The sequence below is a fragment of the Maribacter chungangensis genome (assembly GCF_042676845.1).
GTDB classification, from domain to species: Bacteria; Bacteroidota; Bacteroidia; order Flavobacteriales; family Flavobacteriaceae; genus Maribacter; species Maribacter chungangensis.
The window spans coordinates 1-115,343 of sequence record NZ_JBHTHY010000005.1; the positions used below are offsets into that span (position 1 = coordinate 1).

96 protein-coding genes (1 of these 96 running past the window's edge) are annotated in these 115,343 nt (G+C 40.2%); 52 read left to right on the top strand and 44 right to left on the bottom strand.

Annotated elements, in window-relative coordinates:
- The first annotated feature begins 704 nt into the window (after positions 1-704).
- Positions 705-998 carry a type II toxin-antitoxin system HigB family toxin gene (locus tag ACFQZJ_RS07585; RefSeq protein WP_379933561.1) on the top strand — a complete coding sequence of 98 codons (294 nt, stop codon included), beginning with the start codon at positions 705-707 and terminating at the stop codon, positions 996-998.
- Position 999: 1 nt separating this feature from the next.
- A complete protein-coding gene (locus ACFQZJ_RS07590) occupies positions 1,000-1,356 on the top strand; it encodes a helix-turn-helix domain-containing protein (RefSeq protein ID WP_379933562.1) in 357 nt (118 codons plus the stop codon).
- 585 nt (positions 1,357-1,941) lie between these two features.
- Here the strand turns inward: ACFQZJ_RS07590 and ACFQZJ_RS07595 are convergent.
- A complete protein-coding gene (locus tag ACFQZJ_RS07595) occupies positions 1,942-2,403 on the bottom strand; it encodes a pyridoxamine 5'-phosphate oxidase family protein (RefSeq protein ID WP_379933564.1) in 462 nt (153 codons plus the stop codon).
- Between the two features lie 306 nt (positions 2,404-2,709).
- Between ACFQZJ_RS07595 and ACFQZJ_RS07600 the strand changes: the two genes are divergently transcribed.
- From ACFQZJ_RS07600 to ACFQZJ_RS07615, 4 genes are all read left to right on the top strand, one after another.
- Complete coding sequence (locus ACFQZJ_RS07600; RefSeq protein ID WP_379933565.1) at positions 2,710-3,078, top strand: carboxymuconolactone decarboxylase family protein; 369 nt, start codon at positions 2,710-2,712, stop codon at positions 3,076-3,078.
- Complete coding sequence (ftsH, locus tag ACFQZJ_RS07605) at positions 3,059-5,035, top strand: ATP-dependent zinc metalloprotease FtsH (RefSeq protein ID WP_379933567.1); 1,977 nt, start codon at positions 3,059-3,061, stop codon at positions 5,033-5,035. The genes ACFQZJ_RS07600 and ftsH overlap by 20 nt, the downstream gene beginning before the upstream one ends.
- Positions 5,036-5,277: 242 nt before the next feature.
- The gene (locus tag ACFQZJ_RS07610) at positions 5,278-5,670 is read left to right on the top strand and encodes a hypothetical protein (RefSeq protein ID WP_379933568.1); all 393 of its coding nucleotides are present in this window, start codon (positions 5,278-5,280) and stop codon (positions 5,668-5,670) included.
- Between the two features lie 137 nt (positions 5,671-5,807).
- Positions 5,808-7,490: an ABC1 kinase family protein gene (locus ACFQZJ_RS07615; RefSeq protein ID WP_379933570.1), complete on the top strand. Its 1,683-nt coding sequence runs from the start codon at positions 5,808-5,810 to the stop codon at positions 7,488-7,490.
- A 498-nt stretch (positions 7,491-7,988) separates the two neighbouring features.
- On the opposite strand, the gene ACFQZJ_RS07620 is transcribed toward ACFQZJ_RS07615, so the two are convergent.
- Positions 7,989-8,465: a hypothetical protein gene (locus ACFQZJ_RS07620; protein WP_379933572.1), complete on the bottom strand. Its 477-nt coding sequence runs from the start codon at positions 8,463-8,465 to the stop codon at positions 7,989-7,991.
- A gap of 229 nt (positions 8,466-8,694) precedes the next feature.
- Between ACFQZJ_RS07620 and ACFQZJ_RS07625 the strand changes: the two genes are divergently transcribed.
- The 3 genes from ACFQZJ_RS07625 to ACFQZJ_RS07635 all read left to right on the top strand — a co-directional run bounded on the left by ACFQZJ_RS07625 (position 8,695) and on the right by ACFQZJ_RS07635 (position 10,209).
- Complete coding sequence (locus ACFQZJ_RS07625; protein WP_379933574.1) at positions 8,695-9,024, top strand: YtxH domain-containing protein; 330 nt, start codon at positions 8,695-8,697, stop codon at positions 9,022-9,024.
- Positions 9,025-9,417: 393 nt separating this feature from the next.
- Positions 9,418-9,747, top strand: a complete 330-nt coding sequence (locus ACFQZJ_RS07630; protein WP_379933576.1) for a hypothetical protein — start codon at positions 9,418-9,420, stop codon at positions 9,745-9,747.
- A gap of 237 nt (positions 9,748-9,984) precedes the next feature.
- A complete protein-coding gene (locus ACFQZJ_RS07635; RefSeq protein WP_379933578.1) occupies positions 9,985-10,209 on the top strand; it encodes a DUF6327 family protein in 225 nt (74 codons plus the stop codon).
- 86 nt (positions 10,210-10,295) lie between these two features.
- Here the strand turns inward: ACFQZJ_RS07635 and ACFQZJ_RS07640 are convergent, their stop codons facing one another.
- From ACFQZJ_RS07640 to ACFQZJ_RS07650, 3 genes are all read right to left on the bottom strand, one after another.
- Positions 10,296-11,366, bottom strand: coding sequence for a response regulator (locus ACFQZJ_RS07640; RefSeq protein ID WP_379933580.1), 1,071 nt, complete (start codon positions 11,364-11,366; stop codon positions 10,296-10,298).
- A gap of 103 nt (positions 11,367-11,469) precedes the next feature.
- Entirely contained in the window at positions 11,470-15,123 is a 3,654-nt protein-coding gene (locus tag ACFQZJ_RS07645) for a PAS domain S-box protein (protein WP_379933582.1), read from the bottom strand.
- 257 nt (positions 15,124-15,380) lie between these two features.
- On the bottom strand, positions 15,381-16,433 hold the full coding sequence (locus ACFQZJ_RS07650; RefSeq protein WP_379933584.1) for a mechanosensitive ion channel family protein: 1,053 nt from the start codon (positions 16,431-16,433) through the stop codon (positions 15,381-15,383).
- A 393-nt stretch (positions 16,434-16,826) separates the two neighbouring features.
- On the opposite strand from ACFQZJ_RS07650, the gene ACFQZJ_RS07655 reads away from it, so the two are divergent.
- Complete coding sequence (locus tag ACFQZJ_RS07655; RefSeq protein ID WP_379933585.1) at positions 16,827-17,666, top strand: patatin-like phospholipase family protein; 840 nt, start codon at positions 16,827-16,829, stop codon at positions 17,664-17,666.
- Between the two features lie 252 nt (positions 17,667-17,918).
- Here the strand turns inward: ACFQZJ_RS07655 and ACFQZJ_RS07660 are convergent, their stop codons facing one another.
- The 4 genes from ACFQZJ_RS07660 to ACFQZJ_RS07675 all read right to left on the bottom strand — a co-directional run bounded on the left by ACFQZJ_RS07660 (position 17,919) and on the right by ACFQZJ_RS07675 (position 21,291).
- Entirely contained in the window at positions 17,919-18,380 is a 462-nt protein-coding gene (locus tag ACFQZJ_RS07660; protein ID WP_379933586.1) for an Hsp20/alpha crystallin family protein, read from the bottom strand.
- Between the two features lie 211 nt (positions 18,381-18,591).
- Positions 18,592-19,281, bottom strand: coding sequence for a hypothetical protein (locus tag ACFQZJ_RS07665; protein WP_379933588.1), 690 nt, complete (start codon positions 19,279-19,281; stop codon positions 18,592-18,594).
- A 37-nt stretch (positions 19,282-19,318) separates the two neighbouring features.
- Positions 19,319-20,089 carry a GNAT family N-acetyltransferase gene (locus ACFQZJ_RS07670; RefSeq protein WP_379933589.1) on the bottom strand — a complete coding sequence of 257 codons (771 nt, stop codon included), beginning with the start codon at positions 20,087-20,089 and terminating at the stop codon, positions 19,319-19,321.
- Positions 20,090-20,136: 47 nt separating this feature from the next.
- On the bottom strand, positions 20,137-21,291 hold the full coding sequence (locus tag ACFQZJ_RS07675) for a baeRF7 domain-containing protein (RefSeq protein WP_379933591.1): 1,155 nt from the start codon (positions 21,289-21,291) through the stop codon (positions 20,137-20,139).
- Positions 21,292-21,772: 481 nt separating this feature from the next.
- Between ACFQZJ_RS07675 and ACFQZJ_RS07680 the strand changes: the two genes are divergently transcribed.
- A complete protein-coding gene (locus ACFQZJ_RS07680) occupies positions 21,773-22,612 on the top strand; it encodes a universal stress protein (protein WP_379933592.1) in 840 nt (279 codons plus the stop codon).
- A 162-nt stretch (positions 22,613-22,774) separates the two neighbouring features.
- Here ACFQZJ_RS07680 and ACFQZJ_RS07685 read toward each other — a convergent pair whose 3' ends face one another.
- The 3 genes from ACFQZJ_RS07685 to ACFQZJ_RS07695 all read right to left on the bottom strand — a co-directional run bounded on the left by ACFQZJ_RS07685 (position 22,775) and on the right by ACFQZJ_RS07695 (position 24,453).
- Entirely contained in the window at positions 22,775-23,164 is a 390-nt protein-coding gene (locus tag ACFQZJ_RS07685) for a DUF302 domain-containing protein (protein WP_379933594.1), read from the bottom strand.
- A gap of 128 nt (positions 23,165-23,292) precedes the next feature.
- Positions 23,293-23,589, bottom strand: coding sequence for a hypothetical protein (locus ACFQZJ_RS07690; RefSeq protein WP_379933596.1), 297 nt, complete (start codon positions 23,587-23,589; stop codon positions 23,293-23,295).
- 54 nt (positions 23,590-23,643) lie between these two features.
- Positions 23,644-24,453, bottom strand: coding sequence for an SDR family oxidoreductase (locus tag ACFQZJ_RS07695; protein WP_379933598.1), 810 nt, complete (start codon positions 24,451-24,453; stop codon positions 23,644-23,646).
- 308 nt (positions 24,454-24,761) lie between these two features.
- Here ACFQZJ_RS07695 and pta point away from each other — a divergent pair, with 308 nt between their 5' ends.
- The 13 genes from pta (at position 24,762) to ACFQZJ_RS07760 (ending at position 45,315) form a co-directional block, all read left to right on the top strand.
- On the top strand, positions 24,762-26,855 hold the full coding sequence (pta, locus tag ACFQZJ_RS07700; protein WP_379933599.1) for a phosphate acetyltransferase: 2,094 nt from the start codon (positions 24,762-24,764) through the stop codon (positions 26,853-26,855).
- Positions 26,856-27,283: 428 nt separating this feature from the next.
- Positions 27,284-28,468 carry an acetate/propionate family kinase gene (locus ACFQZJ_RS07705; protein WP_379933600.1) on the top strand — a complete coding sequence of 395 codons (1,185 nt, stop codon included), beginning with the start codon at positions 27,284-27,286 and terminating at the stop codon, positions 28,466-28,468.
- Positions 28,469-28,617: 149 nt separating this feature from the next.
- On the top strand, positions 28,618-29,433 hold the full coding sequence (locus ACFQZJ_RS07710) for a DUF6597 domain-containing transcriptional factor (protein WP_379933602.1): 816 nt from the start codon (positions 28,618-28,620) through the stop codon (positions 29,431-29,433).
- A gap of 72 nt (positions 29,434-29,505) precedes the next feature.
- The gene (locus ACFQZJ_RS07715; RefSeq protein WP_379933604.1) at positions 29,506-29,880 is read left to right on the top strand and encodes a VOC family protein; all 375 of its coding nucleotides are present in this window, start codon (positions 29,506-29,508) and stop codon (positions 29,878-29,880) included.
- A gap of 215 nt (positions 29,881-30,095) precedes the next feature.
- Positions 30,096-30,440, top strand: a complete 345-nt coding sequence (locus ACFQZJ_RS07720; RefSeq protein ID WP_379933606.1) for a TfoX/Sxy family protein — start codon at positions 30,096-30,098, stop codon at positions 30,438-30,440.
- A 13-nt stretch (positions 30,441-30,453) separates the two neighbouring features.
- Positions 30,454-30,621: a hypothetical protein gene (locus ACFQZJ_RS07725; RefSeq protein ID WP_379933608.1), complete on the top strand. Its 168-nt coding sequence runs from the start codon at positions 30,454-30,456 to the stop codon at positions 30,619-30,621.
- Positions 30,622-30,932: 311 nt separating this feature from the next.
- Entirely contained in the window at positions 30,933-32,984 is a 2,052-nt protein-coding gene (locus ACFQZJ_RS07730; RefSeq protein WP_379933610.1) for a hypothetical protein, read from the top strand.
- Positions 32,985-33,500: 516 nt separating this feature from the next.
- Complete coding sequence (gene uvrA, locus ACFQZJ_RS07735; RefSeq protein ID WP_379933612.1) at positions 33,501-36,338, top strand: excinuclease ABC subunit UvrA; 2,838 nt, start codon at positions 33,501-33,503, stop codon at positions 36,336-36,338.
- A gap of 44 nt (positions 36,339-36,382) precedes the next feature.
- Positions 36,383-37,069 (top strand): LOG family protein, encoded by a 687-nt coding sequence (locus tag ACFQZJ_RS07740; protein ID WP_379933614.1) that lies wholly within the window; start codon positions 36,383-36,385, stop codon positions 37,067-37,069.
- Between the two features lie 8 nt (positions 37,070-37,077).
- A complete protein-coding gene (locus tag ACFQZJ_RS07745; protein WP_379933616.1) occupies positions 37,078-39,927 on the top strand; it encodes a metalloprotease in 2,850 nt (949 codons plus the stop codon).
- A 157-nt stretch (positions 39,928-40,084) separates the two neighbouring features.
- Complete coding sequence (locus ACFQZJ_RS07750; protein WP_379933618.1) at positions 40,085-42,496, top strand: alpha-ketoacid dehydrogenase subunit alpha/beta; 2,412 nt, start codon at positions 40,085-40,087, stop codon at positions 42,494-42,496.
- Positions 42,497-42,656: 160 nt separating this feature from the next.
- On the top strand, positions 42,657-44,936 hold the full coding sequence (locus ACFQZJ_RS07755) for an aminotransferase class III-fold pyridoxal phosphate-dependent enzyme (RefSeq protein WP_379933620.1): 2,280 nt from the start codon (positions 42,657-42,659) through the stop codon (positions 44,934-44,936).
- Between the two features lies 1 nt (position 44,937).
- A complete protein-coding gene (locus ACFQZJ_RS07760) occupies positions 44,938-45,315 on the top strand; it encodes a DoxX family protein (RefSeq protein ID WP_379933622.1) in 378 nt (125 codons plus the stop codon).
- A gap of 108 nt (positions 45,316-45,423) precedes the next feature.
- On the opposite strand, the gene holA is transcribed toward ACFQZJ_RS07760, so the two are convergent.
- On the bottom strand, positions 45,424-46,425 hold the full coding sequence (holA, locus tag ACFQZJ_RS07765) for a DNA polymerase III subunit delta (RefSeq protein ID WP_379933624.1): 1,002 nt from the start codon (positions 46,423-46,425) through the stop codon (positions 45,424-45,426).
- Positions 46,426-46,451: 26 nt separating this feature from the next.
- Here holA and ACFQZJ_RS07770 point away from each other — a divergent pair, with 26 nt between their 5' ends.
- The 3 genes from ACFQZJ_RS07770 (at position 46,452) to ACFQZJ_RS07780 (ending at position 48,865) form a co-directional block, all read left to right on the top strand.
- Positions 46,452-46,898, top strand: a complete 447-nt coding sequence (locus ACFQZJ_RS07770; protein WP_379933625.1) for a type I restriction enzyme HsdR N-terminal domain-containing protein — start codon at positions 46,452-46,454, stop codon at positions 46,896-46,898.
- A 12-nt stretch (positions 46,899-46,910) separates the two neighbouring features.
- Complete coding sequence (locus ACFQZJ_RS07775; protein ID WP_379933627.1) at positions 46,911-47,912, top strand: glycosyltransferase family 2 protein; 1,002 nt, start codon at positions 46,911-46,913, stop codon at positions 47,910-47,912.
- A 98-nt stretch (positions 47,913-48,010) separates the two neighbouring features.
- The gene (locus ACFQZJ_RS07780; RefSeq protein WP_379933629.1) at positions 48,011-48,865 is read left to right on the top strand and encodes an OmpA/MotB family protein; all 855 of its coding nucleotides are present in this window, start codon (positions 48,011-48,013) and stop codon (positions 48,863-48,865) included.
- Between the two features lie 175 nt (positions 48,866-49,040).
- Here the strand turns inward: ACFQZJ_RS07780 and ACFQZJ_RS07785 are convergent, their stop codons facing one another.
- Both ACFQZJ_RS07785 and ACFQZJ_RS07790 read right to left on the bottom strand, forming a co-directional pair.
- Positions 49,041-49,661 carry an L-threonylcarbamoyladenylate synthase gene (locus ACFQZJ_RS07785; protein ID WP_379933630.1) on the bottom strand — a complete coding sequence of 207 codons (621 nt, stop codon included), beginning with the start codon at positions 49,659-49,661 and terminating at the stop codon, positions 49,041-49,043.
- 131 nt (positions 49,662-49,792) lie between these two features.
- A complete protein-coding gene (locus ACFQZJ_RS07790; RefSeq protein WP_379933632.1) occupies positions 49,793-52,120 on the bottom strand; it encodes an ATP-dependent helicase in 2,328 nt (775 codons plus the stop codon).
- A 143-nt stretch (positions 52,121-52,263) separates the two neighbouring features.
- On the opposite strand from ACFQZJ_RS07790, the gene ACFQZJ_RS07795 reads away from it, so the two are divergent.
- From ACFQZJ_RS07795 to ACFQZJ_RS07815, 5 genes are all read left to right on the top strand, one after another.
- Positions 52,264-52,803 (top strand): DsrE family protein, encoded by a 540-nt coding sequence (locus tag ACFQZJ_RS07795; protein ID WP_379933633.1) that lies wholly within the window; start codon positions 52,264-52,266, stop codon positions 52,801-52,803.
- A gap of 9 nt (positions 52,804-52,812) precedes the next feature.
- On the top strand, positions 52,813-54,123 hold the full coding sequence (locus ACFQZJ_RS07800; protein ID WP_379933635.1) for an amidohydrolase: 1,311 nt from the start codon (positions 52,813-52,815) through the stop codon (positions 54,121-54,123).
- 53 nt (positions 54,124-54,176) lie between these two features.
- Positions 54,177-54,950 (top strand): hypothetical protein, encoded by a 774-nt coding sequence (locus ACFQZJ_RS07805; protein ID WP_379933637.1) that lies wholly within the window; start codon positions 54,177-54,179, stop codon positions 54,948-54,950.
- 93 nt (positions 54,951-55,043) lie between these two features.
- Complete coding sequence (locus ACFQZJ_RS07810; RefSeq protein WP_379933638.1) at positions 55,044-55,565, top strand: DUF7935 family protein; 522 nt, start codon at positions 55,044-55,046, stop codon at positions 55,563-55,565.
- Between the two features lie 858 nt (positions 55,566-56,423).
- Positions 56,424-57,011 (top strand): DUF6642 family protein, encoded by a 588-nt coding sequence (locus tag ACFQZJ_RS07815; protein WP_379933639.1) that lies wholly within the window; start codon positions 56,424-56,426, stop codon positions 57,009-57,011.
- Between the two features lie 142 nt (positions 57,012-57,153).
- Here ACFQZJ_RS07815 and ACFQZJ_RS07820 read toward each other — a convergent pair whose 3' ends face one another.
- On the bottom strand, positions 57,154-58,068 hold the full coding sequence (locus ACFQZJ_RS07820) for a patatin-like phospholipase family protein (protein ID WP_379933640.1): 915 nt from the start codon (positions 58,066-58,068) through the stop codon (positions 57,154-57,156).
- The gene (locus ACFQZJ_RS07825; protein WP_379933642.1) at positions 58,065-60,170 is read right to left on the bottom strand and encodes a M1 family metallopeptidase; all 2,106 of its coding nucleotides are present in this window, start codon (positions 60,168-60,170) and stop codon (positions 58,065-58,067) included. Before ACFQZJ_RS07825 ends, ACFQZJ_RS07820 begins: the two co-directional genes overlap by 4 nt.
- Positions 60,171-60,337: 167 nt before the next feature.
- Here ACFQZJ_RS07825 and recG point away from each other — a divergent pair, with 167 nt between their 5' ends.
- The 9 genes from recG to ACFQZJ_RS07870 all read left to right on the top strand — a co-directional run bounded on the left by recG (position 60,338) and on the right by ACFQZJ_RS07870 (position 70,509).
- On the top strand, positions 60,338-62,443 hold the full coding sequence (gene recG, locus ACFQZJ_RS07830; protein WP_379933643.1) for an ATP-dependent DNA helicase RecG: 2,106 nt from the start codon (positions 60,338-60,340) through the stop codon (positions 62,441-62,443).
- A 281-nt stretch (positions 62,444-62,724) separates the two neighbouring features.
- Positions 62,725-64,149, top strand: a complete 1,425-nt coding sequence (gene leuC, locus ACFQZJ_RS07835; protein ID WP_379933644.1) for a 3-isopropylmalate dehydratase large subunit — start codon at positions 62,725-62,727, stop codon at positions 64,147-64,149.
- A 49-nt stretch (positions 64,150-64,198) separates the two neighbouring features.
- Positions 64,199-64,546, top strand: a complete 348-nt coding sequence (locus ACFQZJ_RS07840) for a four helix bundle protein (protein WP_379933645.1) — start codon at positions 64,199-64,201, stop codon at positions 64,544-64,546.
- A 64-nt stretch (positions 64,547-64,610) separates the two neighbouring features.
- Positions 64,611-65,207, top strand: a complete 597-nt coding sequence (leuD, locus tag ACFQZJ_RS07845) for a 3-isopropylmalate dehydratase small subunit (protein WP_379933646.1) — start codon at positions 64,611-64,613, stop codon at positions 65,205-65,207.
- 146 nt (positions 65,208-65,353) lie between these two features.
- On the top strand, positions 65,354-66,877 hold the full coding sequence (locus ACFQZJ_RS07850) for an alpha-isopropylmalate synthase regulatory domain-containing protein (RefSeq protein ID WP_379933647.1): 1,524 nt from the start codon (positions 65,354-65,356) through the stop codon (positions 66,875-66,877).
- A 127-nt stretch (positions 66,878-67,004) separates the two neighbouring features.
- Complete coding sequence (gene leuB / locus ACFQZJ_RS07855) at positions 67,005-68,060, top strand: 3-isopropylmalate dehydrogenase (protein WP_379933648.1); 1,056 nt, start codon at positions 67,005-67,007, stop codon at positions 68,058-68,060.
- A gap of 363 nt (positions 68,061-68,423) precedes the next feature.
- Positions 68,424-69,026, top strand: a complete 603-nt coding sequence (locus tag ACFQZJ_RS07860; RefSeq protein ID WP_379933649.1) for a YkgJ family cysteine cluster protein — start codon at positions 68,424-68,426, stop codon at positions 69,024-69,026.
- A gap of 214 nt (positions 69,027-69,240) precedes the next feature.
- Positions 69,241-70,110, top strand: a complete 870-nt coding sequence (locus ACFQZJ_RS07865) for a peptidylprolyl isomerase (protein WP_379933650.1) — start codon at positions 69,241-69,243, stop codon at positions 70,108-70,110.
- 48 nt (positions 70,111-70,158) lie between these two features.
- On the top strand, positions 70,159-70,509 hold the full coding sequence (locus ACFQZJ_RS07870; RefSeq protein ID WP_379933652.1) for a ribose-5-phosphate isomerase: 351 nt from the start codon (positions 70,159-70,161) through the stop codon (positions 70,507-70,509).
- A gap of 324 nt (positions 70,510-70,833) precedes the next feature.
- Here the strand turns inward: ACFQZJ_RS07870 and carB are convergent, their stop codons facing one another.
- Positions 70,834-73,686, bottom strand: coding sequence for a carbamoyl-phosphate synthase large subunit (gene carB / locus ACFQZJ_RS07875; protein WP_379933654.1), 2,853 nt, complete (start codon positions 73,684-73,686; stop codon positions 70,834-70,836).
- Positions 73,687-73,811: 125 nt separating this feature from the next.
- Positions 73,812-73,979 carry a 50S ribosomal protein L34 gene (gene rpmH, locus ACFQZJ_RS07880; protein WP_379933656.1) on the bottom strand — a complete coding sequence of 56 codons (168 nt, stop codon included), beginning with the start codon at positions 73,977-73,979 and terminating at the stop codon, positions 73,812-73,814.
- Positions 73,980-74,218: 239 nt separating this feature from the next.
- On the opposite strand from rpmH, the gene ACFQZJ_RS07885 reads away from it, so the two are divergent.
- Positions 74,219-74,734, top strand: coding sequence for a DUF2892 domain-containing protein (locus ACFQZJ_RS07885; RefSeq protein WP_379933658.1), 516 nt, complete (start codon positions 74,219-74,221; stop codon positions 74,732-74,734).
- A 137-nt stretch (positions 74,735-74,871) separates the two neighbouring features.
- On the opposite strand, the gene ACFQZJ_RS07890 is transcribed toward ACFQZJ_RS07885, so the two are convergent.
- Positions 74,872-75,828 carry a lytic transglycosylase domain-containing protein gene (locus tag ACFQZJ_RS07890; protein ID WP_379933659.1) on the bottom strand — a complete coding sequence of 319 codons (957 nt, stop codon included), beginning with the start codon at positions 75,826-75,828 and terminating at the stop codon, positions 74,872-74,874.
- Positions 75,829-75,871: 43 nt separating this feature from the next.
- Positions 75,872-76,534, bottom strand: coding sequence for an alpha/beta fold hydrolase (locus ACFQZJ_RS07895; protein ID WP_379933661.1), 663 nt, complete (start codon positions 76,532-76,534; stop codon positions 75,872-75,874).
- A gap of 178 nt (positions 76,535-76,712) precedes the next feature.
- Here ACFQZJ_RS07895 and ACFQZJ_RS07900 point away from each other — a divergent pair, with 178 nt between their 5' ends.
- On the top strand, positions 76,713-77,006 hold the full coding sequence (locus ACFQZJ_RS07900; protein ID WP_379933663.1) for a GNAT family N-acetyltransferase: 294 nt from the start codon (positions 76,713-76,715) through the stop codon (positions 77,004-77,006).
- Positions 77,007-77,036: 30 nt separating this feature from the next.
- Here the strand turns inward: ACFQZJ_RS07900 and mtaB are convergent, their stop codons facing one another.
- From mtaB to ACFQZJ_RS07915, 3 genes are all read right to left on the bottom strand, one after another.
- On the bottom strand, positions 77,037-78,377 hold the full coding sequence (gene mtaB / locus ACFQZJ_RS07905; RefSeq protein WP_379933665.1) for a tRNA (N(6)-L-threonylcarbamoyladenosine(37)-C(2))-methylthiotransferase MtaB: 1,341 nt from the start codon (positions 78,375-78,377) through the stop codon (positions 77,037-77,039).
- Between the two features lie 415 nt (positions 78,378-78,792).
- Positions 78,793-79,968 carry a GlmU family protein gene (locus ACFQZJ_RS07910; RefSeq protein WP_379933666.1) on the bottom strand — a complete coding sequence of 392 codons (1,176 nt, stop codon included), beginning with the start codon at positions 79,966-79,968 and terminating at the stop codon, positions 78,793-78,795.
- A gap of 143 nt (positions 79,969-80,111) precedes the next feature.
- Positions 80,112-80,405, bottom strand: a complete 294-nt coding sequence (locus tag ACFQZJ_RS07915; RefSeq protein ID WP_379933668.1) for a type B 50S ribosomal protein L31 — start codon at positions 80,403-80,405, stop codon at positions 80,112-80,114.
- A gap of 182 nt (positions 80,406-80,587) precedes the next feature.
- On the opposite strand from ACFQZJ_RS07915, the gene ACFQZJ_RS07920 reads away from it, so the two are divergent.
- From ACFQZJ_RS07920 to ACFQZJ_RS07950, 7 genes are all read left to right on the top strand, one after another.
- Positions 80,588-81,112 (top strand): DUF4199 domain-containing protein, encoded by a 525-nt coding sequence (locus ACFQZJ_RS07920; protein ID WP_379933670.1) that lies wholly within the window; start codon positions 80,588-80,590, stop codon positions 81,110-81,112.
- Between the two features lie 35 nt (positions 81,113-81,147).
- On the top strand, positions 81,148-82,095 hold the full coding sequence (locus ACFQZJ_RS07925) for a glycosyltransferase family 2 protein (RefSeq protein WP_379933715.1): 948 nt from the start codon (positions 81,148-81,150) through the stop codon (positions 82,093-82,095).
- Between the two features lie 60 nt (positions 82,096-82,155).
- The gene (locus tag ACFQZJ_RS07930; protein ID WP_379933672.1) at positions 82,156-83,865 is read left to right on the top strand and encodes a phospho-sugar mutase; all 1,710 of its coding nucleotides are present in this window, start codon (positions 82,156-82,158) and stop codon (positions 83,863-83,865) included.
- Positions 83,865-85,688, top strand: a complete 1,824-nt coding sequence (locus tag ACFQZJ_RS07935; RefSeq protein WP_379933674.1) for an ABC transporter ATP-binding protein — start codon at positions 83,865-83,867, stop codon at positions 85,686-85,688. The genes ACFQZJ_RS07930 and ACFQZJ_RS07935 overlap by 1 nt, the downstream gene beginning before the upstream one ends.
- A gap of 129 nt (positions 85,689-85,817) precedes the next feature.
- Entirely contained in the window at positions 85,818-86,360 is a 543-nt protein-coding gene (locus ACFQZJ_RS07940) for an RNA polymerase sigma factor (protein ID WP_379933676.1), read from the top strand.
- Between the two features lie 33 nt (positions 86,361-86,393).
- The gene (locus ACFQZJ_RS07945; protein ID WP_379933678.1) at positions 86,394-86,906 is read left to right on the top strand and encodes a hypothetical protein; all 513 of its coding nucleotides are present in this window, start codon (positions 86,394-86,396) and stop codon (positions 86,904-86,906) included.
- Positions 86,899-87,336: a Spy/CpxP family protein refolding chaperone gene (locus ACFQZJ_RS07950; protein WP_379933680.1), complete on the top strand. Its 438-nt coding sequence runs from the start codon at positions 86,899-86,901 to the stop codon at positions 87,334-87,336. Before ACFQZJ_RS07945 ends, ACFQZJ_RS07950 begins: the two co-directional genes overlap by 8 nt.
- A gap of 128 nt (positions 87,337-87,464) precedes the next feature.
- Here ACFQZJ_RS07950 and ettA read toward each other — a convergent pair whose 3' ends face one another.
- The 3 genes from ettA to ACFQZJ_RS07965 form a co-directional block, all read right to left on the bottom strand.
- Positions 87,465-89,156 carry an energy-dependent translational throttle protein EttA gene (ettA, locus tag ACFQZJ_RS07955; protein ID WP_379933682.1) on the bottom strand — a complete coding sequence of 564 codons (1,692 nt, stop codon included), beginning with the start codon at positions 89,154-89,156 and terminating at the stop codon, positions 87,465-87,467.
- Between the two features lie 326 nt (positions 89,157-89,482).
- Positions 89,483-89,665 (bottom strand): CAL67264 family membrane protein, encoded by a 183-nt coding sequence (locus tag ACFQZJ_RS07960; RefSeq protein WP_027076178.1) that lies wholly within the window; start codon positions 89,663-89,665, stop codon positions 89,483-89,485.
- A 75-nt stretch (positions 89,666-89,740) separates the two neighbouring features.
- Complete coding sequence (locus tag ACFQZJ_RS07965) at positions 89,741-90,715, bottom strand: Gfo/Idh/MocA family protein (RefSeq protein WP_379933684.1); 975 nt, start codon at positions 90,713-90,715, stop codon at positions 89,741-89,743.
- 80 nt (positions 90,716-90,795) lie between these two features.
- Here ACFQZJ_RS07965 and ACFQZJ_RS07970 point away from each other — a divergent pair, with 80 nt between their 5' ends.
- Positions 90,796-92,424: an acyl-CoA carboxylase subunit beta gene (locus ACFQZJ_RS07970; RefSeq protein WP_379933686.1), complete on the top strand. Its 1,629-nt coding sequence runs from the start codon at positions 90,796-90,798 to the stop codon at positions 92,422-92,424.
- 8 nt (positions 92,425-92,432) lie between these two features.
- Here the strand turns inward: ACFQZJ_RS07970 and ACFQZJ_RS07975 are convergent, their stop codons facing one another.
- The 10 genes from ACFQZJ_RS07975 to ACFQZJ_RS08020 all read right to left on the bottom strand — a co-directional run bounded on the left by ACFQZJ_RS07975 (position 92,433) and on the right by ACFQZJ_RS08020 (position 106,450).
- Positions 92,433-93,578: a carboxypeptidase-like regulatory domain-containing protein gene (locus ACFQZJ_RS07975; protein WP_379933687.1), complete on the bottom strand. Its 1,146-nt coding sequence runs from the start codon at positions 93,576-93,578 to the stop codon at positions 92,433-92,435.
- Positions 93,579-93,590: 12 nt separating this feature from the next.
- Complete coding sequence (locus tag ACFQZJ_RS07980; RefSeq protein ID WP_379933688.1) at positions 93,591-95,333, bottom strand: carboxypeptidase-like regulatory domain-containing protein; 1,743 nt, start codon at positions 95,331-95,333, stop codon at positions 93,591-93,593.
- A gap of 31 nt (positions 95,334-95,364) precedes the next feature.
- Positions 95,365-97,110, bottom strand: a complete 1,746-nt coding sequence (locus ACFQZJ_RS07985; RefSeq protein ID WP_379933689.1) for a carboxypeptidase-like regulatory domain-containing protein — start codon at positions 97,108-97,110, stop codon at positions 95,365-95,367.
- A gap of 55 nt (positions 97,111-97,165) precedes the next feature.
- Complete coding sequence (locus tag ACFQZJ_RS07990; protein ID WP_379933690.1) at positions 97,166-98,911, bottom strand: carboxypeptidase-like regulatory domain-containing protein; 1,746 nt, start codon at positions 98,909-98,911, stop codon at positions 97,166-97,168.
- Between the two features lie 56 nt (positions 98,912-98,967).
- Positions 98,968-100,701, bottom strand: a complete 1,734-nt coding sequence (locus ACFQZJ_RS07995; RefSeq protein WP_379933692.1) for a carboxypeptidase-like regulatory domain-containing protein — start codon at positions 100,699-100,701, stop codon at positions 98,968-98,970.
- Positions 100,702-101,378: 677 nt separating this feature from the next.
- The gene (locus ACFQZJ_RS08000; protein WP_379933693.1) at positions 101,379-102,725 is read right to left on the bottom strand and encodes a M24 family metallopeptidase; all 1,347 of its coding nucleotides are present in this window, start codon (positions 102,723-102,725) and stop codon (positions 101,379-101,381) included.
- A gap of 76 nt (positions 102,726-102,801) precedes the next feature.
- Entirely contained in the window at positions 102,802-103,281 is a 480-nt protein-coding gene (locus ACFQZJ_RS08005; protein WP_379933694.1) for a TonB-dependent receptor plug domain-containing protein, read from the bottom strand.
- 92 nt (positions 103,282-103,373) lie between these two features.
- Positions 103,374-104,456 (bottom strand): AMP-binding protein, encoded by a 1,083-nt coding sequence (locus ACFQZJ_RS08010; RefSeq protein WP_379933695.1) that lies wholly within the window; start codon positions 104,454-104,456, stop codon positions 103,374-103,376.
- A complete protein-coding gene (locus ACFQZJ_RS08015; protein WP_379933696.1) occupies positions 104,457-105,407 on the bottom strand; it encodes a CPBP family intramembrane glutamic endopeptidase in 951 nt (316 codons plus the stop codon).
- On the bottom strand, positions 105,398-106,450 hold the full coding sequence (locus tag ACFQZJ_RS08020; RefSeq protein ID WP_379933698.1) for an o-succinylbenzoate synthase: 1,053 nt from the start codon (positions 106,448-106,450) through the stop codon (positions 105,398-105,400). The genes ACFQZJ_RS08015 and ACFQZJ_RS08020 overlap by 10 nt, the downstream gene beginning before the upstream one ends.
- Positions 106,451-106,505: 55 nt before the next feature.
- Between ACFQZJ_RS08020 and ACFQZJ_RS08025 the strand changes: the two genes are divergently transcribed.
- The gene (locus ACFQZJ_RS08025) at positions 106,506-107,291 is read left to right on the top strand and encodes an SDR family oxidoreductase (RefSeq protein ID WP_379933699.1); all 786 of its coding nucleotides are present in this window, start codon (positions 106,506-106,508) and stop codon (positions 107,289-107,291) included.
- A 3-nt stretch (positions 107,292-107,294) separates the two neighbouring features.
- On the opposite strand, the gene ACFQZJ_RS08030 is transcribed toward ACFQZJ_RS08025, so the two are convergent.
- The 7 genes from ACFQZJ_RS08030 to menD all read right to left on the bottom strand — a co-directional run.
- Positions 107,295-109,244 (bottom strand): sensor histidine kinase, encoded by a 1,950-nt coding sequence (locus tag ACFQZJ_RS08030; protein ID WP_379933700.1) that lies wholly within the window; start codon positions 109,242-109,244, stop codon positions 107,295-107,297.
- An 844-nt stretch (positions 109,245-110,088) separates the two neighbouring features.
- On the bottom strand, positions 110,089-110,856 hold the full coding sequence (locus ACFQZJ_RS08035) for a LytR/AlgR family response regulator transcription factor (RefSeq protein ID WP_379933701.1): 768 nt from the start codon (positions 110,854-110,856) through the stop codon (positions 110,089-110,091).
- Between the two features lie 34 nt (positions 110,857-110,890).
- Positions 110,891-111,799 (bottom strand): 1,4-dihydroxy-2-naphthoate octaprenyltransferase, encoded by a 909-nt coding sequence (menA, locus tag ACFQZJ_RS08040; RefSeq protein ID WP_379933702.1) that lies wholly within the window; start codon positions 111,797-111,799, stop codon positions 110,891-110,893.
- Positions 111,799-112,401 carry an SPOR domain-containing protein gene (locus tag ACFQZJ_RS08045; RefSeq protein WP_379933703.1) on the bottom strand — a complete coding sequence of 201 codons (603 nt, stop codon included), beginning with the start codon at positions 112,399-112,401 and terminating at the stop codon, positions 111,799-111,801. Before ACFQZJ_RS08045 ends, menA begins: the two co-directional genes overlap by 1 nt.
- 176 nt (positions 112,402-112,577) lie before the next feature.
- Positions 112,578-113,414 (bottom strand): CvfB family protein, encoded by an 837-nt coding sequence (locus ACFQZJ_RS08050; protein WP_379933704.1) that lies wholly within the window; start codon positions 113,412-113,414, stop codon positions 112,578-112,580.
- Between the two features lie 115 nt (positions 113,415-113,529).
- On the bottom strand, positions 113,530-113,868 hold the full coding sequence (locus tag ACFQZJ_RS08055; RefSeq protein WP_379933705.1) for a DUF2853 family protein: 339 nt from the start codon (positions 113,866-113,868) through the stop codon (positions 113,530-113,532).
- Positions 113,869-113,904: 36 nt separating this feature from the next.
- Positions 113,905-115,343, bottom strand: partial view of a 2-succinyl-5-enolpyruvyl-6-hydroxy-3-cyclohexene-1-carboxylic-acid synthase gene (gene menD, locus ACFQZJ_RS08060; RefSeq protein WP_379933706.1) — the 3' portion only. It continues 313 nt past the right edge of the window; 1,439 of the gene's 1,752 nt are visible here — the last part of the coding sequence; the start codon falls outside the window, past its right edge — the gene reads right to left on this strand; its stop codon occupies positions 113,905-113,907.

The following is a 115,343-nucleotide window of genomic DNA, read 5'->3' on the forward strand; positions in this document are numbered from 1 at the left end:
TACGATCAATCGCCCCATAGGCAAAATCGAAAAGCAACTTTTTTGCCTATCTTGTGCAACAGGCACAATGTATATCAAAAATAGCGCAAGTCATTGCTAACACTATGGTTTGGGCATTTTTGGAAAGTCGCCAAATTTTTAAATTTGACGATTTCCAATTAAAAAGATAAATAGTAAAATTTAAAAATTCGGCTCGTGTATAATCCGAAAAGTAACAGCTTTATTTCAGCGCTACTTTTCATATACGGAGCCGTTCAGGCCGATTGCCAGAGGACATATTGCTCCGCCATGAAATAGGACACCCGAGAGAACAGTCCCCCTTTACAATGGTGCGGTGCATTCCGTCAAAACACGAAACACAACCAAAAGGATTTCACGCTCCCACGATATTCAATCGGCCTGAACGGCCCCTGAATAAAACGCCCCAAATACACAAAGCCAGGGCAAGGGGAAACACCATAGGAAGAGCCCAACCGGCATGAACACGGTATAAAGCGAACGGGGCGTTTTAAAAGCTCAACGCGTGGCGGCTAAATCCCGAAATTCAAGTATATTTATAAACAACTCAACCGGCCGACAAGAAGCGGACAAGAGCCAAAACGCCCCGCCCGCTTTATACAGGGGCCGTTACCCTTAATGCGAGAAAAATCGATAAAGTTATCATATTGGTAACTTTTTATTATATTTGTGTCAAACAATATAATGTGAAAATATTTTCGAGAGGAACTCTAAGAGATTTTTGGGAAAAACACGGAGACTGTGAATTGCCACTCAAAACGTGGTATCGCGAAACCGAAAAGTCAAACTGGAACACGATAAACGAATTGAAAAGCGATTATCCCAACGCCAGTATCTTAAAGAACAACCGAATTGTTTTTAATATCAAAGGAAATGATTATCGACTGATTGTAAAATTCAATTTTGAGTATCAACTTGCGTGGATAAGATTTATTGGAACTCACGCCGAATATGACAAAATTGACGCTAACGAAATTTAATATGGACATAAAACCAATTAGAACAAAAAAAGATTACGAAAAAGCACTCGAAAGGCTCGAAGTGATTTTTGATGCAAAACGTGGAACTAAAAAAGGTGACGAATTAGAAATTCTTTCTATTCTGATAGATAATTACGAAAACGAACACTTCCCTATCGAAATGCCTGACCCAATTTCCGCTATTCAATTCCGAATGGAACAAATGGGATTAAAACAAAAAGACTTGGTAGATATGATTGGCTTTAAAAGTCGAGTAAGCGAAATAATGAACAAAAAACGAAAGCTGACTTTGGAAATGATTCGGAACTTAAACGCTAAGTTGCGAATTCCTACTGAAGTGCTGATACAAGATTACTAAAAACATTGCAGAAAGCACTAAGGGTAATAACGTATATAGCTCATAACTAATTAGTTACTTATTCAAAGTTAAGGCGTATTTGCAAGTCCGCCAAATTTTTTAATTTGGCTTATTGATAAAAAAAGATAACAAGAAAATTAAAAAATTCGGCTCGTGCTCAACCGAAAAGTAATCGCTAATTTGCACGCTACGAGCCATATATTAGACCATTGTAGCACATTTGACCAAATCAATTGCATTTTACGAAACCCCGTAAAAAACTGAACATCACTTTTAACGTAAAGAATAGCTCATCTAAACGGGAAAGTGGTCCTTCTAAAAATTTGGATTCTTCGGGCTGCAAGGTGTTTTTGTTCATGCTTGCTAAAGTTCATTTCATCCATTAATAAAAAAGGTAATACCAATTTAAGTTTTGAATGCCGTATTGAAAATTTGAATTATTTTTTTCTCAGTTTAGGAATGAAATCTAAGCATAGCATTAGCTATGGTTCTATTTTATGACGACAAATGAGTAAAAAAGAAACTTGTTTTATGCGACATCTAGAAGTTAAATTGGTATAACTACATGCTTGCATAAATTACCAGCTACCGTTTCTCAAATCGTCCTGTTTTTTTGGTAAGCCGTATTCTGTACACAGTGCCCTTTAACCCCGCAACATCCTTAATATGCGTATCTCTCATGGCATGGGCTAACGTAGTTTCCCCTGTAAGAAAAGGCAGCGTACGGTCCATTAAAATGCGCATACCCGTTTCCCGATCCGTTATGCTCTTTAACTCCTCAAACGTCCCCCAGGCAATAACACTGCGCCAATTACCCATGTCCGTAATAGCATCTATCAAAAAACAGACCTTAGGGTTTTTCCGCATCATATCTATCTTCCTACCTTCCCTGGTATGCCCGTATATAAACTCACCGTCGTATGCATAAGTAATAGGTACAATATAGGTTTGATCGTCTGCATGGCAACCCAAACGACCCACAATTTCGCTTTGCAACAGATGTTCTATTTGTCCGGTAGTTAAATCTCCTAACATGGTATTTTCCATTTAAATGTCTAATCTAGACCGTTTCTGTATAACCAAGAAACCCTATCCACTAGTTAATTTATTCAGTACAGGGCGTGCCCACAAGGGTCGGGCTTTCCGCTACCACTCCTCGCCCTTTGGCACCGAAACAAGTGCCAAAGAACTGTGGGGTAACCGCTGCAATCCCTCACGCAAATAACCTTTGCGCTAAATAAGTAATAATGTAATTGCCATGGAATGATTTAAATCATTTGGGAAATCGTTTTCTTAAGATACTTTTGGATGTGTTGCTTTATGGAAAAAGTACACCACTAAAACCTAACTGTTATGTTCAAAGACTATTCAAAAAGATACAACGACCTCAATAAAAGCATGAAAACGCTTGGAACCCGAATACCTGCTACTATGAAAGCATTTACGGCACTACATAAGGCAAGTACGGCAAAAGGCGTATTACCGTCAAAGACCAAGGAACTGATCGCGCTTGGCATTGCTATTACGGTGCGCTGCGATGGCTGCATTGCCTACCACGTATACGATTCCCTACAAGCCGGTGCCAGTTCGGAAGAAGTATTGGAAACCATTGGTGTAGCAGTAATGATGGGCGGTGGACCATCTGTGGTATATGGCTGCGAGGCCATGGAAGCCTTGGATGAATTCGCAATATTGGAAAAAAATGAAACAGCAAGAAAATAAATCGCAATCACCGGATGGTTCGGAGAAAAAGAACCTAAAACCGACTTACGGAGGTAAGAACATCAATTGGTTCTACCTTTTTTTATTTGGCATGATCGTAATGCTCTCCCTCTTTTCCGATCCCGCAACCGGTGCCAAGGAAATTACTTGGACCTTATTACAGGATTCCCTTTTACCACAAAGGGAAGTATCAAAAATAGTGGTCATCAATAAAGAAGTGGCAGAGATCTATGTAAAGAAAACACCGACGGGCACTACCGAGAATGACAATGTCCTAAATAATTTTTTCCAGTCGCCAGAGGTGCCCCGCTACACCATTACCATAGGCTCCGTAGAGACCTTTGAGGATAAGCTACAAAGGGCGCAGGCAGAATTTCCGGCCGCGGACAAGATAGATGTACAGTATCAAACGCGTACCAGCTGGCTTAGCATTTTGTCGTGGCTACTTCCCTTTGGTATCATAGTTTTCTTTTGGCTGTACATACTTCGTAGTATGCGCGGTGGCCAAGGAGGAAACCCGCTTTTCAATTTTGGCAAATCGAGCCCTAAAATTTCAGACGAACAAACAAAAATATCCGTAACCTTTGATGATGTTGCAGGTCTCAAAGAAGCAAAGATAGAGGTTATGGAGGTAGTAGATTTTCTTAAGAATCCGGAAACCTATACCAAATTGGGAGCTAAAATCCCCAAAGGTGTCATGCTGGTAGGCCCTCCGGGAACAGGAAAGACCTTAATGGCCAGAGCGGTTGCGGGCGAGGCCAAAGTACCCTTCTTCTCCATGTCCGGATCGGAGTTTGTAGAAATGTTCGTGGGCGTGGGCGCATCGCGTGTTCGCGACCTCTTTAAAAAGGCAAAGGAAAAAGCACCGAGTATAATTTTTATAGATGAAATTGATGCCGTAGGCCGTTCTAGGAGCAAGGTGAACGCCTTTCAGGCAAACGACGAACGCGAAAGCACCTTAAACCAACTACTTACAGAACTAGATGGTTTTGGCCCCAATACCGGTGTTATCGTACTCGCGGCCACCAACCGGCCAGATGTGCTGGACAAAGCCCTTTTGCGCCCCGGTCGTTTTGACCGTCATATTTATCTGGAACTTCCTACCAAAGAAGAACGCCAAGAAATTTTTGGGGTGCACCTACGTAGGTTAAAACTGGCAGAAAACGTAGATGTGGGGCAGCTGTCAAAATTAAGCCCTGGATTTTCAGGGGCGGATATTGCCAATATTTGCAACGAGGCGGCCCTCATCGCCGCCCGTAAAAAGAAAGAAAAAGTTGGGCAAGAAGATTTTATGGAGGCACGGGACCGGATCATTGGTGGTTTGGAGCGCAAGAGCAAGATTATTTCCGAAAAGGAAAAAGAGATCGTAGCTTATCATGAAGCTGGCCATGCCGTAAGCAGTTGGCATTTAAAGCATGTAGATTCCTTGGTAAAGGTTTCTATTATTCCCCGTGGCAAATCTTTGGGTTCTACATGGTACCTGCCCCAAGAAAGACAGATCATTACCAAATCGCAGTTTATAGATCAGCTTTGCGCCGCATTGGGCGGCAGGGCGGCCGAGGAAATCATTTTTAACGAAATCTCGTCCGGTGCGCTGGATGACCTGGAAAAAGTAACCAAACAAGCCTACGGCATGGTCGCCTATTACGGACTAAACAAAGAACTGGGTCCGATCAGTTTTTACGATTCCACCGGAAGAAACGAACAAATGTTCGGTAAACCCTATAGCGAGGATATGGCCAAACAGATAGATGAGCAAGTACAGATCCTTATCGACAACGCATACCAACGCACAAAAGACCTCCTACTAAAACACAAGGACGAACTGGAAAAATTGGCACAACTCCTATTGAAACAAGAGGTGGTAGAAAAAGAGGATCTGGTAGAAATACTGGGCCAACGCGGGGTAAAGCAATTGGAGAAAACAACGGAAAGTCTAGAAGTGGGCAATGGGTAGTGGGTAGTCGTTAGTGAAAAGTAATTAGTGAAATAGTAATAAGTAATTAGTGAAGTAATAAAAGAAAAGTAACGTCAAGGATAAACAAGGCGCACCTTGGCAGTTAAAGATACTCTGTTACAAGCTATAAATATGGGAGTACGCCACGATAAAAAAACGAATCAACCAAGCGGTCAAGGTCCCGATCAACAAAAAATATCGAATTAAGACAAAATCAAAAAACAAATAAAAATAATCGTATCATGGAAAAAATAGACGAAGTAATATACAATGAAAACTTACATTTTGAGCACCGGAACTGGATATCCGAACTACATTTTTGGAAAGATGAACTAAAGACCTTTAACAACCGTTTGAGCGAACTGGTAACACGTTACACAAATGCAGAAGTTCTAAAACAACTGGAACATCATCAAAACCAATTTGCCCTTCATAAGGGCATCATAGATGACTTGGAAGAAACGATTGAAAAACATGAGGCGCGCATAGCAGGCCAAAGTAAGACCGGTAAGGAGGCCTTGGATGTTTCAATGGCCAAAAACCACATCGCTTTCAGAGAAAAAATGCAGACGCAGCGCAACATCTACAATGATGAAAAAAAGGCCTTTTTTAAATTTTTAGGAAAGTATATGTAGTCCTACCTATAAGAAAGTTCCGATGAAGGTTAATTGATCTAAACACCCCTCTCCCCTTAATATTCGGGAGAGGGCAATGACTCCGGTTATGGAGAAAGGGAATAGCCTTTGATACATCAATACAAGAACAAAAATCTATGCTCGGTATCAACCTCCCCAAAAAAAGAGAACTGAAACGGTACAACAAACTCCTTTCCGTATTAGCTAAATATGGCTTTGAAGATATAATGATCCATAGTGGCCTTAAAAAAATGATTCCTGCCAGCTATTTAAAGGACCACCCGGATACGGACAAGAGTATGTCCCTTACCAGTTATGAACGTATTCGCAAGGTATTGGAGGAATTGGGGCCCAGCTACGTAAAATTGGGTCAAGTTTTTAGCAATAGGGAGGATATGCTACCTCCGGAATTGATCAAGGAGCTAGAAAAGTTACAAGATCATGTTCCCCATCTGCAAAACTTCGATGTACATGAAACCATTGAGCAGGAACTAAAAATTGACCTTGAAGATCATTTCAGTGCCATCGAAACCAAACCTTTGGCCGCGGCCTCCTTGGCGCAGGTACACAAGGCACAACTAAGGAGCGGCGAAATGGTAGTACTAAAAATACAACGTCCCCATATTACGGAAACCATTGCAGCAGATATTGTAATTATGAAACAAGTAGCCGGTAGCCTTGAAAAGTATAGTGCCCAGGCCAAATCGTTTCAGCCCCTTCAAATCGTAAAAACCTTTGAAAAGAGTATTCTAGAGGAGCTACAGTTTACCAAAGAAATGGAAAACATAAAGCGTTTTACCAAAAATTTTGAGGGAAACGATGCTATTCATGTACCAAAAATATATCCACAACTTTGTACTAACAATGTCATTTGCATGGAGTATATAAACGGCATCAAAATATCGGAACCAACGCTACTAAAAAGTTTAAACATCAATTGTAAAACAGTAGCAAAAGTAGGTGTAGACCTCTATTTGGAGCAGGTATTGGATCACGGTTTCTTTCATGCCGATCCGCATCCTGGCAACCTATTTGTTCTACCGGAGCGCGATCAGCTGTGTTTTTTGGATTTTGGTATGATGGGTTCCCTACTCCCAAGAGATAAAGAATTACTGTCAGACCTGTTGCTCCATTTTGTACGCAGGGACAGTAAAAAAATAATCTTGGTATTAGAGGAAATTGCGGTTAAATCGGATATTGCCGAATACAGGAAATTAGAACAGGACCTTACAGAACTTATTCATGGGATTAGCGATACCGCTATTCGGAACATAAAGTTAGGCAGTACCCTTGGCAATTTCAAACATATCCTATTCGAGAATAATATTGTACTGCCACACTACTTGTATTTGTTGATCCGTGCGCTGATCATCATGGAAGGAGTGGGTCTTAGACTGGACCCCGAATTCAATATTACCGAAAACTTAAAACCCTACCTCGGGGAACTTACCCGCAAACGGTTCGGAATAAAACATCTCTTTAAAAAAAACTGGTCGCGGATACAGGACTACAATGCGCTCTTGGATTCCCTACCGGAAAATATCCGTACCATATTAAAAAAAATCAAGGAGGGCAAACTCGTTATAATACATGAGCATAAGGGCTTAAAGGAACTGCAAACAGCGCTGAGCAAGGCCGCAAACCGACTTGTATTTGCCGTAATTATTTCGGCACTTTCCATTGGGTCGTCCATTTTAGTCATTGCAGAGATGCCACCGTTAATCCATGGTATTCCTTTGTTAGGTGCTATCGGTTTTGTGTTATCGGCTATTTTGGGCTTTTTGGTGATTATTTCCATAATTAGGAACAAGCAGCTTTAACTGATATACGGCACACCAAAACTACCATCGGCTACACTATGCCTTCGTAGTATTTTTCGTATCCGATATCATCGTGCCACGCAAACTAATAGTGAACAATAAAGAGCCGGAAAAAGATACTTCATTAGCATAACAACCAACACGCTCTTTTGATTATTGGCCCTTGCTGGTTTATACCAGTTCTCTTTTGAAATTCAGCCAAAGAAATTGAATTGTTTTTTTGGCCTGCGAAAAAGAAAAACCGGCATAGCCTAGCTATGGCTTATTTTTATTTTGAAGTAGGGCGTAAAAAGAAACGATATATCGACTTATTTTTTAATTGGGAAATGGTATTATTGTACCATAGTGGAGTCAAAACTAGATTGGTCCGACCTTTCGCATTTCCCTCCCCACAGTCCTTGGATACGAAAAGCGAGTGAAATCGTTATAACCTGCGGCATGCCATGGGTAAATTCTTTGGTTTTAAAAATTGGTCCCAGAAAACAAGATCAAGGCTTTTCAAAGTATTTGGGGATATTTATTTTCATGTATGTTATGATATCCTTGGCGCTTTAATAATAAATAGTCTCCGTGCATTAAAGCTTTAATATGGGATGCGGCTACGGTTTCACCTATACCCAAACCCCTTAAAATACCATAAGGCCCCTCGGAAAGTTCTGCCAGTTTTTTGCCATCTATTTCAAAAAGGAATACCTCGGACAAAGGTCCCGCTATAAAAATACTACCTATGTCAATATTATGAAAAAAGCCAAAGGCGAGCTTTGAACCCCAAATGTTCGTTAGCCGCTTCTTTATTTTCTCAATTTCCCTATTGGTATTGGGGTCGTCCTCTTCCAGTTTTAATAAGAGGGTCACCTCGGTATCGGATATATTTTTTGTCCCAATACTATTCAGGGCTTTAGCTACCCCGCCAAGATCAATGAAAACGCGGGAGGAAAATAACCGTTCCCTTTTATTAAATATATTTCTATTCATAGTATCGGATTGCGCATACATTCCCAAAATACGGTTTAGGACCTTATCCTACCGAATAATATAAATCTTGATCTGTCCAACAGGAAAGATAGTATGCTATGGTCCTATTTAAAATGATGTAGGTCAGCCGAAAAAAACACTCCATACTGATGTAGGTCATTTCCTTTTGCACGCCTAGGCATTACCTTCGTCCGTATAAATTAATTATTCACTTAAAACCTAAAAAATTATGTCGAACGATAGTGGAAACATGTTATTGGCCCTTATAACAGGTGCGGCCATAGGAGCAGGTATAGGAATCCTTTATGCCCCTGACGCGGGTTCCAATACCAGAAAAAAAATTAAACAGAAAGCCGAAGAGACAGGCCATGACATTACGGAGCGTATTTCCCATGTTAAGGAGGAACTGACCAAAACGGCAAAGGAAAAGAAGGAAGCTTTTGAGCATACCTTGGACGAGGCCATATCTACCATGAGCTATAAGGCCGATGATATCATTGAGACCTTGGAGCGAAAATTGGAGGATTTAAAGAAGAAAAATGCCCAACTACAGAAGTAATACCAATTTAAATTCTAGATGTCGCATAAAACAAGTTTCTTTTTTACTCATTTGTCGTCATAAAATAGAACCATAGCTAATGCTATGCTTAGATTTAATTCCTAAACTGAGAAAAAATAATTCAAATTTTCAATACGACATTCAAAACTTAAATTGGTATAAACTACACGGGAATTAAGAATCCTTGGTTTTTAAAACAAAAAATAAAATTACGGAATGTTATTAGGTTCTTGGGTTGTTCGGTAGAAATTCTGAACAGCCCACTATTCAAAAACCGAACAACGATTATGGGTAACACCTGCAAAGCACGTAAACCAGTTGAAATACCCCTAAGGTTGGTTGGCAGACCCGTAATCTTTCACTAGAAAATAGAATTATAAGGTTTTTGAAGAATTGAAACAAAATCTCACAGGTGCAGAGGCCGATGTGAAATCTTATCTTGAAAATAGCGAAGAATACCTGAAACTTAAAATATTTAAGGTATTGATGGGTATGGTTACGGCAACGGCGCAACTTCTTTTGGTAGGAGCAGTTTCATTAGTGGCACTGTTCATCCTTTCCTTTGCGATAGCTTACGCTATTGGAAGCGAACTACAGAACGATACACTAGGATTTGGAATTGTAGGGATTTTTTATGCCCTAGTTGCCCTACTGTGCTATTTCCTAAGGGACAAACTTAATAAACCTTTGCTCAAAAAATTCTCAAAAAATTATTTTGACTGATTTGTTATACCCATGAGATAGGCCTGTTGTGTATAAGGAGTATTCTGTTACGGTTTGTTACATGTATTGGGGTCAAATCATGGTAAGATACTCATTTGACCTACTTTGAAAGACGTTAAAATTGTACATATAATGGAACCAAAAAAATAATATCGGATAAAACCTACGCTCCCCTAAACCTTTCCTGCCGAAAAAGCGGATAGACCTCAGGGAAAAATTTACACTTAATCAATACGCATGAAACACTACAGTTCTTTTACCGAAATAGACGAGCAACTTCGTATTTTAAGACTACGGCGAGACATCAGCAAGGAAAGTCTTGTACTGCGCATAAACAGGGCAAAAACTACGTTTTACCCTATTAATTGCGTTGGTGGCCTCAGCGGGCTGGTACAAAAACTAGTGCTAACCTTTGCCATCAAAAAACTTTCTATTTTTTCCAGCAGATTACGTTCCAGGTAATGTACACAATTGTTTTACAGCGTACTAAATCCATATTAATGTCCAAAGAACGCTCTAACCACGTAGATTATTAAACACCCGGCGCACTACCTCGTATCTGCAATATGTTGTAGTTGCTCTTTATCCAAGAGAATAATACTGCGGCCATGACCCATGCTTATTAAACCTTCATCCCTAAAATCGGATAGGGTACGTATGGCGGTTTCGGTGGCCGTGCCGACCATTCCGGCAAAATCCTCCCTTGGAATTTCAATTCCGTTGTGGGGAGTACTCGTATCCATTCCGTTATCGGACAGTCGTAACAACGCCTTGGCTACCCTTTGCCTTACGGATGCGTAGGCCATATATACCAATTGTTCCTGAACATCTATGAGACTATTTGAAATAAGCTCCATAAACTTATTGGCAACCTCCCGGTTTCTTTCGATGAGATCAATAAAACTACTTTTAGGAATTTTATATAGGGTTGCTGTTTTCATTACGGTTGCTGTTTCCAAATAAAGTCCTTTTGGGTTCAATAGCGACAATTGTCCCATGAAATCCCCCGCCTTGTGAATACCTGTTACAAATTCCTTTCCGGTTTCGGTAGATTTATAGGTTTTTACCGCTCCTTTCTCAATATAAAATAAATCGTGCGCAACATCGCCCTCCATAAATACGAAATCCTTGTTCATATATTCCTTGGCACGGTACTCCCTAGAAATGCTTTCAAGATCCAGGTAGTTGGCGGCACCTTTTAAAAATTCGTTGACCCCGGCTACGTCCCTGGCATATTCTTTTTTTAGGAAGTCGTTCTTTTGAAGCCTTACCTCAACCGCTTCCAATAGCTCGTGTTCCTCAAATGGTTTGGTAAGGTAATCGTCTGCCCCAAGGTTCATCCCTTTTCTAAAATCATCCTTTTCCGATTTTGCGGTCAAAAAGATAAATGGGATACGCGCCGTTTCGGGCTTCTTGCTCAAAGCTTCCAAAACACCATAGCCATCTAATCTGGGCATCATAATATCACAGACAATAAGATCGGGGTGAAATTGCTCGGTTTCCTCCACTCCTCTTTTACCATCTTCGGCAGTTGCGGTTTCGTAGCCTGCCAGTTCTAGAATATCCGCCGTGTTTTCCCGAACATCCTTGTTATCCTCAATAATCAGTATTTTTTTCATAATTAGAACTTTTTTTCATTCCCTTGAACAAGGAAATCTAATTTTATTACCCCTGATCCAATTACGTTTGGTCAGGATTTTTATGTTTTATACCAGCAATCCGTTACACAGGTTTTTGGGCTTCAAGATTCTTAAACTCCACCCAAAAGGTAGAACCCTTGCCTTCCTCACTTTCAAAACCAACCGTACCGCCCATGAGTTCCGTATAATGTTTCACAATATGTAAGCCTAATCCGGTACCCTGAATGTTATCGGCATTTTTTGCCCTAAAAAAACGGTTGAACAGATTCTCCTGCTCCGCCAACGGAATGCCTATACCCTCATCGGAAACTTCAATGGAAACCTTCTGCCGCAAAACCGTTATGGCTACATCTATGGTAGTGTTCTCATCGGCGTACTTGATGGCATTAGAGAGTAAATTTATCAATACATGCCTCATTAATTTAGTATCCAACCTAACGCGAACATCTGGATCATCATGTTTAAAAACGATGTCCTGCCCATCCTTTTTACTCGTCTCAATTTCTTCCAATACCTGTTGGACAAGTTCCACCAGATTAAACAATTCTGGCCGGAAAGCTGTTTTGCCTTCCTCTAACTTGCTCAAGGACAGAAAATCGTTCAAAATCACCACCAAATTGCGTACATTGGACTCTATTTGTTTTACGTACTTTTCTCGCTTTTCCAATTTATCCGGTTGATGCTGTCTGCGTATTAAAATGGCAGAAGAAAGTATAGCACTTAAAGGAGTTCTAAATTCGTGCGATGCCATGGAAATGAAACGCGATTTTAGTTCGTTGAGCTCCTGCTCTTGGACGAGAGCCCTTCTTATATTTTTTTCTGCCTCTTTTTGCTTGGTGATGTCGTTATAGACAAAAAGTGTCCATTTTGCAATTTCATTTCCAGCTTGTAACGGAGATGTGTTTACGGCATAGGTCTTGCCCCTAAACTGTATTTCAAAAGAAAGTTGTTCCCCGTTCATGGTCTTTTCTATATCCTCCTTTATGCGCAAAATCCGCTGTTTTGAAAAGGCCTCGATATCGTCTATATGAAATCCCTCGAATTGATTCTTTTGAAAGCCCATACGGGTGAGTTCTCCCCCATCTATGTACACGATCTCAAAATCCGAATTGAACACAATGATGACCCCTTTGGGAAAATTCTTTGAAATAGCGGTAAACATAACCTGACTCTCCAACGCCCTGTTTTCCGCAGCCTTGGTTTCCTGTACCTGTTCTTTTAATTGAATATTGGTCTGTACCAGTTGCTTCACCGTAAGCTTAAGCTCATCTGTTCGTTCCGTAACTTTTTGCTCCAGTTCCCGAGCATAACCTTCAAGCATCCAACGGTTCTTTTTAAGCTCATCCCTAACCTTATATTGTTCAAGCGCTATTGCGGTGAGCTGCACAAGATTAGCTATGATCTCTTTTTGTATTTTAGAGGGTGTCTTTTCAATTGAATGGTATAGGGCAAAAATACCTAACACGCTATTGTCCGAGGCAAAAATAGGGTATGACCAACAAGCTACTATACCATTATCGATAGCAAGCCTATTAAGCTTTTTTAAGGAATGTCCCTTGGTTAAGTTAGCCGCTATAACGGGCTTCTTTAAATACGCAGCACTACCACATGCCCCCATATTGGGGCCTACGGAAACTCCCTCAAGAGAAGTGACAAAGGTATTGGGCAAGTTGGATGCTACTAGTTGGTGCAGTGTTTTCTTAATAGGGTCCAATGTTTGGATAAAGGTGGTACCTTCTCCAATACTGGATTCCGAAGTACGTAGGATTTCTTGTCCAATGGTTATAAGCGGCTTATGTTGCGCGATCATCTCCAGGATTTTTCTAATATGATTTTTAAATACTTCTTCCTTTTTACGATCGGTAACATCGTTCTGCATACCAATAAAATGACTGAGTTCATTTTTATCGTCATGGACGGGGGTAATCGTAAGTTCGTTCCAGAAGAGCGTACCGTCTTTTTTATAATTGCGTACCGTAACTTGACAGGCCTCACCATTTTTTATAGCGGTAGACATTACGCCAATGGCTTTTTGATCACGATCATTGTTCTGTAAAAACCGACAATTCTTGCCCATTACTTCTTCGCTTGTATAACCTGTCATTTCATAAAATGCCCTATTTGCGTAGATAATGGGTTGGTCGTGCTGTTTTGCATCTACAATTAAAATACCATTACCGGCAGATTCCAAGGCCCGATCCTTGATAAAAAGGTCGGCTTCTGACCGCTTACGCTCCGTAATGTCCCTAGTGATAAACAGAAATCCAATTTCCCCGGCAGCAACAACGCGTGATTCAAAGAATTTGATCGACTTGTTTAGCTCCATCTGGTGTTCCAATATTTCTGGCCTGTTGGTATTTTTACTTTTGTGAAAAGCCTCAAAAATGCTTTCTACAAAAGGTTCCGGCAAAAAATCTGCCATATTCCTTCCCAACAACTCGTCCGCCGGTGCTACGAGCAAAGAAGGGTACGGGGCACGGACATCCAAATAAACTCCTTTTGTATCCATTAAAAAATAAAGATCTGGCATGGCCTGTAAAACTGCCTTGTTCTTTGCTTCGCTGTCCCTTAAATCCTGTTCGGTCTTTCGCTTGCTGGTAAGGTCGCGTACTATGGTCAAAAGGGCGTGAGCGTTCAATGGTACGGTGCGCACCTCATACACCGTTTCTCCATTTTTGCCTTTATGGGTATATTCAAAAAGTTGCAATTTCCTGGTCTTCCTTACCTTTTTAAAAAGATCCTTATAACGGGAATACAAGTTGGGTGGTAGAACATCCTTCATGTTTTGCCCTATCATCTCCGATTTTGGAAAAAACAACTTTTCCGGTTCTGGTGCATATAGGTCCAAATAATTGCCTTCCAAATCCTGAATGAACATCATATCGGGCAAGGCATCCAACAAGGCCTTGTTCTTGGCTTCCTTGGACCGCAACTCATTTTCGGCCTCCTTTTCTTGGGAAATATCCGCTATAAAACCTTCTAAGGCGGCCACTTTTCCAGACTTGTCATAAATAATGTTTCCGGTTTCCCGTACATATTTAAGCACCCCCTGTTTATCCTTAATGCGGTAATGAATACTAAATGGGATATTTTGCTTTACGGCGTCGGTAATTTCCTTCCACACCCTGTCCCTATCCTCCGGCACTATTAATTGGCCATAGTTGACTTTATTCTCCAAAAACGCATTGGGCCCATATCCTAAAATAGGTCTCGCCCCATCGCTTATATAGTCCATGGTATAGTCCCTATTAAATTGGCAACGGAAAACGATTCCCTGTAGATTTCCGATCAGGGCACTGTATTTCCTATTGATCTCTGCCATTACTTGGTTCGATTTTTCCAGCAAGGCAACATCGTTGATTCTTTTGGTGGCATCGCGCACATACGCAATAGTTACCGGATTTCCTGCAACGTTAGCCGGACTCAGACTAATATCTACCGGAAACTCTTCGCCGTTCCTTTTCACTCCACAAAGGTCCAATCCAGTTCCCATAGTCCTTCTTTCCGGGTTTTTAGCATAATTTTCCCTATGTGTAGCATGCCGTTTTTTAAACCGTTCCGGAAGTAGCACTTGGATATTGAGTCCCCCAAGCTGTCCGGATTCATACCCGAAAATAGTATGGCACGACTCGTTGGCCTCCAAGACCGTACCCTGTACATCTACAACCATAATACCCTCGATAGAAGAATCAAATATGGCTTGTAACAAGGCATTATCCGTAGATTTTTGTTTCATTTATTCTTGTTCGTTAACTGTTATCCTTTTCAAGTTAAATACTTGGCCGCCGTAAGTCGGTATAAAATCAATTTTAAAACCATAGTTCTAACTTTCTGTTCGCTTCCCCTAGTTAGCTTTTCGAGGTTATCCCTTATACTAGGTCTTGGTTCTACTTTCTTGGCTCTTTTTTACAACCAACTTACTATTTTTACCTATTACTTTTTTCCACTTTCATTACCCTCTAAAAACTAACAACGACCCTATCATCCTACCAACTAAACCGCTTCGCTGTCCATACGGCGTAATTTGGGCAGGGCATCAGGGTAATTTTGTTCTATATATTGTATCAGATCTTCACGTAAACTACATCTCAAGTCCCAACCATTAGATGCATTAGCCGTGCTAAACGTAGCCCTAAGCTGCATCATCCGGTCTTCTATCTGGGTAACTTGTAAATTAGCTACCCTTTTATCCCACAGCAGGTTACCTTCTAGTATTTCCAAAAATTTCTTTCGTAGGGCCGGTACTGGAAAACTATAATCCACATAGAAGAAAACGGTATTTACAATATCTTTTGAGCTAAAACTCCAATTCACGAACGGTTTATCGTTAAAGAAGTTCAATGGAAGTACCAGTCGGCGCCAGTCCCAAGTCTTAATGACCACATAAGTAAGGGTAATGTCTTCAACGGTCCCAAATTCACCAGCTATCATTACTTCGTCATCAATTTTTAGGGGCTGGGTAAACGCCAACTGAAAGCCCGTGACCAGATTGGCGATGGATTTTTGGGCTGCGACCCCAATAATAATACCTGCTACCCCGGCAGAGGTCAATATGGTACTCCCAACTTGTTTTACACTAGGTATGTTCCATAGAATGGCCGCTACGGCCAAGGTAACGATAATGACAAGAGCCATGCTTCTAATAAATCGTAGCTGTGTCAGTACCTTACGATCTTTGGCCAAGTGCTCATCAGCGACCTCGAATTTTCTTTTTACCATCTCTTCAAGGACCTTTACACCTGCAATCAGAAGCCAAGCCAAATTCACGATGATAACCGCCTCCATCGTCTTACGTGCATAAAAACCTAAAGAAAAATAAGACACTAGCGGATATAGGAACACTAAGGGCAGTAGAGAATAAACCGGTTTTTTGAAGGCTTGAATGATATGCTCCTTTAAGGAAGAAGGTCTACGTTTATTGGAAACCCTGAGCAACAAAAAACATACCTTGGCCAAAATAAGGCCGGTTGCCATAGAAATAGCCGGCAGCACCAAATAGGCCAGCCACGAATCTTGTCCAAAAAATTGAGCGGTAAAACTGTCCATGCATCCTTTTTGTAAAAATACACGCAGGGATTTTAGCCCAAAATGATATTGGTCATATCAGGAATTATAATTTCACCTCTTTCCAAAACAGGAATTAAAGATTTAAGGTTGAAATGCCAAGGCCTGAGCTCCATATCCCCCGAACTTGGACAGAGGAAGGTTCAAAGTTCAAAATTCAAGGTTTTCCGAGTACACGTTGGTACGCGAATGCTATTTCTCTCTGTCGTGGACAGGCCGTTATTCTTAACTTTTGCGGTAATCCATGACCAAGGACATTGGGGCGTTTAAAAATCTTTTCAGATAGATTTGAAGTTTCCATTTCACCTAGGTTACTGATTATTATCATATTGTAGATTATAACAATACCTTAATTTTAGCACAAACTGATCAACAATGAACATAGGTCTTGTACTTTCAGGTGGCGGTGTTAGGGGAATAGCGCATATAGGAGCCTTAAGGGCCTTGAAAGAAATAGATGTAACACCCAGTCATGTGGCCGGAACCAGTGCGGGCGCCATCATAGGGGCCTTGTATGCCGCAGGTATCGCTTGGGAAGAGATTCTGGATTTTATCAAGACCGTAGAACTGTTCAGCCTTAAAAAATATGCCATGGGCAAACCTGGTTTTGTAGATACCGAAAAGTTCTATGACCGATTTAAGGAGCTATTGCCCAACGACAACTTTGAAGCCCTAAAAAAACCGCTCTACATAACGGCTACCAATATGCTTACAGGTAACCTTAATGTATTTAACCAAGGTGAATTAATACGCCCGATACTAGCTTCAGCGGCTTTCCCAGGAGTCTTTGCTCCGGTAAAAATTGAGGATGGCTATTATTCCGATGGCGGTATTTTAAACAATTTTCCATCCGATCTTATAAAAGAACAATGCGACCAGTTGATAGGGGTCTATGTAAATCCGTTCGAAAAACTGAAGATCGCAGACCTAAAACATTCCTATACCATTATGGAACGGGCTTACAAAATTCGTATGTCAAAAGATTCCTTGGAAAAATTCCAAGATTGCGATGTGGTTATTTCCCCAAAAGACCTTACCAATTATAGCACGTTCTCCCTAAAGGATATAGATAGTATTTTCCATCTGGGCTATAAGGCCTCGTTAACGGTATTAAAAAAATGGAAACAGGATAAAAAAAAGCCCATTCATGAAGCCGAGCTAGAGGCCATGAACGGGTTTCCCCTTACAACGAGCACTAAAAATACCTCGATGTAGCGGAAAGGTATTCGGTTATTTTTTGACTTGAATGTACGAAAGCTACTTTAAGGTAGTTCACCAGAACTTAGAACATTGATGACTTCCTACTCCTTTTCTTGGCAATACCCCAGAAATGTTACGCAATGCACTCCCTTGCCCATCATTGTAGCGTCTAAAGGAGAATGGTTGGTTCACTAAAAATACCCCCAAGTCAAACCTATTACATGGACGCATTTCGGTTTAAGCGAGAGGGTATTATAGTATAGTACGCTAGGCTATCTCTACCTTTTTTGGAGGTATTTTTTTAGCCTCTTCTTTTTTTCCCAGTGTAAAGCTCAAGATGCCATTTTTGTACTTGGCAGCTACATCTTCGTCCTTAACGCTTTTCGGTAATTGCAGGGAACGTTGAAAAGAACTGTAACTAAATTCCCTACGGGTAAAGTTGTCGTCCTTTTCTTCTTCCGAATGCTCTTTTTTAGCACTAATGTTCAGACTTCCTTCATCAATAGTGACCTCAAAATCTTCTTTGGAGAAACCGGGCGCTGCCAGTTCTATCTCAAAACGATCATCCTTTTCCTTAACGTTCAAGGCGGGTTCGGCTGATTTTCCGTTCCAGAAATTCTGGGGTAGCATACTCTTGGTCCATCTATTCTCAAAGAAATTATCCATATCAAGAAAGTCTTGGTTTATAAGATTTCCAAAAGGTGTGCGTCTAAATTTTACAAGTGACATAATAGTATGATTTTAGATTAAACAATTGTTTCGATACTTATATCAAAAATACAATAGCACAAAACCTTGCGGAATGACCTACATCAGTACATTCACCTTTTTGCCGTAAATAACCTGTTTTTTTTGGATTTTCCGGTGTAAAGACCGCATCATGTTTTAAGTACGTTCAAGGAGATGTGAACAACCGTTTAACTATATAACTGGACAACCGTTAATATTCCCAATGCGGAATAGGGAGAATGCGTTCAAATTCGGTACAACTACCTTGAAATAGCACGCCTTTTTGCAGTATTCTTTCAAATTGTTCTTTTGTGGGCCTTATCAAGATCTGGGTTTCCCTATCATTGATTTTTGACACTGAATTTATAGGGACAATGGAGTCCAATGCCTCCAGATTCTCCGGCAGGTCCGCCCTCGCTATTTTTAGTATACCCTTACCGGTTTGGGATGCCACGGAAACGGCCCAAGCACCTTCGTCCAATTTTGTACTAAGGACCAAGTGTCCTTTAAAATCTTTTAAGACCTGTTTAGGACCCAATGCAAAAATAGTATCCCTTATTATAAGTTGGGAAACAATGGTGTCCCCCTTTTCCTCGGCCGGGAAGTCTGCCTCCCATTCCGTTATGAACAATCTTCCGTTGCTTAGGTACAGGTCGTTGCTGGAATCTACCTCGGCCTTAGTGAGTTTTACCAAGAGTTCCTTTCTTTTTATAAAGGCCTTGTCATCGATAAAAAGGGAAGCACTATCTGCCGGACACCAAAAAATACCTCTATAGGCATCTGGAATTTCGGATAGGGATTCCACATTCACCGGTTGCGCCTCGTTAAAGACAACAGCGGGTTGACAAGAGTCAAAAATAACTACTCCCGTTACAAAAATTAGACATTTTACATACTTCATATAGGTTTGGGTTTTATGGTTTTGCCCTGTAGTTCGTTTATTTTATTCTTTCTATTACTTGATCAAATCTGCTATCCATGCAGGCACTGATATCGGTTGTCATAAATTTTCCATTTAAAAACAAACTGAAAATGGTTGCAGGACTCGGAGCTTGTTGCGCTTCTTCAATTGTTCTCAATTTAATGACCTTCGATGGCAATTTTCTCTTCCGAGCGGTTTCGGCTATGGAATCCTTTGCATGAAATTCTGCAAATGGACATCTATTGGAATAGTACACTACGATTCCATTTTTATCGGGACATTCACCACTTTTTACATAAGCATTGAATTTAGGTGTAACTGCCTTTGGATGCACCTTTTTTACTAACAGACTAAATCCACTTAGCGTTCTTTCTACCTCCTCGAAACCTTGTTTTAAGAGCCATTTTGTATCGCTCATAAAGTGAAATTTTTTAGTTCCCGAAACGGTTACTAATCCGTCTTTACCTTGTTTTTTTGCATCTTCGACCGCAGTTTTCAAAAGTGCTTTTCCATAGCCCTTTTTTTTGTATTTACCGGAAACCCAAAAACATTTAATATTCAAAAAATTTGGTGCGCTAATAGGAATCCAAGCATTTTCTGCCGGGCCATACTCCACAAAAACCTTTGCCCGTTGATCAATTCGCCTAAAAACATAGCCATTATCAAATTCTTTTGTTAACCAGTCCTTTTTTGCCTGATAACCGCTAGCACATTTCTTATCGGATATGGCACAGCAAATATGTTCCGAAACTATGTTATCTTTATGTAGTTGGATAAACTCTTCCATTTTTTACCCTAGTTCTCAAGTACCCATACTTTACTATTCCGTTGCTACTAATATCGGTACAAGGCGTTTATTTTAGAATATGGGTCGGGCATTTCATCCTTTTCCAAAAGATAAACCGTACCACCGTTCAAAAATGTTTCCATGGCGGCCATGTTCAGCAGCGAAACACTAGATGGCAGCGGCAGCTCATCTACCCGAACATGTCTTTTTTCCGGATTATAAACACCCCAAATATCGGCCCGGTTTTCAAGGAACAAGGCCTCTACTCTACCTGCTATGGCCTCCGCAAGTACGTGGTCCAGATCGGAAGCCGTTCTCCCACTTCCTTGATGTTCCTTAAATTGGCTTATTTTATCCTTTCGGTCTTGGTCGAACATCGGGGCCATTTTGGCCCATGCCATTTCATGTAACTCAAATTTATCCCGCTCCGATGGCGTCTGATCAATAAAATCGTCCAACAGATACGTATAGGTATTCTCTTTCTTATAGATCGGGAACATCACTTCTTGTGTAACCAGCAACAGAGGTGCAATTTCACCGCGCAGGACTGCCCTGATACCTTTGTCAACCGCCCTAAAAAATTGACCCAACTCCGACTTACGGTCATTATCGGCCTCTGCATGACCATGGTAAAAAGCTCTACCGTGGGCGTCTGCACCGCTTTTGTACTGTAAGCTCTTAGGTTCGTAGTCATAACCCACTTCCTCTTTCATTTCCGAGGGCACCAAGTCTTCGATATCTATGTCGGTAATAGTGTGGCGCGTCATCCCATAAAGCTTTACGTACTTCTTTTCCAGACCCAGCACAAAGAATTTGCCATCGCCCGTGAACATGGGCATCAAGGGTTTTAGATAGAAGTTGTTTCCCACAAAATTAAAGGCCTCAAAATGGACCGGAAGCGTAAACACCTTAAAAAACTCATCGGTACGGAAAATGGCAAGTCCGTCTGATTGGTGCCTCCAAAAAGCGGTATTGTCCAAAAGTTCCTGTATGGGGGCAAGTAGTGCTTTTATGTTCCTTGGGGCCATTTTTTCTTTTACCAATTTATTTTTCACATCTTTTAGTTGGTTCTTTAGTTCAAGTACGTCCTTTCGCTCAAAAACTTCTTCTCCTACCCTATGCGTGGGTATGTAAATTGATATGCAACTCTCCCCGTGAATAGCGTTCAGTTCTCCAATTTCCTTTTTTGTGATCAATGCCATGTCCTACTTAGATTTAAAATTAGCTAGTTCCGAAGGTATTGGAGCTTTAGCTAATTTGAAATGACCTAGGTCAGTTATACCAATTTAAGTTTTGAATGTCGTATTGAAAATTTGAATTATTTTTTTTCTCAGTTTAGGAATGAAATCTAAGCATAGCATTAGCTATGGTTCTATTTTATGACGACAAATGAGTAAAAAAGAAACTTGTTTTATGCGACATCTAGAATTTAAATTGGTATTGTAGCAATCTTTAGGCTTAAAAATGCTTCAAAGCCCAAAAGTAAACTACCCCGGGGCAAGCCCACGAGGCATTAAATAGGAAAATGATTTTTAATTTCGAGGCAAGCCTAGGAGTATCAAAGCCTTTGGCGGTGGCAATGAAAAGAACAGTGACACTTGTTTGCGCTACATGACATAGGTCATATTTTATTAGCTGCCATGGGTTTATCTTTAACATGTTAACCTTAAAACCAGAACTCCTATGCAGCACATCTTAATTCCTACCGATTTTTCAGAAAATGCCTGGAACGCCCTTGAATATGGGATTAGATTTTACCAGAAAATAGAGTGTACCTTTTATCTTGTGCATATAAACCCTATTCCCGGGTACTCGGGGGCAGGTACCGGTCTCAAAAAAGCATCAGGAAAACTCGCGGATTCCCTTTTGGAAGAAAGTACTAAAGATTTGAAGGCCTTAATCGAACGTGTAAAGGAGCTACCGATAAAAACCAAGCATACCTTTGTACCCTTAGCTTTCTACAGCTATTTTACCGATACCATTAAAAACATCGTGGAGCAAAAGAACATTGACCTTATCATTATGGGGACCAAGGGTGCATCGGGTCTTAAAAAAGTGACCATGGGAAGCAATACCGGAGATGTAATGACCAAGGTAAAATGTCCCTTGATGGCCATCCCCGAAAATGCCGTATACGAACGTCCAAAAGAAATAGCGTTCCCAACGGATTTTAAGCTAGGTGCAGACCTAAAAGTATTGGACAAGGTTGCCGAGCTAACCACCATGAACAATGCTGCCTTGCGGATAATGAATATCTTGGATACTGGCGAAACCCTAACAAAAGAGCAAGAAAGCAACAAGGATTTTCTAAAAAAGTATCTTGTTGACATAGACCACAGTTTTCATACCCTTACGAACACAAAACTGGATAGTGCAGTACAGTGCTTTACCGAAAGCAGGGATATCGATTTGATCGCCATGGTGGCAAAAAACCAGAATTTCTTTCAACGGATTCTTTTTCGGCCGGCGGTAGAGCAAATTAGCTACCACACCAAGGTACCTTTCTTGGTGCTACACGAGTAACTCAGAAATAAAAAATCGACCGCTTTTAAAGAACCTATTACCGGCCCTTACCGCTTTTATATGAAGCGACTTAGGGTCGGTTTATTTATGCGAGATCTGGGTAACAAATCTTACTGTGTCTTAACCTACAGTGAACAAAAAAAGCTTTGCCCACAGAATAATTTAATGGAGTGCATTTATTACCTTAGTAAGCTTTTGGGTAACATCATTGGCCAACTGTTTTAAATCGGCATTTGAAATGGCCATCATAGAGGCTATAGGGTTAACGGCGGCAACTTCGATCTTTCCTTTTCCTTTCTCCTGTACAACAAGGTTACAAGGCAGCATGGTTCCTACTTTATCCTCGGTTTTTAGGGCACTATGCGCGTATTCGGGATTGCAGGCACCTAGAATGGTATATTTTCTAAAATCTATGCTCAACTTAGTATTGAAGGTGTTCTTAATATCGATTTCCGTGAGCACACCAAAACCTTCTTTTTTAAGTTCACTTTTTACGGTCTTGATGACTTCATCAAAAGTTCCATGTACCGTTTTACTGATATAGTATTGCATAATTTACTTCTTAATACTTCATTAAAAATTGTGTGTTCAGTAAGGGGATAAGTGCATATTTACTATTTAAATAATCCTTAAATACAACCACACCCAACAAGGAGGACTAAATTTGTACAGTTCTTGTGCTACCTAACAGGGTTATCAACCTTAGTTAAACTATCCATTTCTTTGCGGAACCGGAGAATCATCAAACTATCCGTTTGATCTAAAATACTATCCCGCATCATCTTCCAGTTCGTGCTGTTCATCCTGTTGGTATAGTCCATTATTTTATCAAACCTTGTCATATTAAAACGATTGGCCTCCCAAGCAACAGTTGTACTTTCCTCATGCTTTACATCCTGTAAATAGATTCCTGTCACAAAACCGAAAATGACCAGCAGGCCAATTAAAATGCAACGTTTCGTTATTCCTAATATCATTTTTAGCTGAAATAAAATTAAACCCAATACGCATAATTAAAACGCTTATAAAGGCTATTTAACAAGCTGGGTGACGATACCACCATCTACCAAAATATCGCTCCCGGTAATAAAACTGGCATCGGCACTTAATAAAAACTTTACCACATTTGCAATATCATCTGGTGTGCCGTTTCTGCCTAGTGGCGTCATTTCCTTCATTTGCGACATACGCTCCGGATGTTCTTCTGCTGCCTTCACCGCCATAGGTGTCATAATTACACCTGGGGAAACGGTTACGATACGTGCCCCTTTTTGTCCAAATCGCATGGCATTGTCCTTACACAATAAATGCACCCCCCGTTTTGCAAAATTGTACATTATATCCGCATCTCCGTTTACAAAACCGGCCAGTTTATCAAATGAACTTTCTTGTTGGGGCTTTTTAAGGGCTTCGTCATAGTCGGGGTTTGGCCCTACGGTATGCCCCATAATGGAAGCGAATAAAATAAGGACGGATTCCTTGGTGGCAGCTTCGTAGAACGCATTCACAATAATATCGGTACCAACCAGATCTATCCTAAATACATTTTTGGGATCCTGTCCACTGCCGCTTACACCGGCGGTATGCACAAGGCCTGCAAACGGACCCTGCGCAAGAGCATACTCCCTTAACCTTCTTACCTCTTCCTTTTTCGTAATATCACAGGCGTGGCCAACGGCATCATAACCTTGCGCTATCAGGCGCTCGGTAACCTTCTTTACCTGTTCTTGGGAATAATCGGTTATCACCAGCTTATAGGTTTTAAGGGCTTTGGCACATGCACTTCCTATTCCTCCCGCAGCGCCGGTAATAACAAGTACTTTTTTAATCCTTGTCGACATAATCATATAATTTCCAATTACAAACCTATACTTATTCCACGCTATTTAAAATGACCAATATCAGTTTACATTAAAATGGAACACCATGTAACGAAAAGCACTGTTCGCCTATATGCACTTTTAAGGTGTAGCGCACATTTTTAGCATGCCTATGTAGATAAGGCACTATAATGTGTACTGCCAAAAGCAGCACTATTTTTAAACAACTGGCCAAACCGGTTAAGCTAGCTTCGGATTATATGAAAAAACAAAAAGTGGGTATGTCAAAGTAAATTAAACCGCTAAATTTGCAATTCCAAAAATATCTTATGAGCAAAGCTGTTTATATTGCCACTACGGAGCCCAATAGTGGAAAATCGATCATATCCCTCGGACTCATGCAATTGCTCTTGGGCAAGGCTGCCAAAGTATCCTATTTTAGACCCATTATAGATGATTTTGAACCCGGCGAGATAGATAACCATATCAACACCATTTCTTCCTATTTTAATTTGGATGTGCCCTTTTCCGATTCCTATGCCTTTACCAGAAGTGAAGTAATCCGTATGAAGAACGATGATCAGGACGATGAAATAATCGGTAAGATCATTACCAAGTACAAGGCGGTAGAGGAACGATCGGATTTTGTACTGGTAGAGGGTACTAATTTTACGGGAGAGGGCGCCATTATCGAATTCGACATCAATATCGTCATCGCGAAAAATTTAGGTATTCCTGCTATAATTCTTGCAAGCGGTGTAGATAAAACAATGGACGGTCTCGTTGGAAATCTCCAAATAGCCTATGATAGCTTTGATGATAAGGGTGTACAGGTATTGGCAGCCATTGCCAATAAAGTACAGAGCCAGAACATGGCGGACGTTACTCGGGAACTCAAAAAACAGCTTCCAAAAACGGTAATGGTCGCGGCTATTCCTTTGAATCCGATACTTGCGAATCCGTCGGTAAAAGAGATTACCGAAACCTTGCGAGGACAAGTGCTTTTCGGAGAAAAATATATCAACAACAGAGTGGATGGCTTTAGTGTAGGTGCCATGCAGTTGCGCAACTATTTGACGCATATTAAAGAAAATGGTTTGGTGATTACGCCTGGTGACCGTGCGGATATCATCTTAGGCGCCCTGCAAGCTAATATTTCGGCCAACTATCCTTCTATTTCAGGAATCGTTCTCACCGGCGGATTAATCCCCGAAGAAGCAATAACCAAACTTATAGAAGGCCTATCCGATGTTGTTCCCATAATTTCGGTAGAAGGCGGCACCTTTGCCATGGCCAACAGAATTGGAGCCATTAAATCGCAGATGTACGCAGAAAACACCGAAAAAATTAAAACAGCGATAAGTGATTTTGAAACCTATGTTCCTACAGAAGGCCTGGCAGAGCGTTTGATTACGTTCAAAGCCAATGGCATAACCCCCAGAATGTTCCAATACAACCTATTGAAACGCGCCAAACAACATAAAAAACATATTGTGCTACCAGAAGGAGCGGACGAACGTATCTTGCGGGCAGCCAAACAGTTAATTGAAGTAAATGCCGTAGAACTAACCTTATTGGGCAATAAGGAGCAGATATCCGGAATACTGTCAAAATTGGATATTAATCTGGATTTGGATACAGTGCATATTGTAGAACCGGCGAAATCCCCAAACTTTGAGGATTACGCCACTACCCTGTACGAATTGCGAAAACACAAGAACGTGGACCTTACCATGGCAAAAGATCTAATGACGGACGTCTCGTATTTCGGCACTATGATGGTATACAAAGGACATGCGGACGGAATGGTTTCGGGTGCCATACATACCACACAGCATACTATTCTGCCCGCATTACAGTTTGTGAAAACAAGACCAGAGGTTTCCTTGGTCTCTTCGGTGTTTTTTATGTGTCTGCCAGATCGGGTTACGGTTTTTGGCGACTGTGCCATTAATCCCAATCCTACTGCGGAACAACTGGCAGAAATTGCTATTTCCTCTGCGGATACCAGTACCGCTTTTGGTATAGAGCCACGTATTGCCATGTTGTCCTATTCCTCGGGTGCCTCAGGTATCGGTGAGGATGTGGAGCGTGTGCGAAAAGCAACGGATATGGTAAAACAAAAACGACCCGACCTAAAAATCGAAGGCCCCATCCAATATGATGCAGCGGTAGATTTAAAAGTGGGCATGAGCAAATTACCGGATTCCCAAGTAGCAGGTAGGGCTACGGTATTCATTTTCCCAGATTTAAACACGGGAAACAATACCTACAAAGCAGTGCAACGGGAAACCGGAGCCTTGGCCATTGGCCCCATGTTGCAAGGGTTGAATAAGCCCGTAAACGATTTAAGCCGTGGCTGTACCGTAGATGATATTTTTAATACCGTAGTAATTACGGCCATACAGGCGGAGGGGTTTTAGATAGTTGGTCGTCGGTAGACTGTGGTTTGAAGTAGTAGTTGGCAGCTGTTGTATTTTAGTGATGAGTGATGAGTAATTAGTAATGAGTAATTAGTGATGAGTAATTAGTGATGAGTAAATTAGAAAAAAGTATCCGTTGAATATGATCGGAAAAAAACAAACGGTTACTATCAGTAGTCATTTTTTACCCTTTTTTATTGCCAATTGATTTCTCACTAACCCCTACCCACTAAAGACTACCCACTATCGATACGGTAATCGAATAACTCAATAACATAATAACGCAATAACCAAGTAACGCAATAACTCAATAACATAATAACGCAATAACCAAGTAACACAATAACCCAGTAACGCAATAACTCAATAACATAATAACCTAATAACCCAGTAACCCAGTAACCCAGTAACGTATCAACCAAACAACCATGAACATCCTCATCATAAACGCCGGAAGCTCCTCGATCAAATTTCAACTGATACAAATGCCCTTGGAAAAGGTGGTCTGTTCCGGATTGGTAGAACGTATAGGTTCCGATGAAGCGGTTTTTAACTATACATCCGATAGCGAAGAAATTGATGAAACAGGTTTCATTAGCACACATAAAATAGGTCTCGAAAAAATAGCATCGGTATTGATGCACCCTGAAAAAGGGGTCCTGAAAAACAGGTCGGATATTCACGCAGTAGGACACCGCGTAGTGCATGGTGGCGATTCCTTTGCCGCCACCACCTTGATTACCGAGGCGGTTAAGAAAGAAATCCAAGAATATGCTACTTTGGCCCCGTTGCATAATCCGCACAATTTAGAAGGCATTACCATTGCAGAGCAGTTATTTCCCCGTGCCAAACAAATTGCCGTATTTGATACGGCCTTTCATCAGACCATGCCTACAAAAGCCCGCAAATATGCCATACCAAATGCGCTGTTTGAGTCTCATGGCATACAGGTTTACGGATTTCATGGTACTAGCCATAAATATGTAACCGAAAAGGCCATTGGCTACCTCAACAATCGAGAATCTAAAATCCTGAGTATTCACTTGGGAAATGGTTGCAGTATTACGGCCGTAGTCAACGGAAAAAGTATGGATCACAGTCTGGGTTTTGCTCCTGGAAACGGACTCATCATGGGTTCCCGTAGCGGGGATATAGACCATGCGGTTATTTTTCACTTGGTAAACACCCTTGGTTATTCCTTAAACGATGTAAATACCTTGCTTACCAAAAAAAGTGGCATGCTAGGCCTAACCGGGTATAGTGACCTTAGGGATATACAGACAGAGGCGGCAAATGGAAACACTGCCTGCCAACTTGCCCTAGAAATGAACGCCTACCGAATTAAAAAATACATTGGTGCCTACACGGCTGCCATGAACGGATTGGATGCTATAGTTTTTACCGCAGGTATTGGCGAAAATTCCAACATTCTCAGGAAAATGGTGTGTGCCGATATGGATTTTTTTGGTATTACTTTGGATGATAGTAAAAATGAAAAACGATCCAGTCTAATACGGGAGATCAATACAACTGACGCAAAAGTTAAAGTTTTGGTGATTCCCACCAACGAGGAACTGGAGATTGCAAAGCAGGCTTTTGAGGTTTGTGGGTAATTTTTCTCCCTAACCGTAACCAAACACATAAGGTTTCCAAACTAAAATTTATATTTGTAACACAACCAATTGCAATTACTTCTTTCTAATGGATAATTGAAATGGTACAGTTTAGCGCACTTTGAACATTGCCTTAGGTATATAATAGGATGATTCATCAAACATTTGAACCAAATCCCGATCTAGCACCACTTATCAAATGCTATTGGACCTTGGAGATTCCAAAAGAGGATGCACCTACAAAAAATACGATTGTACCGGATGGCTGTATGAAAATGATTTTTCACTATAGGGACCCCTATAACCATTATGATGAAAAGGACACAAGCATAGAACTGCCAAAAAGTTTTGTCATTGGTCAACTCACCCGTCCTTATATTGTGGAGCCTACAGGAGAAACGGGTACTTTTTTCGTTTGTTTTCACCCAAATGGCTTTTTACCCTTTGCTACGTTTCCCATTAAAGAAATGGAAAATACCGCTGTTCCCTTAGAAAAATTGTTTCGCAAAGATGGACATGTGCTGCAAGATGCTATTTTAAACGCCAGCTCCACCAAGGAAAGAATAGAGATAATAGAGGATTTTTTAAGTAAACGTCTACGAAACACCAAAACAGTAGATAACATCGTAAAATCTACGATCGAAACCATTTTAACCGGTAATGGACAACTTTCCGTTACCGAGCTTTCCCAACAAAACCAAGTGAACCGTAGGCAATTGGTCCGTAAATTTTCATCGGATATTGGTTTAAGCCCAAAACAATTGTCCAAAACCATACGACTACAGGCCACCCTAAAAATGTTACTTACCAAAGACGTTAAAAGTCTCACCGATTTGGCTTACGAAAACGAGTATTTCGACCAAGCCCATTTTATCAGGGAATTTAAAGAATTTACGGGTCTAACACCCAAAGAGTTTTACGGAGACAATTTAAAAATGTCCTTGATTTTTGATAGTGCCAAATAGGCTTGTCCCATTTTTACAATTTTAGGTTGCTAACAGATTGCATCTTTGTGGCTCACTTAAAATACCTAACAAATGAAAAATGTAAATCCTGTTAACTGGTTCGATATTCATGTAGCCGACCTAGACCGAGCAAAAAAATTCTATGAAACTGTATTCAACATTCAAATGGTCGATTTTCCAATTGAATGGGGAAAACAATCCGCATTTCCGGCAGACCATAAAGGCTTAAACATCACTGGTGCCCTAGTAGAAAATAAGGACATGGCAAGCAAGGGCAACAATACAGTGGTCTATTTTGAATCCGAAGATTGCGTAACCGAAGAAGCTAGAGTAACAGCAGCTGGGGGTAAGGTGATCCGGCCAAAAATGTCTATTGGCGAGTTTGGCTTTGTAGCGATGCTAATGGATACCGAAGGCAATACGATAGGCCTTCATTCCCGCAACTAATTCCCTTTAGTTCCTTATACGGATTCAAATACTTGACTTTTTAATTCTTTATCGGAAAGTCAAGTATTTCAATAGCCTTTTGAGAGTATTGCTTAAGGAGCAAATCGGCTATTCTTCTATTTATTCTTCGTTTCCAATTGAAAAAATACTTGAACCTTTATTTTAAATGGAACAGCTAAACACTTAATCTAGTAACGAATAACAACTTTTAAACTATGGCGTACGACAGTAAACTTGTAGACAGGTTACGAGAATATCTTGCCAAGGTACCTGTCTTGGAAGTGCAAGAAAAAGAAATGTTCGGGGTTTTAAATTTTATGGTGCATGGCAAAACCTGTATTTGTGTTAGCGGAGAAAAGTTAATGCTACGTTTCAACCCTGAACTCCAAGACAAGCTAGCAGAAAAATACGGCTACGAAACCATGCTTATGAGAGGCAAAACATACAAAGGCTATTGTTACATGCATCCAGAAGGGTTTAAAAAAAGAATAGACTTTGAATATTATGTGAACCTATGTCTAGATTTTAATAAAATAGCGAAATCTTCAAAGAAAAAGTAATTGGAAAAACGAAATGCTTACCCGTGCTAGTGCCATCACCAAACGTGGTATTGACGTTGGTTCGGAAATTAAACCGGATACCGACGTGTTAGCCATTTGGTTTGATGCGGTTGAAGAAGGCGCATCCAAACGCTTGCGCATTACCGAAATACCTTGGTATTACCCCAAGGTTGGTTTTTAACCAACTCCTCCATTCCCGCAGTCATCTGTTAAACCGAAGACAGACGCACCTCCTTACGTTTTTGTAAACGAACGGCCGGATGCCATTGATGTCTTTATTAAAGCGCAGCGGAAATAAATAATATGCGCAACGTTTAGGGATATAAACTTAAAATACCCGTACGTAATTGTTGATAGAATGTGGAAAACCCAAACTGGTAATAGGTTTATGCTGTTTCTTAATCTGCGAACTTTGCTAGACAACCATACAATGAATTTGAAATGCCACTTACCTAAGGGTTGGCTAGAAGGTTAAAACAGAATTAAATATTAATGAATAAAGAAAGAGCAACCACATATAGCTTATTAGCACATATAAGAAATACTGGAACTTTAGCAAAAGGACCAATAGATATTTTTATTCCTCTTGTAAAAAGGGCTTTATCATATATGAATTCGAATGGCGTACATAAAGGGAAAAGTATCCTAGAAATAAAAACTATAACCGATGAACTTTACGGATTAGATTTCCCTGTTCCTGCTCTAAAGAAAGTATTAGATGCAATTTGCATTGAGATAAATGACGATGAAATCACACGTTTTGTACTACATAAAGACCTTTCATTTAGTATCAATGAATATACTTTTGATGAATTCGATGATGTTTTGGAAGCACAAGGAAGGGATATTGAAGAAGTAGAACAGTTTTTTGAGCAGTTTTGCAAAAATTCAGACCTTGATATAAAAAATAGCGAGTCAATATTTAAGTTTATCGAAAAAAATAAATTTAATCTTTCTAAATACATTTCTCACAATCAAAATGTCAATGGAGAGGATTATACCGCTGAAGCACAGTTTATACGCTTTTTCAAACGTATCCCAGCAGTTTACGAAAAAATAAAAAACATTTATTTAGGCTCAATTATATCTGGTTATATTGAATATACACCAGCTGAAACCAAACGTGAGGTAAAGCTTCTATTAGATACCAATTTTATCGTTGGCTTATTAGATTTAAATACTCCAGAATCCACACATACTTGCAGAACCTTATTAAAAATTGCACAGCAACAAAATTATAAGGTTGTAGTTCTTATTGATACAATAGATGAGACAACCAATTTACTTGAAAAAAAGGCAGAGTATTTTGATAAGTCGTTTTTACAAAAAAAAGTAAACACTGAAGATGTTTATAACGCCTGCGAAAGAAGAAATCTGACTAAAACAGATCTGGAAAGAATTGCAGATAATGTTGAAACTTCACTAAAGGAATTTGGAATATTAACTATCCCTTATACAGAAAAATTAAAAAGTGAAGCAAAATTCACAGATGACTTTAAAACGCTGCAGAAATATAGGTCAGCTAAAATAGCTGCATTACACGATGCAATGGCAATTCTATTCATCAAAAAAGAACGTAAAAATAAACGTATTCGAGATTTCGATAAGGTTAATGCGTGGTTTGTAAATAACACAGCTACATTGGAAAGCGAAAACTTTCATTTACGAAAAGGGTATCAACCAGAAACTATTAAAGCAGATGATTTACTGAATATTCTTTGGTTGAGTAATCCACAAATAACGAATTCTATTAATGGTGGCGATTTAGCCGAAATTGGTCTTACCTCAACAATCGCTCTGACTTTAAGTCAGAATCTACCAAAAGCAAAAATTTTGAGAGAACTAGATGACAATATTCATAAATATGCTGAAAAAACAATCAGCGATGAAGATATTATTAGAGTTGCAACTAGGATTACAAATAAACAACTTAAAGATATTGAATCATTAAATTTACTTGCAGAGCAAAATAGAGAGGAATTTATTAAACGTTTAGAGGATGAAGCCAAAAAGCAAAAAGAAATAGAAGACGCAAGAATAAAAAATCTGGAAAAAGTGTTCAATAATTTATCTGTAAGAACGGATAATTTAGAAAAAAGTAAGAAAGAATATGACCAAAAAAGTAAGTCAATTGATTTTATAATAGACGAGAAAAGCTATGAAAATGATAAATTAAAAAGTGAATTACTAAAAGAAAAAAATGAGTCAAGAAGAATAAAACGAGAAGCCTGGATTGATAATGAAGTAGGAAAATGGAGAAGAAAAAGTTGGATTTTGTTTTTTATAAGCCTTGCTTCTTTTATTTGTATAGCACTTTATCTACTTTACAAAGCAAATTGGAATATCAGTGGTGCTATTCAGAGATTTCAGAATTGGCAAGCTGATTTTATTATTGGCAATGTATTATCAATATTTTCATTTCTATTTATAGCTATCGTCTTGTATTTAATAAAAGACAAATATTGGAATCATAGCAACATAAAGAGCTATAAGTCTGAATTAAAAATACCGAATGAATTAAAGGAGTTAAAAAAATCTCAGTAGCTAGTCCAGTAAACAACAGTAAACTGAATTACCCACTATGAACTTATGACCCCCGCTGGCGCCAGTTTGCAACTGGTTCCCACAACAGCAAGCCAACCACAACCATCAAGTACTTCTTAAACGGTATGCTTAGAACATCGTATGCAACTTACTCAGTACACCATTCCTTACAAACAAGTGGTAGCGGCCATTCTTGACTTTTCTAGTCTTTAATATTCAACTATCCACAAAAACCCGCTAGCTACGCTAGCGCCAGTTTGCAGCCGCTGCCCCCGCTGGCACTAGTTTGTAACTAGTGCCCAAAATAGTAAGCCAACCACAACGCTCAAGCAATCCTTAAACAGTAAACTTAAAATACAATATGCAACGACATTGTTATACCACTCGTTACAAACGAGCGGTAGCGCACATTAGAAAAGAAACTTGTCCAAAGTATTCGAACATCCAAAAACACAACCCAACTACAATTCGTAATTAACACTCATTATTGTACTTTTGCAACCTTGCTATGACTACATGATCAATTACGAAGAAAATTTAGAGGTAAAGGGCGCTCGCGTGCACAACCTAAAGAATATAGATGTTACCATCCCTAGGGAAAAACTAGTGGTGATTACGGGCTTGTCCGGCAGTGGAAAATCTTCCTTGGCCTTTGATACCATTTACGCCGAGGGTCAACGGAGGTACATAGAAACCTTTTCGGCCTACGCCAGACAGTTTTTAGGCGGTCTGGAACGACCGGATGTGGATAAAATCGATGGACTTTCACCTGTTATCGCCATTGAACAGAAAACAACGTCCAAATCGCCACGGTCCACCGTAGGTACCATTACCGAGATTTACGATTTCCTACGCTTGCTTTTTGCCCGTGCCGGAGACGCGCACAGTTACAATACCGGCGAGAAAATGGTAAGCTATAACGATGAGCAGATAAAGGAGCTCATCATTGCATCTTACCGCGGTAAGAAAATTAACGTACTTGCGCCTATCATAAAATCCAGAAAAGGCCACTACCGGGAACTTTTTGAGCAAATCGCCAAGCAAGGCTTTGTGAAGGTTCGTATAGATGGCGAGGTCAAGGATATTGTAAAGGGCATGAAAGTGGACCGTTACAAGACCCACGATATAGAAATCGTTATAGATCGACTAAAAATCGTAGAAACGGAAGACTTGCACAAGCGTATTTCGGAAACGATAAATACGGCCATGTACAGTGGAGACAACGTGTTGATGATTCTAGAAGAAGGCACGTCGGAACCAAGATATTTTAGTAGGGATTTGATGTGTCCTACCACGGGCATCTCCTACCCCGTTCCCGAACCCAATACTTTTTCCTTTAACTCGCCTAAGGGTATGTGCAGCCATTGCAGTGGTTTGGGACATGTATACGAGGTTAACGAACTAAAGATATTTCCCAATAAAAAACTATCGATTAAAGGCGGAGGCATAGCTCCTTTGGGTGAATACAAGAAATCATGGGCTTTTAAGCAAATTGAGACCATAGCGCAACGTTACAACTTTGAATTAACGGATACCATTGATAAAATTCCAGCCGAAGCCATGTCGGTATTGTTGTATGGTGGAGTTGAAAGTTTTGAAGTGGATTCAAAGGCACTTGGTGTAAAGCGAACCTATAAAATCGATTACGAAGGTATCTCCAATTTCATTAGGAGTCAGTTTGAGGCGGCAGAGTCTACCTCCATAAAAAGATGGGCCAAGGAGTACATGGACAAAATCACCTGTCCCACCTGTGATGGCGCCCGATTACGAAAGGAATCCCTGAATTTTAAAATAGACAATAAGAACATTGCCGAAGTCGCCCATCTGGATATTTCGGAACTGGCGGAGTTTTTTGAAACATTGGAGCAAAAACTGGAAGGCAATCAATTGAAGATCGCCGGGGAAATCGTTAAGGAAATCCGTACCCGTATCCGCTTCCTTTTGGACGTGGGGCTGGATTATTTGTCGTTGAACAGAAGTTCAAAATCCCTCTCCGGTGGCGAAGCACAACGTATTCGATTGGCGACCCAAATAGGTTCGCAGCTGGTAGGTGTTCTGTATATCTTGGACGAACCCAGTATAGGTTTGCACCAACGGGATAATGCAAGACTCATAAAATCCTTGGAATCCCTAAGGGATATTGGAAACTCCGTAATTGTCGTTGAGCATGATAAGGATATGATCCTATGTGCGGACCACGTAATAGATATAGGCCCCAAAGCGGGCAAACATGGTGGGGAAATCATTTCCGAGGGTACTCCGAACGAATTAAAAAATCACCACACCCTAACTGCGGATTATATAACAGGTGTGAAAGAAATTGCAGTTCCCAAAACACGAAGAAAGGGCAATGGAAAAAAAATAGTACTTTCCGGTTGTACCGGAAATAATCTAAAGAATATAAAGGTAGAGTTTCCACTGGGTAAAATGATCGGGGTTACCGGTGTTTCCGGTAGTGGTAAATCTACCCTCATCAACGAGACCCTCTACCCTATCATGAACGCCCATTATTTTAATGGCGTTAAAAAACCAATGCCGTACAAGAAGATTACCGGTTTGGAACACATAGATAAGGTAATCGACATTAACCAATCGCCCATAGGTCGTACGCCACGCTCCAATCCGGCAACCTACACCGGGGTATTTAGCGAAATACGTTCGTTATTCACCAAAACCCCCGAGGCAGCTATTCGAGGCTACAAACCCGGCCGTTTTAGCTTTAATGTGAAAGGCGGTAGATGTGAAACCTGTCAAGGTGGTGGTTTACGCGTTATAGAAATGAATTTTCTTCCCGATGTTTATGTAGAATGTGAAACCTGCAACGGAAAACGTTTTAACCGGGAAACCTTGGAGATTCGCTACAAAGGCAAGTCCATTGCCGATGTGCTCGAAATGACCATCGACGAAGCGGTCGCCTTTTTTGAATTGATCCCTAAAATTCATCGGAAGTTAAAGACGATACAAGATGTGGGGCTGGGCTATATTTCTCTGGGCCAACAGTCTACCACCTTATCGGGCGGAGAAGCACAACGTATAAAACTGGCCACAGAACTATCTAAACGGGATACCGGCAATACTTTTTATATCTTGGACGAACCCACAACAGGACTTCATTTTGAAGATATTCGGGTTTTAATGGAAGTTTTGAACAAATTGGCGGACAAAGGAAATACGGTCTTGGTCATTGAGCATAATCTTGACGTGATAAAACTGGCGGACTATGTTATAGACATCGGTTATGAAGGTGGCCGATCGGGTGGCCAATTGGTGGCCAAAGGAACCCCAGAACAGATTTGTAAGGACAAAAAAAGCCACACGGCAGAATTTTTGAGAAAAGAAATGAATATTAAATAGTACCCCTGGCCCTATTTTTGGTTAGGCACGGATAGATAAACAATATGAGATCAGAAAAACATCATAAAGGTTGGAACGAAATAAAGACCAACGATTCTTGGGCCCTTTTTAAGATTATGGGCGAATTCGTCAATGGTTTTGAAAAGATGAGCAAGATAGGCCCATGTATATCCGTGTTCGGTTCTGCGCGGACCAAAGAGGATGCCAAATATTATCAATTGGCGGTAGAGATATCCAAAAGTATTGCCGAAGCGGGTTACGGCGTAATCACAGGTGGTGGCCCGGGTATTATGGAAGCGGGAAATAGAGGGGCGAATTTAGCCGGGGGAACATCGGTAGGCCTTAATATAGACCTTCCATTTGAACAACATGACAATCCCTACATAGATGATGACAAGAGCTTGGATTTTGATTATTTCTTTGTAAGAAAGGTCATGTTCGTCAAATATAGCCAAGGTTTTGTGGTCATGCCAGGTGGTTTTGGCACTTTGGACGAGTTGTTTGAAGCGATTACCTTGATACAGACCCATAAAATCGGAAAATTCCCTATTATTCTAGTGGGAAGTGAATTTTGGACCGGTCTGTTGGATTGGATCAAGAATATTATGTTGAAAGAAGGTACCATAAGCCCAGAAGACCTAGACTTGATCAAGGTAGTGGATACGCCCGAAGAGGTCGTAGAAATTATAGATTCGTTCTACAAAGGACATACCTTGAGTCCTAACTTTTAACAAATTCCTTGAGAATAGTTCCCGAATATATCAGATTATTAGGCTTATTGCTGCTTTTAGCGATGGGCGTACCCGTCTTTGCCCAATACGAAACAAAGCTTTCGGTAAGCCTAAACGAGTATACCAAGGAACTGGATATTAAACAAGAATACACCTATTATAACGACTCGCGGTATAGCCTCGGTATTCTGTATTTTAATGACTGGGCCAATGCCTACTCCAAAAAAAACACTGGCTTGGCCAAACGCTTTGGTGAAGAGTTTAAAAAAAGTCTGCACCTGGCAAAGGATAGTGAACGCGGCTTCACCAATATTATCAGTGTAGTAGATAATGAATATAACGGCTTGCAATGGGATCGGGCTCCGGGAGAAGATATTGTTCAAATTAGGCTAAACAAACCCTTGGCGCCGGAGACGACCACCAAAATATTCATTACCTATAAAGTGAAACTACCCTCGGATAAATTTACCACCTACGGATATGACAATAGGGGTAATTATTACTTAAAGGATTGGTACCTCACCCCGGCGGTATACGACGGTAAGTGGCGTTTATACGCAAATAAGGACTTAGAGGACCTGTACACCAATATTACCAAAACGACCATAGAGTTTAACTATCCGGACAGCCTTTATTTAACATCCAACTTAACAATAGGAACAGAATCGAAATTTCCCAACTCACAATTCGCTCAGATAACGGGAGAAAAACAAAAAAGTGCTGAACTGATCTTAAGAACCACTGACGATTTCATAACCCATATAACGCCTACGCTAACCATAGAAACAGATATTTCCGCGCCACGGTACAGTTCTATGGAACAAAGCATCAGTATAAACAGGATAACGGATTTCATTCATGAGAATCTGGGGGACTATCCCCATAAAAAACTATTGGTAAGCCAACTGGATTATAACAAAGACCCTCTTTTTGGTCTCAACCTATTACCCTCCTTCTTAAGACCATACGAACAGCAGTTTCAATTTGAGATGAAATTTCTGAAAACGGCATTGAACAGTATGCTCAAGGAAACCCTCTTTTTAGACCCAAGAAGTGAACAATGGTTAAATAGCGCAATAGCCAATTATTTGATGATCGCTTATGTAGAAGCATACTATCCCGATCAAAAACTCTTTGGGAACTTATCGCGTATCTGGGGTCTACGTAGCTTTAACCTGGCAAAAATGGATTTCAATGATCAATATGCATTTTTGTATAACCTAATGGCGCGAAGCAACAGAGATCAAGCCCTAACGGTTCGCAACGATTCCCTGATCAAATTCAATCAAAAAATAGCCAATAAGTACAAGGCCGGTCTGGGACTGGCCTATTTGGCCAATTACGTAGGTAAGGAAAAAGTGGACGAAAGCATTAAGTCCTTTTTTACGTATTACCAATTAAACAAAGTAAGCACCAAGGATTTTGAGTCTATCCTAAAACGGGCAACCACAAAAGATATCAACTGGTTCTTTGAAGAATACATAGCGTCTGACAATCGAATAGACTTTAAGATAAAAAAAGTTGAAAAACTTGGTGATTCCCTTGCCGTTAGTATAAAAAATAAGGCAGGTACCAATGTACCTATATCCATGTTCGGACTTAAGAATGATAGCGTTATTTCTAAATATTGGTTTTCCGATATTAAAGAGGTCGAAACATTTACCGTTCCAAATAAGGAGGAAGACAAATTAGTTCTGAACTACGATCAAAAGATACCTGAGTTCAACCAACGGGATAATTGGAAGTCACTCGGTGGTTTTCTTTCAAGCAACAAAAAACTGCACTTTACATTCTTCAAGGATTCAGAAAATCCAAATTACAACCAAGTATTCTACGTACCTGTGTTAAACTTTAATATTTATGATGGGTGGACACCAGGTATGCGGCTTTATAACAAAACATTTTTGGAACGGCCCTTTGTCTACGATTTCGCCCCCTCCTATTCGTTTAGGGAAAAAGCTTTTGTAGGGTATGGAAGGTTCAACTATCGGAAGTATTTGAACAAAACCGGACTCTATGTTTCTAACTATGGCATCTCCGCTTCCACTTCCCATTTTAACGTAAACTCCAGGGCAACTTCGGTAACACCTTCCTTAAGTTTTGGTTGGAGACCGGATGACCTTAGGTCCGATAAGCGGGAATTTTTAACCTTTAGGTATATTAATATTCTTCGTGATTTTGACGAAAGTATACAGGATTTGGCCAACGACTTCGAAAACCCAGATTATAGCGTGTTTAATGCCAGATATTTAAACAGGCATAATGGCATACTGGATTATAATTCGTGGTCTGTTGATTTTCAGTTGGCAGGCAATTTTAGTAAAGTGGCCTTCGAATATGAGTACCGAAAGCTTTTTGAAAGTAACAGACAATTCAATCTTAGATTCTTTGCTGGTAAATTTTTGAGCAACAACACCGATACCAACTTCTTTAACTTTGCCTTGGATAGGCCAACAAACTATCTGTTTGATTATAGTTATTTGGGACAATCGGAAGATTCGGGAATCTACAGCCAACAACTCATTATTGCCGAAGGTGGTTTTAAGTCATTTTTGGACGAAGAATACCGCTTTTCCGATAATTGGATGACCACTGTAAACTCTAGTATTAATCTCTGGAGATGGATAGAGGTTTACGGTGATGCCGGGCTAGTAAAAAATTCCGGTACAAAAGCAAAATTTGTTTATGATTCCGGTATTCGTTTAAACCTGGTAACCGATTTCTTTGAGCTGTATTTCCCCGTTCACTCCAACAATGGCTGGGAAGTAGGCCAACCAAACTATGGGGAGAAAATCCGTTTTATAATTACGGTGAGCCCCAGAACACTCACAGGTTTATTTACCAGGACTTGGTTTTAGGTTTCATATCCGCAACAAAACCCTTTATTATTAAGCAATTATTAACAAATACATAATTATTTGTTGCTTAAACTAGTAATATCTCAACCAATATTGACGTTGTAGCATTGCAAAAACCCTTTTGTTTAAGTACTTTTGCAATCATACAAAATGGCCTATGAACGTCTCTTCCAAAACAAGCAACGATATTTCCTTTGAAGATTTTAAGGCACAAATTCTTCAAGACTACGAAATAGCTATCCTAAGCAGGGCTTGTAGTCTTTTGGGTAGAAAAGAAGTACTTACCGGCAAGGCTAAATTCGGGATTTTTGGAGACGGCAAGGAACTGCCTCAATTGGCAATGGCAAGAGCCTTTAAAGACGGGGATTTTAGAAGCGGATATTACCGGGACCAAACGTTTATGATGGCCTTAGGGCTTTTAAGACCAAAGGATTTTTTTCATGGCCTATACGCAACCACCAACATGGAACTGGAACCCATGAGCGGCGGTCGCCAAATGGGAGGTCACTTTCTTACCTACAGCCTTAACGAGGATGGTACATGGAAAGATCTAACACAACAGAAAAACAGTAGCGCAGATATTTCTTGTACCGCGGGGCAAATGCCTAGGTTGCTTGGATTGGCCCAGGCCTCAAAGGTATATAGAAAGGAGAAAGGAATGGATAGTGCCAAATTTTCAGATGACGGTAATGAAGTGGCGTGGGGAACCATAGGTAATGCAAGTACAAGCGAAGGAATGTTCTGGGAAACCATAAATGCGGGAGGTGTACTACAAGTTCCCATGGTCGTAAGTATCTGGGACGATGAATACGGAATTTCCGTACCCGCTAAACACCACACTACAAAAGAGGACATCTCAAAAATAGTATCAGGTTTTCAGCGCGACGAGGAACATGAGGGTTATGAGATATTAAAAGTTAAGGGATGGGACTATACCGCCTTAATGCATGCCTACGAAAATGCCTCGGATATTGCCAGGCAGGAACATGTACCGGTAATCATTCACGTAACCGAACTGACCCAACCACAAGGACACTCCACTTCCGGTTCCCACGAACGCTACAAAGACGATAAGCGCTTGGAATGGGAACGCGACAATGACTGCAACAAACGGTTCAAAGAGTGGATATTGGAGTCCGGAATTGCGGCCGCCTCAGAATTGGAAGACTTGGAAAAGCAGGTGAAGAGAACCGTGCGCGAAGCCAAAAAAGAAGCCTGGGCAGAATTTTTAAAAGAAAATATTAAAGCGAAAAAAAGTCTTGTGCAGCTCTTGCATTCGGCCGCAAGTAAAAGTCCCAATAAGAACTTTTTGACCAAGCTGAAAAATGATCTTATAGCGGTTGAAGAACCTATATTAAAAGATTTGGCCATCGCATCCAGAAAATCGCTGCGCTACCTTTTGGGGGAAGCGACACCGGAACGACAGGCCTTGGTACACTGGGTAGAAAACTTTCTTGCCGAAGCGCAACCAGAATTCAGTTCCTATCTATACAGTCCCAACGAAAATAGGGCGACCAATATAGAAGCCATTGCACCCACTTATGCTACAAATACGGAAAAAGTAGACGGACGTGTTATTCTTAGGGATAATTTTGACCAACTATTTAACACGTATCCAAATGCCTTGATATTTGGAGAGGATACCGGAGTCATAGGTGATGTAAACCAAGGTCTGGAAGGTTTACAGGAAAAGTATGGAAGTACTAGAATAGCGGATACGGGCATAAGGGAAACAACCATAATTGGCCAAGGTATTGGCATGGCAATGAGAGGTTTACGGCCCATTGCAGAAATTCAGTACTTGGACTATATATTTTATGCCATGTCTTCCCTAACGGATGATTTGGCAACATTGCTATATCGTACAAAAGGAAAGCAAAAAGCACCGTTGATCGTAAGAACCCGTGGGCACCGATTAGAAGGGATATGGCACTCCGGTTCCGAAATGGGGGGACTCATACACTTGCTGCGAGGCATGTATATATTGGCACCAAGAAACATGACCCAGGCAGCAGGTTTTTATAACACGCTAATGAAAAGTGATGAGCCCGCATTGGTCATAGAAAGCCTTAACGGCTATCGTTTAAAAGAACCCAAACCTAATAATTTAGGTGAATTTTGCACACCTATTGGCGTTGTGGAAACCATAAAGACAGGAAGCGATATAACATTGGTTTCCTATGGTTCTACACTAAGAATAGTAGCACAAGTGGCCAGGGAATTGTTGGAAGTAGGCATAGATGCAGAAGTTATCGATGCGCAGACCCTACTTCCCTTTGACATAACCCACGATGTAGTCAAGAGTATTCAAAAAACGAACCGGCTTTTGGTGATAGACGAAGACGTTCCAGGTGGGTGCGCCGCCTACCTCCTAAACGAAATTGTAGAAAAGCAGCAGGGCTACCGTTACTTGGATAGCGCGCCACAAACCTTGACCGCACAAGCACATAGGGCCGCTTATGGAACGGACGGAGATTACTTTTCCAAACCGAATGCAGAGGATATTTTTGAAAAAGTGTATGACATCATCCATGAAGCAAATCCACTTGATTATCCAAAATTGAGGTAATAGTAATCGGTTATAATTTTTTTGTAAACGTATTTACAGAAATGTTGATTCCAGTATAAGAATCATATTTCTTGTTATTTTCCAAGTAAAACGTATTTATTCATACCATTTTTCGTTTACAACGAGTAATTTTGTTCCAAACGACCAAAATCACCAAAAAATGGATTCTATTCTAAAGAAATACTACGCAATAGATGCATGTTCTTTAAACGCTTTAGAAGGTTATGAAAGCGTAAATTTCAAGGTAACATCCAACTCGGGCACCTTCGTTTTAAAAAAATATCCCTATTCGGAAGAGACGCTTGCTATCTTACAAGCCGAGGATACCGTGGCAGGGAAACTGCAAGAAATACCAGGTTTACAGTTTTCAAAGAGCATCAATTCATTGGAAAACTCCACGTATACCATAGTAGATGGTTTCATTTACCGGCTCTTACCCTTTATCGAAGGTGAATTTTTAGCTGAAATTGATAAAGATGAGGCTTTACAACGTTCTTTTGGTACTGCTATGGGAACAATAGACAAAACCCTATTAGGGCACTATGATGCAGTGATCAGCGCAAAGGAAACCCTATGGGATTTAAAACATTTCACGAACAACCGTCAATATTTGGATGATATCCCAGATACAAAAGATCGCAACATAGTTCGTTATTTTTTTATTCAGTTCCATGAGCAAATCACTCCTGTCCAACATCGGTTTCGTAAAAGCACGATACATAACGACGCCAACGATTGGAACATACTAACTACGAACGGAAAAGTTACGGGAGTTATCGATTTTGGTGATATGTGCCACACGTGGCTCATTAACGAACTTGCCATAGGCCTTACGTATGTGATGATGGGTGAAAAAAATCCGTTAATGGTGGCAAAAACAGTAGTATCGGCCTATAATTCCGTACTTCCCTTGGAAGAACTGGAGCTAGATGCGTTATACTACCTAATTGCGGCCAGATTATGTACTAGTGTATGTAACTCGGCCCACACCAAAAAACAGAAACCTGATTCGGATTATATTACCATTAGCGAGCAACCGGCTTGGAATTTATTGCGAAAATGGCTGAGCATTAATCCTATTCTTGTTAAAGACACGTTTAGAAAAGCTTGCGGCTTCAACGAAACGGAAAAGCAAACCTTGGAACATCAGCTTAATAGAAGAACAAAAAATATAAGCAATGCACTATCCTTAAGTTATACGGAACCTATTCAAATGTCACGCTCTGCATTCCAGTTTATGTACGACACGGATGGCAATACCATACTGGATGCTTATAACAATATTATGCAGGTAGGTCATTGCCACCCCAGGGTTGTGGAAGCAGGACAGCGAACCATGGCGCGTTTAAACACCAACACCCGTTATGTGTACGAAGAACTGCTATCCTATTCGGAGAAGCTGTTATCCAAGTTTCCATCTCAACTCAATAAGGTCTTTTTTGTAAACTCCGGCAGTGCGGCAAGTGATCTTGCCATGAGAATGGCCAAAACCCATACCAACAAGAAAAAAGTGATGGTTTTGGAGCACGGCTACCATGGCAATACCCAAAACGGTATCGATATTAGTCATTACAAATACAACCACAAGGGCGGAAAGGGGAAAATGGAACATATTCTACAGACCCCAATGCCCAAGGTTTATGGTTGCGGTTTTGAATCGGAGTCGGAAGCCAGCGCCCATTATTCGGATATTACAAAAAAACAGATTGCAGATGAAGAAGGTAACATAGCGGCATTTATAGCAGAACCAATTGTGGGCTGTGGCGGCCAGGTTCCTTTGGCCCAGAATTATTTAAAAGAGGTCTATCCTAAAATTCGTGCGCAAGGCGGTATTTGTATCAGCGATGAAGTACAAGTAGGGTTTGGCCGACTAGGATCACATTTTTGGGGCTATGAAATGTACAACGTAGTTCCGGATATGGTGATATTGGGCAAACCTATGGGGAACGGACATCCTATTGGGGCCGTTGTAACGACAAGCGAAATTGCGGAAAGTTTTGATAACGGTATGGAGTTTTTCAGCTCTTTTGGCGGTAATCCGGTTTCCTGTGGCATAGGAGAAGCCGTTTTGGACGTCATTGAGGAGGATCGGCTGCAAGCGCATGCATTTGAAGTTGGCTCTTACCTTAAGGATGAACTTTCGGCACTTAAAGAAAGGTATAAGGCAATTGGGGACGTTCGAGGGAGCGGATTGTTCTTAGGGGTAGAAATAATACGGCCTAATGGTAGCCCTGATACCGCATTAGCACAAACCATAAAAAATAGTTTACGTGAAAATTACATATTGATAAGCACAGATGGCCCTTATGACAATGTGCTTAAAATAAAGCCGCCCTTGTATTTTAATCTTACAAATAGCGCAGAACTTATAAATCAATTGAAAATAATTTTAGATAAGACAATAAAAATTGATAATTTTAAACAGAATAAAAAAAAATAATATGAACACCTCCCCCTTAAAAGATATTGGGCTTGCCTTTTTCAGGATTTCCATGTCTGTTCTAATGATCACCCACGGTCTTCCAAAATTTCAAAAACTTATCTCTGGCAATTTTGAATTTGGTGATCCTATTGGAATTGGCGCTACCCCTTCTCTATTTCTTGCCGTAATTGGTGAATTTATTTGTCCTATTTTGATAATTATAGGTTACAAGACACGGTTTGCTAGTATCCCGGTCATAATTACCATGTTGGTCGCCGCATTTATCGTACACAGCGCAGACCCATTAGGAACAAAAGAAAAAGCGCTCTTGTTCCTGGTCTCCTTTATAACCATAGCCCTGCTTGGGCCCGGTAAGTTTAGTATTGACAGAAAATAAACACTAATGCCCTTTAGTCGCTAACAGATTAGGTTTGTAGTGTAGCGTGTATCGATGTTCGAACAAGAGCCTTACGGCTTTTACCGGCTTGTAACTTATTTGGTTAATTTAAAAAATCTTTACGATAAGTTCTTTTAACAAATCGGACTGATTTATGTTGGTAGCGCCCAATCCCTTTCCTTTCATGTCCATTTTTCGTAGATGGGAAATTACCTGACTCACTTTTTTCATAGGAAAGTTTCGGGCGGCGGTTTGCATTTCGTCCACAAAATAAGGATTAATACGTAACACGGAAGCTACATTTTTTGGCGAATGGTCTTTTAGACCGTGGTACTGAAGCAACTGGGTAAAAAATATATTGAGCATGGTAACGGTAAGCACAAACGGATTGTCCTTAGGGTTTTGGGCGAAATAATTGACAATTTTGGTCGCCTTCAACATATTACGCTCGCCGATGGCCTTTTTAAGTTCAAAGTTATTATAGTCCTTACTAATACCAATGTGTTCCTCTATGTGGGCCGGAGTGATCTCTATGCCTTGCGGTAGCATTAACTTTAATTTGTTAAGTTCACTTAAAATTCTCCCCAAATCGGTTCCTAAATGTTCCGCTAAAAGCATGGCAGATTTCTGTGGAATGGAAAAACCTACTTGCTTTCCCGTTTTTTGAATCCATGACGGAATCTTATAGTCCTTTAAAACCTGACTTTCAAAAACTACCCCGTTTTTTTTAACCGCTTTGTATAGTGGCTTGCGTTTGTCCAATTTCTTGTATTTGTAGCAAATTACAAGAACGGTGGTCTGTTGCGGATTCTTGGCATAGGCGGCCAAATTTTCTATGGTCCTCGAGAGATGTTGGGCCTCCTTTACAATAACCACTTGCTTTTCTGCCATCATAGGATAGCGCTTGGCATTTCCTACGATATCATCAATACTAACATCCTTTCCATAGAGCACCATTTGATTAAAGCCTTTTTCCTCCTCGGTGAGCACTTTGCTGGCTATATAATCAGAAATCTTATCTATATAATAAGGTTCCTCACCATGTAAAAAATAGATAGGTTTTAAAATCCCCTTACGTATATCGTTTACAATTTGTAATGCTTCGTCCATTCGGAAAAAATGATGAAATTTGTGTCATGCAACCGTTACAATTTCCCAGCTACAGCTTCAGGCTCAAAAATAAACAAAATAAGCCCTTCATCTTTGACCTAGTGCGGAAAAAGTTCGTTCGGCTAACGCCGGAAGAATGGGTGCGCCAGCACGTACTAAACTATCTTGTTCTAGAAAAAAAGTACCCTCTTAGCCATATCAATACAGAGAAACAGATTGTAGTGAACGGCTTAAAAAAAAGATACGATATCGTCGTTTTTAATGCGGACGGCAGCATTCATTTACTGGTAGAGTGTAAGGCCCCCGAGGTAAAAATCAATCAGGATACCTTCGACCAGATCGCCAGGTACAATTTTAAGCTTGATGCCACCTTTCTTATGGTGACCAACGGGCTGCAGCATTTTTACTGTCAGATGCTCAAAAAAGAGGAAAAATATGAGTTTTTACGGGAGATTCCTGAATTTAGCCGTTAATTTGCGATCGGTTTGAAGATCGCTATCGTCATACTCAACTGGAACGGAGAAGTGCTTTTGGAGCGTTTCTTGCCATCGGTTATAAACTATTCTGCCAATGCTGAGATCTATGTGGCTGACAATGCCTCTACAGATGGCTCCATATCATTCTTAACAGACAATTACCCGAGCATAAAAATAATCCGGAACAGTAGTAACGGCGGCTATGCCAAAGGCTACAATGAAGCTTTGCAACAGGTGAAAGCGGATATATTTTGTTTATTGAATTCTGACGTAGAGGTATCCGAGAGATGGTTGGAACCTGTCATCCAAGCTTTTGAACATATACCCGAAGCAAGTGTTATACAGCCCAAAATATTAGATCTACTAAAACCCGACCACTTTGAATATGCAGGGGCCGCAGGAGGTTATATAGATAAACTGGGATATCCTTTTTGCAGGGGTAGAATATTTCAGCACTTGGAACAAGATACGGGCCAATACAATGACGTCAAAGAAATATTCTGGGCCACTGGAGCTTGCATGTTCGTAAAAAGTGAGGTATTTAGAGCTTTAGATGGTTTTGATTCCGACTATTTTGCCCACCAAGAAGAAGTTGATTTTTGCTGGCGGGCAAAAAACAAAGGGCATAAAATATATTATGTCGGGGCATCTTACGTTTATCACCTTGGCGGCTCTACCTTAAGCAATATGAATCCAAAAAAAACATATCTTAACTTTAGGAACTCGCTCTTTTCCATCACCAAAAATCTTCCCTTAAGAATAGGGTTTGCCATTATTTTTGTCCGGCTACTTTTAGATGGGGTAGCTGCACTACGCTTTATTCTTCAAGGTCGCTTTAAACACTGTTTCGCTATTTTAAGGGCGCATCTTAGTTTTTATAGGCAACTGCCCAAAATGCTAAAGAAGCGGGAGAAAGCTATATTTACAATTAAGTACTATGCAACAACGTCCATAGTATGGTCCTATTTCGTACATGGAGTAAAGAAGTTTAACATTTTAGTAAAAGATTAACTAGCAGAGAGATTTAACATATCACAATTTGTATAAATTTGAAGTTGATTAGTACTAAAACACAGTAAATAACAAATCTTTTAATATAGTTCACAATTATGAAAAAAATCATTTTAGGCTGTCTTGCAGCAACGTTCTTATTATCTTCTTGTGTATCGAAAAAGAAATTTTCGGATCTGGAGGCAAAACACAAGGAAACGCAGGATTTATTGAATTCCGCCACGGTTAAATTAAACGATTGTTTAGAAGAAGAGGCTACCGCTTCGGCCAGGTTAAAAACTTTAGAAGACCAAAATGCGTTCTTAAAAGCAAACAACCAGGAATTGATCAACAACATGGGCAATCTTACTACCTTAACTACAAAAGGTGCGGAGAACCTGGAGAAATCTTTGGAAAGCCTGCAAGAAAAGGATTTGACCATTCGTAAATTAAACGATGCCATTACGCGAAGAGATTCTGTAAACCTTTCGTTGGTACAGAGCTTAAAAGGTGTTTTGGGCAACTTGGACGACGAGGACATCGAAATAAGTGTGGAAAAAGGAGTTGTTTTTGTTTCAATTTCCGACAAGTTATTGTTTAGCAGCGGGAGCTACAATATTACCAAAAGAGCCAAAGATGTTTTAGGCAAGGTAGCCAAGGTTGTAAACAATAAGCCGGATTTTGAATTTATGGTAGAGGGGCATACAGATGATGTACCCTACAGAAGAAACGGTGCTTTGTTGGACAACTGGGATTTGAGCGTTAAACGTGCAACATCCGTAGTTAGAATATTGCAAAATGATTTCAACGTAGACCCAAAGAGAATGACCGCGGCCGGAAGATCCGAGTATATCCCGGTATCCTCTACAGAAAAATCTAGAAACAGAAGAACAAGAATCGTCGTACTTCCAAAAATAGACCAGTTCTACAGTATGATCGAGGAAGGGATGAAAGACCCTGCTATCAATAAATAATCGATAGATCATATACATTATACAAAAGGGTGTTTGACAAGTCAAGCACCCTTTTTTTTATGCGATATTTTCAACTAGGATTACTATGAATAAATGGCAATTAGTTATTGACCCTAACACCCATTGAGGCGCTATAAGCATTTGAATTGGACCTAAACTGTAACATCGGTAGTTACTAGATAATATCCAAACTCCCCTTGCCTTCGCGAATCACTTGAGGATATCCATCGGATAAATCAATAATCGTTGATCCTACATTACCTCCATAGCCCCCGTCAATAACAACATCTACCAAATGTTCCCATTTCTCAAAGATAAGTTCCGGATCAGTGGTGTATTCCAAAACATCATCATCATCTCTAATAGAGGTAGATACGATAGGGTTTCCCAAAGCTTCTACAAGTGCTTGCGCAATGGCATTATCGGGCACACGAATACCAACGGTTTTCTTCTTTTTAAAATCCTTTGGCAAATTATTGTTTCCGGGAAGAATAAAAGTATAGGGACCAGGCAATGCCCTTTTTAAAATCTTAAAGGTTGCCGTATCTATTTGACGCACATAATCGGAGAGATTGCTAAGGTTAGGACAAATAAAGGACCAGTTCGCTTTGGCCAATTTTATTCCTTTTATACGCGCTATTTTCTCTAAGGCCTTTGTATTGGTAATATCACACCCTAATCCATATACCGTATCGGTAGGGTAAATAATTAGGCCGCCTTTTCGCAGTACCTGCACTACCCTATTAATTTGTTTAGGGTTGGGATTCTCTTCGTATATTTTAATGAATTCGGCCAAATTTTATAACTTTTATTACTTCTTTAAATTACGCAAAAATTACATAAAATCATTACCTATCTTGTAATAAGTCACAAAATACTATACGTTAAACAAGATGATCATATACGAGGTCTAAGTTCCGAAATAGGTTAAGAAACCACCTCTAACTTTGCAAATCGCAGCAATAACTTTTTAACATCGCCTTGGTCAAATTTTATTTCGGCTTTACGGTCATTCCCTACACCTTCAATTTTTAATACCTGTCCCCTACCAAAACGGTTGTGGTTAACCACCGAACCTTCTGCCAAGTTGGCATCTATCTGATTGGTATTACCAACAGGTCTCGCCAACTCCGGCTTTATTTTACGTAATTTTTTAAGTTGGTTACTGTTAGGTTTGCCCACAATTGGAGGCGTACCTTTTTCCGGTTTCTTTTGGCGCAACTTGCTTTTGTCAACTTCACCGAATATATCGGCATCTATTAAAGATTTATAACGATAGCCACCATCCACCGGGGTCAAATTCTCTATATATTGCTCATCTATTTCCTCTAAAAATCTACTGGGCTCGGCATCGATTAATTTTCCCCACCGATACCGGTTTTGGGTATACGTAAGATAGGCCTGCTTTTCCGCCCGCGTTAGGGCTACATAAAACAATCGCCGTTCTTCCTCTAGTTCGCTACGGGTATTCATACTCATTCCCGATGGAAACAAATCTTCCTCCATCCCTACGATATAAACATAGGGAAACTCCAATCCTTTTGCTAAATGTATGGTCATTAAGGCTACACGGTCATCATCACCGGTTTCATTATCCAGATCAGTAGCCAAGGCAACATCTTCAAGAAATTCACTTATACTTCCGGTTGCATCTACAACTTCTACCTGTCCTTCAACAAAATCCTTTATACCGTTAAGCAGCCCTTCTATATTTTCCATTTTGGCGATGCCCTCCGGAGTACCATCCTTTTTAAATTCTAGCAGTAATCCCGTTTTTTTGGCCACATGCTCGGCAAGTTCAAATGCATTGGCACCCTCGTTCATTATCTGAAAGCTTTTGATCATCGTAACAAAATCTTCCAATTTTCTTTTGGTGCCACTATTTATTTTAAGGTCTATCTTGGAAATGTTCTCCATGACCTCGAAGATCGAACGCCCATAATGGTTGGCCGCCACCACCAAACGGTCTACCGTAGTCTGACCAATACCTCTAGCGGGAAAATTTATCACTCTTTTTAGTGCTTCTTCGTCCTTTGGGTTTATAACAAGTCGTAAATACGATAGTACATCCTTAATTTCTTTCCGTTGGTAAAATGAGAGTCCGCCATAGATTCTATATGGAATATCTCTTTTTCGCAGTCCGTCCTCTATGGCCCTGGATTGGGAATTGGTTCTGTAGAGCACCGCAAATTCCCCATTATGCATTTGCTGGTTCATTTTATGGTCCCATATAGATTGGGCTACGAACCTACCTTCCTCCGCATCGGTAATACTGCGATGTATTTTAATTTGCCCGCCATCATCATTCGCAGTCCAGACCACCTTTTCCAATTGGTCCTTGTTTTTGGCAATGATAGAGTTAGCGGCATTTACAATGTTCTTGGTAGACCTATAATTCTGCTCCAAACGATACATACCTACGTTTTCATAATCGCGCTGAAAATTCAGGATGTTACTAATGTTCGCACCCCTGAACGAATAGATACTTTGGGCGTCATCGCCCACAACACAAATGTTCTGAAATCGGTCGGCCAAGGCTTTCACTATCAAATATTGGGAGTGGTTGGTATCTTGGTACTCATCTACTAGTATATAGCGAAACCTATCCTGATATTTCATAAGTACGTCTGGAAACCGCGTCAACAGCTCATTGGTGCGCAACAACAGATCATCAAAGTCCATAGCACCGGCCTTAAAGCAGCGATCAACGTAATTCTGATAGATATCCCCTACCCTTGGTCTTTTCGCCATGGCATCGGCCTCCATGAGTTCCGGGTTGTTAAAATAGGCCTTCACGGTAATTAGGCTATTTTTAAAAGAAGATATTCTATTTTGGATTTGTTTGTATTTGTAAATATCCTTGTCCAACCCCATTTCCTTAATAATAGAGGCTATCAACCTTTGGGAATCCTGCGTATCATAAATGGTAAAATTGCTCGGATAGCCCAACTTGTCGCCATCAAAACGGAGGAGCTTTGCAAAAACGGAATGGAAGGTTCCCATCCAAAGGTTTTTGGTCTCCGAAACCCCTACCATATCGGAAATACGTTTTTTCATTTCACGTGCGGCCTTATTGGTAAAGGTCAACGCCAAAATATTAAACGCATCCACGTTTTGCTCCATTAAATAGGCTATTCTGTACGTAAGCACCCGCGTCTTACCGGAACCTGCTCCGGCAATGACCATTAGCGGCCCATCTTTATGAAGCACAGGTGCGCGCTGTGCCTCGTTCAATACATCTAAATAACTACTCAATTCAATCTTGGTTTTAGACCGTGAATTTAGCCATTATATAGGGATAGTTGAAATGTAGTTTTTTAGATTTATAAACAATAAGCGGTTATTCCTCACAATTTGAATATATTTAGCGATTGATTCAAAAAAATAGTATAAAAACTATGCACAAAAACTACGTTACTTTGCTGATAGGCCTGTTCGTTTTCGCAGGTATCACAGCACAAGAAAAGAAAACGGGGCCTATAATCAAGGATTACGGACCGGTTTGGGACATTACCGATCCGGATTTCAAGACCGATGTAACCAAAACATACAGGGCAGTTTTTGACATCATGAGTTCTCCTGAGGATCCATCTCAAGTGAACGCCAGTTTAGAAACGGCCGCTCGCTTTTTAAATATGCATGCCCAAAATGGTATTCCGTTAAAACAGTTAAAAGTAGCACTCATAGTTCACAATAAAGCCTCAAAAGACGTGGCAAATAGTACCGCATACCAGAAAAAATATGGGGTAAAAAATCCGAACGAAGAACTATTACGACAACTTATGGATTCAGGAGCCGAGGTGATTTTCTGCGGACAGTCTTCGGTTTCTAGAGGATTTCCAAAAGAAGACTTGGTAACCGGAGTACAAATTTCCCTTTCGGCCATGACCGCATTGATACAATTACAGGACGATAACTATAGATTGATAAAATTTTAAACCAGCACTATGAAACAACTAGGATTTTTAGCCGTATTTCTTCTTGGGATAACGGCAAATGCACAAGGACCCAATTTAGATGGCGATTACAAGGCCATAGAACCAAAAGTTATAGAATGGCGCCGGGACATTCACCAAAACCCTGAGCTTGGCAACCGTGAATTCAAGACAGCGGAGAAAATTGCAAAGCACCTAAAATCTTTAGGAATAGAAGTTCAGACCGGCGTGGCACATACAGGAGTTGTTGGTCTTTTAAAAGGTGATCAACCCGGTAAGGTCGTGGCCTTACGGGCAGATATAGATGCACTTCCGGTTACGGAGCGCAACGACCTTCCTTTTAAGTCTACCGTAACATCGGAGTTTATGGGCGAAAAAGTTGGTGTAATGCATGCATGTGGTCACGATACCCATACAGCAATCTTAATGGGTGTTGCTGAGGTGATGTCCAAAAACAAGGATAAGATAAAAGGCACGGTAAAATTTATTTTCCAACCTGCCGAGGAAGGTCCGCCACCAGGAGAAGAAGGCGGTGCCTTGCTTATGGTAAAAGAAGGGGTGATGCAAAATCCGAAGGTAGACGCTATTTTTGGACTGCACATAAATTCGCAGACTCCCATTGGCACCATACGCTATAAATCTGGTGGAACAATGGCAGCGGCACAGAGCTTTACCATAAAAGTAAAAGGCAAACAAAGTCATGGTTCACAGCCGTGGTCCGGTATAGATCCTATTTTGATAAGTGCAAAAATCATTGACGGCCTACAGACCATTATAAGCAGGGAGACGAACCTTACCAATGAAGCGGCGGTTATTACCGTTGGAAAAATACGTAGCGGTGTTCGTTTCAATATTATCCCGGAAGATGCGGAAATGATCGGTACCATAAGAACCTTGGATTACGACATGAAGGATAAACTGAACAAACGCATGGTCGAAATGGTAAGTACCATTGCGAAAGCATACGGTGGCGAGGCAACTTGTGAAATTAAAGATGCTACGGATATCACCTACAACAACCCAGAACTGGTAACACAAATGCTGCCTACCTTAAAACGGGTTGCAGGAGAAGGAAATGTGAATACACAAAAGGCCGTTACAGGTGCAGAGGATTTTTCCTATTTTCAAAGGGAAGCTCCCGGATTTTTCTTCTTTTTAGGAGGAATGACGCCAGGTAATACAGAGTCTTTTCCACATCACACGCCAGACTTTAAAATAGATGATAGTGATTTGTTATTGGGGGTTAGAGCACTAACGGAGATGAGCCTAGATTATTTGAATAGCGACCAAACCCCTATTTTAGATACCAAACCAAAAGGTTAAGCGTTCTATCATTTCTGCTAGAAAAAATAGTTACAAACTGACATTAATACTTTATGAAAAATATTTTTGTGCTTTGCGTAGTAATGGTCTTGGGTTGTTTAACACTTCAAGGACAAAGGAAAAGTGAGCTTATTTCCGAGAACCAGGAATTAAAATATCAATTGGATTCTATCAAGGGAATTATATCCGATGCCAAACAAGCGGAAAGAATCAGCCTTTTAAAAGCCGAGGAACTGCAGACCCAAGTAACCGGACTACAAGATGCGAACGCTACTTTGATGAAAAACCTGAATAGCTTTGCAACGCTTTCCAGTCAAAATTCCAAGAATATAAACAAAACCTTGGAAACATTGCAGCGTAAAGAGGCACAGATAAAAAGTATTACCGGAGGCTTTGCCAGTGCAGATTCCACTGCACTGGTAGTGCTGACCAACGCCAAGCGTACCTTAGGGGAAAATGCAAAAGTGCAAGTAAATGACGGGGTCGTAATTATATCCGAAAAATTGGACTTTTTCTTTACGGACGGACTCGGAACCGAGCTATTGGCAACCTCAAAAGAACTACTGGCAAAAGTAGGGGAATTACTCAATGCCAATCCTGAAGCCGCAATCACGGTGGTAGGTATGAACATTACCGGAGAACTACATATTGCACTGAATCAGGCAACGGCGGTTTCCAATGAATTAATAGTAAACAATGCCGTAAATGGGAGCCGTATAAGCGTAAAAGCACAAGATGGTGGCTTTAAGGAGGGAATTCAAATCCGTATTCATCCAGATTATAAAGCTTTCTATACCCATGCCAAGGAAGATATGAAAAATCAGTAAAGTTGTATTTCATCGATGAGGCCATATACTAATTGATAAAATTGGTCGTTCTAGTGTCTGATATAAACTACGAACTACAATAAATTATTAGACATGACCTCAGACCAGATTTTACAACTTTTCGCCTATACTTTTCCCTCTATTGTTACCGGAGCCGTAGCGTTTTATTTTTTTCGGCTACATACCAATAATGAAGAAGGTCGCAGACGTTTTCTACTACATAAAGATTCACAAAAAGATGCATTACCATTAAGAATGCAAGCCTACGAACGTATGGCACTCTTTTTGGAGCGTATTGCCATTCCAAGTTTGGTTGTGCGTGTGGGGCCGTTAACGGACAATAAATCGGATTACGAAAATTTACTGATTAAAAACATAGAGACCGAATTTGAGCATAACCTTTCGCAGCAGATTTATATGACCGATGAGTGTTGGAATATTATTAAAGCAGCGAAAAGCGCTACTATACAGATGATACGAAAAGCGGCTATGAGCGAAACGGAAACAGCGGATAAACTACGTGAAGATATCCTAACCGAAACTATGGAAAAAGCATCACCTTCCACCACTGCGCTATCGTACGTTAAAAAAGAAATTGGGGAGCTCTGGCACTAAAATAAATTAAGCACCAAGCACTGCTAACAGGCCTATCTGCACGAGGATGGTTACATCAGATACATTTTGGCCCTGAAAAAATAATATCGGCATCGTACCGATCCGAAAAAGATGATTTCGTCACTTTCATTTTAGTTTATATTTTAGAAATGGGTTATACTTTTAGAGTCCAAGCAAAAATTAGTGGTTCTTTGAACATTTGAATACTTTTTTTGACTTACATAGCATCGATACGGAGGAAAAAAAAGACAGGGCCGAAACAAAAGCCAACAATTTGGCTTTTGAATGAGGAGCCAGCTGCGGCGCGCAGTGAAAAAGAGCAGTTTTTTAGCCAACGGAAAAAGTTTAAATGACTTCTTATTTAGTATTTGACCGAAATCAATGCAAAGGATAATGCTTGTATGGACAAGTGGATAAACAAGCTAGAGTTATCATGGTATTATATATGGTTAACGCTACGCTTGTTGTTGTTTGATATAAATAGTGAGCTTTATAAAAACCCTAGAAGCAAAGCCCCTTTTTAATGACGCTACTATCTTATAGCGTATTGATTTATGTTTTATGCACTATTATACCAATTTAACTTCTAGATGTCGCATAAAACAAGTTTCTTTTTTACTCATTTGTCGTCATAAAATAGAACCATAGCTAATGCTATGCTTAGATTTCATTCCTAAACTGAGAAAAAAATAATTCAAATTTTCAATACGACATTCAAAACTTAAATTGGTATTATTACTTTTAAATCCGCATAGCTGACTATCCTATGAGTCCGGAGTAGAAAAAGTAAATACCGCCCTCCTAACATTTTAATAATTTGTTTGTTAAACACGGCTCAAAACCAGAGTTTTGCATACTATGAGTACTATACAAGCAAAGGTTACCGAAACTGATAAATTTATATTTTGCCTTGAGGCAGTTCCGGATACCGAGCATACCCATACCACGGAAGTTTTAAAAATCCTAGAGGATATTGCCTTGCATCAAAACATCACCAGCATTTACAAATCTTGTGATACCATTGAAGGATTAGAAGACAGTCTTAACAATTTACTGTATGAAGACCACAACTTTAAGGATTATGAAATCATCTATCTAATTATGCCTGGAGAGGCCAATAATATCTTAATTAACGACTATTACTATAGCATTTTGGAGATAGCCGAACTTTTTGAGGGGAAAATGAAAGGGAAACTCATTCATTTTGCAAATCAAAAAATACTGGACCTTACGGATGAGGAGTCCCAATACTTTTTAGACATAACCGGAGCACGGGCAATTTCAGGGTACGGAACTAAGCGTCGTGAGATTTCAAGCATAAGTACTATTGACCGTGTTTTTTTTGGTCTATATCAAGAAAACGATAATTATAAAGAGGTAGTTGAGGAGATGTTTCAAAAACACTATAATCTTTGTAAGCTACTTGATTTTAGACTGTATTATTAAACCAACATTTCTTTAATGGAATTGGATTTTGGCCATCGCGCTATTTCAATTCCAATTTTATACGACCAGTGCGCTTACTAGCGGTTGTTTTTACCGTAAACTTCCGGTTACACTCCAAAAAATCAAAGACTACCAGCCAAAATCACTCATTCTCGTTGGGCGCAATAGGATTTGTTTCTTCGTTTTTATTTTTAGCATAGAGATAGCCACGCTGCCACCAGCGTGTCATTTTCGCTTTGTCAAAAATTAGGGAGTTCGTGGTTAAAACCGTAGGTGTATAATATAGGTTGATTATGGCATCTTTCTGGTTGGCTACTAATTTTCCGATACGTATATTCTGATTTTCTATACGATCCAAAATAAAACTTAACATCGTGGTAAGCAGTTCAAACGGATTACGCGAAGGCATTCTGTTCATGTAATTAACTTCGGTATGTAAAACGACCACATCTACCTCTGTCGCTCCACGTTTTATCGCCTCTTCAATAGGAACGATACTTCCCAGTCCGCCATCGGCATATTCACAACCGTTTACGCGCGCCAAACTCATGAACGGTACGTAGTTTGAGGATATCCAAATCCAATCACAGAACTCATCGTAGGTACATTCCTTTATGGATTTATACTCCACTAGATTCAAGGACAAATTGGATACTGTTACAACAACGTCCGTTACTCCATTTTTAAGCTCATTAAACTCTTCTATGGTAACGTTCTTTTTAATCATTTTTCGGAGATTTTCACTTTCCCCGAAGGTTTGCTTACCGGCAATGAAATTCTTTAAAACATTCCAATGGTTAATGGAAATCTCGTCTACACCATATTTTTTCTTTACAATAAAGGGACAATTATTAAATATGGTATCTTGATTTACATTTGAATAAATCTCTTTGATTTTCTCCAATTTACCTAAGGCCAGATGAGAAATAAGCAAGCTACCGGTGGACGTGCCTACGAAAATATCATATTTTTTACCTGAGGTTTTTATCAAAAACTCTGCTACACCGCCAGCAAATGCACCCTTGCTGCCACCACCGGAAATAACCAATGCTCTCATTCTAAATTAAGTTTGGTGTTAAGATAACGCAAATCGTCCTCCTTTAGTTCTTTACGAACAGTTTCTATTTGGCTTTTTGCAACTTCATTTTCTAACTGCTCGTCCAACAAACGTCTTGCAAAATTTCGAAATTGCCAAGAGTGATGATTGGTTGCTTTTATCAATTGTTTAAGAACTGCTGTGTTCATAATTTGTATATCTCTTAAATACGTAAATGCCATTTGTCTAATTTCCGGATTATAGACCGATTTGGTATAATGGATAAGTTCATTTAAGTAATCTGCCTTTTCACCCATTCTATAATCAGGTGTAACCAAAGCTAAGGTCAACCAAAGCAACCTAATGTTTTTATTGGGAAGACCAACGGTATCGGATAATTTATCCAAATACAGGTACCTCTCCTTCTCAAAAATACTCCATAATTTTATGAGGGCTATTTCCTGGGTAACATAACTTTTATCTTCCAAGAGCGTCTCATAACTAGTTTTCCATATTTCTTTGTCTTGGGACGTTGCGGAAATACCTAGTAAGGAATTAGCCAACGCTTGCCTAATAGGTAAAGAAACCATAGCAAATGCATTTTCAATAATCGATTTAGGCAAAAGCTGATGGTGCTGTTGTATCAGATACTTTTTAAAGTGCATGGAGGTTGAACTGTTCCAATACCGTTCATAATTTATAGCATCACTTTGCATCCGTTCAAATTCCTTGTTCATTTGGGACATCAAGCTTAGTGAAGGCGAATATTTTTCCAAGATGGCCATTGCCTCAGCTGCCGGAAACTGCTTGCTTTCCAACCACCTCTTTTTGTATGCGGAGAGGTCCAGCTTGCTCCCTTTGGCCATTTCCGTTAAAAACTGTGAAACAGTTGCGTTTTTAAATTGATAGGCTCTCAAGTAACTTTGTATCCCGCTTATAAAGGCATCGTTCCCCACTTCTTCCCGCAAGGCGACCAAGGCCCATGCTCCTTTTTCATAAAAGGTAAGACTACTGGCTTTGGAATCTAACAAGGATTGGCCTTCACCTTTTTCGGATATGGATATTAGCTGTTGCGCGGTTTCGTATAATTTCCAATAAAAATGATCGTCTCCAAAAAGCTCCTTTTCAGCTAAGTACGCATAGTACGTGGCAAAACCTTCATGTAGCCAATGATGCTCCCCGTTTTTCTCGGTCACTAAATTTCCAAACCATTGGTGCGCTAGTTCGTGGGCATTTACGTTTACATAATTCTTGTCCGTAAAAGCAGTGGAATCTATCATAAACCCATCGGAGAAAATGGTAGCCCCCGTATTCTCCATACCGGCATATAAAAAATCATGCACCGGCACCTGTTTATAATTCTGCCAAGGATAGGGAACTCCTATTTCCGTTTCTAAAAAATCAAAAATCTCTTTCGTATATCTGTAGGTCGGTTCTACGCGTACACTATCGCTTGGATAGAAATAATTTTCTATGGGAATGCCACTTTTGGATGTCAGCACCTGTTTCTTATAGTCCCCAATTGCAAAGGCCAAAAGATAGCTGCTCATAGGTTTTTGCATGTCGAATTGCCAGTCATAGGTTCCTTGTCCGCCGAAAGTTTTTTCCATTAGCTTTCCGTTGGCTACTATGGTCATATTTGAACCTCCGTATATGGTTAGGTCAAACTCCACCTTCTCCTCCATATCATCAAAACTGGGCAGCCAATGACTGGTATATTTCCCTTGCCCTTGCGTCCATATTTGTTCGTTCCCGTCCACGCTATCGTCCCACCCGGAAAAATAGACGGTTTGTTTGGGGCGACATGTATAGATTAGTTGTAGCGAATACGTATTTCCCTTTTTAAATTTCTTATGGACAACAATATACTTCCCATCATAACGGAATTGTTGATTTTTAGAATTCAGTTTTACCGATGTAAAATCCATATTCTTAGCGTCCAAGAAAATAGAATCCAACCTATCGATTACCAAAAATTGATAATCTATGGCTCCTCTAATCATTTTATCCTCCGGCACCGGATAAATAATAGCGCGGGCACTAAGAAAATCTACCTTATCTTGATGCTGGGCAACACTAAGAAACGTAAAGAAAATAGTAACTACAATACTTATTCTGGGCATAAAACATAGAATTCAAAACAACCAAAGTTAGGGTTTTCGGTACTTAAAGCCTAAACTCACGGTAGTCATATCCATGGTGGTGAAGTTGAAAACATTCAATTTACGATTTGATTGTAAATAGTATCCCCTCTTTGGGGCTTAGGGGGCTTTTTACGTAATTTAGTGGCATGAATCCAACAATGCTTCAAACTCCCATTGCATATCTAAAAGGCGTTGGTCCAAACAGAGCGGATAGCCTAAAGTCCGAACTGGGGATTCATGTATACCAAGACCTGCTAAATCTATTTCCACACCGGTATATCGACAAAACACAATACTATAAAATTGGACAACTGCAAAAAAGCAATGCCGATGTGCAGATTATTGGAAAAATCGTCCACATAAAAACTGTTGAGCAAAAGAAGGGAACACGTTTGGTGGCCCGTTTTCAAGATGATACGGGCGATATGGAGCTAGTCTGGTTCAGAGGTCAAAAATGGATACGGGAAAACCTAAAATTGAACATCCCCTACGTCATCTTTGGCAAATGCAATGTGTTTAATACTACTTTTTCCATGCCGCATCCGGAAATGGAACTTCTTTCCGAACATGAAAAAGGCCTTAAAGTACACATGCAACCGGTGTATCCATCCACCGAAAAACTAAGCAACAAAGGCGTAACGAACCGAGTTATTGGTAAATTGCTACAGCAGCTGTTCGTAGAAACCAAAGGAAAATTCTCCGAAACCTTATCGGACGGACTTTTACATGAATTAAAACTGATTTCCAGAAGCGAGGCGCTTTACAGTATCCACTTTCCAAAAACTCAAGAATTACTGGCAAAGGCGCAGTTTCGTCTAAAATTTGAGGAACTGTTTTACCTACAAATGCAACTCATCGCCAAGAATATGCTTCACAAGCAAAAGATCAAAGGTTTTCCTTTTGATCAGGTAGGCGAAGGTTTTAATGATTTTTACGCGAACAAGCTCCCGTTTGAGCTTACCAATGCGCAAAAACGGGTCATAAAGGAAATAAGGTCGGATCTGGGGAGCAATGCCCAAATGAATAGATTATTACAGGGCGATGTGGGCTCAGGAAAGACCATTGTCGCCGTAATGGCCATGTTATTGGCCATTGATAACGGTTTCCAGGCTTGTTTGATGGCACCCACCGAAATCCTTGCCACTCAACATTACCAAGGCATCTCGGATTTATTAAAAGATACAAGTGTTAGTTGTGCCTTACTCACCGGTTCGGTAAAAAAATCGGCCAGAAAACCCATTCACGAACAACTTGAAAATGGGGAACTAAACATCCTAATAGGTACCCATGCCCTTTTAGAGGACAAGGTAAAATTCAAGAATCTGGGTTTGGCCATTATAGACGAGCAGCATCGTTTTGGCGTGGCGCAACGTTCCAAACTCTGGCATAAGAATGAATACCCGCCACATATTCTAGTGATGACGGCAACCCCTATTCCAAGAACCTTGGCCATGAGCCTTTATGGTGATTTGGATATTTCGGTTATAGATGAATTGCCACCCGGTAGAAAGCCCATAAAAACGGTACACAGGTTTGATTCGAACCGACTCAAAGTATTCCGATTTATACGGGACGAGATTAAAAAAGGCAGGCAAATCTACATCGTATATCCCTTGATACAGGAATCCGAAGCCTTGGATTACAAAGACCTTATGGACGGTTACGAAAGCATCGCAAGGGATTTTCCGCCACCGGAGTTTCAAATATCCATTGTACACGGACAAATGAAACCGGCGGACAAAGAATATGAAATGCAACGCTTTGTAAAAGGCGAAACACAGATTATGGTGGCCACTACAGTAATAGAAGTGGGCGTAAACGTGCCCAACGCATCGGTAATGATCATAGAAAGCGCAGAACGGTTTGGTCTGTCCCAACTACATCAACTACGAGGCCGCGTGGGTCGTGGTGCAGACCAGAGTTTCTGTATTTTAATGACCGGCCACAAACTATCGGCAGAATCCAAAACGCGATTGGAAACCATGGTCCGAACCAATGACGGATTTGAAATCGCAGAAGTCGATTTAAAACTGCGTGGCCCCGGAGATATCATGGGCACCCAACAAAGTGGCATCTTAAATCTGAAAATTGCGGATATTGTAAAGGACAATGATATTCTTAAAACAGCACGTTTTTATGCGATGCGGTTGCTTAAAGACGACCCATCTTTAGAAAAACCTGAGAATTTAATCATTAGGCATAGTTACGCCCAACTGGTAAAGTACAAGAATATTTGGAATTATATTAGTTAATTCTAACGCGTGGATACCAACTACACGGGGCAAGACAAACAGAAATTCAAAAGAAAAATAATATATGGTTTACAGCTAAATTTTTAAACATATTAAATCTAAATTATATAGTAAAAATAGCCCGATCTGCTATATACGTAGGGGTGCTTATACAATGTACATTATGTTTTTGAATTTGTTTTTGGTTCTATTTCTGATTTTGAACATCGTAATTTACAAACCTGTTAATTTCTAATAAATTCCATCTTTTAGTAGCTTTGCTAGCTTAGAAATGAAAGGAGATGAGTTCAAAAAAAACACTGTTTGATAAAGTTTGGGATTCACATGTAGTGCATCAAATTAAAAATGGACCCGATGTCCTGTTTATAGACAGACACATGGTTCACGAAGTTACTAGTCCGGTTGCCTTTTTAGGTTTAAAAAACCGAGGTATAGGGGTATTACATCCCGAAAAAACCTTCGCAACCGCGGATCATAATACGCCTACGATCAATCAACATTTACCTGTTGAAGACCCATTGTCCGCGCATCAATTAAAAATGCTTGAAGAAAATGCCAATGAACATGGTATTTCCTACTGGGGACTTGGTCACGAAAAAAACGGTATTGTACATGTTGTTGGTCCAGAATACGGTATTACGGTTCCAGGAGCTACCATTGTTTGTGGAGATTCACACACCTCTACACATGGAGCTTTCGGCGCTATCGCTTTTGGCATTGGAACTTCGGAAGTAGAAATGGTATTGGCAACCCAGTGCATTATGCAGCCAAAACCAAAACGCATGCGAATTAATATAACCGGAGAATTACAATTTGGGGTAACATCCAAAGACGTTGCCCTTTTCATTATATCCCAATTAACTACCTCTGGTGCTACAGGCTATTTTGTAGAATATGCGGGAGATGTGTTCAGAAACATGACAATGGAAGGCAGAATGACGGTTTGTAACCTGAGCATAGAAATGGGTGCTCGTGGCGGAATGATAGCCCCGGACGAAACTACGTTCCACTATATAAAAGGTCGCGAATTTACACCCAAAGGAGCCGCATGGGACAAAGCGATGGACTATTGGCAAACCTTGTACACCGATGAGGATGCGATTTTTGACAAAGAATTGACATTCGACGGTTCCCTTATTGAGCCCATGATTACTTATGGCACAAATCCAGGTATGGGAATGGGTATTTCCAATGACATACCAAGTTCCAATATGGTTCAGGGCGGGGCATCGACCTATAAAAAGTCTTTGGAATATATGAAATTTGGCGAAGGAGATTCCATGATCGGAAAACCTATCGACTTTGTATTTCTTGGAAGTTGCACTAATGGAAGAATAGAGGATTTTAGAGCTTTTGCTTCTATAGTCAAAGGAAGAAAAAAAGCAGATAACGTAACGGCATGGCTCGTACCAGGGTCACATAAAGTAGAAAAAGCGATAAAAGAAGAAGGCCTACTGACCATAATTAACGAAGCTGGTTTTGAACTTAGGGAACCAGGCTGTTCTGCTTGTTTGGCCATGAACGACGATAAGGTTCCAGCAGGTAAATTGGCCGTTAGCACCTCCAATAGAAATTTTGAAGGTAGACAAGGCCCTGGGTCTAGAACACTATTAGCTAGTCCGTTAGTAGCGGCCGCTGCAGCAGTTACTGGAAAGGTTACGGATCCAAGGGAATTAATGGAAAAAGAAACAGCAGCTGTACGCTAAACGCTTTGCGCTTTGCGCTACTTAGATTTGATAGTACAATTCATGTTTGATGAGAGATTTTAAAAAATATAAAGTTTGGGAACAAGGTCACGCCATTACGCTTGACGTTTATAAAAAGACTCAAAGTTTCCCAAAAGCAGAAGAGTTTGCGCTGAAAAGTCAACTGCGTAGAGCTGCCTATTCTATCCCCTCTAATATTGCAGAGGGATGTGGCAGGGAATCAGACGCTGCATTCAAACGATTTTTAATTATCTCCCAAGGTTCTGCGAGTGAGTTGGAATATTTTTTAATCCTAGCTAAAGACTTAGCGTACATAGATGCTAGCACATATCAAAAAATGGATAATGAAGTCAATAAAACCAAAAGAAGTATCAATAATTTAGTGCAAAAAATTTAAATATTAACAAAGCGTAAACAGATATGCGGATAGCGCATGACGAACAGCGCACAGCTACAAAACAATGGCATACGATAAATTTAATAACATCACATCTACAGCGGTACCACTACCTATTGAGAATGTGGATACGGATCAAATTATACCGGCACGGTTCCTAAAAGCGACTGAAAGAGAAGGCTTTGGTGATAACCTGTTTCGTGATTGGCGGTATAATCAAGATAACACTCCAAAAGCCGATTTTGTACTCAATGATTCCAAATACAGCGGGAAAATACTTGTTGGGGGGCAGAACTTTGGTTCCGGTTCATCAAGGGAACATGCTGCTTGGGCCGTATACGACTATGGATTTCGTGTGGTAGTTTCGAGCTTTTTTGCCGATATTTTTAGAGGAAATTGTCTGAACATAGGAGTGCTACCCGTACAAGTGAGTGCGGATTTTCTTAAGCGCATATTCGATGCCATAGAAAAAAATCCTAAAACCGAATTGAGCGTAGATCTTCCAGAGCAGAAAATCACCTTACTTGCTACCGGTGAAAGTGAATCCTTTGACATCAACGACTACAAAAAGAATAATATGACCAATGGCTTTGACGACATTGACTATCTGTTGAACATAAAGCAGGATATCAAGGAGTTCGCCAAAACAAGACCTTTCTAATCGTTCATTATCCTTGGCACCGTTGTAAAATGATTGCACAATCTGGGCAATCATTACACGAACAATCGATATCGCTATAAAATATACTAAGCACGCTGCAACGTTACGGCATACGTAAAAAATAGTCTCAAATTAGTTTGGCATAGATGAAAAAACGACACCTGGAAATAATGGATACCACCCTTAGGGATGGTGAGCAGACCTCAGGCGTATCCTTTTCGGCCTCAGAGAAATTAACATTAGCAAAACTTTTGTTGGAAGAATTGGAAGTAGACCGCATCGAGGTCGCCTCTGCACGCGTTTCAGATGGTGAATTACAAGCGGTAAGGCAGATTACCTCTTGGGCAAAGGAACATAATTATTTGGATAGTGTAGAGGTTCTAACCTTTGTAGACGGCGGAGTTTCCCTAGAATGGATGAAAAAAGCAGGTGCCAAATCACAAAATTTATTGACAAAAGGCTCTCTGAACCATCTACAACACCAGCTCAAAAAAACACCCGAACAACATTTTTCCGAAATAGCAGCTGTATTTCAAGAAGCGGAAAGCAAGGGCATCATCAATAATGTGTATCTAGAGGATTGGAGCAATGGTATGCGAAACTCCAAGGAATATGTCTTTCAATTCCTGGATTTTTTAGCAACACAACCGGTAAAACGAATATTATTGCCCGATACACTTGGCATTCTAACACATACGGAAACCGCAGATTATATTTCCCAAATTACAAAGCGTTATCCAAAGCACCATTTCGATTTTCATGGACATAACGATTATGATCTTGGTGTCGCGAATGTTATGGAGGCGGTAAAAGCAGGTTGTCATGGTTTACATTTAACGGTAAACGGCATGGGGGAACGTGCAGGAAATGCTCCAATGGCAAGTGCTGTAGCGGTCATTAAAGATTTTTTGCCAGAGGTAGAAATTAACATAAACGAATCATCCCTATTCAAGGTAAGCAAGTTGGTATCAGCTTTCACAGGATTGAGCATCCCTGCGAACAAACCCATTGTGGGTGAAAATGTATTTACGCAAACCGCTGGCATACATGCAGATGGAGACAGTAAAAATAATTTATACTTTAGCGATTTAATGCCCGAACGTTTTGGTCGAAAACGTAAATATGCATTGGGAAAAATGTCTGGAAAGGCAAATATCCAGAAGAATTTACAAGAATTAGGACTCACCCTAAACAACGATGAGCTTAAAAAGGTCACCCAACGTATCATTGAATTAGGCGACAAAAAGGAACGGGTAACCAAGGAGGATTTACCTTTCATAATTTCGGATGTATTGGATGCAGATTCCAAACATCAGAAGGTATTCGTAAAATCCTATGTGCTCACCCATGCCAAAGGACTTATGCCTTCCACTACACTAGCCATGGAAATAGAAGGTGAATCCTTTGAAGCAAACGCCCAGGGAGATGGACAGTATGATGCCTTTATGAATGCCTTAAAAAAAGTATATGCCACAAAAAAGATTTCTTTGCCCAAGCTAGTCGATTATGCCGTACGTATTCCGCCTGGAAGTACCTCCGATGCACTTTGTGAAACCGTAATTACATGGGAGTACAAAGGAAAGGAGTTTACCTCTAGGGGCCTGGATAGCGATCAAACGGTTTCCGCGATCAAAGCCACTGAAAAAATGTTGAATATGATAGCTACCTAGCCCCCAAAACGTGAACTAAAATAGGATTTGAACCCCGAACTTTTTTCAAGAACGACCCTATAAAAGCAAATAGAACAATAGACAAATAGATTCCCGTTTTCGCGGGAACGAATAGAACAAAATAACCATGAAACTAAACATAGCCCTTTTGGCCGGAGATGGAATTGGCCCCGAAGTAATAGACCAAGCGGTAAAAGTATGTGATGCCATTGCAAAAAAATACGACCACGATATCAGTTGGAAACCTGCTTTGACGGGTGCAGCTGCCATTGATGCAGTTGGTGATCCGTATCCTGATGAAACACACGAGATTTGTGCTAATTCGGATGCCGTACTTTTTGGTGCCATTGGTCATCCTCGATTCGACAACGATCCTTCGGCCAAAGTGCGTCCCGAGCAAGGGTTATTGAAAATGAGACAGAAATTAGGACTTTTTGCCAATGTAAGACCTACGTTTACTTTCCCTTCGCTCATCGATAAATCCCCTTTAAAACGCGATCGCATAGAAGGAACCGACCTCATTATCCTGCGAGAACTTACAGGTGGGGTCTATTTTGGCGAACGCGGAAGAAAGGACAATGGAGATACCGCTTTTGACACTATGACCTACCAACGGTTTGAAATTGAGCGTTTGGCCAAAAAAGGATTTGAAATGGCATTGAAACGGTCAAAGAAACTATGCTGTGTAGACAAGGCCAATGTCTTGGAATCTTCTAGACTATGGCGCGAAACCGTGCAGCGTATGGAAAAGGACTATCCAGATGTACAAGTTACCTACGAATTTATAGACGCGGTCGCCATGCGATTGATCCAATGGCCCAAAGGATATGACGTAATCATTACGGCAAACCTATTTGGTGATATCTTAACCGATGAAGCATCGGTTATTTCTGGTTCTATGGGCTTGATGCCTTCTTCATCCGTAGGGAATAAAGTATCGCTTTATGAGCCCATACACGGATCCTATCCTCAAGCGGCAGGCAAGGATATTGCAAATCCGCTGGCAACGGTTCTATCTGCAGCAATGCTTTTTGAGGACCTAAATTTAACCGAGGAAGCACAGGCCATTCGGGATGTGGTCAATAAATCCTTGGCACAAAATATTGTAACCGAGGACCTGTCCGAAGGCCAAAAAGCATATAAGACAAGCGAGGTTGGCGATTGGTTGGCACAGAACATTTAAAATCTTGGGCACCGTCCGTTGGGTCATGTTAGATATGTTTTCCATCTGATAAGTATTGAACACTTATACCAATTTAAGTTTTGAATGTCGTATTAAAAATTTGAATTATTTTTTTCTCAGTTTAGGAATGAATTCTAAGCATAGCATTAGCTACGGTTCTATTTTATGACAACAAATAAGTAAAAAAGAAACTTGTTTTATGCGACATCTAGAATTTAAATTGGTATTGGCCCTTACCTACGGAACTTTTCATTGTAATTCGTAAGTAATTGCCTTTCAATTTAAAACGTAATTAACGTTAGCTTTTATTTTTGGAACAAATACATCTTTATAACCCTTTTAGTTCTACCTTTCGATAAAAAAATGTCGATAGCCGATAAAGTGCAATTGGTAGAAGCGCTTTTTTATAAGTTGGATCAAGAAAGTGCCCAATTTGGAAAAAACTCCGGACTATCTTGTGTTTCTGGCTGCGGAAAGTGTTGCACCTACCCCAATATAGAAGCGTCCCCATTAGAATTTTTACCTTGGGCGTTTCATCTGTTTTTAAACGGACAAGCGGAAAAGATTTTAACCATACTTAAAGGAAGGGATAGTTTAACCTGTCTTATTTACGAACCGTTGACCATTAGCGGCCAAGGAAACTGTAGCGATTATAAATTCAGGGGATTGATATGTAGATTGTTCGGGTTTGCAGCGAATACGGATAAATATGGAAAATTAAGGTTAGCAACCTGCAAAATAATCAAAGAAAGCCAATCCAAAAGGTATGACGCTACAACAGAAGCTATTTCCAAAGGCCTCTATGTGCCCGTTTTTATGGAGTATTATACGCAGCTGAACCAAATTGATTTCCAACTGGGAAATTTAATACTACCTGTAAACAAAGCATTAGCCAGAGCTATAGAGGAAGTTTTGCAATATTATGCGTACCAGCCCTCGCCAGAGATGGGAAAAAGTTGTGGATAATAGCATACGGTGTTTTCGATATCAATACGTATAGAAGTAAAAAAGTGGTTCCGTGTAGCCAATACCGAACAAGCATTACGTTTATCGTTTTTGGAATCGAATAGAAATACCCATATTTTTAAGCGACGATCTGTTTAGATTAGCTTTAAACTCTTAAACGACTCTAGTGCTGATAAAATCGAATTTCGAACCGTTCAAATCCTTTCTAATTTCCTTGTTAGTACTGCTGACTTTTGGTTGCGGAATTAAGATGGGGCATTGGGTCAAAAAAAGTGACCTGCAGAAAGATGTTTTGCTGAAAACAGCATTGGGAGAAATTGTCATCAGATTATCCGATAAGACCCCAAAACATCGTGACAATTTTATACAGCTGGTCAATCAAGGTTTTTATAACGATATTGCCTTTCACCGGGTTATCGAAAATTTCCTAGTACAGACGGGCGATCCTGGAACAAGGGCAAAACCATCTAAAGTTTCCGAAATCCCGTACACACTACCTGCAGAACTACATCCTAGTCTTTTTCATAAGCGTGGCGCACTAAATGCCGCTAGAATGGGAGATGACCAAAACCCCGAACAAGCCTCAAGCGGAACCCAATTTACCATTATACAAGGAAAAATCTATACGGACAGTACCTTGGCCATTGCCGAAAATAGAATAAATAATTGGCTGGCCTACAATAAGATTATCAACCTGCCGGCGCATCAACCGGAATTTATGGCGTACTCCAATTTATTGAAGCAATTGGATACCTTGGGTCCATCAAAAAATGATTCACAAAACAACATTGCCGCCAATGTAGCGCTTCGTGCCAACCTCATAAAAACCCGACTGGACTCTTTAGCAAAACTAGAGTTGAACCAAATGACACGATACACCTATCCAAAATCGCATCGCGAACTATATAAGACCATGGGTGGTGCGGCACATTTAGATCGAAATTATGTAGTTTTCGGAGCGGTTGTACAAGGTATGGAAGTTGTAGATCGCATCGCAGCCGTCCAAACCGATAGCCTTGACAAACCAATTACCGATATTCGTATTCTTTCGGCCAAGATGATAGCCAGGAAAGCATATCGATAAATATAATAGTTCTTTTACATGTTCAACAACATAACCCGATAAGATAACATGCCAAAAACGGAATATCAAGTGTATGTTGTGGAGCTTTCCAAAAAAGTATTTACCGAAAACAGAAAGTTCCGCGAAGCAAATCCTCAATTTAATGGTGTACTGGAATGTTTGTATGTAGGCATGACCAGTAAAACGCCGGCAGAACGATTCCAACAGCACGAAACAGGTTACATCAATAAAAAAGGACATAAAATTTCGGCAGCTATTGTAGAAAAATATGGACTTTATCTAAGAGGCAGTTTATTTAACCATATAGCTCCAATGACATCACGGGCTAAAGCCTTAAAAATGGAAGAAACCTTGGCATTGGAGTTGCGAAGAAAACGCTATGCGGTTTGGTATAACTAGCGAACTTCTCAACAGAAAGCTTAAACCCAAAATATGCGATGGAAATGCTATTGCAGCTCCGAGCTACTGCAAATACTAACGCTGCGCTACTTTTTTCGATTTCATCATAACGGTGCTATGCTGAAATCGATGCAAACCCAGTATTTATTGCATCTCGAAGCTTCACAACGAAGTTCTACTACATAATTTGGGTTAAATCAACACAGACCTAAACCACTTTTCGGATAGGACGCAACATTTTGGGGGTATATCGTTTCCATGAAAAAGCCGTCCAGGGAAAGACGGCTTTTACGATCAACTGAAATAATTTAACACTAAGAATTACTACTTACTTAGATACATCTTACGTCTGGCATATAAGTTATAGAAATCATCATCTTTTAGACTATCTATAAAGAGGATGCTTTCTCCGGTACTCTTCATCTCCGGTCCTAAGTTCTTGTTTACATTAGGGAACTTATTAAAGGAAAAGACAGGCTGTTTTATGGCATACCCCTCTAAACGCGGCTTAAAGTCAAAATCCTTCACTTTCTTTTCTCCGAGCATTACCTTGGTAGCGTAGTTTACGTAAGGCTCTTTATAGGCTTTCGCAATAAACGGAACTGTACGGGACGCTCTTGGATTCGCTTCTATAATGTACACCATATCGTCCTTGATGGCAAACTGAATATTAATAAGTCCGACAGTATTGAGCGCCAAGGCGATCTTTTTGGTATGGTCCTTTATCTGTTGCATCACAAACTCACCCAAATTAAAAGGTGGTAGGGTAGCATTGGAGTCTCCGGAGTGAATGCCGCAGGGCTCTATATGCTCCATAATACCTATAATATACACATCCTTACCATCACAAATAGCATCTGCCTCCGCTTCAATGGCTCCGTCTAAGTAATGGTCCAAAAGTAGCTTGTTATTCGGTATTTTATGAAGTAAGTCTACCACATGTTGTTCAAGCTCTTCTTTGTTGATCACAATTTTCATTCCTTGTCCGCCAAGCACGTACGAAGGTCTGACCAAGAGCGGAAAATCGAGCCTATCTGCAAGAACCAGTGCTTCGTCCGCAGTTTCGGCTACACCAAATTCCGGGAAAGGAATATTGTTTTCCTGCAATAGTTTGGAGAAACTACCACGATCTTCGGCCAAATCCAAGGATTCAAAACTGGTACCTATAATTTTAATCCCATACTTGGAAAGTTTCTCTGCCAACTTAAGCGCCGTTTGTCCTCCTAATTGAACAATAACGCCTTCCGGCTTTTCGTGCCGGATAATGTCGTAGATATGTTCCCAAAATACCGGTTCAAAATAAAGTTTGTCCGCCGTATCAAAATCGGTAGAAACCGTCTCTGGGTTACAATTGATCATGATTGTTTCATAGCCGCATTCGGCAGCGGCCAAAACACCATGCACACAGCAATAATCGAACTCTATCCCCTGCCCTATTCTATTAGGGCCAGAACCGAGTACGACAATTTTTTTCTTATCGGTAACGATACTGTCGTTCTGCACGTAACGGGTGCCATCGGGCTTCTCTATCTCGGCCTCGAACGTAGAATAATAATAAGGTGTCATTGCCTTAAATTCCGCAGCACAGGTATCTACCAATTTATAGACCCTGTTCACATTAAGCTCTGTTCGTTTGTTATAAACCTCGCTCTCATAGCAGTCCAACATGTGGGCGATTTGCCTATCGGCGAACCCTTTTTGCTTGGCCTCCAACAACAATTCCTTAGTGAGTGTAGCTATCGTATATTTAGAAATCTCCTTTTCCAATTGGTACAGTTCTTCATATTGTCTGAGGAACCACATGTCTATTTTAGTAATTTCATGTATTCTGCTCAATGGAATTCCCATTTGTATGGCATCGTATATAACAAACACCCTATCCCAGCTAGGAATGGTGAGCTTACTTATAATCTGGTCATAATCTTTATAACCTTTACCGTCGGCACCTAGTCCATTTCTTTTTATCTCCAAAGACTGTGTGGCTTTGTGAAGCGCCTCTTGGAAGGAACGGCCAATTCCCATAACTTCTCCAACGGATTTCATTTGCAGACCCAAGGTTCTATCCGAACCTTCAAACTTATCAAAATTCCAACGCGGTATTTTTACGATTACATAATCCAATGTTGGTTCAAATAAGGCCGATGTAGACTTTGTAATCTGATTATCCAGTTCGTCCAAAGAATATCCGATAGCCAACTTCGTAGCTATTTTTGCAATAGGGTATCCAGTAGCTTTGGAAGCGAGGGCAGATGATCGTGATACTCTTGGATTTATTTCAATAGCGATGATGTCTTCCGCTTCATCAGGACTTACAGCAAATTGCACGTTACAGCCCCCTTCAAAATCACCGATACTGCGCATCATGTGGATTGCCATATCCCGCATTTTTTGATAGGTTTTATCGGATAGGGTCATTGCCGGTGCAACAGTAATGGAATCTCCTGTATGTATTCCCATGGGATCCATATTTTCAATAGCGCAGATAATGACTACATTATCGTTTTTATCCCGTAAGAGTTCCAATTCATACTCTTTCCAACCCATTAGGGCTTTATCGATCATTACCTCGTGTATTGGCGAAATTTCCAATCCATAACTTAGAAGTTCGTCAAAATCCTCGGGTTTATATACAATTGCAGCTCCTGCCCCTCCAAGGGTGTAAGATGCTCTGATCACCAAAGGAAACCCGAATTTTTGGGCTATTTCCTTCCCTTTTAAGAAAGATGTAGCGGTGGCCTGGGGCGCCATCCCAACCCCAATCTTCAACATTAGTTCCCTAAACTGCTCACGATCTTCAGTAACATTTATGGCATCGATATCCACACCGATCAATTCCACACCAAAGTCTTCCCAAATTCCCTTCTTATCCGCTTCTATACAAAGGTTCAAAGCTGTTTGTCCCCCCATAGTGGGTAAAACCGCATCGATTTGTGGGTGTTCTTTTAAAATTTCGATAATAGACTTGGTTGTCAATGGTTTCAAGTAAACATGATCTGCCATGGAAGGGTCGGTCATAATTGTGGCAGGGTTACTATTTATCAAAATAGTCTCGATACCATCTTCACTCAAAGAACGTAAAGACTGGGATCCGGCATAGTCGAATTCACAGGCTTGGCCAATAATGATAGGGCCGGAACCAATAATTAAAATGGAGTTTAAATCTTTTCTTTTCGGCATGTTCTAGATTGCTTTTGAATATATTAAATTGCTAAAAGGTATTCCTTTTAGTCCGATAAGGGCAAAAAAAAGGTGCTACTTTAAAAAAAGTAACACCTTAGATATTTTTAAAAAAATAAAATCATTTATTTCTTATGTCTTGGCTCTGACGAAACAGTTAATTTCTTTCTTCCTTTAGCTCTTCTTCTAGCTATAACTTTTCTTCCGTTAACGGAAGCCATACGCTCTCTGAACCCATGTTTATTCTTTCTCTTCCTCTTAGAGGGCTGATATGTTCTTTTTTGTCCGGGCATGTCTTAAAACCTTTTCTAATGTTTGATATTTTACAGAACTACCTGTAAACTGGGCGCAAATATACAAAGACTTTTTTCTTTGACAAGCCTTATCAAAAAAATATTTATAGAATTCTTTACAGTCCAAAACCTAGGTTTTACCTAATTTTGCAACACTGAAATTTTACCGAAACAAAACCTATGGATTTGTAAAATTTTTTGACCTATACCTAATTAAACCGTACCAAAGAATACAACAGATGTTCAACAAAAATATTAAGCTCGTCATAGCAGGACTAATTATTGCCTATGCTATTTATCAATTCATAGAAGGAGAAATAGGAAATGGTATCTTCTTACTGCTGTTATCTTCCATTTTTATATTTTTATATTATAGAAATGAAATTATTCTATTGGCATTTTTACGAATGCGAAAACAAGATTTACCAGGTACCGAGAATTGGTTGAAAAAAATCAAAAATCCAGAAGGTGCCCTAACGACAAAGCAACAAGGATACTACAACTATCTTCACGGTATTATTTTTTCTCAAACCAATCTTACACAAGCCGAAAAATACTTTAAGAAAGCTCTTAAACTTGGTTTAACCATGGATTATGATGTGGCTATGGCAAAACTTAGTTTAGCCGGCATTGCTATGCAGAAAAGACGTAAAAGGGAAGCTACCACGTTACTTAAAGAAGCTAAAAAAATGGACAAGAACAACATGCTTACGGAGCAGATCCGTATGATGCAGCAGCAAATGAAAAAGATTTAGGCGATCATATTTGCTGTGGCGCACTGTACCCACTTTACATCAGTAACGCAAAATCCCAAATTCCGAATTTGTTTCATTCTGAATTTGGGATGTTGTTTTTTAGTAAACTTACCAACCTATCTGCACAAAGAACTTCCTTATTTAGATTCTTTATAATATCCTTTATTCGGAATTTCTATAGTGTACTTCTTTCGAGAGTTATTGTTCAAATGCGGCTCGCGCAGCCAAGGGTTATGCCTTTTTAAAATTTTATAGTTGATTTCATACTTCTTGGAAAAATCCGTAAAACTACTTATGGGTTCGTCTACTTCTACTTGGAAAGTGGGTACCGCAGCATACAGATCGTCTTTATCCAAATGAAAACCATATTTTTCCGGATGGGAAAGTATTTCCTTAATGGCCATAATCCTAAAAACATATCGGCCTGTTTCTTCGACCAAAAGCAAATCATAATAATCATCTACCTCTTGCGTTCTCATATACCTGTTAATTCCACCAGGGCCGGCGTTATAAGCCGCAGCGGTGAGGGTCCAACTGCCATATTTTTTCTTCCACTTGTTCAAATAATCGCAAGCTACCTGTGTAGACTTCTCCAAATGATATCGCTCATCTACGTTGGAATTCACCTCTAAACCGTATTCTCTTCCTGTTTCGCGCATAATCTGCCAGAAACCCGTAGCACCGGCAGGAGAAACCACATTCATCAATCCACTTTCGGCTACTGCCAAGTATTTAAAATCATCGGGAATACCATTTTTTGCAAGAATAGGTTCGATCACCGGAAAAAATTTGTTAGCTCTTTTCATGAGCAACAGTGCATTCGACTGCCAGTAAGTATTGACCAAAAACTCCCGATCCACACGTTCCATAACTTCTGGATCTTCTTGAGGAACAGGTTCGCCGGCAAAATTCAAATCCTCTGGAATATCTATTGAAGAAATACGGTACGCACTCGATACATTTAGTTCAATGCTATCGTTCACTATAGCCTTTGTTGCTTTTTTATTGATACCATCGGAGTTTACGGCAAAGATCAAAGTGCCCACTACAAAGAGTACCCCAAGAAACATCAAAATATTTTTTAAAACTTTCATGATAATTAATTTAGTTACTACCAAAGGTATCAATAGAACTGTCTTATTCCAAAATAATTGTGGGCAGGTTCTCGTTAAACCATTTTGCCCTATGAATTATCATGGCATGGGTTCCTTTCTTAACCGTTATGCAGTCATTTATGTTCGTTATAGGAAAAACCGAGTCTTTTGCTCCTTGAATATGAATTAAACCTTTTGGGGGTATTACCTGCTGCCAATTTACCAATTCATGTATACACCAATCGATATAGCGCTTATCCCGAATCGATAAATACTTTTCGTACAACGCAAGTCTTTTTGTAACCGTTTCCCCAAAAGCATATTTTGTTAAAAGCTCCACATTGTTCACCAAACCGGTAGGAAGTAATTTATGGATATTTGTGTAGCGTGCAAAAAGCATCCTTTTGGGAAGCTCTTGTTTACTCTTTACACTAGATATTATGATTACTTTCCGAACAGGAATAATTTTCGCCATTTCCTGCACCACTACACCACCCAAGGAAACACCTATAAGAACAGGGTTTTTATGACTAATGAAGCTGCACATTTCTTTAGCATAAGCTTTCAGATTCATTTCTTTGGCCGGCAAGACCCAATCCAAAAAATGAGTTTCAAATTGGTCCTCTGGAAGTTTGATATGTTCAAAAATACTGCTATTGGCAGCCATTCCAGGCATAAAGTAGACATGAATTTTAGTTGAAGGCATAACTATGAAACGATATAAAAACTAGGAAATTAGCTATTTTTTTAGTACTTTTACTTTTCTGTTAGTTTTAAAATATACAATTCTAAATTTTACATATTTCAGTTTTATTTATTTTGAAGAATTACGATTCGAGAACATCGTAATTTTTTTGTCTTGAACCAATACTAAAATCAACTATATGAACGATGTATTAATTAAGGATAATACCTTCCTGCGCCAATTTGAAACAAGTTTGGACGGTCACTTGGCAAAAATTGAATATTCCTCTCAGGAACGAAAGGTGTTTTTAACCAAAATTGTGGTACCTGAAGAAATTACAAAACAAGGATTTAACGAAAGCTTTATAAAGGCGGTGCTCCATCATCTGCAAGAAAAGAATTTAAGGGTGGTGCCAACGAGTCCTCAAATAGCTGGCTTCCTTCGCCGTAACAGACAGTACAAAGAAATGTTGCCGGTAGGCATAAGAATCTAACAAAAAAACCTCTCTATCGAGAGGTTTTTTTTATTGCTTTAAAACCGCAGCCTTCGAAACATTGGCAAACTTCATCGTTACCAAGCCATCGTCAGCTATATCGGTCAGGGTAACGTTATGTATGGTATTGACCAAAGCCGGATTCCATGGTGTCTTTACCTTTACATAATTTTCCGTAAAACCTTGTATATAACCCTCCTTATTCTCTCCTTCAAAAAGCACACTAAGGGTTTCCCCGATCTGACTTTCATAGAAAGCCCTTCGTTTTTTAACAGATAGGCCCCTAAGCATTTTACTTCGTTTGTTACGAATTGCCTTAGGAACTATACCATCCATGTTAGCGGCCTCCGTATTGTCCCGTTCAGAGTAGGTAAATACATGCAAGTAAGATATATCGAGTTCATTAAGGAAATGGTAGGTTTCCAAAAAATGTTCCTCTGTCTCCCCCGGAAACCCCACAATAACATCCACGCCTATACAGCAATTGGGCATCACAGCTTTTATTCTGGCAACACGCTCGGTGTACAGTGCGGTCATATACCTTCTTTTCATTAACCTTAGAAGTGTATCGCTTCCGCTTTGTAAGGGAATGTGGAAATGTGGCACGAAAGAATTACTATTTGCCACAAAGTCTATGGTTTCGTTCTTTAAAAGATTAGGTTCTATGGAAGATATGCGCAGCCTATGAATACCATCTACCGTATCCAAGGCCTTGATCAAGTCCAAAAAAGTATGCTTGTGCTTTTTATTGCCAAATTCACCCTTTCCGTAGTCTCCAATGTTAACCCCTGTAAGCACTATTTCCTTTATACCTTGTGCTGAGATTTCCGCTGCATTTTCCAATACGTTAGCCAGCGCATCACTTCTAGAGATACCCCTGGCCAAAGGTATGGTGCAATAGGTGCATTTATAGTCACAACCGTCCTGTACTTTAAGAAAAGCCCTGGTCCTATCTCCAATGGCGTAGCTGCCTACGTAAAAATCGGCCTGTTCTATTTCGCAGGAATGTACCTCGCCAAAATCATTTTTGGACAGGTCGTTGATATAATCCCTGATCTTAAACTTTTCTGTAGCGCCCAACACCAGATCCACGCCATCTACATTTGCTAATTCTTCCGGTTTTAATTGCGCATAACATCCTACTGCTGCAATAAAAGCATTGGGATTCCCTTTTTGTGCCTGCTTTACGACCGTTTTAAATTTCTTATCGGCATTATCGGTAACCGAACAGGTGTTTATTACATACATATCTGCGGATTCCGAAAAATCTACACGATCAAAACCTTCATCAACAAAGCCTCTGGCTATAGTAGAAGTTTCGGAAAAATTGAGCTTACAGCCCAAGGTATAAAATGCTACTTTCTTTTTCATGAGGTTATACGCGCTAACTGCAAAGATAAGGTTTCAAGGGCTCAAAGTTCAAGCTCAGGTTCAAGGGTTGTGGGTTAAAACAACAAGACAATTGTTAAAATGATTGTTTTGCCGAAAATAGGATATAGTCCATCCAATATCTAAAAATACCAATGTATTTTCGACCTTTGAGTCGACTCGAAGACCTTTGTATTATCAATATGGACCCAATCGCAACAACCGATCCAACCAAAACCAACACTTTTCACTACTTACTTTTTCACTTACACCGATTCACCATTTAATTTTTACCTACAGCCCGCCACTTTATTACGTAATACTTCTCACTCGTTACTATTCACTCATCACCTTGTACGCCTGTCTTCACTTCCCACCCAAAGATAAGCCGCCTACTAAAAACCAACAACTACTCCTGTTAATAGTTTCGCCACTTTTTGGTCAACTCAAATACATGGTTTAAGATATCTGCCTCTATTTGGTTAAAGACAACCCCTCTTCTGGCCATCATTACTTCGGCCGCTTCAAATGCTTTCTTAGGTAAATACGCAGAAAAGCCTGAAGCTCCTCCCCAACTAAAACTAGGCACAAAATTTCTAGGAAAACCTGGCACGTAAATATTAGAATTTACACCAATAACCGTTCCTGTATTAAACATGGTATTTATAGCGGATTTGCTGTGGTCTCCCATCATGAGACCGCAAAACTGAAGCCCAGTTTGTTCGAATTTTTCGGTAGCGTAATTCCATATACGTACCTTGGCATAATTATTTTTCAGGTTGGAATTGTTGGAGTCCGCCCCAATATTACACCACTCTCCCAAGACCGCATTTCCTAGATATCCCTCATGCCCTTTGCTGGAATACCCAAAAATAACCGCATTACTCACTTCCCCGCAAACCTTTGAATGCGGACCGATAGTATTGGCACCATACAATTTCGCGCCCATTTTAACGACCGCATTATGGCACAATGCTAATCCGCCCCTTATGAGGGCTCCCTCCCAAACCTCTGCATTTTTGCCCAGATATATGGGGCCGTCCGTTGCATTAAGCATACAATATTCTGCCTTGGCACCTTCTTCCAAAAAGATACGTTCTGGGCAGATAAGTTTATTGGTGCCGGATATAGGCTGACTTTTCCTACCTTTTGTTAGAAAAGCAAAATCGGCCTCTAAAGCCTCGGCGTTCTTAGAAAAAATATCCCAGGTAAATTTAATTTGAAGAGGCTCGTGCTCCAAAACCCTGTGCCGAAAAACAGAAAAATCTTTCGCGTCTTGTATACGATCCGATCGGTAGGCCACCAACCTACCATCATAGGTAAGCGCCTGTCCCTTATCCAAGGCATGTATGGCATCCAAAAGCTTTACATCGGGCAAAAAGGACCCATTGATACAAATATTATCGGCTTCCAAAACCAACGGGAACTTAACGGAAAGATAGTCTTCGGTGGCAAAGGAAACCTTGGTTTTTAAATAAGCTTCCCATTTTTCCCTGATATTGAGTATGCCCAACCGTATTTCACCTACTGGCCTTGTAAAGGTAAAGGGTAAGAAATTTTCCCTTTCCGGACCATCAAAAAGAACATAATTCATAAAATTTTGAATTTTGGCAAAATTACGTAAAACCAGTTTAGCTCAATATTTTTTAAGCCAACACGGTCAAATTTTGGCTATAATGAGAAAACGCCCTCGAAACCAATGTCCGAGGGCGCTTTTTATATTAGGAAGGGATATATTTATTTCTCTTCTTCTTTAACTTCTTCAGTTGCCTCAGCGGCAGGCTTGGCAAACTTCTTGTACTTGTTCTTAAACTTATCTATGCGTCCTGCCGTATCCAAGAATTTCGCTTTTCCTGTATAGAAAGGATGTGAAGTCCTAGAAATTTCCAATTTTACTAAAGGATACTCAACACCGTCTACTTCGAGTGTTTCTTTGGTATCCGCTGTAGATTTTGTTAAAAACACTTCCTCGTTGGACATGTCCTTGAACGCAACTAATCTATAATTTTCTGGGTGTATTCCCTTTTTCATGATAATAAAATTTGACACCCCCATTCCGACGGGAGCTTATTTTAAGTTTGCAAATTTAGGTATTTTAAATAAAATGACAATTTATTATCCTAAAAATAAAATGAAAATAATTTGTAACTTCCCCTGTAACATTTAAGGTAGCCTTGCTACTTATAAAACAATCAACCTTTAAAACACTAAAAATGGAAGAAACTCAACCAAAAACTGGAAAATTTGCACTCACTTACGGACTTATCTTGGGAGGAATCAATTTGATTTTTATCATTATGCTTTTTTCATTGGACATGCACTATCAAAACGAGTGGCCTACTATGGTCATTGGTCTTGTGTTGATGATTACAATGATTGTTATTGGCATGATGCAGTTTAAAAAAGCTAATAAGGGGTTTATGTCATTTTCCCAAGCACTTAAAGTAGGTGTAGGGATTTGTCTTATTTCTGGAGTCATCGGTGTCATCGTATCGCAAGTTATGACCAATTTCATTGATCCCGATATGATCGCAAAAGCTACCGAGTTTCAAAGAAATAAGATGCTGGAAGGAACAGCTTTAACTCCAGAACAAATAGATGCTCAAATTGAAATGGGCAAAAAATTCCAGACCCCGTTAATGCAGGTAGTATTTGGACTGTTGATAAATATTGTACTGGGGTTTGTTTTCTCCCTTATACCCGCCTTAGTGCTAAAAAAACAGGAAGTTCTAGAGTAAGTTTGTATTTTTGAAGGGAATTTTTGAGACCGCTCATGCAACTATCCATTGTTATTCCCTTACTTAACGAAGAAGAATCGCTAAAAGAGCTACATGCTTGGATTACATCTGTGATGCGATCCAAGCATTTTTCGTATGAAATTTTGTTCGTTGATGATGGGAGTACGGATAATTCCTGGAAACTCATAACTAAGCTTTCAAAAGAGGATACCAATGTAAAAGGAATCCGGTTCCAACGTAATTTTGGCAAATCACAAGCGTTGCACGCAGGCTTTAAGGCGGCTAATGGTGATGTAATCATTACCATGGACGCGGATTTACAAGATAACCCAGAAGAAATACCAGAATTATATGATCTAATTCATACCGAAGGATTTGACCTTATTTCCGGCTGGAAGAAAAAACGGTACGACTCCATTCTTTTTAAAAATCTACCTTCCAAACTTTTTAATTGGGCGGCACGTAAAACAAGTGGCGTAAAACTACACGATTTTAATTGTGGGTTAAAAGCTTATGGTCGGTCGGTCATTAAAACCATAGAAGTTTCCGGAGAAATGCATAGGTATATTCCTGTACTAGCCAAAAATGCAGGATTTTCCAACATCGGGGAAAAAGTGGTCCAGCATCAATCCAGAAAATATGGCAAAACAAAATTTGGCATGGAGCGTTTCATTAATGGGTTTTTAGATCTGATCACCATTTGGTTCGTCTCTAAATTTGGTAAAAGACCAATGCACCTTTTCGGCGCTCTGGGTGTTTTGATGTTTATCATCGGTTTTAGTTTTGCAATTTACCTAGGAATCGACAAGCTGTTCCTAAATCCTTTTGGAAGATTAATAACGAACAGACCACAATTTTATATTGCTTTAACCTCTATGGTCATAGGTACACAACTATTTCTTGCAGGATTTTTGGGCGAAATAATGATTCGTTCTAAAAAAGCGGAAAAGAGGTACGTTATTTCCGACAAGATTGCACTATAAAACGTTTTAACAACTATTATTTCTTTGTAGATTTAAACTATAAACAAAACATACCTATTAATGGATAACTTCCTAGATACCGCCAAAAGCTGGATGACCGATTTTTTTGATCCTGCCGTAAAGAAAGAAATTCAACACCTAATGGATACGGACACCGAAGAACTGAAAGACCGTTTTTACAAGCAGATGGAATTCGGTACCGGTGGCATGAGGGGCATCATGGGCGTTGGAACGAATAGAATCAACAAATATACGCTTGGAAAAAGTACACAGGGACTTAGTAATTACCTAAACAAGGTGTACAAAGACGAAGAAATAAAGGTGGTTATCGCCTTTGATTGTCGCCACAACAGTAATACCCTTGCAAGAATAGTTGCAGAAGTATTTTCGGCCAATGGAATTAAGGTATTCCTGTTTTCCGACCTGCGAACTACACCAGAACTATCCTTTGCGGTAAGGCATCTGAATTGCCATGCGGGTATCGTACTTACAGCATCACACAATCCACCAGAATATAATGGCTACAAAGTCTACTGGACGGACGGCGGACAAATTGTACCCCCACAGGATGCCGAAATTATTGCGGAAATCAATGCCTTGCCTTTTGAAGATGTAAAGTTTAAAGCAAACGAGGACTTAATCGAAGTGACCGACAAAGAAGTGGACGAAGCATTTATCCAAGCTTCCGTGGCCAATGGGAACTTTAATGCTCGTGGCAAGGACGATTTTAAAATCGTATTTACCTCGCTTCATGGCACTTCTATAACTGCCATTCCAGAAGTTTTAAAACGTGCGGGATATACTAATGTTACCGTTATAGCCGAACAGGCAGAGCCGGATGGAAATTTCCCTACCGTAAAATCCCCCAATCCGGAAGAACCCGAAGCTTTATCCATGGCGATTAAAAAAGCGGAAGAAATTGGGGCGGATATGGTCGTAGGAACAGACCCCGACAGTGACCGATTAGGAATTGCGGTCAGAAACTTGGAGGGGAAGATGGAAATCGTAAACGGCAACCAAGCGATGGTCTTAATGACGAAATTCTTGTTGGAGAAAAGAAAGCAACAAGGATTTAAAGGCAATGAGTTCATAGCTACCACAATTGTTTCTACGCCAATGATGGAGGCCATGGCCAAAACATACGGTGTGGAGTTCAAAACAGCCCTAACAGGATTCAAATGGATCGGTAAAATGATCAAAGATTTCCCGAATTCGGATTTTATAGGCGGTGGCGAAGAGAGCTTTGGCTATATGGTAGGCGATTTTGTCCGAGATAAGGATGCGGTGACCTCTACCCTACTCGCCTGTGAAATAGCATCCGAGGCAAAGGCAAACGGGAGTTCCTTTTACAAGGATCTGATCGATTGCTACGTGGATTACGGGTTTTACAAGGAGCATCTCGTAGCCATCACTAAAAAAGGAATTAGCGGTGCCGAGGAAATCAAGGAAATGTTGAAGGATTTCAAGGAAAATCCAGTGGCATCCGTTGCGGGTTCTAAGGTAAAATGGGTAGAGGACTATAACACTTCCACTGCCAAAAATGTGCTAACGGGAGAAGAAAAAGCCATAGACATCCCTAAGTCCAACGTCTTGATCTATGAAACGGAAGATGGCACCCGAGTTGCGGCCAGACCAAGTGGAACAGAACCTAAGGTGAAATTTTATATCAGCACGAATACGACACTGGACAATGCTACTGATTATAAAAAGGTTGCGGTAGAATTAGATAAGAAAATACAGCGTATCCTTAGTGAGCTTAAACTAGGTTAATGGATTATTTTAAAAAGATTCTTCGTTTTGCGAAGCCTTACCGTAAATACGGCTACCTAAATATTTTCTTTAATGTACTGTACGCCCTGTTCAGTGCGTTGGCATTCGCCGCATTGATTCCTACCTTGGATGTTATCTTTTATCCTGAGAAAAAGGTGACAAACAAACCTGTATACGAAAGCTTGGGCAAGGCAAAAGAATATATCTTAGAGTACGTAAACTATAGCGTTACGCAATACTCGGATGGTGACCAGATGAAGGGACTTATCATGGTAATCAGCCTAGTGCTCATCTTATTTTTACTCAAAAATCTTTTTAATTACCTGGCCATGTATTTCATTACTTTTTTGCGTAACGGGGTTTTGCAGGATGTTAGAAATGCGATGTATCAAAAAATTACGGATTTACCCATTTCCTACTTTTCCGAAAAACGAAAAGGGGATGTAATCGCAAGGGTAACTTCAGATGTTTTAGAAATTCAGCACTCCTTTTTATCCATCTTGGAACTTATTATCAGAGAACCTTTGACCATGTTGTTCACCTTGTTGATCATGTTCGGCATCAGTCCAAAACTCACTTTGTTCGTGTTTGTTTTTATTCCAATTTCAGGACTTATAATTTCCAAAATCGGAAAATCCCTTAAAAAGAAGTCGGACCGGGTTCAGAAAGAACAAGGGGAATTCCTATCCATAGTCGAAGAAACCTTAGGCGGACTTAGGGTAATCAAGGCATTCAATGCCGAAAACCGATTTATTATAAATTTTAAGAAAAGTACAAATCGTTTTTTTAAATTCTCCAATTCGCTTTTAAACAGACAAAATCTAGCATCGCCTACAGGTGAGTTCTTAGGTATTCTTGTAATTGGTGTGTTATTATGGTACGGAGGCCAACTTGTAATAGTAGAAAAAAGTTTGGATGCTGCATCATTTATAGGCTACATTGCTTTGGCATACAACTTTTTAACGCCTGCCAAAGCCATTAGCAAGGCGTCTTATGGCGTACAAAAAGGAAACGCAGCGGCAGAACGTGTTTTGGAAATCCTAGAAACCGAAAACCCCATTGCAGAAAAAGAAAATCCTATTGAAAAATCGGTCTTCGAAAATAACATCGTTTTAGAAAATATTTCCTTTAAGTACGAGGATGAGTATGTTTTAAAAGATTTCAGTTTAAATGTACCCAAAGGTGGTACGGTTGCGCTAGTAGGGCAATCCGGTAGTGGTAAAAGTACCATAGCTAACCTAGTTACCCGTTTTTACGACGTAAACCAGGGAGACATTAAGATTGACGGCATCAATATAAAAGAGCTTTCTAAAAAATCCTTGCGTGGCATGTTAGGGCTAGTGACCCAAGATTCCATCTTATTCAATGATACGGTAGGCAACAATATTGGACTTGGAAAAGAGGGGGCTACGTCAGATGAGATTATAGAGGCTGCCAAAATTGCCAACGCGCATGACTTTATCATGGAGCTGCCAAAGGGCTATGACACCAATATTGGCGATAGCGGAAACAAGTTAAGTGGGGGTCAAAAACAGCGGCTCTCCATTGCACGTGCAGTCCTTAAAAATCCCCCGATCATGATTTTGGACGAGGCTACCTCGGCACTGGATACCGAAAGTGAACGATTGGTGCAAGATGCCTTAGAGAAAATGATGCAGAACAGAACTTCTATTGTCATTGCGCATCGTTTATCTACAATTCAAAACGCGGATAACATCGTGGTATTACAAAAAGGAGAAATCGTAGAACAAGGTTCTCATAACGAACTTTTGTCCAAAAACGGCACCTATAAAAAGTTGGTAACCATGCAGTCGTTGAGTTAAAAACTCAACACGTGGCCAGCAGTTTTCATTTCCTAACTACATTCTTATTAACGGCATTCCGATTAATTCTTTTATATACAGTTAAACCTTTTTGTACATTACAAGTCAAAGTGTATAAAGAAGGGTTATTTGATTTCCGAAAATGAACTAGTACTAGAGTTAAAGACGAAGGATTTGCGGTCCAAGGCATTCGAAGTGCTTATTAATACGTACAAAGAGCGACTATATTGGCATATTCGTGGAATTGTACTGAATCATGATGATGCGGACGATGTCTTACAAAATACCTTTATAAAGGTCTATCGGAATATCGATGGATTTAAGGGCGATAGCAAACTATATTCTTGGATGTATAGAATTGCCACTAACGAATCCCTGACATTTCTGAAACAAAAGTCTAGAAAATTAGGCGTGAGCGATGTAGAATATCAAGAGCGATTGGTAGAAAAATTGCAGGCCGATGTTCATTTTGACGGCGATGAAATTCAATTAAAACTACAAAAAGCGATTGCCATTTTGCCCGAAAAACAAAAACTGGTTTTCAATATGAAGTATTTTCAAGAATTGAAATACCAGGAAATTTCTACTATTTTGGAAACTTCCGTAGGAGGTCTAAAAGCTTCGTACCACCTTGCAGTTAAAAAAATCGAAGCTTATTTAAAAGAACATTAAACCATTTAAGCTTGTAGAGGTCAAACCATAGAGATGAAAATACCTAAGAAACATAATCCATTTAGTATTCCGGACCGTTATTTTGAGGAGTTCTCGCAACACTTAAAACATAGGATAAAAGAAGAACAGCCAAATATTCCTAAAGATGCCGGTTTTAAAACACCTAAAGATTATTTTGACACACTGCCTACTCTAATTTCCGATACACTTAATACGAATGAAACAAAAATAAAACAGTTAAAGCCTAATAAATGGTACTATATGGCAGCAGCTTCCGTGGCTGTACTAGCACTAACAATCTCGGGCCTATACTGGACCAATTCGAAAGAAGTTTCGTGGAACGATATAGTAAATACCGACATCGAAACCTATTTTGATACTAACGGCTTGGCCTTAACATCCTATGAAATTTCGGAGGTAATTCCTCTGAACGATTTAAACGCGGCAGATTTTCTGGAAACGGAACTCCAAGAAGCATACATTCTAGACTACCTCAGTGAGGAAACCAATGATTTTGAAACATTAAATTTAGATGAAAATGAATAAAATTTTAGTGATACTCTTCTTACTGTTTACCACTGTAAGCTTTGGACAAAGAGGAAACAGGGAAAAAATAAAATCCTTAAAAGTGGCCTTTATTACCGATAAACTGGAACTCACCAGCAAGGAGGCCCAACAATTTTGGCCGGTTTACAACAAGTTTGAGGAAGAACGGGAACAATTGCGAAAAAAAGAGCGTACCGAAATACGAGAGAAAATAAATGATGTGCCTGCTTTATCAGATACTGAGGCCGAAAAGCTTTTAACGCAGTTTGTACAGTTAAAAGCCGCCGAAGAAAAACTGAATACCGCATACCTCAACGAAATAAATAAAGTACTTTCTACAAAAAAAACGCTGCTATTACTGAGTTCCGAGGAAGAGTTTAAAAGGCGATTACTAAGGCAGTACCGCCAGAATAGAGGCGGTAGGCACTAAATTGAACCATTCAAAAAAGCATTAATCCGTCGCTTTTTTAAATTAGTAGTTTAAACCAATTATCCTTTGCGTTTATTTCAACGAGCATTTTAGAAAAACATCAATATTTAAATGTAAATCTGAGAACACTACCGAATGAGCTTCTTATACTTAAGTCGTTTGGGCATAATATCCGCACCTAGTCGTTTTTTCCGGTTCTCCTCATAATCAGAGAAGGAACCTTCAAAGAAATATACTTGGGAATCACCTTCAAAGGCCAAGATATGGGTACATATCCTATCCAAAAACCACCTGTCGTGAGATATGACCACCGCACAACCTGCAAAATTCTCCAAACCTTCCTCCAGGGCACGTAAGGTGTTCACATCCAAATCGTTCGTAGGCTCATCCAAAAGCAAAACGTTACCTTCTTCTTTCAAGGTCATTGCCAAGTGCAAGCGGTTACGCTCTCCACCGGATAGCATACTTACCTTTTTGTTCTGCTCACTCCCGGAGAAATTAAACCGACTCAAATAAGCCCTGGAATTCACCTGACGGCCACCCATCATTACCAATTCTTGCTCATCGCTAAAATTCTGCCAAATTGTTTTTTCAGGGTCAATATTGGAATGACTTTGATCCACATAAGCGATCTTTGCTGTTTCTCCCACTATAAATTCCCCTTTATCCGGTTGTTCCTCGCCCATAATCATTCTAAAGATCGTGGTTTTACCCGCACCGTTAGGGCCAATGATACCCACAATTCCCGCTTGTGGCAGGGTAAAGTTCAAATCTTCATAAAGCAGTTTATCCCCGTAGGCCTTACTTACACCTTTGGCCTCGATCACATTGGTACCCAAGCGGGGACCGTTAGGAATGTAGATTTCCAGCTTTTCGTCCAACTGCTTTTGATCTTGACTCATTAACTTGTCATAGTTCTTTAAACGTGCCTTCTGCTTGGTCTGTCTTCCCTTGGCCCCTTGGCGCACCCATTCCAACTCGCGTTCCAAGGTTTTTTGTCTTTTAGAGGCCGATTTGCTCTCCTGCGCCAAACGTTTTGATTTCTGGTCTAGCCATGAAGAGTAGTTTCCTTTCCAAGGAATGCCTTCTCCCCTATCCAGTTCCAAGATCCATCCCGCAACATTGTCCAAGAAATACCTATCGTGCGTTACGGCGATTACCGTTCCTTTGTATTGCGCCAAATGGTGTTCCAGCCAATGTACCGACTCTGCATCCAGGTGGTTGGTAGGCTCATCCAACAGTAAGATTTCCGGTTCCTGTAACAATAATCTACACAGTGCTACTCTTCTGCGTTCCCCACCGGACAATACCCCAATTTTCTTATCGGGTTCCGGCGTACGCAGGGCATCCATCGCTATTTCCAGTTTCGTATCCAATTCCCATGCGTTGGATGCATCAATTTTGTCCTGTAATACCGCCTGCTTGTCCATCAGCTTCTGCATCTTATCCGCATCCTCATACACCTCGGGCAAACCGAACATGTCGTTAATCTTGTTATACTCGTCCAAGATGGCAACCGTCTCCGCTACACCCTCCTTAACGACCTCCAAGACGGTCTTCTCTTCATCCAATTGAGGCTCTTGCTCCAAGTACCCGACATTATATCCGGGGGAAAAAACAACATCGCCCTGAAAATTCTTGTCAACGCCGGCAATTATCTTTAACAAGGTAGATTTACCGGAACCGTTAAGTCCCAGTATACCAATTTTGGCACCATAGAAGAAACTCAGGTATATATTTTTAAGGACAGGTGTATTCGCTGTCTTGAATGTCTTTGTTACTCCTGACATGGAGAAAATGACCTTTTTATCGTCGGACATGATTGTTAGATGTTAGATGTTAGATGTTAGATGTTAGATGTTAGATGTTAGATGTTAGATGTTAGATGTTAGATGTTAGATGTTAGATGTTAGATGTTAGATGTTAGATGTTAGATGTTAGATGTTAGATGTTAGATGAAAATTAAAAAAAGCGATTGTAATCTAAGCTAAAACATCATTCGTTTTTGAACATAAATATGTTGAAAACAAATCAGTTGAAAAGAATGGTTTCAAGTTTTTATTTTCTGCTCGGCAAAGGCAGGTTTCAAATTTTTTATTGAAAATCTGCCAACCTTGAACATGGAACCTGCCACCTTGAACGTATTTTAAACCCTTCCTTTAAGCGCATTAAAAACCCAGGCGATGGCAAAAAAGCCTATACCTACGGAAGCAAAACCCCACCCCGCAACATCATCATACCTAAACGCGCCAAGTGCAATGAGGGCACAGCCCACACAAATCATTATAAATGTGGCCCAGGCCAACACCGTGTTTTTGTTCATTCCCATGTTCTTTGGTTTTGGTTAGTGGTAATGTCAAATATCGGAAATTTATAAAAACTACATACTATAATTCCAAAGGTTTTATGGCTCAAAAGGAAAATGGATTCCGGCCTCCTCCCTTACGGAATCCAAAAGGGTACAAAGGTCTCTTGTATTCTGATGACTCCATAGGCTACTCTCCAATTTACCTGCCGTAATACAATGGGCTACTTCCGCTATTTCGTGGGTATAGCCTTTCCCCATTTTTCCAAGCGCAATGTGTTCGGATTCACCGTCTTTTACCAAAACGTAGGATTCCGCTTCATGCCATCTTGGGTTTATGAACAGACTCCCGGTACTTCCCGCTATTTCCGCTTTCATTTCAGAATCGCAGGCCAAACTACTAAAAAGTAGGGCTTGGGCATCTTTATATTCGAAAATCATGGAGGTTTGACGCTCTATACCTGTTTTATGAAACTGGGCCTGTGCCGTAATATTTTTGGGCATTCCCAACAATAAGTACGAAAGAAAAATAGGATAAATGCCGATATCCAAAATGGTTCCACCTGCTAAATCCGGATTTAATAGCCTCCCCTTTTCGTCGCGATCCAAACCATAAAAAGCGAAATCCGCTTTTAGATAGGCAAGCTTGCCGATTTCTCCAGCATCTACCAGTTCCTTTACTTTTTTGATAGTCGGATTAAATCGGCTCCATAAGGCTTCCATTAAAAACACCTTGTTTTCCCTTGCTTTATCCAACATCAATGCGACTTCAGCTCCGTTTACACCCATTGGTTTTTCACACAAGACATGCTTCCTACATTCCATCGCCCTTATAGACAGATCGGCATGGGAGGTATGCGGTGTTGCGATGTACACCACATCGACTACATCACTTTGGAACAATTCCCCATAACTGCCAAAAGCATGATCGGCAGCATAGGTTTCCGCAAAATCCTTTGCCTTGGACAAACTTCTTGACGCTACCGCACACAAACGGTTATCTGCCACCAAAGCCAGGTCTTTAGCAAACGTATTCGCAATTTTACCGGCACCAACGATTCCCCAACGTATCATATTCTTAGTTCTATTAAAGGTTTATTCAAATGTACTCAATTTTACTCCTTATCTTTATGGGATAAATTGAAAGAAGTACAATGGATATCAAGTTCAACCAAAATGAAGATGCAAACAAATTACTGCTTTCCGAGCTTAAGAAAAGACTAGCTCAGGTATCCTTAGGAGGAGGAAAAGCTAGAATTGAAAAGCTACATGCCAAGGGAAAAATGACGGCACGCGAACGGATAGATTATCTATTGGATGCAGAAACCGATAGCATAGAGATCGGTGCTTTGGTAGGTGAGGGTATGTACAAAGAGCATGGCGGCTGCCCCTCTGGTGGTGTGGTCATTAAAATGGGATACGTCTCTGGAAAACAGTGCTTGGTGGTTGCCAATGACGCTACGGTAAAAGCGGGTGCCTGGTTTCCCATCACCGCCAAAAAGAATTTACGGGCACAAGAAATTGCGATGGAAAACCGGCTACCGATCATTTATTTGGTAGATAGTGCCGGGGTCTATTTGCCCATGCAGGACGAGATATTTCCCGACAAGGAACATTTTGGACGCATTTTTAGGAACAATGCAAAAATGAGCAGTATGGGCATTACGCAAATATCGGCAGTGATGGGCAGCTGCGTTGCCGGGGGAGCGTATTTGCCCATTATGAGCGATGAGGCGCTTATCGTTGATAAAACAGGTAGTATCTTTTTAGCAGGAAGTTATTTGGTAAAAGCGGCCATTGGCGAAAGTATTGACAACGAAACGTTGGGCGGAGCCACTACCCACTGCGAAATTAGTGGGGTAACAGACTACAAAGCAAAGGATGATGCTGCGGCCTTGGATACCATTAAAAACATCATGGACAAAATTGGCGATTATACCAAAGCCGGTTACAATAGGGCTGCACCGGAAAAACCTAAAGAAAATCCTCAGGATATCTACGGGATCCTGCCCGCATCTAGAGCTGAGCAATATGATATGATGGAAATCATTAAGAGACTCGTGGACAATTCAAAATTTGAAGCGTATAAAGACGGGTACGGTCAAAGTATCCTCACCGGCTACGCTAGGATAGACGGTTGGGCGGTAGGCATTGTTGCCAATCAGCGCAAAGTGGTGAAAACCAAAAAAGGGGAAATGCAGTTCGGTGGGGTTATTTATTCCGACTCGGCAGACAAGGCTACCCGATTTATTGCAAATTGCAACCAGAAAAAAATTCCTTTGGTCTTTTTACAGGACGTTACCGGCTTTATGGTAGGTAGTAAAAGTGAGCATGGTGGTATCATTAAGGACGGTGCCAAAATGGTAAACGCAGTAAGCAATTCTGTTGTCCCCAAGTTTACTATTGTTATTGGCAATAGCTACGGGGCAGGTAATTATGCCATGTGCGGTAAAGCTTATGACCCTAGGTTCATTGTAGCATGGCCGAGCGCCGAACTTGCCGTAATGAGCGGTAATTCCGCTGCAAAAGTGTTACTACAGATAGAAACGGCTTCCTTAAAAAAACGAGGAGAGAAAATTACGGAGGAAAAAGAAAAAGAACTGTTCGATAAAATAAAGCAGCGATACGACAATCAGGTCTCTCCCTATTATGCAGCTGCCAGATTATGGACAGACGCTTTGATAGACCCTTTGGATACACGAAAGTGGATTTCCATGGGTATTTCCGCGGCAAATCATGCGCCAATTGAAAAGCCTTTTAATTTGGGGGTTTTACAGGTATGAGGGATGTATCATTTATCACTTTCCAACTTTAAAATAGCGTTAGCGAATTTTTGGTTCTGAACTTCCATAATCATTTTCTTATAGCCGCTTTTGGTAAATAGAATTATATCTTTTTTATCTGCCTCTATGCTATACCTACCACTTTCGTCGGTCTGTACTGTTTCCTTTGTGCGCTGGTTCTGAACCGTTACATTAGCGATCATCTTCCCTCGAAAAATAGCAAAACCAGATAGGGTAGGTTTTTTTAATCTTACCCTTTCAACTTTCTTCTCATATCGCTCCGCTTTTTTTTGTTTAACATAAGGTGATGTTTCCATATAAAAAGCCATGTGCAAATCACTTAAGAATTCCCACTCCCCTTGGCTGGCATATTTTCTGAAAGATGCCCCCTCTCTGCCCGAGGCTGCCAAAACCAACCCTAACTTTTGGACGCCAAACACTTTGACTATTTCCAATGAAACAAAAAAATCATCCTCTACAAATACTTCATATTCGTTCAAATCAACCGTAATAATATTTTTTCCGTTTGGAACGGTATGCAATATATTTTTCTGACTTTTATTCAAGTTTGCCCCTGGCGCACCCAGCAAACCTCCAGCAGTATCGTAAATATTTACCCGAACCAACAAACTATCCGAGGGATTTTCCCAAACCTCAAATTCCAAACTATTTAGCATCCTTGGCCCCGAACGTACACTAAACAGTGTAGCAAGCTCACCTCCCAAAGCCATGTCCTTGTTCCAATATCCAAAATTACGCTCCCCATAATTTCGGTACCCTACAAATTCAGTGATGGGAACAAGGGCATCACTATATAGAAAGACTTCCTCCAATTGTATGTCGGAGGGCTGCATTACAATTTTTGGGAAATCTTCATCCGCCACCTTGATCTGCCCAATAGGAATTTTAATGGTTTCATACCCTAGAGAGGATATCTGAACAATATCTTCTTTTTTAAATTTCTGGGTATCGATTACCAAGTAAAAACGGCCGGTCTCATCTGTAACCGTGCCAAACCCTTTATCAACGATTCCTATATTTACATAAGGTAAAGGTTCTTGTGTTTTGGCGTCTACAATTCTTCCGGTGTAGTTTAATTGCGCTTGCGAACTATATATAGTAAACAACAGTAGGCTTAAAAAGGATAATCGCATATTTAGTTTTATTTACTTTGACACTAATCCGGAAACGCTCTGCACTTTAAACAATTCCTGATTCACATTTTTTAAGTTCAGCTTAAACACCTTAATTTCCTTGCGCTGTGAAATCTTGCCGTAGTTATAATAAACGGTGGCCTTTAAATACGTAGGCGTTAAGCTTTTGTTCCCTAAATAGTTGACGTTAACCTGCCATGTACCTGGCAAGGAACCGTCTATGAGCTCTTCCATAACATTGTACCCAAAGGCTTTCTCCCTGGCAATGGATTCTGCGTTGTCCGCAAGGCTATGTTTCCAAATATGGTACTGCTTTTCCGGGTTTACGAACTGTAGCTCGAACTCCGCCTCGCCGTCGTTCCATTCGAAAACGAGCCTTGTCCCGTCAAAATCCTCCTGGGCTATAAACAGTTTGTTTCGTTTCCCCGATTCTAAAACGGCATCTTTCTCCAACGCAAGTAGGTTGTTGAACTCCCGATCCATAATGGGTCCAAACCCTGTCGTATCTAGTTCCATAAAACCCTGTTGCTGCAAATAATTATATCTAAGATGAAGGGATGCCGATTTTTCTGGACTACCCATTTCTCGGTAGCTTTTTGCCATATCCAGATAGCTCTGCGCATAATTGGGCCGCAACAGAAATATTTCCTTGTATACATCGTTTGCTTTTTTATTTTGGCCCTGCTCCTGATATTGGTAAGCAAGTGCTTTTAGCAATACAGGATTTTCTGCATAAGGCGTAAAATGATTAGTTATAATATCCTCTCCAATATCGACCCTGTCCCACTCCTTCGTAAAATAGGCCTGTGAATCCAAGAAGAAATAAGGAGAATTGGAATGGGTGTTAGCCAATTCTTTAAATTTAGCTTGCGCAGCTTCAAAAGATTCACTGGCATAGAGTTCCTTTTTATAGGTTGGCCAATTTTTTTTAATTGCTTCACTATCCAAGGCATCGTCCTTGTAGAAATTATTGCGGAGTTTAGCCTTATCCACAAAACCTTTAGAGGTCCTATTCCCAGAATTTGTATTTATCACTACAACAGCGCCCTGCCCAATGCTTCCATAAGACGTGGTTAAAGATAAATTACCTAAAATCGTTATTCTGTCTATACTGTTCACATCAAGCCATAATGGTGCATCTTGTACAATTAATCCATCGATATCGTAAATAGCCGTATTACCCCTTACTGTAACCCCACCCCCCTTGAAACAATCTCCAAAGACGGTGACAGCTGGCCAGCGACCATTTACGAGTTCCAAAATACATAAAGCAGCTATTGACAGGTCTTCTCTCTTCATAATCTGCAACCTACCGGGAGCAGCATCCGCGTGGAGATAACCAAATGCAGTTCTTATGATTTTGGGGTCTTCATTATAGTCTGCCTCCAGATCTTTCTGCGATTTGCGTCTGCTTTGCGTCACTACAACCTCATCTAGTTCTTTAACATCAGGTATCATTATAGGGTTCAAGATGCGTGTTACATCCTCTACCAGAATACGCACGGTTTTCATACCCATGTAAGAGAACTGCAGTTCGTCTCCGGTGGCCACTGGTATCCTGTAAAAACCATCTTTATCGGTTATTGTTGCCGTGTTCGTGTTTAAAACGGTAACGGTAACATTCTCCATTGGCGCTTTACCATCGGATACCTTTCCACTTAGCGTTCTTTGCTCTTGTGCCTGTGCGACATGAATGGCCAAAATACAACAGATGAATACCACTATTCTCTTTCCCATAACTTTATAATCCTTCATTTGTGCTTAACATTAACAGCTGCATTTGGTTCTATTTTGAAACAATGGCCGGGCTACTTACCAACTTGAACAACTCCTGATTCACATTTTTTAAGCTCAGCTTAAACACCTTGACCTCCTTACGCTGTGAAATCTTGCCGTAGTTATAATAAACGGTGGCCTTTAAATACGTGGGCGTCAAACTCTTGTTCCCTAAATATTTTACGTTTACCTGCCAGGTGCCGGGCAAGGAACCGTCTATGAGCTCTTCCACAACATTGTACCCAAAGGCTTTCTCCCTGGCAATGGATTCTGCATTGTCCGCAAGGCTATGCTTCCAGGTATGGAACTGCTTTCCAGGATTTACGAACTGTAGCTCGAACTCCGCCTCGCCATCGTTCCATTCAAAAACTACACGGGTACCGTCAAAATCGTTTTTGGCCACAAACAGTTTATTCTGTTTCCTTTTCTCCACGACCGCATCCTTCTCCAAAGCCAAAAGGTTGTTGAACTCCCTGTCCATTATCTTGCCAATACCAATGGTATCCTGCTCCATAAACCCCTGATCTACCAGGTAACCGTAACGTGCGTGCAGGGATGCCGCCTTTTCCGGACTACCGGTCTCCCTGTAGCTACGGGCCATATCCAAGTAGCTTTGCGCGTAATTGGGCCGCAATAGGAATATTTCCTTGTACACATCATTGGCCCTTTCGTATTGGCCTTGGTCTTGGTATTGATATGCAAGTGCCTTTAACAATACCGGATTATCTTCGTATAAACCAAAATAACTGGCAATAATCTCCTCACCAAGGTCTGCCCTATCCCACTCTTCCGTAAAATAAGCTTGGGCATCCAGTAAAAAATAGGGAGTATTGGCATACGTTGCCACCAAATCCTTAAATTTTTCTTGGGCTGCTTCTACCGAAACACTGGCGTATAATTCCTTTTTATAGCTTGGCCAGTTACTACGGACAGTCTGTTCTTGTAAGGAATCATCTTTATAATAGTTATTGCGCAAACGGGCACGGTCTACCAATTTATTTCGGAAAGAGTTTCCTGCAACGGTATTGATCACCACAATCCCTCCTGAACCTAAACCTCCATACTTTACGGATTCCGCTAAAGAAAAAATTACTGCAATCCTTTTTATGTTATTTACGTCCAACCAAATGGGAGTTTGAGTCAAAATCATCCCGTCAACGTCCCATACAGCGAGATTGTTGCCAAAAAGAGTAGACATCCCCCTAGTGGTGACCCCGCCACCACCTAAACAATCACCGGTAACACCTAAAGCTGGAAAACGAGTGCGAAGCAAATCTAATACGCAAGGAGTCGCAGGTATAATATCATCTTCATTTAGAATCTGTATCCTACCAGCTGAACTCTGCGCATGAACATAGCCAAAAGCCGTTCTGACAATATTGGGATCCTCTTCATACTCATATTCCAAATCTTTCTGTGATTTTCTCCTACTCTTTGTTACCACGACCTCATCCAGTTCGTTCACGTCGGGAACCATGATAGGATTTAGAATGCGCGTAACGTCCTCTATTTGAATGGTCATGGTCTTCATACCCATGTAGGAGAACTGCAGTTCGTCTCCGGTTGCAATGGGCAAACGGTAAAATCCGTCCTTATCGGTGGCCGTTGTCGTATTCGTGTTTAATATCGTAACGGTAACGTTCTCCATTGGGGCATTGCCGTCCGACACCTTTCCGCTAATTGTTCTTTCTACTTGCGCCTGTACCAGATTAAAAACTGATAAACATAGGACCAATGTTGCTAATTTCTTTACCATATTGTTGTTTTTATGTTCATAACTTGCGTGCGTTACAAACGATTATACAAATGAATTACTTCGTTGCCAATCCTGAAACACTTTGCACTTTAAACAGTTCTTGATTCACATTTTTTAAGCTCAGCTTAAACACCTTGACCTCCTTACGCTGTGAAATCTTGCCGTAGTTATAATAAACGGTGGCCTTTAAATACGTGGGCGTCAAACTCTTGTTCCCCAAATACTTCACGTTTACCTGCCATGTGCCGGGCAAGGAACCGTCTATGAGCTCTTCCACAACATTGTACCCAAAGGCTTTCTCCCCGGCAATGGATTCTGCGTTGTCCGCAAGGCTATGTTTCCAGGTATGGTACTGCTTTCCAGGATTTACGAACTGTAGCTCGAACTCCGCCTCGCCATCGTTCCACTCAAAGACCAACCGTGTGCCGTCAAAATCGTTTTCTGCCACGTACACCTTGTTTTGCGCTCCCGGTTCCAGTACGGCATCCTTCTCCAAGGCCAAAAGGTTGTTGAACTCCCGTTCCATGATCGGACCGAAAACGGTGGTATCCTGATCCATAAAACCCTCCTCCAACAAATAGTCGTAACGTGCATGCAGGGAAGCGGCCTTGGCTATACTACCTACCTCGCGATAGCTACGAGCCACATCCAAGTAGCTTTGCGCGTAATTGGGCCGCAATAGGAATATTTCCTTGTACACATCATTGGCTCTTTTATATTGTCCTTGGGCTTGGTATTGATATGCAAGTGCCTTTAACAATACCGGATTGGTATCGTAAATACCAAAATAATCCTCGATGATATCGGCTCCGATATCGGCCCTGTCCCACTGCTGCGTGAAATAGGCCTGTGAATCCAACAGAAAATATGGGGAATTGGAATACGTGCGCATCAATTCCTTGAATTTGGCCCGGGCGGCCTCCAATGATGTGCTCGCATACAGTTCTTTTTTATACCCCGGCCAATTGTTGCGGACCTCATTATCCGCCAAGGAATCATCGTTATAATAGTTATTTCGCAAACGGGCGCGGTCTATTATTTTGTTCCGAAATGAATTACCGGCCACGGTATTGATAACTACGATTCCTCCAGAACCTAGAGATCCGTATCTTACTCCGGTACCTAATGAAGGTAGGACTGCGATTCTTTTTATATTATTTACGTCCAACCAGATAGGGGTTTGCTGCAGAATCATACCATCCACATCCCATACCACGGAATTATTCCCAAACACCGACGATAAACCTCGGCTTGTTATGAAACCGCCACCAAAACAATTCCCAGATACACCAAGTCCCGGAAATCGCATACGTATCAAATCCAATACACAGGGAGTAACGGGTATCATATCTTTCTCATTTAGAATCCGGACATGGCCTACAGAATATTGCGCATGAATATATCCATAGGCAGTTCGAATGATATTGGGGTCTATTGCATACTCGTATTCCAAATCTTTTTGTGACTTTCGCCTACTTTTGGTCACCACTACCTCATCCAGTTCGTTCACATCGGGCACCATGATAGGGTTTAGAATGCGCGTAACGTCCTCTATTTGAATGGTCATGGTTTTCATACCCATGTAGGAGAACTGTAGTTCATCTCCGGTTGCAATAGGCAAACGGTAAAATCCGTCCTTATCGGTGGCCGTTGTCGTATTCGTGTTTAATATAGATACGGTAACGTTCTCCATAGGCGCCTTGCCGTCCGACACCTTTCCGCTAATTGTTCTTTCTACCTGCGCCTGTACAAAGCCAAAACCGAGCAAACATACTATGAGGGTTATAATCTTTCTTACCATACTAATTAATTTTAAGCATATAACTTCTCAGCTACACACGGTTAATATTGTATCGACTATTTAGCGGCCAATCCAGCGACACTGCTGACCTTAAATAGTTCTTGATTTACGTTCTTTAAACTCAACTTAAATACTTTAACCTCTTTTCTTTGTGCGTTGGTGCCATAATTATAATACACCGTTGCTTTTAAATAGGTTGGCGTTAAGCTCTTGTTCCCAAGATAGGTTACGTTTATCTGCCAATTACCTGGTAGGGAACCATCTATAAGCTCCTCCATCACATTAAAACCGAATACTTTTTCGCGTGATATTAATTCTTCATTATCGGCCAAACTATGTTTCCATGTGTAGAACTGTTTTCCAGGATTCACGAACTGTAGCTCAAACTCGGCCTCGCCATCGTTCCATTCAAAAACGACCCTTGACCCTTGAAAATCTTCCTTAGCCACAAATACCTTGTTATGTTTTCCCTTGTCAACAACTGCATCCTTTTCCAAGGCAAGCAGGTTATTGAATTCCCGTTCCATTATCGGAGCAAAACCTGCGGTGTCTATTTCCATAAAGCCCTGGTCTTGTAAATAAGCATATCTAGCATGAATGGAGGCAGATTGAACGGGACTGTCTATTTCCCTATAACTCCTTGCCATATCCAAATAGCTCTGCGCGTAATTGGGCCTTAAAAGAAATATTTCCTTGTATATTTCATTTGCTTTTTTGAATTGTCCTTGCACTTGGTATTGATATGCAAGTGCTTTTAATAGTACGGGATTCTCCTTGTACGACCCAAAATGCTGCGCAATAATGTTGTCTCCTACATCTGTTCTGTCCCATTTTTCAGCGAAATAATGCTGTGCATCCAAAACAAAATAAGGTGAATTGGAGTTTATGGCCTGTAGCTCTTTGAACTTTGCCTCTGCCGCTGCAACCGAAGTACTGGCGTACAAGTCTTTTTTATATGATGGCCAATTTTTTTTGATGTCCTCGCGAGTAAGTGCATCACCCTTATAAAAGTTGTTACGTAACTTTGCTTGGTCAACAACTTCTTTGTTGGCCAGATTACCGGAAAAGGTATTGATCACAATTACCCCACCCGAAGCAATGGAACCATAACGCGTTGTATTTGCAAAATTATTCAACACCGCTACACGTTTTACGTTACCTAAATCTACCCAAATTGGTATTTGAGTGAAAATTTGGCCATCCACGTCAAAAATAGCAGGTTGCGGATTTTCAATAGCAGAAACACCTCTTATAAAAATTCCGCCGTTTAAAAATGAGACTCCAGGTAATCTTCCGTTTACTACCAAGTTGATGATGTCACCATTTACCATAGTAATCTCATCTTCCTGTATAAATGCAATTCGACCGGACGAACGCTCGGCATCCAAATAGCCATAGGCGGTTTTTATAATGTTCTCCCTTAGGCTATACTGTTCCTCTATATTTTTTTGCGACAGTCTTTTGCTACTTTGCACAACTACCTCGTCCAACTCATTTACATCCAAAATCATAACAGGATTTAAAATGCGGGTAACGTCTTCTACACGAATACTTATGGTCTTCATACCCATATAGGTATAGGTAATAACATCGCCAGTTTCCGCCTCTATACTGTATTTTCCCTCTGTGTCGGAAAAAGTGGCGCTATCCGTGTTCATTACATTAATTTGTACATTGGATAAAGGTGCGTTACCGTCCGATATCGTTCCCGAAATCTTACGAACATCCTGGGCCAAGATAGAAACGGTGCTCAAAGCAGCACAAACAAAAACTAACATATTATTTTTCATAGCTTATTTGGTTTTATTTTCTTCTTTAAAGTACAAAACAATTTTAACAGATTAACTTATTTTAACAAATATTAACCATAATTCTCGCTTTTTCAATAGTTTTACTATTACAAAGTATGTATTATTAATAAGGTAAAAACTACTATTAACCTATTTAACGCTGAGATAGGCATAAATAAATACTGCTACATGTACTGTTTAGTATGCATACTCTTCGCGATAACATACCACAAAAATCATTCCTAAATAATAACACATACTACACTAGCAGCGCAACTTAAAACCGACCTCCGTAGTTAAAGAATAGAACATGGCAGCTATTTCCTATAATAAGAGGTAATGCCTGTGTAGGCTGAACAATTACTATATGCAAGTAGGTTTACACGTGGGTAGTACGATGCACTGATTGCAGCATACTCCTGTTTTATGACAAAGTGTGGTTTTCTTTGACCTTATCCTTGTTAAAAAAATATAGTCCAAATATTAAGAAGATATAAACTGTCCCTGGTATTATCCTTTATATTAGTTCTAGACTTCCTCAATCCCATGTAGACAAGAGTTTAAACATTGACTGGGCACATCTTGAAGCTCCGGAAACTTGAAAATAAAATATTATGGATTACCAAACATCCTATCCTAATAGTCAACTTGCCAAACTATTTCTGCTAGTCGCCCCCCTAATTCCCTTGATATCCTTTTACCCTAGGCACCAATAACAATTCGGTCTGTCTTCCGTTAACATATCTAAAACCGTTCTCGCCATAATAGCCGGCTTCCTCTAGCATTATTCGAATATCCTTGTTCCATTCCGGAACAGTAATGGTAGTATTCAATTCAATCGCATATACGGTATTGGGGTTTAAGGGATAATTCTCCCCATCATCTTTCATAACGCCACCCTGGGAATCCCACATACCAATGGTGGTTCCTGCGGAATGGCCATAAGACCCTAGGGGATGCGTATAGATCGAAGGTCGTAACCCAGCAGCTTTAGCCTCGGAGAGGGCTTTGGCCAGAATTTCATTTCCCGTTCTTCCCTTTATCATATTTGTAGTGAGAAAATCCTGCACCCTATTCCCATCCTTTAATCCGTTTACAAGAAAATCAGGAGCCTTGGTCTCTTCCGGTTTTAAGACATAGGCCAGTTCTTGGCAATCTGTATTCAATCGCAAGTAGGAAATCCCAAAATCGCAATGTAAAAGGTCTCCTGGCATTATGATCATGGCATCGGGTTTGTCGGCAAAAGAGTAAAAACCGGCATCATTTTCGTTACTGGTACGCTGCACATCTACCGTGGGATGAAACCAAGTTTCCAAGCCCATATCCGTCACTTTTTGACGCATCCACCAAACAACATCGGTAGTCTTTGTTACACCGGGCGTAATTACTTTTTCTGAAAAGGCCTCGGCAATAATGTCATGGGTAATATCTACCAATTGGTCAAATATAACCATTTCACGAGCTGTGCGTGTCTCTATCCAACGCACAGCCAATTGTTCTGCCGACACCACTTTGGAGCGCATTTTTTTTGGGAGATTGGCCATAAACTCCTCGTAATCGGTCTTGTTTAAACCGTCGGCAATATTATGGTCTTTTGAAAAATTGAGTCCGATCGTATTCGGATTCCGTTCTTCGATCAACTGCATTAAACGTTTCCACTGGTCGGGCTCCTTTTCCTTGTCCCAAGCAGAGATGATGTTATCCCCCACATTATACCGCGCTACAGCCAATTTTTCAATAGTGTTTTTTGCCTTGTCCCTATAGAATAATAATATCGTGCGCCTTCTGGCATTTAACCAAGTGGATGGCAACATGGTTCTTAGTACGGGATCCTCGTTATATTCCCTAGAAATAACGATCCACATATCTATACCGGTATTATCCATTAATTCCGGCAATAAATTATTAAAACGATCTTCCAAGATCTCATCCACTACCCTAGCCCTTTCTTGTTCGGGCAGAATTTGTTGTGCATTAAGATTGATGGTTACAAGAACTACGATTAAGCGCAAAAGGTTTTTCATCTTAGGTATATTTACTGGATGAAAATACAATATTTTAGTGCTTTCCCATAGCCAAATGCTGAAGTTTAAAACAAAATCATCTAAATCTGAGAGAAACCTCGGCGGCAGGATTGTTGGACACGGTAACACTTTCTATGTCGGCCGGATTCAACGTATTTAAAATAGACGCATCATATCTGACTCCATCTACAAAAACCACCGTATTATCAGTACCGCGCATCTTAATGTTTGATCTACGATTTGCGTTCCCGTACGTTACTTGAACGCCCGGCACATTCGCACTGATGTTATTATAAATTTCCTGTTGCACTATCCAGTTACGGTTTTCTGCGGTGTACACCTTAAAAGGGGTTTTGGTGTACGATGATTCTATGGGTATGCCAATAACCGAACAAGAAAGCTTTCCTTGTAGCAACTCCGTAACTTCTGGGTTGGGTATATGTTGATCATGACTAGGAACAACTAAGGGCCTAGGTATAATTTCCAACTTAGGTTCTTGTGCAAACGAATTCCCGCTCATCAAAAGAATTGCCGCTATGATGCTATATTTTTTCATATTGATTTGTTTCTATTTAGAGACAAAGCTAGAGCAATCATTAATACCTGAACATACAAAATTAGGGAACGCGGGCTTTGAACGCGTGAAAGCTAGGTAGTAAGCAAACCCAATGTTTTTGACCTATGTATTTTACCTGTCTCAGTTTCCAAAAATTTAGGCAAAACCAAGATTTGTTTTGGAATTTGATACTTGGAAAGTCCTTCCGCTGAGTTCAACAGTTTTTGTATCTCCGCTGCATCAACCGTACCTTCTACGACCAGCACTAATTTTTCACCCAGTACTTCATCAGCCAGACCGGCAACAAAGAATCGGCCAGATATTAGATTTGATAATACGGCTTCGATTTGCTCTGGAATCAGTTTGATACCTCCGGAATTAATGACATTATCATACCTGCCCAGCCACCTAAATTCGGTCTCGGACAACACCTCCACTAAATCGTTGGTTATAATAGCATCATCCGCGACTTTTGGCGCATCAATAACCAGACATCCTCTAGTGTCCTTTGAAATGCCAACATCTGGCACAAGGGTAAATACATTTAATTTATCAAAATCTATTTCGTCCAAACGATTCACCGGTTTAACTGCGATATGGGTTACGGTCTCCGTCATCCCGTACGTCTCATATATTTTAGTGCGTTTATGGGCCACCTCATTTTTTAGTCCTTGGGAAAAGGGAGCGCCACCAACGATCAAACAACCTATGCAGTCTATGAAATCCAAAGTATTTCTAAGCTGCATAGGCACCATGGCAGCGAAATCATAGTGCTTATGTTTTGAATAAATAGGTGTTGATGTAGGAGCAACACAGGTTAACCGGAGTCCGAGTACCATGGCGCGCACCAACATCATTTTACCGGCAATAAAATGCGTTGGCAGGCAATGTAAGGCAGTGTTACCAGCTTCCAGACCAAAGAACTCGCCCGTTGCCAAGGCAGAATGGACCATCTGTTTCTTTTTGATCGTTATCGCTTTTGGCGTGCCGGTGGAGCCAGAAGTCCGCACGGTTATACGAGGTGCGGTAGCGAACCAGTCCAAAAGAAAATCACCGATACTTTTCTCATGCGCCTCACCTTCTTTTACAAGGGTATAGGCATGTTCTATAAGCGCCTCCGTTGTATAGGAGCAGCCGTTCAACTGAAATTTGGGATGTAAATGTATCGTCTTCACTTAGCCCATTTGTTCGGATTTAAACGCTTCTTCGGTAAGCACTTTTCCTGTCAGCTTTTCTTTCCAGTTTTTCCAGCCATACATTTGGGAGAATACCAATAAAAGCAAGGGGAAAACCACAAAAACCGGAATTAAAACATCCCAGCCCAGCACCGGATCGGAAACATCACGGTACACCGAATTCGTTTGAAAAGCCGTCCAATCTGCCGTTACCAATAAAGCCGCGGTTAGGTTATTGGCCGCATGGAAACCCAATGCCAGCTCCAGACCATCGTCCATAAGGGTGATTATACCCAAAAAGAACCCTGTACCTATATAGTAAACGAGTATACCGTAACCGATTTTCTCAACCTCCGGATTAAAAATATGCATGAGACCGAATAGCAAAGATGTAAACACCAAAGGGAACCACCTATTTTTAATCGCAACACCGATGCCCTGCATTAAATATCCTCTAATAAAATATTCCTCCATACTTGTCTGCAGGGGGATCATAATGATAGCAATTAGCGCCAAAAATAAAAATGGTTCCAACTTAAAATTATACTCATAATCCTCGGGAGCCAAATACATATCTAAAAAGATAAAGAGAACCGTTATGAATGCCCAAAGTATAAAGGCAAAAAGTACTCTAGACCAATCTGTTTTCTTTCGGGCCGTAGTAAGGGAGTTAATGGACTGCTTGTGCACAAATTTTACAAAAAGCAATAGAAATACAAGGCCTATTGCAAAGGTCAGCAACATATAAAAGAGAAAATCATTGGAACCCAAGGCATTGGACAGTACGCCCATGTCGCCACTAGCCAATACGGCAATTGAATCTGTTTTTAAAAACAATGCCAAAATTAAGGGAATAGCTCCTAATACCTGCCATCCAAAAAAAACAACAATAACACCTACAACATAACGCCACCCCTCGCTCAACCCCCTATACGCCTGCTCTATAAACATAAATCTTTAATTAAATTAGCTTTCCAACTCTTAGCTTGGTCGTAAAAAATCCCTCCGTTGGAGACCGTTAACGGGCTATCAAAATTGTTGGTAAACAAGCCGCCCGTACCCAAACCTTGCGGCAACGGATTTTTTAAGGTGGCTGTCCATTGTGCAATAGCGTTGAGCCCTATGTTACTTTCCAAGGCACTTGTCACCCACCATCCAATATTCAACTCTTTCGCTATTGCGATCCATTGCTCACTTCCTTGAAAACCACCTACCAAACTTGGTTTCAGGATAATATATTGCGGTCGTATTTGTTGTAACAAATCTCGCTTTTCAACTCCGTCCGTTATACCGATAAGTTCTTCGTCCAAGGCTATGGGCAAAGGTGTTTCCTGGCACAACAGCTTCATATCTTGCCATTGCCCTTGCCTTATGGGCTGTTCTATGGAATGTAAGTCTAACTGTGACAATATATTCAACTTTTCCAAAGCTTCGCCAGGAGAAAACGCACCGTTAGCATCTACACGAAGCTCTATTTTATCTTTGTCAAAGTTGTTTCTAATGGAAGTTAACAAGGCCACTTCTGCATTAAAGTCAATAGCACCTATCTTCATTTTAATACATCTAAAACCTTGTTCCAATTTTTGCTGTACTTGAACTTTCATAAACTCAATATCCCCCATCCAGACAAGACCGTTTATTTCAATCGGATGTTTCGATGCTATAAAGTTCGAAGGGAAAAGTTCAAAGGGATTTTGTGCAGACAGAGACAACAGAGCCTGCTCCAGACCAAATTGTATACTTGGATATTTTTGCAAAGATCGAAGTAGGATGCCCTTCTCCTTATTTATGTTGGACACAAGCCATCTTAAGCGGTCTTCGTAGTCCGGTACATCATCCATACTCAAGCCTCTGAAAATTCCACATTCTCCGATGCCAAAACGACCGTTTTCCTCCAGAATTAAAAACCAGGTTTCCTTTGTTCTTAATATTCCCCGGGATGTGCCACTGGGATTCTTAAAATTTAGTATATACTTTTTGTAGCTTGCTTTCATACAACCGTATAAATTTAGGTATATTTTAAGTCTTTAATGGAAATAGAAGCAAAGGATGAAGGAAAAAATTATTTGGATTACCGGAGCATCCTCCGGAATTGGAGAAGCTTTGGCATATCAGCTTAATAAAAATGGAAACAAACTCATAGTATCCGCAAGAAGAAAAGAGGCATTGGAACTCGTAAGACTAAACTGTGAATTTCCGGAGAAGGTTGCCATTCTTCCTTTGGATCTTTCCGATTTTGATGCACTCCCCCACATTGCCGAACAAGCAATTGCAATACATGGGAAAATTGATGTACTGATCAATAATGGAGGTATTAGCCAGCGTTCGTTAATAGCGGAAACTAAATTTGAAGTTTTTAAAAAGATGATAGACGTTAACTACCTGGGAACAATACAACTAACCAATGCGCTATTGCCGCATTTTATTACCGAAAAACAAGGGCATTTTGTTACCGTGACCAGTTTAATGGGTAAGTTTGGATCGCCCTACCGTTCCGGATACTGCGGAGCCAAGCATGCCCTTCACGGTTTCTTTGATGTCTTGCGTATGGAACATGAAAAAGACAATATAGACGTTACGCTTATCTGTCCTGGATTTATTCAAACCAATGTTGCTAAAAATGCACTGACAGCTGACGGGAGCGCACAAGAAAAACAAGATGAAGCTACAGCAAATGGACTACCGGTAGCAACCTGTGCAAAACGGATTATACGCGCTATGGACAAAAAGAAATTCGAAGCCTATATTGGTGGTAAAGAAATTTTTGCGATATATCTCAAAAGAATAGTTCCAAAACTTTTGCACAGCGTAGTTTTAAAAAGTGCCGTGCGCTAAACCCTATTTAAAATTAAACCAAAAACGAACCCCATCCGAGGTCCTATCTGTATTTAAGTTGGTCTGCAATTGATTTGCCAACCTGTTCATTAAGCGTATACCCATAGAGGAATTTGCACGTTCCTCGGTATCTTCCGGAAGCCCTACCCCATTATCGGTATACTCAAAAAACCCTTCCTGTCCATTTATTTTCCGTAAATGGATATATATTTTGCCGTTATCCTCATCGTTAGGAAAGGCGTACTTAAAAGAGTTGGAGACCAGTTCATTAAGTATTAAACCAAATGGGATAGCACGATCAATATCCAATTCCACCCCTTCTGCATCAATAGTGATATTAATATTATGCCCCCCCTTCTTATAAACCGACTGCACACTATTAATAAGGCTTTCTATGTAGCCCTGCATTTCAATTACCGACAAATCATCGTTTTGGTATAGCTTCTGATGAATTAGTGCCATTGCCTTAACCCTACTCTTACCTTCTTCCAAAGCTGCAATTGCGGCCTTGCTTCTTGTGTTTTTGGTCTGCAAGCTAAGTAAGCTAGACACCATCTGCAGATTATTTTTTACACGGTGATGTATCTCCTTTAACAAGGAGTCTTTTTCTACCAGCGAATTTTCTATAATGTGCTTTTGCTCGGCAATGAGCCTTTGGTTCTTAATACTCTTTAAATAAGCATATACCAAACCTGCGAAACCAAGTAAGGTAAACACTAGTGAAATAAAGACTAAACTGATACTCTTATCCTTTTCGATAATATCTATTCGGGATTTTTCAAGCGCCAGTTTTTGCTTTTCCAACATACTTCTGGAGTTTTCCAAATTTTGGTTAAGCACCGCAGTAAGTTGCTGATTGATAATCTTAGAGTCATTTTCTTCAATAGAATCCCTTATCCGTACATTACGTTTTAAATATTCATTAGCTGTTTTATAATCTTCCGTTCTATCATAAAGCGCCGCTGAAATTCTATTCTTTTTAATAATATTGGCAGCCTTTTTGGGCTCATCTATTTGAATTAAGTAATCCGTAACTTTGTCATAATCCCCCAATTGCAAATAACAACCGGCCAACTCCAAGGCGTTTTCAATTAAATCCGAGGAGAATTTACCTTTATTGTATTCGTTAATTGTCGCTACACTTTCTTCCAAAAAAGGAATGGCCTTTTTATAGTCCTTGTCCAACACATGACACTTCCCAATATTCCCTAATATCTTCCCTTTTAAAACATGGGCGGCAACCAGCTCTTGTTCGCTTCTATCCTCAAGGATATCGTTAAAATAGACATCCATAAAAGCATTTGCCTTTTTGAAATACGTTAAGGCAGTTGGTACCGATTTGTCCAATCGAAGATAGTTTCCGACATTGTTGTTATAAACGGCCTTTTCATAAAAATCACTCTCGTCAATAAGGTTTTTTTGTTCCGCTATGTAATCCTTCATAGCCTTACGATATTGTCCTAGATTGGAATAAATATCATAAAACATAATGTTTTCGGTTAGCCCTAGTTCTCGCTTGTTACTTCGTATTTCAAATTGTCTTTCATATAGTTCTAGTTTGGAATAATTGGTATCCATTAAATCCAAAATAATGGTCTTCGTATCCAAATTAAAACGATCTAACTCATCGTAAAGACTTTTTGTAATGGCCAAGCTTTTCTCATAGTCCCCTAAATCATAATAAATTTGGGACTGTATCAATTGGTAATCGACTACAGCTAAGGAATCATTGGTTTTTTGTGCAGTATTAAGGTAAACATTAACGGAATCCAACCAATCGTAGGCGGAATTTTTAGCATATCGATTTTGTGTTTCGAAAAAGAATTTGGACCGCTCCTTACCACCTTGTAGCTCCTTGAATGTTTTAAAGAAGTCATTCTCTTGAGAAACAACATCTTGAGAATGCAAGACGCCACCGAAAAGAAGGGCGAACAAAATTGTTACTGTCCTCAAATAAACAACTATTTTCATATCATATACAAGACTGCACCAAACATAAGGATATTCCTTGGTTTTGTTATTTTTTTGTTGTGATGCAAATTTCATAAAAAGCACTAACAGGCATTCTTGGAAGACAATACGTAAGTTTAACCCTCCAATTTTACCTAATACCTCGTCTAAAATTAAATTAATAAAATCAAAATATAAATCTAAACATCTATATTTCAAATACTTAAATATTATTCCAAATAATTATTGTTCCTGTTATGGCACACCATATTTTACCTAAGCAAAAATATGATAAACCGCCGCATGTGTTACCATATTGTTGTGTAAGTAGTAAATTCTGTTGTGAGCGGCACTAATCCGAAAACATTAAATCAAATCCGTAAAGTAACAACTGAACTTAGTACCTAAACAAAGTACTTATACCATTTCCCAATTGAAAAAAAGCCGATACATCGTCTCTTTTCACATCCTACTTCAAAATAAAAATAAGCGGTAGCTAGGCTATGCCTGATTTATCTTTTTAGCAGGCCAAAAAAACAATTCAATTTCTTTGGCTGAATTTCAAACGCGAACCGGTATTACTTCGTTTTAGTGATGGTAATGTTACAAAAGAAAGTAAACTACCTTGGGGCAAGCCCACGAGGCATTACATAAGAAAACGATATTTAATTTCGAAGCAAGCCTCGAATCATCAAACCCTTTGGCGGTGCCAATGAAAAATGGATTCGAATCCTATGAGGGTTTGGGAAGAAAACCAGTAAAAAATATTACCAAAGGCCTAGAGCAACCAGTCCAATGGCCGGAAGGTTTACACGTGGTTTATGATGGATAAGGTTTGAAAAACAGGTTACGAATTCATTGCCGAAATAATAAACTCCTTAAAATCCTTAGAAATCGGAATTAAGGTATTGTTGATCATGATGTCCTTAGAATTAATTGCATCTATATGGTCTACGTTAACAATATAGGATTTATGTGCGCGGTAAAACTTGTTCTTGGGAAGTTTTTCCAAATAATCCTTTAACGGAGATCTTACCAAAAACTTCTTGTCCGCAGTATTCACCTCCAAGTAAACATTATCCGCTTTAATAAAATGGATATCACCAAACTGAATCCTATAATAAAGGTGTTGCTTTTTTACAAAAATAGAATCCTTTAAAATAGAATTGGACATTGCCACATTATCCTCTGATTCATCCCCGCCCACTTTGGAATCTTTAGTGGCGGCTTGCTTTCCATAAATAAAATTCGACAGTGCTATCTCTATGGAAGTATAGAGATCTTGTTGTTCAAAAGGCTTTACCAAATAACCGTTGGGCTTTACCGTTTTGGCATTTTCTACGGTAGCCCTGTCCGAGTTGGAAGTAACGAATATGAAAGGAATGTCATAATTCTCCCGAATATGTTTGCCCAAGTCTATCCCTGTTTTATCCGAGGCCAAAATTATATCTATCAAAACAAGATCTACCTGCTGTGATTTTAATACCTCAATAGCTTGCTCGTAAACGATGACGTTATCCACTATTTCATAGCCAATTTCCTCCAACATCGACTGCATATCATCTGCAATGATGACATTGTCCTCAACTATGAGTATTTTAATAGCTTGTTCCAAAGTTATTTATGGTTTAGATGGTTGACATTCAAAATTACAAAAAATAAATATAACTAAAATAAAATAGGATAGCCAATAGGAAGGTACTCAATGCTAATTTTTTAAGTTCTGGATCCAATAGTTGTGGACTCCCTGTTTTACTTACAAACCTTAAATGAATAAAAATTGGGACGTAAGCAACCAGACAAATAAATTGAACATACTTGTCAAAAGTAAAAACAATAAATACGCCAGTACAAACAAATGATAGCATCAACAGCAACGTGTGGTACAATTTTCCTTTTGCAAAACCCATTTTAACGACCACGGTATTCTTACCAGCAAGTCTATCCGACTCCACATCCCTTAAATTATTGAGATTAAGGACCCCAACGCTTAATAAGCCAATACTGATCGCTGGTAGCAAAGCAACCAAAGGAATGGTCTTAATGTACAAAAACATACTCCCCAATACCCCTACCAAACCAAAGAAAACAAAAACAAAAATATCTCCCAATCCTCTATATCCATAGGCTGAATCACCAACCGTATACTTTATTGCGGCCCAAATGCTAAATCCCCCTAAAAATAAAAATAAAATACCCCAGTATACATTATCGTGTCCAAAGGAAACATATAATAAACATAGTACAAGGATTAGGTTGATTGCAACGGAAACCATAATCCCATTTTTAAGTGCCTTACGCGTCAATAGGCCACTCTGCAGGACCCTTTTGGGCCCTATCCTATTATCGTTATCGGTACCCTTAACACCGTCACCATAGTCATTGGCAAAATTTGAAGTCACCTGAAAACCAATGGTCGTTAGGATAGCGATAAAAAATATAGTATTGTTTATTTGACCGTACATGCTTGCCATAGCCGTACCTACCAAAATTCCCGAAACGGAAAGGGGAAGTGTTCTTGGTCTGGCAGCATTGAGCCAAACTTTAAATGCAGTCACTAGTACGGGTCCTCTATTTGAAGTCGTTTACCTTCTTTATAAGAAGCAACAAAAGCATCCTCAAAGCCCAAATCTACCAATTGCTTTCTAAAGGACTGTGCCTCTGCCAGCGTTTCAAAATTACCAAGAGAATAGGAATAGAAAGGATTTGTTTTTACAAAAAGGGTATTCGTAAGCGCTTCGGAAGCCAAGGTAATATTATTGTCTACAAAGGACTTTACCTGAACAGAATAAATTTTCTCCTTCTCCAAAAACTCTTTTGCCAAATAAAACTCCTTTACCAGACTTAACTCTGCGTTCTGTACTTTTAAATTATCAATTCGTGTTTTGATGGCATCCAAACTATCAATGGACACCAATAAATTATTATTCTGCCTTTCGTAGTTGTTACCCATGCTCCAGCCTGTAGCCATGGAACCAACGGCCAAGCCACCGATTAAAAAAAACATGGTTACACCTGCAAAAATATTGCGTTGGATCTTACTTCTCTTAAGCTCTTTGTTCTTGTACTTAATTTGATCCAATAAACGTTCATTGATAATCTGGGCCTTATCAACGTCTTTATGAAGTTCCAATAAATCACTTTCTTCTATAAACGGCATCCGAAGTTGTTTTAAGACTAAACTAATTAAATGTAAGCAAAATATAAATGTATAGTTGAAATTTTTCGCTTATTCTGTAAAAATAAACGTTCCAACGCAGTACACCAACAAAAATACCATGAATTACCACGCATAAAACTGAAATCCAAGCCTTTGAGAATTCAATTGTACGCGAATCAGTCTTCTAGTAAACGAACACCATTACCTTCTAGCTGGATCTTTCTAGCCTTGTACAAGGTACCCAAGCCTTTTTTGAAGGTTTTTTTGCTCATTTGCATCACATCCCTTATTTCGTCGGGGCTAGATTTGTCGTGTAGTCCCAAAAATCCGCCTTGTTCTTTAATTACACTATAAATCTTGTTTGCCGCCGGCTCCAATACCCTACTTCCCAAAGGCTGTAGGGAAATGTCTATTTTATTATCCTTTCTAATAGTCTTTACACAACCTGGTAGTACATCCCCTATGTTAATTGTTTTAAACACTTCGTTGAAATATACCAGACCTTTGTGCTTTTCGTTTACTATTACCTCCCAACCTAGATCGGTTTGTCTGGTTACCACCAAATCCACTTCGTCCCATTCCCTAAATTCCAAGTTGTCGTTACTTAAGAATTTATCCAACTTATTGGAGGCTACCAACCTACCGCTGCGGTTATCCAAATAACAGTGCACTACGTACCATTGGCCCTCTTTCATCTTTTCCCGTTGCTCCCTAAAGGGAACCAAAAGATGTTTTTCCAGGCCCCACTGCATAAAAGCGCCAAATTCATTAATTTCGGCTACTTGCAGCAACCGAAACTCCCCTAACATAATATAGGGTTCCAAGGTAGTGGCAACAGGGCGTTCATCATAATCCAAGTAACAAAACACCTCAAGGGTCTGTCCTATCTCATAACCTTCCGGAACATATTTATTGGGCAATAGCACATCGTTGCCTTCTTCGTCCCCTAAAAAAAGCCCTACACTGGTATCCCTTAGGATTTCTAACGTATTTTTTTTACCTAACTCGATCATGCTACAAAATTACATTTAATATTCCGCAAGACCACAATATCAATACTTAAGTTATTTCGGAAACTAAAAAAGCTGTTTCCGAGGAAACAGCTTTTTAACTCCTATATTTTTTTTACTAGTAAATGGATGCCTTATCAAAATGCTTGCACAACATATAATAAACTACAGCTCTATGCTTGTTCTTATTAGAGGACCCATATTTATCCATAACGGTTTTAATGGCATCCATTAGCTTTGGGCTATCGTCCATACCTAGTTTTTTAATAAGATAATTGTTCTTTACCGTTTCTAGCTCTTTCTCGTCACCACCAGAAACCTTAGACGCATCCAAATTATAAATAGATGGGCCTAAACCAATCGTTACTTTTGTTAGTAAATCCATATCCGCGCTTTCACCGAACTTGTCTTTAATGTCCGCAGCGTACTTTTGAATCAAATCATCACGTTTACTCATAATTTTTAGTGTTAATTATTAATAGTTAATAGCCCTCTAAGATATAAAATGAAAGTAATCCATCAAAATTTTATTATTCAATAATCTGGGGGTGTGAATTTCGAGTAATATAGGAGTTTCGGAACCCTCAAAAAATCCCGTCAATCCTTCTTGTAAGGAAGTATCGTCCGCCGCACTACGGTAATCAAATCCAAACATTTTACAAAGGGCAGAAGCATTTAGCTCATGTTTTGTTTCAAAAAAACGTTCAAAATTTTCTGAATCTTCTTTCCCGGGTAATATTCTAAAAATTCCCCCTCCGCTATTATTTACCAGTATAATCCTAAAATCCTTTCTGATGTAATTATTCCACAAAGCGTTACTGTCGTAGAAAAAACTTAAATCCCCTGTAATTAATAGGGTTGGGTTTTTGTTATACATCGATGCTCCAATCGCCGTAGATGTACTTCCATCGATACCACTGGTACCTCTATTACAAAATACCTGAACCGATTCGTCTATATCAAATAGTTGAGCATACCTAACGGTAGAACTATTTGCTAGCTGTAACTGATACTTCCCCGGAATATGACTGAGAACCGAGTTAAAAACAGTAAAATCGGAAAATGGAACTTGCTTTAAGTAGGTCGTCCTTTTTTCCAAATACCCTAATCTTATAGTATTCCAAAAAGCAAAGTATGTACTTTCTTGGTAATTATGTTCCGAATAAAACTCACTTAATACGCTATTAATAGGTCTCTTTATGTGACTATCCAAACAAAAAAAAGTGTCGTTCGCACGTTTTTCACCAACATGCCAATGGTATTTTGGACCATACTCGCGTAGAAAAGCCTTAATTTTTTTTGATACGATAAGTCCTCCAAACGTTAGTAATATTTCTGGCTGTAAACTTCTAAATAGTGCTCCTTTATTTTCGGACAATTCTATGGGCGCCACCAACGCATCTATACTATTAAAGAAATTGGGATGATGAAGGTTAGAGGTGCACTCAGTGAATACCATTACCGAAGGGTCCGACGCCAAGGCATCCAATAAACCTTGCTCCACCAGATCGGGATCGTTTACGCCCACCAATACCATTTTACGAGATGCGTTGCGCCAAATTTCCTTGAAGGAATCCAGTGCAATTGCGCACCTTTTTTTCTCGGGCAAAAAATCAGATATTGGGGACACTGTAGCCTCGTCAACGAAATTGTACAAAGGCTCTTCGAACGGAACGTTTATATGAATAGGCAGAAATTCTTGCTGCGCAACTTGTAACGCACGCTGTAGCTCCACATCATTAAATCCTTGTATTTGCTCCTGTAAAGCGTTTATTTCCTTATCCTCCAACCATTGGGGCCTGTAGCGTAAGATGCGGTCCGTTGCATGTGAAACATCTTGCTTTAGGTTAGCGGAATATCCAATATGCCTGTGAAATACATCATCCTGTCTAATGGTCTGTCCGTCACCGACATCAATTTTATAGGAAGGTC

Excerpts from the sequence above, each read along its gene's own strand:
- ACFQZJ_RS07590 (WP_379933562.1), top strand. The coding sequence starts at position 1,000 with ATGGACATAAAACCAATTAGAACAAAAAAAGATTACGAAAAAGCACTC.
- ACFQZJ_RS07595 (WP_379933564.1), bottom strand. The coding sequence starts at position 2,403 with ATGGAAAATACCATGTTAGGAGATTTAACTACCGGACAAATAGAACAT.
- ACFQZJ_RS07600 (WP_379933565.1), top strand. The coding sequence starts at position 2,710 with ATGTTCAAAGACTATTCAAAAAGATACAACGACCTCAATAAAAGCATG.
- ftsH (WP_379933567.1), top strand. The coding sequence starts at position 3,059 with ATGAAACAGCAAGAAAATAAATCGCAATCACCGGATGGTTCGGAGAAA.
- ACFQZJ_RS07610 (WP_379933568.1), top strand. The coding sequence starts at position 5,278 with ATGGAAAAAATAGACGAAGTAATATACAATGAAAACTTACATTTTGAG.
- ACFQZJ_RS07615 (WP_379933570.1), top strand. The coding sequence starts at position 5,808 with ATGCTCGGTATCAACCTCCCCAAAAAAAGAGAACTGAAACGGTACAAC.
- ACFQZJ_RS07620 (WP_379933572.1), bottom strand. The coding sequence starts at position 8,465 with ATGAATAGAAATATATTTAATAAAAGGGAACGGTTATTTTCCTCCCGC.
- ACFQZJ_RS07625 (WP_379933574.1), top strand. The coding sequence starts at position 8,695 with ATGTCGAACGATAGTGGAAACATGTTATTGGCCCTTATAACAGGTGCG.
- ACFQZJ_RS07635 (WP_379933578.1), top strand. The coding sequence starts at position 9,985 with ATGAAACACTACAGTTCTTTTACCGAAATAGACGAGCAACTTCGTATT.
- ACFQZJ_RS07640 (WP_379933580.1), bottom strand. The coding sequence starts at position 11,366 with ATGAAAAAAATACTGATTATTGAGGATAACAAGGATGTTCGGGAAAAC.
- ACFQZJ_RS07645 (WP_379933582.1), bottom strand. The coding sequence starts at position 15,123 with ATGAAACAAAAATCTACGGATAATGCCTTGTTACAAGCCATATTTGAT.
- ACFQZJ_RS07650 (WP_379933584.1), bottom strand. The coding sequence starts at position 16,433 with ATGGACAGTTTTACCGCTCAATTTTTTGGACAAGATTCGTGGCTGGCC.
- ACFQZJ_RS07655 (WP_379933585.1), top strand. The coding sequence starts at position 16,827 with ATGAACATAGGTCTTGTACTTTCAGGTGGCGGTGTTAGGGGAATAGCG.
- ACFQZJ_RS07660 (WP_379933586.1), bottom strand. The coding sequence starts at position 18,380 with ATGTCACTTGTAAAATTTAGACGCACACCTTTTGGAAATCTTATAAAC.
- ACFQZJ_RS07665 (WP_379933588.1), bottom strand. The coding sequence starts at position 19,281 with ATGAAGTATGTAAAATGTCTAATTTTTGTAACGGGAGTAGTTATTTTT.
- ACFQZJ_RS07670 (WP_379933589.1), bottom strand. The coding sequence starts at position 20,089 with ATGGAAGAGTTTATCCAACTACATAAAGATAACATAGTTTCGGAACAT.
- ACFQZJ_RS07675 (WP_379933591.1), bottom strand. The coding sequence starts at position 21,291 with ATGGCATTGATCACAAAAAAGGAAATTGGAGAACTGAACGCTATTCAC.
- ACFQZJ_RS07680 (WP_379933592.1), top strand. The coding sequence starts at position 21,773 with ATGCAGCACATCTTAATTCCTACCGATTTTTCAGAAAATGCCTGGAAC.
- ACFQZJ_RS07685 (WP_379933594.1), bottom strand. The coding sequence starts at position 23,164 with ATGCAATACTATATCAGTAAAACGGTACATGGAACTTTTGATGAAGTC.
- ACFQZJ_RS07690 (WP_379933596.1), bottom strand. The coding sequence starts at position 23,589 with ATGATATTAGGAATAACGAAACGTTGCATTTTAATTGGCCTGCTGGTC.
- ACFQZJ_RS07695 (WP_379933598.1), bottom strand. The coding sequence starts at position 24,453 with ATGTCGACAAGGATTAAAAAAGTACTTGTTATTACCGGCGCTGCGGGA.
- pta (WP_379933599.1), top strand. The coding sequence starts at position 24,762 with ATGAGCAAAGCTGTTTATATTGCCACTACGGAGCCCAATAGTGGAAAA.
- ACFQZJ_RS07705 (WP_379933600.1), top strand. The coding sequence starts at position 27,284 with ATGAACATCCTCATCATAAACGCCGGAAGCTCCTCGATCAAATTTCAA.
- ACFQZJ_RS07710 (WP_379933602.1), top strand. The coding sequence starts at position 28,618 with ATGATTCATCAAACATTTGAACCAAATCCCGATCTAGCACCACTTATC.
- ACFQZJ_RS07715 (WP_379933604.1), top strand. The coding sequence starts at position 29,506 with ATGAAAAATGTAAATCCTGTTAACTGGTTCGATATTCATGTAGCCGAC.
- ACFQZJ_RS07720 (WP_379933606.1), top strand. The coding sequence starts at position 30,096 with ATGGCGTACGACAGTAAACTTGTAGACAGGTTACGAGAATATCTTGCC.
- ACFQZJ_RS07725 (WP_379933608.1), top strand. The coding sequence starts at position 30,454 with ATGCTTACCCGTGCTAGTGCCATCACCAAACGTGGTATTGACGTTGGT.
- ACFQZJ_RS07730 (WP_379933610.1), top strand. The coding sequence starts at position 30,933 with ATGAATAAAGAAAGAGCAACCACATATAGCTTATTAGCACATATAAGA.
- uvrA (WP_379933612.1), top strand. The coding sequence starts at position 33,501 with ATGATCAATTACGAAGAAAATTTAGAGGTAAAGGGCGCTCGCGTGCAC.
- ACFQZJ_RS07740 (WP_379933614.1), top strand. The coding sequence starts at position 36,383 with ATGAGATCAGAAAAACATCATAAAGGTTGGAACGAAATAAAGACCAAC.
- ACFQZJ_RS07750 (WP_379933618.1), top strand. The coding sequence starts at position 40,085 with ATGAACGTCTCTTCCAAAACAAGCAACGATATTTCCTTTGAAGATTTT.
- ACFQZJ_RS07755 (WP_379933620.1), top strand. The coding sequence starts at position 42,657 with ATGGATTCTATTCTAAAGAAATACTACGCAATAGATGCATGTTCTTTA.
- ACFQZJ_RS07760 (WP_379933622.1), top strand. The coding sequence starts at position 44,938 with ATGAACACCTCCCCCTTAAAAGATATTGGGCTTGCCTTTTTCAGGATT.
- holA (WP_379933624.1), bottom strand. The coding sequence starts at position 46,425 with ATGGACGAAGCATTACAAATTGTAAACGATATACGTAAGGGGATTTTA.
- ACFQZJ_RS07770 (WP_379933625.1), top strand. The coding sequence starts at position 46,452 with ATGCAACCGTTACAATTTCCCAGCTACAGCTTCAGGCTCAAAAATAAA.
- ACFQZJ_RS07780 (WP_379933629.1), top strand. The coding sequence starts at position 48,011 with ATGAAAAAAATCATTTTAGGCTGTCTTGCAGCAACGTTCTTATTATCT.
- ACFQZJ_RS07795 (WP_379933633.1), top strand. The coding sequence starts at position 52,264 with ATGCACAAAAACTACGTTACTTTGCTGATAGGCCTGTTCGTTTTCGCA.
- ACFQZJ_RS07800 (WP_379933635.1), top strand. The coding sequence starts at position 52,813 with ATGAAACAACTAGGATTTTTAGCCGTATTTCTTCTTGGGATAACGGCA.
- ACFQZJ_RS07805 (WP_379933637.1), top strand. The coding sequence starts at position 54,177 with ATGAAAAATATTTTTGTGCTTTGCGTAGTAATGGTCTTGGGTTGTTTA.
- ACFQZJ_RS07810 (WP_379933638.1), top strand. The coding sequence starts at position 55,044 with ATGACCTCAGACCAGATTTTACAACTTTTCGCCTATACTTTTCCCTCT.
- ACFQZJ_RS07815 (WP_379933639.1), top strand. The coding sequence starts at position 56,424 with ATGAGTACTATACAAGCAAAGGTTACCGAAACTGATAAATTTATATTT.
- ACFQZJ_RS07820 (WP_379933640.1), bottom strand. The coding sequence starts at position 58,068 with ATGAGAGCATTGGTTATTTCCGGTGGTGGCAGCAAGGGTGCATTTGCT.
- ACFQZJ_RS07825 (WP_379933642.1), bottom strand. The coding sequence starts at position 60,170 with ATGCCCAGAATAAGTATTGTAGTTACTATTTTCTTTACGTTTCTTAGT.
- recG (WP_379933643.1), top strand. The coding sequence starts at position 60,338 with ATGAATCCAACAATGCTTCAAACTCCCATTGCATATCTAAAAGGCGTT.
- leuC (WP_379933644.1), top strand. The coding sequence starts at position 62,725 with ATGAGTTCAAAAAAAACACTGTTTGATAAAGTTTGGGATTCACATGTA.
- ACFQZJ_RS07840 (WP_379933645.1), top strand. The coding sequence starts at position 64,199 with ATGAGAGATTTTAAAAAATATAAAGTTTGGGAACAAGGTCACGCCATT.
- leuD (WP_379933646.1), top strand. The coding sequence starts at position 64,611 with ATGGCATACGATAAATTTAATAACATCACATCTACAGCGGTACCACTA.
- ACFQZJ_RS07850 (WP_379933647.1), top strand. The coding sequence starts at position 65,354 with ATGAAAAAACGACACCTGGAAATAATGGATACCACCCTTAGGGATGGT.
- leuB (WP_379933648.1), top strand. The coding sequence starts at position 67,005 with ATGAAACTAAACATAGCCCTTTTGGCCGGAGATGGAATTGGCCCCGAA.
- ACFQZJ_RS07860 (WP_379933649.1), top strand. The coding sequence starts at position 68,424 with ATGTCGATAGCCGATAAAGTGCAATTGGTAGAAGCGCTTTTTTATAAG.
- ACFQZJ_RS07870 (WP_379933652.1), top strand. The coding sequence starts at position 70,159 with ATGCCAAAAACGGAATATCAAGTGTATGTTGTGGAGCTTTCCAAAAAA.
- carB (WP_379933654.1), bottom strand. The coding sequence starts at position 73,686 with ATGCCGAAAAGAAAAGATTTAAACTCCATTTTAATTATTGGTTCCGGC.
- rpmH (WP_379933656.1), bottom strand. The coding sequence starts at position 73,979 with ATGCCCGGACAAAAAAGAACATATCAGCCCTCTAAGAGGAAGAGAAAG.
- ACFQZJ_RS07885 (WP_379933658.1), top strand. The coding sequence starts at position 74,219 with ATGTTCAACAAAAATATTAAGCTCGTCATAGCAGGACTAATTATTGCC.
- ACFQZJ_RS07890 (WP_379933659.1), bottom strand. The coding sequence starts at position 75,828 with ATGAAAGTTTTAAAAAATATTTTGATGTTTCTTGGGGTACTCTTTGTA.
- ACFQZJ_RS07895 (WP_379933661.1), bottom strand. The coding sequence starts at position 76,534 with ATGCCTTCAACTAAAATTCATGTCTACTTTATGCCTGGAATGGCTGCC.
- ACFQZJ_RS07900 (WP_379933663.1), top strand. The coding sequence starts at position 76,713 with ATGAACGATGTATTAATTAAGGATAATACCTTCCTGCGCCAATTTGAA.
- mtaB (WP_379933665.1), bottom strand. The coding sequence starts at position 78,377 with ATGAAAAAGAAAGTAGCATTTTATACCTTGGGCTGTAAGCTCAATTTT.
- ACFQZJ_RS07910 (WP_379933666.1), bottom strand. The coding sequence starts at position 79,968 with ATGAATTATGTTCTTTTTGATGGTCCGGAAAGGGAAAATTTCTTACCC.
- ACFQZJ_RS07915 (WP_379933668.1), bottom strand. The coding sequence starts at position 80,405 with ATGAAAAAGGGAATACACCCAGAAAATTATAGATTAGTTGCGTTCAAG.
- ACFQZJ_RS07920 (WP_379933670.1), top strand. The coding sequence starts at position 80,588 with ATGGAAGAAACTCAACCAAAAACTGGAAAATTTGCACTCACTTACGGA.
- ACFQZJ_RS07925 (WP_379933715.1), top strand. The coding sequence starts at position 81,148 with ATGCAACTATCCATTGTTATTCCCTTACTTAACGAAGAAGAATCGCTA.
- ACFQZJ_RS07930 (WP_379933672.1), top strand. The coding sequence starts at position 82,156 with ATGGATAACTTCCTAGATACCGCCAAAAGCTGGATGACCGATTTTTTT.
- ACFQZJ_RS07935 (WP_379933674.1), top strand. The coding sequence starts at position 83,865 with ATGGATTATTTTAAAAAGATTCTTCGTTTTGCGAAGCCTTACCGTAAA.
- ACFQZJ_RS07945 (WP_379933678.1), top strand. The coding sequence starts at position 86,394 with ATGAAAATACCTAAGAAACATAATCCATTTAGTATTCCGGACCGTTAT.
- ACFQZJ_RS07950 (WP_379933680.1), top strand. The coding sequence starts at position 86,899 with ATGAATAAAATTTTAGTGATACTCTTCTTACTGTTTACCACTGTAAGC.
- ettA (WP_379933682.1), bottom strand. The coding sequence starts at position 89,156 with ATGTCCGACGATAAAAAGGTCATTTTCTCCATGTCAGGAGTAACAAAG.
- ACFQZJ_RS07960 (WP_027076178.1), bottom strand. The coding sequence starts at position 89,665 with ATGGGAATGAACAAAAACACGGTGTTGGCCTGGGCCACATTTATAATG.
- ACFQZJ_RS07965 (WP_379933684.1), bottom strand. The coding sequence starts at position 90,715 with ATGATACGTTGGGGAATCGTTGGTGCCGGTAAAATTGCGAATACGTTT.
- ACFQZJ_RS07970 (WP_379933686.1), top strand. The coding sequence starts at position 90,796 with ATGGATATCAAGTTCAACCAAAATGAAGATGCAAACAAATTACTGCTT.
- ACFQZJ_RS07975 (WP_379933687.1), bottom strand. The coding sequence starts at position 93,578 with ATGCGATTATCCTTTTTAAGCCTACTGTTGTTTACTATATATAGTTCG.
- ACFQZJ_RS07980 (WP_379933688.1), bottom strand. The coding sequence starts at position 95,333 with ATGAAGGATTATAAAGTTATGGGAAAGAGAATAGTGGTATTCATCTGT.
- ACFQZJ_RS07985 (WP_379933689.1), bottom strand. The coding sequence starts at position 97,110 with ATGGTAAAGAAATTAGCAACATTGGTCCTATGTTTATCAGTTTTTAAT.
- ACFQZJ_RS07990 (WP_379933690.1), bottom strand. The coding sequence starts at position 98,911 with ATGGTAAGAAAGATTATAACCCTCATAGTATGTTTGCTCGGTTTTGGC.
- ACFQZJ_RS07995 (WP_379933692.1), bottom strand. The coding sequence starts at position 100,701 with ATGAAAAATAATATGTTAGTTTTTGTTTGTGCTGCTTTGAGCACCGTT.
- ACFQZJ_RS08000 (WP_379933693.1), bottom strand. The coding sequence starts at position 102,725 with ATGAAAAACCTTTTGCGCTTAATCGTAGTTCTTGTAACCATCAATCTT.
- ACFQZJ_RS08005 (WP_379933694.1), bottom strand. The coding sequence starts at position 103,281 with ATGAAAAAATATAGCATCATAGCGGCAATTCTTTTGATGAGCGGGAAT.
- ACFQZJ_RS08015 (WP_379933696.1), bottom strand. The coding sequence starts at position 105,407 with ATGTTTATAGAGCAGGCGTATAGGGGGTTGAGCGAGGGGTGGCGTTAT.
- ACFQZJ_RS08020 (WP_379933698.1), bottom strand. The coding sequence starts at position 106,450 with ATGAAAGCAAGCTACAAAAAGTATATACTAAATTTTAAGAATCCCAGT.
- ACFQZJ_RS08025 (WP_379933699.1), top strand. The coding sequence starts at position 106,506 with ATGAAGGAAAAAATTATTTGGATTACCGGAGCATCCTCCGGAATTGGA.
- ACFQZJ_RS08045 (WP_379933703.1), bottom strand. The coding sequence starts at position 112,401 with ATGCCGTTTATAGAAGAAAGTGATTTATTGGAACTTCATAAAGACGTT.
- ACFQZJ_RS08050 (WP_379933704.1), bottom strand. The coding sequence starts at position 113,414 with ATGATCGAGTTAGGTAAAAAAAATACGTTAGAAATCCTAAGGGATACC.
- ACFQZJ_RS08055 (WP_379933705.1), bottom strand. The coding sequence starts at position 113,868 with ATGAGTAAACGTGATGATTTGATTCAAAAGTACGCTGCGGACATTAAA.